The organism is Acidobacteriota bacterium, from assembly GCA_018001935.1.
Lineage (GTDB): Bacteria > Acidobacteriota > JAAYUB01 > JAAYUB01 > JAAYUB01 > JAGNHB01.
Genome location: JAGNHB010000017.1, coordinates 1 through 84,831, shown reverse-complemented (window position 1 = coordinate 84,831; position 84,831 = coordinate 1). Strand labels below are relative to the sequence as shown.

The following is an 84,831-nucleotide window of genomic DNA, read 5'->3' as shown; positions in this document are numbered from 1 at the left end:
ACCTGGTGTCCACCTTGGGGCTCCGAGAGAAATAATCGTCTTAGGGTATAGTCACCTCTTGCTATATAACGTTCTCTTGCTATAGATTACACCTGTTTGTACGAATAAGTCGGAAAGTCGGGCTAGAACGGGTTGCCAGCAGTGAATCCCTCAAATCGCTTGCAACTTTTATTATGATAACAAATGATTTAAACTTCCTCCATGATAAGATTGGCTAAATCTCCAGTCAACCCAATGATCACATTTTTCCATGGACTTTCGTGGATTTTCTCACACTTCTCGAGGGACTTTGAGACGGCCGGGTGAAGACCCATCCCTTACGAGCCTCGCAATCCTCGAAAAGACCATCAAGACCGATCAAACTCTTGTTCCCTGCTCAGCACTTTCACAATGCGGCATTTCGTGCTCCTTTTCGCAGGAAATGGCGGTCCTGCAAGAGGAGTGCACGTGAAACACAACGTGAAAGGTCATCAGTTCCGGGGGCTCAGGTCATTCCAGATGGCGACGACCTGGCCGACGATCTCGGCCTCGACCCGAAAGCGGTAGAACTCGGGGTTTTTCAGGGAAAGCGGGTGCGGGAGCAGCACGAGGTCGCCCCCTTCCCGGGAACACCAGGCGCAGCGCCAGCCGGCGGTGACCTCCACGAGGTAGAGGGGTCACTCGTGCTCGTTGGCCCACTTCCCGGCCAGCAGGGACTTCTCCCGGGTGTCCACCTTCACGATCGAGCCCGGCCGCAGGATCGAGTACAACAGGTTGTCGTCCCGGCCGATGTACACGAAGAGGAACTTCTCGAACTGGGCGCGCTCGAGAAACTCAAAGTGGATTCCCATCCTCTTGCCGTGATTTTCGGTGTCGGCGAGATGGTCGGCCGAGGCCTTGCAGCGCAAATCCCCGGTCATCTTCGAGACTTTCTGTGTAGTTCGTGGCCCATCGACCCGGGAGATGATGGGACACCGGGTCGGCCCTCTTACTGCCGCCGTTACGATTGGCGTGCCTATCCATTCCAGCGGAAGGCGGCATGGCGAAGACGCAGAGGCATTCGGAGGGGACCTCCGGTCATGTAGACCGCAAAGGGATTAACGCCGTTACTCACCGTGATGGTCGGAGGTCCAGGGCGCATAGGCGCGCCAGGCAATGATATAGTCCTTTGCGATCACCAGTCTAACTCCAGGTTCGTGTTGATGGCGAGCTTCCAGCGTTCCGCCCGGGGGGCACCGGTGATGGGCCTGGCACGAACCAATGGGGCAACTGCCTTTGCATGCTCCTGGACATGACTGGCCAACTTGGAGGCTCGGTCCAATTGGCCGGTCACTTCTAAGAGGTATCCGAGACGTTGCGACCATGCCACCGGGCAGAGTCGCGCGGCATCCAGAAGTTTCACCGGGTCCGAACACTCGGCGAGTTCCGTCAGAAGAACAAGGACATTGTCGAGACCTCCGCACTGTTTCGCGTAACCGACCACCTCCAGAAGGGTGGCCTCCGGAGAAGACACCCGCATCCGGCCGCGTGGAGTTTTCATCTCCACCACAGGGGTTTTCTCGAGGTCGTGCCGGGCGACGAATTCGACTCGGACCTGACCGCAGGCAATCGGTCGGCGATTCTTCGCGGTCATCACCTGGAAGCGTTGGGGGCGCTGGTGTGCCGCACTGTGGAGTTCCGCGGCGCTCAACAGGGTCACATAGTAGGGTTCCTGAAGATAGTTCATCAACTGAGGGATAAACTGCTCCGGCGGCAGGCACCCCAGTATCCGGTATTCCGGAGGTACGATGACATGGAATCCCCGATGGGGCGAGGCGATTTCCACTCGCCGGATCAGTCTTCCTAGCGCCGCACGAACGGCGACAAGCGATCCGTCAAGCTCCGCCCGGCATTCTTGGGTCGTAAAGTGGTACTGCCCCTTCGCCGCCAAGTCCCTGATGTATGAGCGTACTGATGCCATGGGCTTGTTCGTCTCTTGCATAAAATAGCATATTGTGTTTGTTTTTGCAAGAATTGACTTCCGCTCAAATCCAATACTCAGGAAAAACAACGACACGACATCATCGTTTCCAGGAGTTCCGGTCGCTCCAGATCCCGACGACCGGGCCGAAGATTTCTGCATCAAGAACCACGCCACCATCGTCCGGCCGCTGATGATCTTCGCTTTCGACATCATGATCCGGGAGACCCTCTCCCTGCCAGACACCGACCGGAAAGAAAACCGGCGGATCTGGTTCTGCATCGACGAGATCGGGAGCCTGGACCAGATCTCGGTCCTTTTCGACCTCCTGACGGTGGCGCGCTCCAAAGGTGGGTGCCTGCTGGTGGCCAACCAGGACCTGGGCCGCATCGAGGACATCTACGGGCGGGCCAACCGACGGACCTTCTACAACAACTTCAACACGAACTTCATCCTGCGGCTGAACGACCCCGACACCGCCGACTTCCTGAGCCAGAGCATCGGGGAACGGGAGGTGATCAAGGTGATGGGGTCCCGGCAGATGAGCCCCCGGGAGTCAGGGGACCGGAAGTCCTTCACCGACCAGGACAAGACGGAGAAGCTCATCCTGCCGTCGGAGTTCATCAACCAGCCGGACTTCCTCTGCGTCGTCAAGGTCTCCGGCCATGGGATCTCCGAAGGCGTCATCCCCCGGACCTTCTACGACCCCGTCGCCCCCCACTTCCTGGACCGCTACGCGGGGCAATCTGCGGAGGACGAGGCTCCTCTGGTAGGATCGGGGGGAACGGCACCTTTGATTGGTAAGCCTGAAAGCGAGGAAACAGAAACACCAGTCCCGTCCACCCCGATTGAGGGAGAAAGGGGCAACCTCATGTTTTAATCAGATTCCGCTTGCCGGGCGTCCTCTTTTACAAACGAAACACGAACTTGCCTGATTCGACAACTGATCAGAGAATGGGCGGGACGATCCAAGTTGATCGGCGAAACAGGAAATGGACGAGCGGGGTCGACGGATCTGGGCGGCTACCGAAGCGATGAGTTTGGGCCATGGAGGCATCACCCTTTTGTCGCGGGCAACGGGGATGGCCGTAAGCACGATTCGAGCGGGGCAGGCCGAGATTCGCAAGGGCAGAACAAGCCCGACCCCGAGCGAAAAACGGCGAGTTCGTTCACCGGGAGCTGGACGGAAGCCGATCACGGAGCGAGATGGAGAAATCGCTGAAGCGCTGGACCGGCTGGTGGAGCCGGAAGCCCGGGGAGATCCGATGTCTCCCTTGAGATGGACCAGCAAGAGCACGAGGACTCTGGCGGCTGAACTGACGAGGCAGAAACATCCTGTCAGTCATACCAAAGTGGCACAAATGCTCGAGAGCATGGGGTATCGCCTGCAGGGGACGCGAAAGACGAAGGAGGGATGCGAGCATCCGGACCGGGACCGGCAGTTTGCGCATATCAATGAGCAGGTCAAGCGTTTTCAAGAGCGTGGCCAGCCCGTTATTTCGGTCGACACCAAGAAGAAAGAGTTGGTGGGGGAATTCGCGAACAAGGGGCGGGAATACCAACCCAAGGGGTGTCCAGAAAAGGTTCGGGTGCATGATTTCATGGATTTGGAACTGGGCAAGGCGATTCCCTATGGGGTTTACGACGTGTCGTCAAACACCGGCTGGGTGAGTGTTGGAATCGATCATGATACGGCGCAGTTTGCGGTGAACACGATCCGCCAGTGGTGGGAGCGGATGGGTGTCCTGGTTTACAAAGAGGCGAGGGAGCTGTTGATCACGGCAGATGGGGGAGGAAGCAACGGCAGTCGCTCCCGTCTGTGGAAGGTGGAGCTTCAGAGATTGGCAGACGAGACGGGGTTGGTCATTGCCGTATGCCACCTGCCGCCGGGCACGAGCAAATGGAACAAGATCGAGCATCGGATGTTCTGTCATATCACGGAGAATTGGCGAGGCCGGCCGTTGCAAAGTCACGAGGTTATCGTCAATTTGATCGCCGGGACAAAGACCCGCAAAGGACTTCGAATACAGGCGGAATTGAACAAGGGGACGTATCCGCCGGGAGTGAAGGTTTCAGATGTGGACTTTGAGAAGCTAAACGTCCAGGCGGCTGAGTTTCACGGCAAAGACTGGAATTACACGATTGCACCTCGCCGCGATTTTGTTGATTAATTCATTTACGCGTCCTTACCGATCCTGGCGTCTCCCGGGGGGGTGGTCAGCTCCGCCCAGAGGTCGTCGGCTTCAAGCGGGTTGAAGGCGCGGATTCCCCGGACCTCGAACCTTCGCTCGCCGTTGTAGAGGACCACCCCGGGGTTGACCCCCCGGACGCCGAACGAAGGGAAACGTTCCAGAACCCGGACGAAATCGGGGGTGAAGGTGGCGGCGGACTTGATCTCGACAGGCGTCAGCGCTCCGCTCTCCCGGATGAGCAGGTCGACCTCGGCGCCGTTGGAGTCGCGGAAGAAGTACAGTTCCGGCCGAATCCCCCGGTTCAGGGCGCCCTTCACGATGTCGGCCACCACCAGGTTCTCGTACAGGTTGCCGCACAGGGGGTCCCGGGACGCCTGCTCCGCCGTGCGAATCCCCAGCAGGAAGGCCGCCAGGCCGACGTCCGTGAAGTAGATCTTCGGGGACTTGACCATCCGGCGGCGGATGTTCTCGAAGAAGGGGGGCAACTCGAACACCACGTACGACGCCTTCAGGACCGAGATCCAGTTGCGGAGGGTCGTCGCCGAAACCCCCACGTCGCTGGACAGGGAGGCCAGGTTCACGATATGAAAAACGCAAATCAAAAATCCGAATTGCATAATCCGAGTCATGATGCGGTGAAGACAGGCCACAGCGCCGCCGCCTCCAGCCCAGGAGCCAGTCGGGCAGGAAACGCCGGGCGATCCCGGCGATGTCGCTGTCGGGCCCGGAATCCATCGTCAGGATCAGCTTGGGGTGATTGTCGTCGATCCGGTAGAAGGGGCGGAGTTCCCTCGCCCGGACGGACTCGTCAAAGAGCAGGTACGCCACCTGGACATAGAGCCGCCCCCCCTGCTTTTCGGCCACGAAGTCCACCGCGTAATCGTTGTATCGGCCGACGGTGACGGTATATCCCCTCTGCCGGAGTTCGATGTAAACGATGTTTTCGAGGAAGGCCCCGATGTCCTTCTCCCGGTAGCCGAGCACCGCGTGTCGCAGGCCCAGATCGGACAAGTAGTACTTTTCGCTGGTCTCGAGCAGGCGGTGCCCCCTCAGGTCGTAGCGGGGAACGCGGTTGATGATGAAAGCCATTTCGCGGTGAAGCGCCGCAACGTCCGCCAGGTGGGCGTTCTCCAGGGACTCCATATAGACCCTTGACCGATCCAGTTCAAGACTGACGGCCTCGTAAAAAGTCGGAAATCGAACGGAAAAGTGGATGTAAGACCTTTGTTTGAGCCATCGCCCGGAGGGCGATGGTACATTTTGCGGGACCGTCAAGACTGATGATCCCGCAATAAATCGCCCATCGGATATTTCCCGCGAATGACGCCAATTGACGCGAATTCCGAATATAAAGAAATCAAATGACTTGTGATGTCGAAGGGTGCAGGTCGAGGTAATCCGCCGAGAGGCTCGGGGAAGACAGGGATTGCGGCAGAGTTGAACCCGGCCCCCCGATTATCGTATTATCTCGCGTCGCCGGCCGACACGTTCGTTGGCCGGCGACGCGACAAACATCATCCCGGAGGCGGACATGCTCAGTGTTCACACCCACAGATTCAACCGACGAAAGGCGATCCAGACGGCGCTCTTCTGCCTGACGCTCATGGTGGGGATCACCATCGGCGCCGCGGTGACGATGCGAGTGTCGGCCGATACCCTCAAGCCGTCCACCCTCAAACTCCAGGGCAAGGGCTCCCCCCTGATGCTGGGGCAGGACATCACAGTCCAGAACGGCTTTTCCCAGGTGGCGGAGACGGTGAAGCCCGCCGTGGTCAGCATCCGGACCAAGCAGACGGTCCGCGTCCGCGGCATGGAGTTCAGCCCCTTCGGCAACGACGAGATGTTCCGCCGCTTCTTCGGCGACGATTTCGGTTTCCCGGGCCAGGGGCAGCCGCGTGATTTCGTCCAGCGCTCGGGCGGTTCCGGCGTCATTGTGGACAGCGAGGGCTACATCGTCACCAACAACCACGTGGTGGGCAACGCCGACAACATCGTGGTGAAGGTCCACCAGGACGGCGACAGCAAGGAGTACGACGCCCGGGTGGTGGGGTCGGACCCCGAGACCGACCTCGCCGTGATCAAGATCAAAGGGCCCAAACCCTTCAAGTTCGCCGCCCTCGCCGACCCCGAGACCGTGAAGGTGGGCGACTGGGTCCTGGCCGTGGGCAACCCCTTCGGCCTCGAGGAGACCATCACCGCCGGCATCGTCAGCGCCAAGGGGCGGCGGGTCAACTCCCAGTCCCTCTTCAGCAGCTACATCCAGACCGACGCCGCCATCAACCCCGGCAACAGCGGCGGCCCCCTGGTGAACATGCGGGGCCAGGTGGTGGGGATCAACACCTTCATCGAGTCCCCCAACGGCGGCAACATCGGGATCGGCTTCGCCATCCCCGCCGACGTGGTGATCAGCGTCTACAACCAGCTCACCGAGTACGGGAAGATGACCCGGGGCCAGCTCGGCATCATCATGAACCCCCTGCCCATGAGCGACGGCCTGGCCAAACACTTCAAGCTGAAGGAGGCCAAGGGCGTCATCGTGACGGAGCTGCAGGAGGGCGATTCCCCCGCCAAGACCGCCGGCATCCAGCCGGACGACGTCATCGTGGCCTTCAACGGCAAGCCGGTGGCCGGCCCGGACGAACTCCGGGAGATGGTGGCCACCACCGCCCCGGGCACCGAGGTCCCCGTGACCCTGATGCGCGACGGGAAAGAGGTCCCCGTGAAGGTGAAGCTGGCGGAGCGCCCGAAGCCGCGGCAGGAAGAGGCCGGAAAGCCGACCAACCTCGACGAGGAGGAGAAGGAAACCAAGCCGGAGATCGGCCTCTCCGTGGACGAGGTCCCCCTCCGGATGGCCCAGGCCCTCTCCATCCCCTCCGACGAGGGCGTCATGGTGACCGAGGTCAAGCCCGGCTCTCTCGCCGAGGAGGCCTACCTGAGGCCCCAGGACCTCATCGTGGCCATCAACGGGGCGAAGGTCTCGTCGGTGCGGGACTTCGTGGACCGGGTCCGGGCGCTGCGCCCGGGCGAGGAGATGGTCCTGAAGGTGTTCCGGTTCAGCTCCCGGACCCAGAAGACCATCCTGTACCTGACCATCACCAAGCCGTAAGCGTGCCGCGGCCCGCCGGGCCGCGGGGCGTTCGCCCGATTCACCCGCCGACCGCGGCCTCCGGGGCCGCGGTCGGCGTTTTCCGGAGGCGTGCAGCGTGAGCGTCGTTCACCTGGAAGTGAATAGCCGGCAACGGAACGAGTTCGTGGACATCACGGCGTCGGTCGTGTCGGCCGTGGGGCGGGCCGGCTGGCGCGACGGCGTGGTGACGGTCTTCAACCCCCACACCACCGCCGGCCTCACCCTCAACGAGGGGGCCGACCCCTCCGTCCGGCGGGACATCCTGGAAACCCTTTCCCGTCTTGTTCCGCTCCGGGGGGACTACCGGCACGCGGAGGGCAACTCGGACGCCCACGTCAAGGCAACCCTCACGGGCTCCAGCGTCGCCGTCCCGCTGGAGGGCGGGCGCCTCCTGCTGGGCACCTGGCAGGCCATCTACTTCTGCGAGTACGATGGCCCCCGCCGCCGCCAGGTCCTGGTCTCCTTCACCGGCTGAAGCCTTCCCCCAGAACGCGGGAGACTCCTTTCCCGGCCTCACGCCAGGGCGCCAAGCCGCCAAGCCTCGCCAAGACATTCCGAAACATCCTTCGGGCTCTGCGCGTCTTTGCGTCTTGGCGCCTTGGCGTGAGGCTTTTAACGTCGCTATTCGCCCTCGACGCCGGCGATCTCGCAGACCCAGCGGGGGACTTCCGGTTCGTCGCCGAAGAAGTCCCTCTTGCAGCCCCGGCTCAGCGCCCATCGGTGCAGCCAGGAGATCCCGCCCCGGCCGGTGAAGGTGTCCGCGGACGCGTAGGCCGGGTCGGCAAGGGCGTCCGCCAGGGGGACGAAATCGTACCCCCGCTCCCGGAGCCCGGCCAGGAGGCGGTCGATGCAGTGGGCGTTGAGGGCGTTGGCGTGCACCAGGAGCACCTGGGGGACCTCCCGGTCGAAGAGCTTGCGGGACTGGTCCTCGAAGTAGGCCACCTTGCGGAGCATGTAGCCGAGGTAGTCCTCGCGGATACGCCGGGCGCCCTCGAGGTCGCCCAGGTCGAAGCAGCAGCGGTAGGCGCTGGCGTAGATCCACTCGCCGTTGTCCACGGTGACCGGGGCGACGGTGTAACCCCGCGCCGCCAGGAAATCGTTCACCCGCTGCCGGACCTCCAGCGACCGGCCGGTGTGGAGGCAGGGGTGACGGAAGTAGCGCAGACGACCGCCCCGGGCTTCGATCGCTTCCCTCAACCCTTCCTCTCCGAGCACGACGTCCTTTTCGAAAACCTCCGGCGAGACGGCGTGCAGGCTCGGGTGGGAGAAGGTGTGGTTGCCCAGCTCCATCCCCGCGTCGAGCCACAGGTCCAGGATCGCGGCGAGTTCAGGGACGGTCCGACCGTCGCGCCGGGTCTTGGCCATGTTGACGAAGCCCGTCGCGGGGACGTCGGCCGCTTTCAGCTTTCCCAGCAGGGTCTCGGTCATGGCCCGGAAGTCCGCCGGGGAGCCCCCGGGGACCTGTACCCCCACCAGGTCGTCCACGGTGACGACCATGACGCGCCCTTTCCCTTCGGCGCCCCGCGGGGCCGGCGGAGCACCCTCCGCCAGGGCGGCCGCCGCGAAGAACGTGCAGAACAGCCAGGGGAAAAGCGTGCGTGTCCCCCGTCGGGCAAGGGGTTTCGGGATTCGGCGGGCTGGAGGGGTGGACAAATTCATGGCAGGCTCCCGTGGAAAATCGGACCGATCGGTCGAATCCGACCGATCCGACCGAGTATACGCCGGAACCGCTTCCGGGTTCAGGGAAAACCCCCTGCGCCTCCGCGCGAGATTTCTGTTCAAAAGACTCGCGCGGAGCCGCTGAGCCGCCGGGGGCAGCAAGATAAACCGCCCGGATGCCTGCCGGGAGAATTTCACCGTGGTGGGAAAGGATCTGGTGAGAACGCCTGTTGTTCACCGATTTCGGGGATCGACAAACCCTGGCAGATTTTTCGGGCCAACTTGTTCGCGATTTCGGTGTGGCGGGGAACGGCCTCGATGGCGCCGGTCTCCGGATTGCACCAGAGCGAGTGCTCCTTGCCCTCCCTTTTGAGGTAACACCCGTATTTGCGCAAATGACGAAGAAACTCGCTGCGCTTCACCCGATGGCCACCGTTTCGCACAGGGCGTCCGCCGGGACCCCGCGCAGGGCGTCCTCGCGCCGGTCCTGGAGAATCAGGGCAATGGCTTCGGCCAGATTACCGCGGGCTTCTTCCTTCGTCAATCCCTGGCCGTTGGCGCCGGGCACTTCCGGACAATAGGCGACGAACCACTCGCCATCCCGCTCGATGATCGCCGTAAACTCGTTGTGCATGGTTGTTCCCTCGGGAATCGCTTGAAGTGATTATACCAGAAAATCGGCCCGATCGGGCGGATCCGACCGATCGGTCAGAGTATACGCCGGAACCGTTGCCGAGTTCCGTGGAAAAGGCCCTGCGCCTCGGCGCCTCGGCGCGGGTTTGGGCTCGACCGGCCCGCGCGGGCCCGCCGAGCCGCCGAGCCGCGTGGAAGAAGAGCGTCAGGAGCGCTCGGGGGTGTGAATCGTGTCTTCCAGGGCGATCCCGGCGGCGGTGCAGGCGGCCCGGAAGGTGGCGGGGGGAGGGGCCTCGAGGATCGTCTCGTCGAAGCACCGGGTGGTGGGGAGGTGGAGTCGCCAGGCGTGGAGCAGGGTGTGCCCCGGGTCGAGCGCCGCCCGGAGACGGGAGTCCCGTACCCCCCGGTGGCGGGGCCCGCCGTAGAGGTCGTCACCCACGACGGGGTGGCCCGCGGCGGCCAGGTGGACCCGGATCTGGTGGGTTCGCCCCGTTTCGGGGAACAGGACGGCCAGGGAGACATGGGGCGCCCGGGCGAGGACGCGGTACCGGGTCCGGGCCGGGCGGCCGTCCGGGTCGGGCCGCATGCGCCGCCGGTCCCGGCGGTCGGGGCCCAGCGACAGGTCGAACCGCCCCTCGGCAGGTGACGGGCGTCCCCAGCAGAGGGTCAGGTAGACCCGTTTCAGGCGCCCCTCGGCCAGCAGGCGGGAACAGGTGCGGTGAGCGTCCTCGTCCCGGGCCAGAAGGACCAGGCCCGAGGTCCCCACGTCCAGCCGGTGGACGAGGAAAAGGCCGTCCGGCTCCAGGCCGTGGCCTTGCCGCACGTCGGGGGGGAGGGCGCCCAGCAGGCGCGCAACGGCGGCACCCGGTTCGCGGCGGGGGGTGGCCAGGCTCACGCCGGGGGGCTTGTCGATGGCCACGACCCGGCCGTCGTCCCACAGCAGCGCGGTGCTGCCCTGCCCATCCCGTCCGAAATCCACCGTGCCCTCCCGAAGCCGAAAACCGGCCGCGAAAAGACTTTTTACCACGGAATGCGTCGAGGAGGAAATAAACCACGGATTAACACGGATGGACACGGATCATCCGGATGCTCCAGAAAAAACAGGCGGTCTTTACCTCTCGCAAAGGCGCAAAGACGCAAAGCCTCGCAAAGCCGGAAGCGGAAAATGGGGGTTCCTTTGCGAGGCTTTGCGTCCTGGCGTCTTTGCGAGAGACCGGATACGTCGATTCCGGAACCGGATCAGCACAAACGGGGCCTTTTAGCCCAGGGGCATGCCGGACGACGCTGCTGGGATTCCCTCCTCCGTCCCCGCATCGGGTTTCCCCGCTCTGAAAGCGGTGGGAGCCCACCGATGATCTCAAATCTTGCTCATTTTGCCAAAGATCTTACTTCGTAGGGACTACAGCCCACAGCCTTCTCCCCGGAGTCCGCCGCATGAGGGGAAATCGGCCTGATAAAGGGAGTTCTTTGCCTTGACAACCCTTTTCCCGGGTTGTAATATTCGCTTTCGTCCCGCAAAATCGCCCCGAACGGAGACCGGCGGTGAAAATCCACGAATACCAAGCCAAGGAAATCCTCAACCGGTACGAGGTGCGCACCCCCCGGGGCCGCGTCGCCACGGTGCCGGAAGAGGTGTACGACATCGCCCGCCAGCTGGGCGGCACGGTGGTGGTGAAAGCCCAGATTCACGCCGGGGGCCGCGGCAAGGCCGGCGGCGTGAAGCTGGCCCGCACCCCCGAGGAGGCGGAGGCCATTGCCCGGGACCTGCTGGGCCGGAAGCTCTTCACCCCCCAGACGGGCCCCGAGGGGCGGACCGTCCGGCGGGTGCTGGTGGAGGAAGGGCTGAACATCCGCCGGGAGTACTACCTGGGCGTCGTGGTGGACCGCGCCGCGCAGCGCATCGTCTTCATGGCCTCCGCCGAGGGCGGCGTGGAGATCGAGGAGGTGGCCGCCCGCAACCCCGGGGCCATCCTGCGGGAGCACATCGACCCGGCCGTGGGTTTCCGTCGGTTCCAGGCGCGGAAACTGGCTTACCGGCTGGGTATCGACCCGGCGATCGTCCCCAAGGCGGCGAAGTTCCTGGAGGGCCTCTACGAGGCCTTCTGCCAGTCGGACGCTTCCATGGCGGAGATCAACCCCTTCGTCGAGACGGTGGAAGGGGAGTTCTACGCCCTGGACGCCAAGATCAACCTCGACGACAACGCCCTGTTCCGGCAGCCCGTCGCGGCCGCCATGCGGGACTACACCGAGGAGGAGCCGCTGGAGATCGAGGCGTCCCGGCACGGGCTGAACTACATCAAGCTGGACGGCAACATCGGGTGCATGGTGAACGGGGCCGGGCTGGCCATGGCCACCCTGGACATCATCACCCTCTGCGGCGGAAAACCCGCCAATTTCCTGGACGTCAGCGGCGGCGCCACCGAGGCTTCCGTCTCGGCGGCCTTCCGGATCCTCCTGGCGGACCCCGCCGTCAAGGCCGTTCTGGTCAACATTTTCGGCGGCATCGTGCGCTGTGACATCATCGCCCGGGGCATTCTCGGTGCGGTGAAGAACACGGGCCTGAGCGTGCCCCTGGTCATCCGGCTCGAGGGGACCAACGTGGAGGAGGCGAAGGCCCTGCTCCGCGAGTCCGGACTGGACCTGATCCTGTCCGGGGATATGAAGGACGCCGCCCGGAAAGTCACCGACTGCGTGCAGAGCGCCTGACCCGCCCTGCAACATCACGAGAGAGGTGTAACGTGGCGATTCTGGTGGACAACGAAACCCGCGTGGTCGTCCAGGGGTTGACGGGCCGCGAGGGGACCTTCCACGCCCTTCAGTGCCGGAACTACGGCACGAAGGTCGTCGCCGGCGTCACGCCCGGGAAGGGAGGGGTGCTTCACGAAGGGATCCCGGTGTTCAACACGGTCTGGGAAGCGGTCCGTCAGGCCGGCGCGAACACCTCGCTGATCTTCGTCCCGCCTTCGCAGGCCGCGGACGGCATCCTCGAGGCGGCCGACGCCGGGATCGCGCTGGTGGTCTGCATCACCGAGGGGATCCCGACCCGGGACATGCTCCAGGTCGTCACCTTCCTGAAAGACCGCCCGACCCGCCTCGTCGGCCCCAACTGCCCCGGCGTCATCTCCCCCGGCCAGTGCAAGGTGGGGATCATGCCGGCGGCCATCCACAGCGAGGGCTGCGTGGGGATCATCAGCCGCAGCGGCACCCTGGCCTACGAGGCCGTCAGCCAGGTGACCCGCCGGGGATTCGGCCAGTCCACGAGCCTGGGCATCGGTGGCGACCCCATCATCGGCACGAGTTTCACCGACGCGCTGAAACTCTTCAACGACGATCCCCGGACCGAAGCGGTGGTGATGATCGGCGAGATCGGCGGCACCGCGGAAGAGGAAGCGGCGGCCTGGGTCCAGGCGCACGGGAAGAAGCCCGTGGTCGCCTTCATCGCGGGGCGGACCGCCCCGCCCGGGCGCCGCATGGGTCATGCCGGCGCCATCATCGCCGGCGGCAAGGGCACGGCGGCGGACAAGATGAACGCACTCCGGAAGGCCGGGGTCACCGTGGCGGACAGCCCCGCTGAGATCGGGGCCGCCGTCGAATCCATCCTGAAACCGAGGACACAGTCATGACGGAAACCAAGGAAAAGAAAGTGCACGAGATCGTCATCATCCCGGAGAACTGCAAAGGGTGCGGGATCTGCGTGGAATTCTGCCCCACCCACGCCCTGGGCCTGAAGAAGGGGAAGGTCGTCGTGGTGGCGCTCGAGAGCTGCGTCGGCTGCCAGCTCTGCGACATCCGCTGCCCGGATTTCGCCATCATGGTGGACAACCCCCACGCTCACCGGATGATCAAGAACAAACCCCCCAAAGAGGTCCCGACCAATGAAGATTAAGGAATCCCGTTTCGTCTCGGGCAACGAGGCCTGTGCGCTGGGCGCCATGTACGCCGGGTGCAATTTCTTCGCCGGTTACCCCATCTCCCCCTCCTCCGAGATCGCGGAGTACGTCTCCGCCCTGCTCCCGAAGAAGGGCGGCCGTTTCATCCAGATGGAGGACGAGATCGCCGCCATGGGAGCCATCATCGGCGGCTCCCTGGCCGGCGCCAAGGTCTTCACCGCCACCAGCGGCCCGGGGTTCTCCCTCAAGCAGGAGAACCTGGGCTTCGCCTGCATGGCCGAAGTCCCCTGCGTCGTGGTGAATGTCATGCGCGGCGGGCCCTCCACCGGGGCGCCCACGTCGCCGGCGCAGGCGGACATCCTCCAGGCCCGGTGGGGGACCCACGGCGATCACCCCATCATCGTCACCTGCCCCACCACGATCCAGGAGATTTTCCAGGAAACCATCCGGGCTTTCAACCTGGCGGAACGGTTTCGCAACCCGGTGATCTTCCTCCTGGACGAGATCAACGGCCACATGCGCGAGAAGATCGACATCCCGGAGCCCGGGGAGATCGAGTTGTGGGAACGCCCGCGGCCGACGAACCCGGTGGGGTGGACGACGCCCTACGAGCGCAACGCCGAGGGGGTGGCCCTGCTGCCCGACTACGGGACCGGCAGCCGCTTCCACGTCACCGGCCTCGACCACGGCCTCACGGGCTTCCCCACGGGCAGCCCCGAGATCCGGCAGGCGCTTCACCACGCCCTCATGGCCAAGATCGACCGGAACCGGGACGCCATCTGGAAGAGCGACCGGTTCATGGACGAAGACGCGGAGGTCCTCATCATCGCGTTCGGGTCCACTGCGCGCTCCGCCCGCCGCGCCGTGGAGCTCCTCCGCGCCGACGGCGTCAAGGCCGGCCTCTACCGGCCGATCACCCTTTACCCCCTGCCCGAGGACGAGATCTACGAAGTCGCCCGGACCCGGCGCAAGCTGGTGGTCCCCGAGATGAACCTGGGACAGTTCGTCCTGGAAGTGCGGCGCATCGTGGGCCGCGAGATGCCCATCGCCCAGGTCAACCGGACCGACGGCGAGCCCATCACCCCCGACCAGATCATGGCCGCGGTGCTCAACAACTGAAGCGGAGGAAAATATGCCCCCGAGAAGCTTCGACTACGCCCATTACGTCCGTTCCCAGTACATCCCGCACATCTGGTGCCCGGGGTGCGGGCACGGCATCGTTCTCAAGTCCATCCTCCGCACCCTGGACCGGATGGGCATCGACAAGGACAACACCATGTTCGTGTCGGGGATCGGCTGCTCCTCCCGCGCGGTGGGTTACGTGGACTTCAACACCCTCCACACCACCCACGGCCGTGCCCTGGCCTTCGCCACCGGCATCAAGCTCGCCCGCCCCGACATGAAGGTGATCGCGGTCAGCGGCGACGGCGACGCCCTCGCCATCGGCGGCAACCACTTCATCCACGCCTGCCGCCGCAACATCGACATCACCCTGGTGGTGTTCAACAACTACATCTACGGCATGACGGGCGGGCAGTACTCCCCAACCACGCCGGTGAAGTCGTTCGCGTCCACCGCCCCGTACGGGGCCGTGGAGCCCCCCTTCGACGTCTGCTCGCTGGCCGCCGGCGCCGGGGCCACCTACGTCGCCCGGGAGACCGCCTTCAACGCCACGTCCCTGGACCGGTTCATCGAGAAGGCCATCCTCAACAAGGGGTTCTCGGTGGTGGAAGCCCTCAGCCAGTGCCCCACCTATTACGGGCGCAAGAACAAGCAGCGGACCGCGGTGGACGGCCTGAAGTGGCAGAAGGACGTCGTGGTCTCGGTGAAACGGGCCAGGGAGATGTCACCCGAGCAGCTCCAGGGCAAGATCCTGGTCGGCGAACTCTTCAACGCCCCCCGCCCCGAGTACGTCGAGCAGTACCAGAAAGTGATCGAGATGGCCCAGTCCTCGAACGAGGAATGATCTGCAAGTTAACCACTGGAAACGGAGGAATTTATGTACGAGCGATATGAAATCCGCCTCGCCGGGTCCGGGGGACAGGGGCTGGTCCTGGCCGGCGTGATCCTGGGGGAGGCGGCGTCCGTCTATGAGAACCTGTACGCCGTCCAGTCCCAGTCCTACGGCCCGGAGGCCCGTGGCGGCGCCAGCAAGTCCGAGGTGATCATCGGGACCCAGGCCGTCAGCTACCCCAAGGCCACCTGCCCGGACCTCCTCCTGGCGCTGACCCAGGAGTCCTACGACAAGTACGCCAAGGCCACCCGGAAGGGCGGTTACATCGTCTACGACTCCGAGGCGGTCGAACCGAAACCGGAAACCGAGTGGAAGCAGATCGGCATCCCCATCACCGACCTCGCGCGGAAGGAGATCGGCCGGGAGATGGTGGTCAACATCATTGCGCTGGGGATCATCCAGGAACTCACGAAGGTGGTCACCCTGGACGCCCTGAAAAAAGCCGTCGCCAACCGCGTGCCCAAGGGGACGGAGGCGATCAACCACAAGGCGCTCCAGGTGGGGATCGACGCCATGAGCCGGCACACGTCCCGGTGAGCCCCGGTGGTCGAAACCCCCAAACCGATCAGACCGTAAACGTTCCCGCGCGACCTGCGCGGGAACTTCCTTTTCCCGCCCGGGGAGGGCGAACCCGTCCCAAGGGGAGGACCGAGATGAAAGCGTACGCCGTCCCGTGCCGGTTGAAGAGCACCCTGGCGACCCCCCTGGGCGCCCTGGTGATCCTGCTGGCCCTGTCTTCCTGCGGGGGAGGCGGGGAGGCCCGGAAGGGCCCCAACCCCGCCGCCGAGGTGGTCCCGGTGCTCGCGGCCGTTGCGGGGCAGAAGGACGTCCCCGTCCAGATCCGGGTCATCGGCAACGCCGAGGCCATCAAGGCCGTCACCGTCAAGACCATGGTCAACGGGGAATTGACCGGGGTGGCGGTGAAGGACGGGGACGAGGTTCGCGCGGGGCAGTTGCTGTTCACCATCGATTCCCGGCCCTACGAGGCGTCGCTGAAGCAGGCCCAGGCCGTCCTGGAGAAGGACCTGGCCCAGGTCCGCCAGGTGGAGGCCACCATGGGCAAGAACCTCGCCCAGATCGCCAATGCCGAGCGGGACCTGAAGCGCTACGAAGACCTTCTCGCCAAGGGGGCCGCCTCCCGCCAGCAGGTGGACCAGGCCCGGACGCTCCGCGACACGCTCAAGGCCTCGGTGGACGCCGACGCGGCGTCCCTGGACCTCGCGCGCGAGGTGGTGAAGACCGACCGGGCCACCATCGAGTCCATCAAGGTGCAGCTCAGCTACTGCACGATCTGCGCCCCGATGGCCGGCCGGGCCGGCAACATCCTCGTTCAGCGCGGCAACGTGGTGAAGTCCAACGACACGTCGCTGATCACCCTCAACCAGATCGCCCCCATCTACGTTTCCTGCACGGTCCCGGAGCAGCGCATCCAGGAACTCATGGCCGCCTGGAAGGCGAAGTCTCTCCGGATGACGGTGGTGGTCCCCGGCGACGAGAAGAACCCCATCGACGGGGAGGTCAGCTTCCTCGACAACGCCGTGGACCGCAGCACGGGGACCATCAAGCTGAAGGGGACCTTCGTCAACGCCGACCGGAGGCTCTGGCCCGGCCAGTACGTGAACGTGGCCCTGACGCTTTCCGAGCGGGCCTCCGCCCTCACCGTGCCCACCGCGGCGGTCCAGGCGGGGCAGCAGGGGACCTACGTCTACCGGGTCAAGCCGGACCAGACGGTGGAGTCCGTGAACGTGACCACCGGCCCCGAGTACGGCGAGGATACCATCGTGGAGTCCGGGCTCCGGCCGGGTGACCGGGTGGTCACCGACGGCCACCTGCGGCTGGCGCCCGGGCGCAAGGTGGAGCTCCGGCAGGGCCTGAACGGGAAGTGAGGCCCCGCCCGGGGACGACACCATGAACATAGCCGAAACCTTCATCCGGCGGCCGGTCGCCACCACCCTTCTGATGCTCTCGCTGCTGATCTTCGGGGCGATGGGGTACCGCCTCCTCCCGGTGAACGACCTCCCCAACGTAGACTTCCCCACCATCAGCGTGAGCGCCTCCCTCCCGGGCGCCAGCCCGGAGACCATGGCCGCGGCCGTGGCCACGCCCCTGGAGAAGCAGTTCTCCACCATCGCCGGGGTGGACTCCATGACCTCGTCGAGCGCCCTGGGGGGGACCAACATCACGCTGCAGTTCAGCCTCGACCGCGACATCGACGCCGCCGCCCAGGACGTCCAGACCGCCATCGCCCAGACCCTCGGCCAGCTCCCGCGCGACATGCCCAACCCGCCCACCTACCGGAAGGTGAACCCCGCGGACCAGCCCATCGTGTTCATGGCCCTGAGTTCAGCCAACCTGCCGCTCTCCACCGTGGACGAGTACGCCCAGACCTTCATCGCCCAGCGCATCTCCATGATCAACGGCGTGGCCCAGGTCCAGGTCTACGGGTCCCAGAAGTACGCGGTCCGGGTCTGGGTGGACCCGGACGCCATGAGCATCAAGGGGATCGGGATCGACGAGGTGGTGACGGCGGTCCAGCGGGCGAACCAGAACCTCCCGGCGGGGACGCTGGACGGGGACCGGAAGTCCTTCACCCTCATGCCGGACGGCCAGCTTTACAAGGCGGAATCCTACCGGCCCGTCATCGTGGCCTACCGGAACGGCGCCCCGGTCCGCCTCCAGGAGATCGGCACCGCCGTGGACAGCGTGGAGAACGACAAGGTGGCGGCCTGGTTCCGGGACAAGCGGGCCATCGTCCTGGCGGTCCAGCGCCAGCCCGGCACCAACACCGTCGAGGTGGCGGAGAACATCCGCAAGCTCCTGCCCGTCATGCGGAAGCAGATCCCGCCCGCCATCAACCTCGAGATCCTCTTCGACCGTTCCGAAACCATCCGGGAGTCGGTGGACGACGTCAAGTTCACCCTGGTCCTGACCATGGTGCTGGTGGTCCTGGTGATCTTCGTCTTCCTCCGGAGCTTCACGGCCACCGTGATCCCGAGCCTGGCGCTCCCCATGTCGGTGGTGGGCACCTTCGCGGTGATCTACGCCATGGGGTTCAGCGTCAACAACCTCACCCTGATGGCCCTCACGCTGGCGGTGGGGTTCGTGGTGGACGACGCCATCGTCATGCTGGAGAACATCGTCCGGCACGTGGAGATGGGAAAGCCGCCCATGAAGGCCGCGCTGGACGGGGCGAAGGAGATCGGCTTCACCATCGTCTCCATGACCATCTCGCTGGCAGCCGTGTTCATCCCGCTGGTCTTCATGGGCGGCATCGTCGGACGCCTCTTCCGGGAGTTCGCCCTGACCATCTGCGTGGCCATCCTGGTGTCGGGGGTCGTCTCCCTGACCCTGACCCCCATGCTCTGCAGCCGCTTCCTGCACGCGCACCGGGAACGGCGCAACGTGCTTTACCGCTGGTCGGAAAAGGGTTTCGACCTTCTTCTGAAGCTGTACGAGGTCACCCTCCGCTTCGCCGTGCGGCACCGCTTCGCCACGATGGTCGTCTCGGCGGCCATGCTGGCGGGCATGGTGCACTTCTTCGGCGTCATCCCCAAGGGCTTTCTCCCCAACGAGGACAACAACCAGGTCATGATCTCCACGGAGGCCGTCGAGGGGATTTCCTTCGACGACATGAAGCGCCACCAGCTCGAGCTCGCCGCGGTCCTGCTGAAGGACCCCAACGTGGACGCCTTCATGTGTTCGGTGGGTTCGGGCGGTCCCAATGCGTCCGGCAACACCGGCCGTTTCTTCATTCGTCTCAAGCCCCGGAAGGAGCGCAGGCTGACGGCGGAGCAGTTCGTGGAGGCGGTCCGCCCCGCCCTCAACCGGACGCCGGGGATACGGGCCTTCCTCACCATCCCCCCGCCCATCACCATCGGGGGTCGGTGGGCCCGGAGCCAGTACCAGTTCACCCTCCAGAGCCCCGACACCGACGACCTCTACCAGGTGTCGGCCGCCCTCGAGAAACGGATGAAGGAACTCCCCGAAATTCAGGACGTCACCAGCGACCTCCAGCTCCGCAACCCGCAGGTGGACATCGACCTGGACCGCGACCTGGCCTCGAGCCTCGGCATCACCGTCCAGCAGATCGAGGAGACCCTCTACAGCGCCTACGGCTCCCGCCAGGTCTCCACCATCTACGCCCCCAACAACCAGTACCGGGTGATCGTGGAACTCCTCCCGGAAGACCAGCTCGACCCGGCTGCGCTCGCGAAGCTCTACGTGCGCTCCTCCTCCGGCAAGCTCGTCCCGCTCAACGCCGTCGCCCGGCTGAACCAGGTCCAGGGGCCCCTGTCGGTGAACCACCAGGGCCAGCTCCCGGCGGTGACCCTCTCCTTCAACCTCAAGCCCGGGATCTCCCTCGGGACCGCGGTGGACTCCGTCACGGAGGCGGCCCGGAAAATCACCCCCGACACCGTGAGTTCCTCCTTCCAGGGGACGGCCCAGGCCTTCGAGGCGTCCATGCAGGGGATGGGGATGCTGCTGATCCTGTCGATCTTCGTCATCTACGTCATCCTGGGGATCCTCTACGAGAGCTTCATCCACCCCGTGACCATCCTGTCCGGGCTCCCCTCCGCCGGGCTCGGCGCCCTCCTCATCCTGCTCCTCTTCCGGGTCGAGCTGAACCTGTACGGCCTGGTGGGGATGGTGATGCTCATCGGCATCGTGAAGAAGAACGCCATCATGATGATCGACTTCGCCCTCGAGGCGCAGCGGAAGCAGGGGAAGCCGCCCGCGGAGGCCATCGTGGACGGTTGCCTGATCCGGTTCCGGCCCATCATGATGACCACCATGGCGGCCCTGATGGGGACCCTGCCCATCGCTCTCGGGATGGGCGCCGGCGCGGAGTCCCGACGGCCCCTGGGCCTGGTGGTGGTCGGCGGGTTGCTCATCTCCCAGGTGGTCACCCTCTACCTGACGCCTGTCTTCTACATCTACATGGAACTCATCAAGGCCCGCCTGCAGCGGCGCCGGGCATCGGACGCGAGCCCGCCGGACGTCGCCCCGGACCTGGCCCCGGGAGGGGCGGAATGAGGGTGGTCCGGGGGGCGGACGCCGCGAGGGGAGCCTTCCGGTCCCCCGCGGTGACCATCGGCATCTTCGACGGGGTCCACCTCGGTCACCGGGCCCTCCTCGAGGCGGTTCGCGGGGCGGCGTCCCGGCATGGCGGCGCGTCCGTGGTCCTGACCTTCGATCGTCACCCCCTCCGCCTCTTCGCCCCGAAGAAAGCCCCGCCCGCCCTGCAGGCCCCCGACGAGAACCTCGCCCTCATCGCCGCCTCGGGGGTCGACGGCGCCGTGGTCCTCCCCTTCGACGAGGCCCTCGCCGGGACGAGCGCCGGGACCTTCCTCTCGGACGTCCTCGGGGAGGCCCTGGGCGTCCGGGCCGTGGTGCTGGGGGAGAAGTTCCGTTTCGGAAAGGGCGGGGCGGGCGACCTGGCGCTGGTTCGGGAGACGGGGGTGCGGCTGGGCTGGGAGACCGTGGTCCTCCCCAAGGTGAGCGTCGGGGGGCACGTGGTGTCCAGCACCCGCATCCGGACGCTGATCGCCGGCGGCAAGCTCGAGGAGGCCGCCCGGATGCTGGGGCGCCCCTACGCCGTCACGGGCGTCGTGGAACCGGGCCTTCACCTCGGGCGTTCCCTCGGGTTCCCGACGGCCAACCTGAGGCCCCGCATCCCCCTCCTGCCGCCGCCGGGCGTCTACGCCGGGCGCGTGGCCGTCGGGGTCTCTCCCGGCGTGGGCCCGGAGGGAGCCGTCCTCTCCCCGGCCGCCCCGGCCGGTCTGGCCGCTTCGCCCTTCCACGTCAGCCGGGCCGGGGCGACGACGGGCTTTCCCGCCGGGCCCGTTCCCGGCACTCCGCTCGCGCCGAACCCGGCGTTTCCGGGGGAAGGGGCGCCGTGGCTCCCGGCGGTGGTCAGCATCGGGCACCGCCCCACCATCCCGGGCGTTCCCCACCACAAGAAGGTGTTCGAGGCCCACCTGCCCGGTTTCGACGGGGACCTCTACGGGAAGGCCCTCGTCGTCCGCCTCTACCGCAAGTTGCGCGACGAGGTCCGCTTCCCGTCTCTCGACGCCCTCCGCACCCGGATCGCCGCCGACGTCGCGGAAGCCCTCCGCTGCCTGGACGATACCCGCCTCTGACCCGGGACCTGGACGAACCCGCGACCTTTCCTTTGCCGACCGCGAATCCCGCGAACCGCCGCGAAGCGAAGAGAGGAAATACCAGAAAAAGGGCATCCATCCAGAAGGAGTCCCCCGCGTTCGTATCAGGCCTCAGGGGGACCGGTGTCGCGGCTTTCCATCAACCACCGCCATACCGGTTGGGCCTTCACTTTCCACCGGTCGATGCGCCGCTCCCAGGTCTCGTTCCAGGTCAGACAGGTCAGGCGATCGCAGGAGAGGTCCCTCGCCGCGGCGGCCAGGCCAGTCAGTTCACGCTTGAAGGTCTTGGGCGAAGGGGTCTCATAAGCCACCTGGATCAGTTCGGCCGTTGTGTTCCCCTCGCGGACGACGAAGTCGCACTCCCTGCTGCCGGCGGATTTGTAGGAATAGAAGCGGTTTCCCCGGCGGAGCAGTTCCAGGGCAACCAGGTTTTCCAGCAGTCGGCCCCGGTCCGGCAGACTCTTGAACTTGACGGCATCGATCAGGCCGAGGTCTATGGAATACGCTTTTCGGGGAGCCTTGAACAGCTCCTTAAGCTTCGGGGAGTAACGCTCCACCGAAAAGAAGAGGTATGACTCCGCCAGGTAGGCGGTGTAGTTCTCCACGGTATGAACACTTCGGAAACCAAGAGCCCCTCTGATGGCATTGAACGTGTACTCGCTGGAGTGATTGGAGGTGAGGTAGAGAGCCAGTTCATGGAGTTTCCGCGGGTATTTGACCCGGTACCGCTTAACAACATCCTTGAAAAGGACGCTTTCGAAAAGGGTGGCGAGATAGCTCTTTGCCTGTACCCCCCCGATGACGACTTCGGGGTAACCGCCGGTTTCGAGGTATTGGCCGAAGCGATGGAGCATCACGGCTTCGGGATCGGGCATGCCCTGCCTTGCGGTTTCTCCCCGGGCGAGACAGTACTCCCGGAAAGAGAACGGCAGAATCCGGAATTCCACATGCCGTCCCGTGAGATGGGTGCCGAGTTCGCGGCTGAGAAGGTGGGCGTTGGAGCCGGTGACGACGATGGCATACCCTTGCCGGTGAAGGCGGTTCACGACCAACTCCCAGCTGGGGAAATTCTGGATCTCGTCGAAAAGCAGGGAAGTGACGGGGCCGTAGACCGTCACCAGGGCCTTCATGATCTCGTCGAAATCCCGCTGGCCGACCAGGCGTTCATCGTCAAGGTTGATGTAAGCAAAATTCTGACCGGCAAGCAGTTGAAACGCAAAAACCGACTTGCCGGCCCGTCGCGGACCCGTGATGACCTTGATCAGCGGACTGGACATCTCCGCCCGCGCACCGCGGAGTAACTCTCTCGGAACAGTGGGAGCGGCGAGATTCCGGTCCCGTTCGATTCTGTGTTGATATATCGCATCAGTGATCATGAACTGCACAATAACATGATTATTTGTGCAGTTCAAGAATTATCATGCGCAGCCGACCTCGCTTTTCCTGGCTCCGACGAAGGTCCGGCTAGAATTCCATCCTCACCGAAAAGGCCGTCCCAACCCGGATAAACCGGAGAGAAACCACGGATGAACACGGATGAACACGGATGGGCACGGATCATCCGGACGCTCCAGAAAAAAAACAGGCGGTCTTTACCTCTCGCAAAGGCGCAAAGACGCCAAGCCTCGCAAAGCCGGAACCGGAAAAGGGGGATTCCTTTGCGAGGCTTTGCGTCTTTGCTAGAGACCGGATACGTCGATTCCGGAACCGAATCAGCACCAGTGGGGCATTTTAGCCCCGGGGCATGCCGGACGACGCTGCCGGGATTCCCTCCTCCGTCCCCGCCCCGGGGAAGAAACGACGCCTCGCAAAAACAAACCCACCCCGAAGGTGGCGGGAGCAAGGCGTTCTTCCCCGCCAGGGTCGTGTACACCGCGTCCCCACTCTGTCGGGATCGTGCCCGCCGCGTTCTCGCCCCGTGTGGATCGTGCCCGCCATGCCCTCGACCCGCCGGGATCGTGCCCGCCGCGTCTTCACCCCGTCAGGGGTGAAATATTTGTAGAAAAGGCAGTTATAAATATTCTCCTCCCCCGCGCGCCGCCGGCCGGGAGGGCGCTCCGGAGTATGGTAAACCCCCGGCGGCGCGCGGGGGGAATGAAAAATAACCTCTTTTAATACCAACATTTAACCTGACGGGGTGAGGACCCTGCGGCGCGCGGGGGAAATTAATAACAACCGCTTTTACTCCGAACCTTCAGAGGGTCAGGGCCCGGCACCCGGCGGGGCAGGGGTCTTCGGGGCCGGCGCCGGGTTCGGGTGGAGGTCGCGGTACTGCGCCGGCGTGACGTCCGAGAAGGGCGAGAGGGTCCGGGTGTCGCGGTCCGCCAGGAACCAGCGCAGCCAGCGGACCCAGGGGTCCTTCGGGTCCCCGCGCGCCGCCTCCTCCCGGGCCCGCCGGATCCGCTCCCACACCTCGGCGGCCGGCATCTGCAACGGATAGGCGGTTTCGTCCAGCCGCAGCCCCGTGACCGCCTCGGCCAGGTCCAGGACCCAGCCGGGGGGGTTGCGCAGGCCGAGCCCGAGCTCCCAGGCCCTGACGTACCCGTCGTACCCCACGGTCATCAGGTTCGGCCCGGCCGGGCCGTCGGCCCACTCCATCAGCTCGTCGTACACCTTTCCCGCCCCGTGCGGGTCCGCGGCACTTTCCGCGGACCCGCCCAACGGCCCGGTCACCGTCAACCCCGACCGGACGTCCCACACCCGGGGGGTGGCAGTCCGGGCGACCCGACTGGTGGAAGCCTCGCGTAAAACCTATGCGGAATAGGAAGCCGGGCAGGCCGCTGGGACGCTTGCTACGGCTGATTCGCCCTTCTTCGTCTCCTTTTTCGTCGCGCGGGGGACGATCGTCTCGTTTTTCAGGGGGTCGTTCGGGAAAAACTGTCAGCAGCGGTCAGGAATGAGGCCAAAGCAGCGGTATTGAATTAGGTCATCGAGAAGAGACAGTAAGAGAGCTTTTAGAAGGGCAGCTGAAACGTTGTATAGAGTTTATTACCACCTCCCCACGGATGGGGCTAGTTCCAATTGGCCTGGTCCTACATCGTTGCTGATGGCTTAAAAATTTACTGTTGCTGACAGGGAAAAACCGGGGTCTGACCGATTTTCGCTTTCACTAAGCCCGAAATTTGCTTCCAACCCTCCCCTGCACCGCGTGTCTTTTTACGAGGGCATCAAATATGCTATTTTCTCAGGAAAGATCGAACAATATTCGTAACTCCCGAAGAAAAAATTGCTTTTCATTAAATTCACCGGGGGTGGAGGGCGCGGTATTGCGCTGCGGTGGCGTCGGAGGAAGGGGAGACAGTGCGCGTGTCGCAGTCGGCCAGGAACCAGCGCGCCCAGTGAATCCACGGATCTGTTGGATCTCCTGTCGCAGCGATTGCCCGGGCTTTTTGGAGACGGTCCCAGGAATCGATCACGGGGATCAAGTTGCCCGAATCGTCTAACCGCAACCCCGCCAACCCTTCGGCCAGGCTCAAGAACCAGTCGGGCGGGTTCCGAAGCCCGAGCCCGAGGTCCCAGACCAACAGGGTGTGGTCGCCTGACATCGTGGCCACCCGCTTCCCGTCAGGACTGAAAATAGCAAAGTGTACAGGCTCGTCATGCTGGAGCGGTTCGGTGGCCATCGCCCCCGCTTTGACATCCCAGATCCGGACGGCTCGGTCTTTTGTTTCCGTAATCAATCGCGTGCCATCTTGGCTGAAGCTTGCGTTGATGACAGGGACGAAAGCGTCTCCCTCGACCATTCCTTCATGAATTAGCTTTGCTGTTGCCGCGCCGGTACGCAGGTCCCAAAGATGCACTATCCATAAAGATCCAGTGGCTAGCAGAGTCCCATCCAAGCTGAAAGTAATGAACTTGACTGGAGCCTCGTGCTTCAGCGGTGGCGTCAATGCCAAACCTGTCCGGGCATCCCAGACCCGCACTACACTTTGATTTTCGGATCGTGAGGCGATTTTCGTCCCCTCAGGACTCAGGTATATGTCACACTTTTCCCCACACCGCAGCGTGACCTTTTCAAAGGTCCTTTTCCGGAAATTCCAAAGCCAGGTTGTGCGATCCCCACACAGCACGACCAATCGAGTTCCGTCCGCGTGGAAAGCCAGGTCCAGGATATCGCCGTCGCATCGAAGGGGGGCTTTCAATGCCGATCCTGTTCGTGTTTCCCAGATTTGGACGGTTCTGTCCGTGGAGGCCATGGCCAGACATCCCCAGTCCGGGCTGAAGGCAAACGCGCGGATGGTGGTGGAAAGCCTCAAGGGTGCGCACAGCGGTTGCCCTGTCCGGGCATCCCAGAGCTGCGCCGCAACATCGGACACGGTGGCCACCCGAAGCCCTCTCGGGTCGAAACCGATATAACCTATCTTGCCTTCAGGCCTGAGTGAGGGCAGAATCTCCCCTCCGGATTTTGTGTCCCAAAGCCTTACCCCACGATCTCCGCTTGGCGCCGCCAATCGTGTCCCGTCCGGGCTGAAGGCAGCACAGGTTCCTCGATTCTCAAGATTCAAAGGAATCGGCAGGGCCCCTCTCCCGCGGGCGTCCCAGATGCGAGCCGTCTGATCCCTGGAATACGTGGCAGCACACTGCCCGTCCGGGCTAAAAATCCCCAGCAAGAGGGTTGCGTTGTGTTGCATGAATTCCGTGACCGTGGCTCCCGTTCGTATGTCCTTCACGCGTGCGCAATTCGGATTCTGTGAAAGGACCCTCGTCAAATCAGGGCTGAATGCCACACAACTCCATTGATGATCTCTGAAGGGAATTTCAATCGACTCACCTGTTTGGGCATTCCAGATATACGTCGAAGTGTCGGTGAAAGAAAAGACCTGCTTCCCATTCGGGCTGAACACGACCTTCCAGACCTTGTTTTCATGCATCAGCGGGGCCGTCACCGCCGCGCCAGTCCGTGCATCCCAGATCCGGACTGTTTTATCAAGCGACGCGGTTGCCACCCTGGTTCCATCTGGGCTGAACGCGACGTCCACAACCTCGTCATCATGCTTTAGCGGAGCCGTAACCGGTTCTCCTGTCAGGGCATTCCACACGCGGGAGGTCTTGTCGAAAGAAGCCGTTGCCAGCCTTGTGCCGTCCCGGTTGAATGCAAGTGCAAAGACCAGCCCCCCGTGTTTCAGCGAAGGGGTAATCGCTTTCCCCGTTTGTGAACACCAGACCCTAGCGGTATTATCCATGGAACCGGTCGCCAGGCGGGTTCCATCCGGGCTGAAGGTGATACACCGGTCGACGGCTTTCTCGTGGCGAAGCGGGGCTGTCAAGGCCGCTCCTGTCCGCGCATCCCATACCCGCGCAGTGCCATCCCATGAAGACGTGGCCACTCTGGCTCCATCCGGGCTGAAGGCTACTCCGCTGACGGGACCTCCATGCTGTAACGGAGGCGTCAACGCAACCCCTGTCCGCGCATCCCATACTAGGCCAGTCTTGTCCGCAGATCCCGTAGCCACTCTTGATCCGTCGGGGCTGAAGGCGACGTACCAAACCTCGTCCGAATGACGCAGGGGTGGAGAAACGGGCAGGGCGATACCGACAACCGTCAATTGATTCACGAGCCGGTCCAGATAAAGCCCATTGGCGCGTGATAGCCGTATGGCCCCCACGAGGAGGGAGATGACCTCGTTTCGCCGGCCTTTTTCCAAGGCGATTTCCATCCGGTGGAAGAGGGAAAGAGCGAAGGCTTGTGTGGTTTTCGCCTCGCTTGCCCGAACCTCGGCAGCCATCTGCTCCGCCCGATCGCGTTCCCGTTCCGCCGCGCGGCGCTCGCGGACGTTCCAGACGGTGAAGAGCGCCAGCACCAGGAAGGCGATGCCCGTGACCTCGGCGACGAGGCGCTTCCGGCGGCGGGAGAGGGCCGCGAGGTGCTCACGGCTCTTCCGGATCAGCTCCGCCGTGGCCGGGTGCCGCGAGAGGGGTTTCTCGAAGGGCACGATCGCCTTCAGCGCCGCCGTGTCCAGCAGCAGGCCCCGGGACTGGTAGTCCTTCAGACGCCCCTCCACCATCCGCCGCGCTTCCAGCAGGTCCTTCTCCGTCTCCGACAGCCAGCCGAACACCACCTTCGCCAGGCGGTCGTGCCGCAGCTCCCACTCCTCACCCTCCGGCAGCCGGCGCACCACCCGCGCGGTTTCGAGGGACGCCAGCAGCGGGACCGCCGCCGCCGGGTCCAGGCCGGCCCCCGCTGCCAGCGCCTCCGCCCCGGCCCGGAGCTTCGTCCCCTCCGCCGACACCATGGCCTTGAGCAGCTCCCGCCCCGCCGCCGGGTCGGGCAGCTCCGACGCCGCCCGCTCCAGGAACGCCGCCAGGACGTCCTCCAGGCCGCCCACGCGCTCGAGGTCCGCCGCCTTCAGGGCCACCGGCGTCTCGCCGCGCGTGGAGGCTTCGTCGTACAGCCGGTCCATGAGCACCTGGAACGTGGGCAGGTCCACCCCCCGCGCCTCCCGCTCGAAGAGGCGCGTGACGGCCGCCGTCAGGTCCGGCTCCACCGGCACCCCCACCGCCCGGCACGGGCCCTCCACCAGCTCCTTCACGTCCCCGAAGTCCACCCGCCGCACCCACAGCCGGTTCCGGTACAGCTCGGGCAGCAGCGGTTCCCACTCCCCCAGCCGCGCCAGGTACTCCTCCCGGATGGACAGCACCACCCTGACGTTCACCCCCGCCGCCATCCAGGCCGCCAGGGCCTTCGCGAAGCGCTCCCGCGCCGCCTTCGGCGCGAAGAGGAAGCACTCCTCCATCTGGTCGAACACCAGCGCCAGGGTCTTGCGCTTCCGGAACGCCGCCTCCCGCAGCAGCTCCAGGTCGTCTTCCGGCGCCCCGTCGGGGAACGCCACGCGGCGCAGCACTTCCCGCCGGAGGGATTCGAGCGGGTCCTCCCCCGAGCGGAAGGGCACGAACAGCGCCTCCTCCGGCGGCACCCGCCCCCGCAGCCCGCACTGCAGCAGCGAGGTCTTCCCCGCCCCCGACTCCCCGTACACCAGCAGCAGCCGGCTCCCGTAGTAGCGTGCGTAGACCTCCCGGATCTCCGGGTCCCGCCCGAAGAACAGGTCGGCGTCCTCGGGACCGTAGGGGTCGAGGAACTTGAAGGGCTTCCGCCCTAACGCCGCGGCTTCCTTCACCGGGCCGAAAAGGTCGTCCAAAGACTCGGGACCGTCCGGGCGTTCGGGTTCAGTCATGGCTCACCTCGATCGGTCGATGTTATAAGCCTCTCGCCAAGGCGCGAAGACGCAAAGCCTCGCCAAGGGCTCCGAGGTTCCGGCTGTTCAATGCTCTTCATGCCTGGGCCTCCAACAGCCAGTTCAGGAGGTTTCGGACCCGGACCTGCCGCCCGTTGACCGGGATGACCTCCTCCCGATCCGGAGCCAGGATCAGCAGTTCCACCGCGCCTCCCCCGCCCAGGTCGTGTTCCTTTGCCAGTCACTTTTCAACCCCCGCGACATTCTGGATCTCGTCGAGAAAGATCCAGGGGTTTCGCCGGGGAGCAAGGTATTCCAGAAAGGTGTCCTTGATCTCCTGGAGGAATTCCGGCCGCAGGTCACCGGAAAACCGCGGGTCCTCGAGGTTCACGTAGAGGATCTCCTCGGGTGGGGTCCCGCCCGCCTGCAGAGACTTGATCGTGTTGATCAGGAGGGTGGATTTTCCACTCCGACGGACTCCCTTGAGGACCACGATTTCCCCGGCGGACGCTTTCCGGGTCAATTCCGTTTCATAAGCCGGGCGATTCAGGGTCGGGGGAAACGGCCGTTTCCAGAAGTTCCATTCCGTAAGCGCTTCTATTAAATGCTCTTTATTCATCTGCTTCCTGATTTGCCCGATTTGTCGAGTGAAATATGCCATATTTCACAGGACAGACCAAACAATATGCGTAAACCGTGCAGAAGATGCTGTTTTTCATTTCGTGTATTCCGTGTATTTCGTGGTTCAATCCGAGTCCTCCCGGCACCCTCACGCCCCCTGGCCGGGCGCTTCGCCCGTCACCAGCCGCAGCAGGTACGCCGCCTCCTCCCACAGTTCGCCGCCCCGTTCCGCCGCCGCGCTCCCGAAGCCCCCCCCGTGGTTGCACGCCACGTACTCCGCGCTCCCCGCCCGCTTGAACCCGTCGTAGAAGAACACGTCCGGCGCCTTCCCCGCCGACGGCTCGTACACCAGGAACGGGTCCAGGTTCAGCAGCCGTTCCCCCTCCCCCTCCAGCAGGATGCACCCCGGGTCCAGGTACCGCGGCAGCGTCTTCCGGTCCCCCCGGAAGTCCGACGAGTCCCCCACGATCCGGCTCAGCCGGTGCAAAAACGACGCCGGCGTCCGCCGCCGCTTCGTCACCTCGATCCGGCTCACGAACACCAGTTCGTGGTCCGGCAGGAACGCGAGCGCCGTCAGCACGGCCTCCAGCAGCGGCTCCGCCTCCTCGCACAGCCCCTGGAACTCCCGCCCCGTCATCGCCCGGATCCGCTCGTGGCTCAGCCCGTTCCGCAGCGTCAGCATCTTCCCCAGCGCTTCCGCCGCCTCGCTCTCCGCCGGGAACTTCCCGAAGTAAAACCCCGTCAGCTCCGGCATCACCAGGCTCACTCCGCCCAGGCTCAGCCACTTGAGCCCCTCCCGGGCGAAGTGCAGCCAGTTCCCCCACGAGGGCGACCGGTACCGCTTCGCGAAGTCCGACACCAGGGACGCCGGCAGCGACGGCGCCCCCGGCTCCTCCAGACGGTCCCGCACCTCGGCCAGGACCACCACCCCCAGGAACCGCCCCACCGCCTCCCCCGTGGCCAGCAGGTACTTCAGCCGCAGCGGGCCGGGGTCCAGGCACTCGTCCGTCCCCAGCTTCGTGAAGTAGGCGGTGATCGGGTAGGGAAAACCCGACAGGATCTCGCGAATGTAGCGCTCTTTCACGGGGACCTCCTGGGATGCCCAAGCCGGATAAACCGGAGAAGGAACCACGAAATACACGGAATACACGAAAGGGAAAAGAACCACGAACCACACGAACCACACGAACGAAGAAAACAGAAAATAAAAAACAGGCGGTCTCAACCTCTCGCCAAGACGCAAAGCCGGAACCGGAAAAGGGGGATCCCTTTGCGAGGCTTTGCATCCTGGCGTCTTGGCGAGAGACTTTTCTCGTCGATTCCGGACCAGGATCGGCACGAGCGGGGCATTTCAGCCCTGGGAACTGCCTGGCGACGCTGTGGGGATTCCCTCCGTGCCCTCATCGGGTTTCCCTGCTCCGAAAGCGGTGGGAGCCCACCGACGATCTCAAATCTTGCTCATTTTGCCAAAGATCTCACTTCGAAGGGCCTGCGCTTTTTCCGGGACTTCGCCCGGTAACAGTGGCCTGGGAAGGCAACCGGAAACGACAACATGTTGGTAAGAACGCAGCTGCTAAAGCGCCTATCGCCCGAACGCCTGCACGATCCCCTCGATCAGCGCCGGCGGGGACGCGGCGGGGATGGCCGTCCCCCGGCGAAGCTCCGAACACCACCGGGGAAGGTCGGTCCCCTCCGCGAACAGGGGCCGGACGATCCCCTTCTCGCCGCGCGGGTCCCGGGTCAGGGCGCTCTGGAAGGCCCACAGGCAGTCCTCCCGGGAAAGAAAGGACGCGTCCAGGACGGGGAGGAACACCCGGCACCTCTCGATCCAGCGCGCCAATTCCGCCAACAAGGGCCCGCCCAGCGGCTCCGACGCGGCGAACAGCCGGACGGCCTCGGGGCCCGCTGCCGCGGGGAGCCTCGCCCTGAGCGGCAGAACCAGGTTTTCCCGGGCCCACGCCTCACCGTCCGGGACGGTCCAGACGAGAACGGACGGGACGGCGTCGCCCGGGGGCTCCCCCATTTCCCAACGCCACTGCCGGGCCAGGAAGGTGTACCAGCGGACCGATTCCCCGGTGACGGCGGCGGTGGGCTGGTCCGGGCCGGGTAAGGCGGCCCGGGGGCCGATGGCGCTGTGGGCCGAGAACTCCAGCACCCGCGCCTCCACCTCGTCCGCCGACAGGACGGTGCCTTCCCTCGGGGCGTCGACGATGGTGTAGACGTGGGCCCTCCCGTCGTACCAGGGATCCGCGTTCGAATACCCCTGGCGGGGAGCGCTGTCCAGCCGCGGGTCCCGCCCTTCGCGGCTCCGGCGCAACTCGGATTCGGAGCGGTCCAGGGCCTCCCCGAGCCCCCGGAGGATCAGCCCGCTCTCGGGCTTCACGGAGAGGATGGCCCGCCCGCGGGTCGGGGAGAGGGGCTCGTAGACCGAGAGAAACGTGAACCCCGTCTCGGTCCGGCGGGTGTCGGACCTCGCCCAGTCCTTGAAGAAGATGCACCGGTCGGGGTCCGAAGCCCCCTGGACACGGCGGATCATCAGCGCGTCGATCTCCCGGGAGCTTCCGAAAAGGGCCGGCAGGGCGAGTCGGCTCATCCGCGCCCTGCACTCCGGGTCGGCGAGCTTCCGCTCGTAGCGGTCGCGGTCCCGCCGCACCTCCTTCCGGTCGACTTCGCTGAAGAGCCCCGGGCAGCCGAAGGCGTCCACCTCCCAGAGTGAAACGCCCGCCCGGAGCGACTCCCGAAGGGCGTACCCCACCAGTTCGAGCCCCTCCGCCAGGCGACGGGACCAGCCGTCTTCAGGGCAACGCCACGCACGGAGGCTCAACCGGTGGCTCAGGTACACGTAGGCCGTGTACAGCGAGAAGGGGTTCTCGGGGATCGTGCCCGAATACCCCGCGTCCACCCGGTCGGTGTAGTGGGAAAGGACCTCGGCGCCCTCGGGCAGTTCGCCGTCGCACAGGAGGCCGACAGCCAGGAAGGCGGCGCAGACGCAGTCCAGGTCCGGCTGCTGGTGCACCAGGATCGTGTAGACCTCCGGCGGAACGGCCCCGGGGTTCAGGGTGGCTCGGACAAACTCGGGATGTTGCCGGAGCAGCGAAGTGGTGGACCCCATGTACGCCAGCAGGTGGTGCTGGTCGATCACCCCCGGTCCGAGGGAGTTTCCCACGTCCAGGTAGAGCCGGGGGATGCCGTCCCCGCAAGGGTCCGCGGAACTCCCGTAGCCGAGAAAGGCGAAGTCGACGGCACGGCGCGGAAGGCCTCCCCGGGCGGCCCCGGAGCGCTGGGCGGCCCGGGGGGCGGCGCACCGGGCGAGGACCTGGTCCAGTTCCTGTTCGACGGCCGCCGCGCTGGCGGGGCGGTGGGAGGGGTTGACGTCGATCATCCGGTGGGTCAGCTCGCAGAGCGCCAGGGGGATACCCGGTTTCAGGCTCTCCAGCCGTGGGGGGGCCTGGTCGGTCATCAGGGCCTGGAGGACTTTCAGGATCGACCCCGTGAAGGGCGTGTCCCCCGACAGAAGGTGGAAAAAACTCGCCCCCAGGGAATAGAGGTCGGAGGAGACATCGGCGTGTCCCGGGTTGCGGACCTGCTCCGGGGCCATGTATTGCAGCGTCCCCAGCAGGGTCCGCGGCTTGAGGGGGCCTTCCCCCCCGAGGTTCCGGCGGGCGAGGCCGAAGTCGGCCAGCACCACGGACCCGTCCTTCCCCAGAAGGATGTTGGAGGGTTTGATGTCACAGTGCGTGATCTGAGCCTGGTGAAGCACCGACAGCCCCCGGGCCACGCAGCGGACGATGTGGGCGGCCCGTTGCCACGGAAGCGGGCCCTCCCGCTCCACCAGGTCCGCGGACGACTCCCCCTCGACATACTCCATGACGATGAAAGGCCGCCCCTGGGAGATCCCGCAATCCAGCACGCGCACCACGTGAGCGTGGCGGATCCTCGCCGCGATGCGGGCCTCCTCGATGAACTGTTCCAGCATGGCGGGGGAGGCCACCTCGGGCTTTAATACCTTGACCGCCACCGGCATGGAGAGCCCGAGGTGGAAAGCCCGGAAAAGCCGCCCCATCCCGCCTTCCGCCAGGAAACCGTTGTAGCGGACGTTCGGCAGGGGAGGGAACTCCGGGTCCGGTTCGGGGAAAACCGGGTTCGGCGCCTCGGCGGAAAAGGCGGCGGCCGAGGCCTCGGGGGAGGGGGCGCCCGGTGGTGCGCCCTCCGGTGCGTCGTCGAAGTGAAAACCCGTGACCGGCGTGGTGTCCATTCCCCGGGTGTCCATCTGTCGTCCGAGGCTCCCCGGGCCGTGCCCCAAGGGTCGCCCGGGGGCCTCGTCGACTTGTTCGGAGCGGCCGGGAGCGCGTTCAGCGTCTTTTCCCGGAGGTTCTTCCTGGGTCATGTTCAACCTCCCCATCCGTTGAGAGGGCCATGAATGCTTCTTCCCGCGTCAACCAGGTGGAACCGGGGAGGAACTCCCGACGGAAGGCGCGTCGAAGCCGATGAACTTTTCGTGTCCCGACCGTCACGTCTGGCAGAGAAAAATGGCAATTTGATTATATCACACTGTTGAACTCCGGCACATTATCTTTACCGGAGAATTGCCGGGGTATGGTCTTTCCCATGCCCGGCGGGGAGAACCCGGGACCCTTTCTGCCGAGTGAAGATAAACCTCCGAATTCGAGAACGGCCGCATCGGCGGCATTGCTTCGCGGACAGGGGCGCCGTCCAATGGGTTTGAAACGGATCGGGGCCGCGCCGGAAGCAAACGGTCGGAATTTAACGCTTACCGCTCCCTGACGGTCGCGGCTCCGACGAAGGACGTCTACAGATCGAGGGTGCGGTTTGCGGTGTTCCGAGGAATCGCCTCGGGGATCAGGGTCAATATCCCAATCGCGACAGGATCCAAGCGGCGCCGAAGCCCAGCAAGAGCGAGAGGAGGTTCCCGAGCAGGCTGACCAGCAGGCTTTTGCGGAGCGTCCTTTTCAATGAATTCCGCCGGAAGTACTCGTGGTAGAGAAGCGCTTCGAACGCGATGGCCATCAGTTCGCCGAGGATGAAAACCGAGGCCGGGTCCGTACTGGAACTCCGGAACGAAAGGAGGATCAGGGCGTAGAACAACAACCACGAGAAAAGCTGGTAAAGCGCGAACACCGCGCCGATCGCGCCAAGGCGCAACGTCCGCCAGGGAGACCGGAAGGCAATCGGCACGGCCGGGAGGGAGGAAGGGCGCCGAAAATTTTTCGCCCAGTCGATTTTTTTTCTTGCTTTTTTTGAAAGGATCATTAAACTTCATCATTCGCTCGGAGGATTTCCACCGGGGAAACTTCCTTGCGTTTTCGCTTGCAGATTGGCCGCGGTTGTGCTAACTTCCCCCGCTCGCGCGCTGGCGTAGCTCAACCGGTAGAGCGGCTGATTTGTAATCAGCGGGTTGGGGGTTCAAGTCCTCTCGCCAGCTTTTGAAACCTGTTATTTGAACCAACGGTATGGAGAGGTGGTCGAGCGGCTAATGGCAGCGGGCTGTAAACCCGCCGGACTTCGGTCCTACGGAGGTTCGAATCCTCCCCTCTCCACCAGTTCTCCCGGCGAAACCGGACGTCACGAGGAAGAGCGACAGCTCGGCGACCTCGGCGGCGGCGAGCCTGGAGCACTTTGACCGCGGGAGTAGCTCAGTTGGTAGAGCGTCAGCCTTCCAAGCTGAGGGTCGCGGGTTCGAATCCCGTCTCCCGCTCCACTCCTTGACAATGGAACGCGTCAGGGCCCAAGTAGCTCAGTGGTAGAGCACCTCCTTGGTAAGGAGGGGGTCACCAGTTCAATCCTGGTCTTGGGCTCCACTTTTCCCGCATGAAAAAAACGAAGACTGGAGGATACCATCATGGCCAAAGAAAAGTTTGAGCGCAACAAACCCCACCTCAACATCGGGACCATCGGCCACGTCGATCACGGCAAGACCACCCTCACCGCCGCCATCACCAAGGTGCTGGGGAAGAACAACCCGAAGATCGCGTTCCGCTCCTACGACTCCATCGACAACGCCCCGGAGGAGAAGGCCAGAGGCATCACCATCAACACCGCCCACGTGGAGTACGAGACCAAGAACCGGCACTACGCCCACGTCGACTGCCCCGGCCACGCCGACTACATCAAGAACATGATCACCGGCGCGGCCCAGATGGACGGCGCCATCCTCGTGGTCAGCGCCCCCGACGGCCCCATGCCCCAGACCCGCGAGCACATCCTCCTGGCCCGCCAGGTGAACGTGCCCTACATCGTCGTCTACCTGAACAAGGTCGACATGATGGACGACCCCGAGCTGCTCGACCTGGTGGAGATGGAGCTGCGTGAACTCCTGAGCAAGTACGAGTTCCCCGGCGACGACATCCCGATCATCCGCGGCAGCGCCCTCAAGGCCCTGGAAACGGACGACCCGGTCAACGAGAAGAGCATCGTCGAGCTGATGGACGCCGTGGACGCCTACATCCCGGTCCCCGAGCGCGCCATCGACAAGGAATTCCTGATGCCCATCGAGGACGTGTTCAGCATCCAGGGTCGCGGCACCGTCGTGACCGGCCGCGCCGAGCGCGGGAAGGTCCGCGTGGGCGAGGAAATCGAGATCGTCGGGATCAAGCCGACCTCCAAGAAGGTCGTCACCGGCGTCGAGATGTTCCGCAAGATCCTGGACGAGGGCCAGGCCGGCGACAACATCGGCCTGCTGCTCCGCGGCCTGGACAAGAAGGACGTGGAACGCGGCCAGGTGGTCGCGAAGCCCGGTTCCATCAAGCCCCACACCCACTTCAAGGGTCAGGCCTACATCCTGAGCCAGGGTGAGGGCGGCCGCCACACCCCGTTCTTCACCGGCTACCGTCCGCAGTTCTACTTCCGGACCACCGACGTGACCGGGACCGCCACGCTGCCCGAGGGCGTCGAGATGGTCATGCCCGGCGACAACGTCCTCCTGGAGATCAAGCTGATCACCCCGATCGCCATGGAGAAAGGGCTCCGGTTTGCCATCCGTGAGGGCGGCCGCACCGTCGGCGCCGGCGCCATCACGGACATCATCGAGTAACTCGGTCCTTCCGGGCCGGGGAGAACGACATGCGCGATAAAGTCCAGTTGCAGTGCGGCGAGTGCAAGAACCGCAACTACGCCACCACGCGGAACAAGAAGAAGCACACGGAGAAGTATCTCCTGAGCAAGTATTGCAAGTTCTGCCGGAAGCACACGCCGCACAAGGAAACCAAGTAGCGTACCCCGAGCAGGCCAGTAGCTCGAATTGGTAGAGCGCCGGTCTCCAAAACCGGATGTTGGGGGTTCGAGTCCCTCCTGGCCTGCCATTTTTACCAAGGAAGGGCCCGTGAAAGCTCTCGTTCAAAAGACAGCAGCGATCTTCACCCGGTTCGGCGGTTTCATCGGCGACACCCGGGCGGAGATGAAAAAGGTGACCTGGCCGGACAAGAACGAGGTCATGAACACCACGGTGGTGGTGATCGTGACGTCCTTCTTCTTCGGTCTCTTCCTCTTTGCCGTCGACGTGGCGATCGAGTACGGCGTCACGTTCGTCCGCAACCGATTCTGACGGGTATCCGGAACACGCGATGGGCGACAAGAAGTGGTACATCATTCACACGTATAGCGGCTTCGAGCGCCGGGTCGCCGAGACCCTGATGAACCGCATCCAGGTGGCCGGCCGCGAGGAAGTCGTCGGCCAGATCCTCATCCCCACGGAAGACCTCGTGGAGATGAAGAGCGGCAAGAAGGTCGTCACGTCGCGGATCGTCTACCCGGGCTACGTCCTGGTGGAAATCGAGATGTCCGACGAGATCTGGCACCTCATCCGGTCCATCCCGCGCGTGACGGGGTTCATCAGCTCCGGGGGCAAGCCCACCGCCCTGACCGAGGACGAGGTCAACCAGTTGATGAACACCATCGTGGTCTCCTCCGAGAAGCCCCGGCCGAAGTTCAAGTTCGACAAGGGCGAAACGGTCAAGATCACCGACGGTCCCTTCGCCAACTTCGTCGGTGTCGTGGACGACGTCAACGAGGAGAAGAACACCCTCAAGGTCTCGGTCACCATCTTCGGCCGACAGACCCCGGTGGAACTCGATTTTCTCCAGGTGGAAAAAATTTAAGGAGCATCCATGGCCAAGAAGGTTGTAGCACAGGTCAAATTGCAGATACCCGCCGGGCAGGCGACCCCGGCGCCCCCGGTCGGGCCCGCCCTCGGGCAGCACGGGGTCAACATCATGGACTTCTGCAAGAATTACAACGCCAAGACCCAGAAGGATTCCGGGCTGATCATCCCCGTGGTGATCACGGTCTACCAGGACAAGTCCTACACCTTCGTCCTGAAGACCCCTCCCGCCGCCGTCCTTCTCAAGCAGGCCGCCAAGCTGGCGAAGGGGTCCGCCGAGCCGAACAAGAACAAGGTCGCCAAGCTGAGCATGGACCAGGTTCGGGACATCGCCAAGATCAAGCTGCCCGACCTGAACTGCTACGACCTTGACGCCGCCGTCAAGATCGTCATGGGCACCGCCCGCAGCATGGGAATCGAAATCATTCAGTAGAGGTGAGATCCGTGGCCAGACATGGAAAAAAATACAACAATGCGAGCAAGCGGATCGAAGCGCGGGAATACGAGATCAACGAAGCCCTCGGCCTGATCAAGTCCATCGCCTTCGCGAAGTTCGACGAGACCCTGGAACTCTCCCTCCGGCTGGGCGTCAACCCGAAGCACGCCGACCAGATGGTCCGCGGGACGGTGGTTCTGCCCAACGGCCTCGGGAAGACCAAGAAGGTGGCGGTCATCACGTCCGCCGACAAGCTGAAGGACGCCCAGGACGCCGGGGCCGACGAGGTCGGCGGCGAGGACCTGGTCGATCGGATCTCCAAGGGTTACCTGGATTTCGATGCTCTCATCGCGACCCCCGACATGATGAAGTTCGTCGGCAAACTCGGGAAAGTGCTGGGGCCCCGGGGCCTGATGCCCAACCCGAAGACCGGTACGGTGACCACCGAGGTGGCCAGGGCCGTCACGGAGATCAAGGCCGGCAAGGTCGAGTTCCGCGTCGACAAGACCGGGATCGTCCACGCCCCGGTCGGGAAGATCTCCTTCGAACTGGACAAGCTCGAGGCGAACGCCCTCGCCCTCATCGAGGCCATCGTCCGGGCCAAGCCGGCCACCGCCAAGGGCCGCTACATTCGCAGCGTTTACGCCGCATCCACCATGGGGCCCGGCGTTCCCATCTCCCTGGCGTCCATTGATAAAATCGGGAGGAAATAGCCGTGAAACGCACCGAGAAAGAAACACTGAAAGACCAGCTCCACAGCATTTTCGCCCAGAACGCGAACGCCGTGGTCTTCAGCTTCTCCAAGCTCAAGGCCAACGATTCGGCCGCGCTCCGGCGCAAGCTCCGCGACGCCAACTGCACCTACCGGGTGGTGAAGAACACCCTGGCGCGCATCGCCGCCAAGGACACCCCCATGGAACAACTGGTCCCCAACTTCCAGGGAAGCACCGCCATCGCTTACTGCGAGGCCGACCCCATCACCCTGGCCAAGATCTTCAAGGACTTCTCCAAGGACAACAAGGCATTCACCTACAAGTCCATCCTGGTGGATGGGAAAGTATATAAGGGCGAAGACCTGGACGCCGTGGCGTCCATGCCCAGCAAGCCCCAATTGATCTCCCAGTTGATGTTCCTGCTGAATCATCCCATCACGTCGCTGGCGCGTGTTCTCCAGGCCCCGCTGCGCGATCTGTGCCTGGTCATGAAAGAGGTCAAGAAGGAATCCTGTGCCGCGCCCGACTCGAACTAGATAAAAAAATACTGGAGGTATCGTATAATGGCTATCAGCAGAGAAGAGGTCCTGAGCTGGATCGAGCAAGCTTCCATGATGGAGATTTCCGCACTCGTGAAAGACATTGAAACGAAGTTCGGGGTTTCCGCCGCCGCCGCCGCCCCCATGATGATGGGCGCGATGCCGGGTGCCGCCGCCGCCGCTGCCGCCCCGGTCGAAGAGAAGACCGAGTTCGACGTCATCCTGTCCGACGTGGGCGCCGAGAAGATCAAGGTGATCAAGGTCGTCCGCGAGGTCACCAACCTCGGCCTGAAAGAGGCCAAGGACCTGGTCGAGAGCGCTCCCAAGCCGATCAAGGAAGCCGTTCAGAAGGAAGAGGCCGAGAGCATCCGGAAGAAATTCGAGGAAGTTGGCGCGAAGGTCACCATCAAGTAGCAAACCGCAACCATCCGTTCATTTTGGGAATGAAAGGGAGGCGTCTCCCTTTCATTCCGTTCATTCTTGAGTCTTTTCCGAGGCTTGAAAAGGAAACCTTGTCCGAGCGTATTCGGGATCTGACAAAGGTTCGTCCGCAGCTTGCCGGGGCCCGCCCCCGACCGACCCCATATTGCCCCTCCGACAATTTTTTCTGGGAGATAGGACACCATGCCGACTAGTCAAACGCCTGTCAGCGAAAGGTATAATTTCGGAAAGATCACGACTTCCGTCCCCATCCCGAACCTGCTCGAAATCCAGATGAAGTCGTACACCACGTTCCTCCAGATGGACCTGCTCCCCCAGGAGCGGGAGGACATCGGCATCCAGGCCGTGTTCAACTCCATCTTCCCCATCGAGGACTTCCGCGGTGCCGCTTCGCTGGAATTCGTGAGCTACACCCTGGGCAACTGGGAGTGCAAGTGCGGCGCGCTGGTCGGCATCGAGCACCTCCGCTCCGTCTGCGCGGAATGCGGGTCTCCCATCGTCACCAACCCGCAGCACCTCGGCCACATCATCTGCCCGCAGTGCGGGGCGCGCAACGAGAACCGGTACTCCCGGTGCGAGGCCTGCGGCGACCCGGTGGAGCTGAAGATCAAGTACGGCATCGAGGAGTGCATCGACCGGGGCATGAACTACTCCGTCCCCCTCAAGGTCACCGTCCGTCTGGTGCTGTGGGACGTGGACGAGGAAACGAAGTCCAAGACCATCCGCGACGTCAAGGAGCAGGAAGTCTTCTTCGGGGAGATCCCCCTGATGACCACCCGCGGGACCTTCATCATCAACGGGACCGAGCGGGTGATCGTCAGCCAGCTCCACCGCTCCCCCGGGGTCTTCTTCGAGACGGAGCCCGAAAAGCACTACTTCCTCGGGAAGATCATCCCCTACCGCGGGTCCTGGGTGGAGTTCGAGTTCGACTACAAGAACATCCTCACCATCCGCATCGACCGCAAGCGCAAGCTCCTGGCCACCATCTTCCTCCGCGCCCTGGGCTACCAGACCGACGAGGAGATCCTGAACCTGTTCTACACCCCGATCCCGCTCCAGCTCAAGGACGGCAAGATCATCCGGCAACTCGACGAGACCCTGGTGGGGTGCAAGCTCCGCCAGAGCCTGGTCCACCCCGACGACAGCACCGACGTCATCTACAAGATGGGCGAGCGGTTCAACATCGGCCACCTGGAGGACCTCCGGGACGCGGGGTACCAGGAGCTCTACCTGAACTCCGACGACCTCCACGGGGCGATCCTGCTCAACGACATCATCAACATGGAAACCGGCGAGATCGTGGGGGAGGCCAACCGGCCCGTCAACGCCACCCTGATCAACGAACTGATCCGGAACGGCATCGCCCAGGTCAACGTCTGCTTCCCCGAGTTCGACCCCAGCGGCCCGCCCGTCTCCGAGACCCTGCGGAAGGACCCCATCTCCAACGCGGAGGACGCCCTGATCGAGTTCTACAAGAAGCTCCGGCCGGGCGATCCCCCGACCCTGGAGGTGGCCGCGGCCATGTTCCAGGGGATGTTCTTCGACCCGAAACGCTACGACCTCTCCCGCGTGGGCCGGCTCAAGTCCAACCTCAAGCTGGACAAGAGCGACCCCCTCGACCAGCGGATCCTCCTTCACAGCGACTTCATCGACGTCCTCCGGTACCTGCTGCTCCTCTCCACGGGCCGCGGCGAGCCCGACGACATCGACCACCTGGGGAACCGGCGCATCCGGGCCGTGGGCGAACTGCTGGAGAACCAGTTCCGGATCGGCCTGGTCCGCATGGAGCGGGCGATCAAGGAAAAGATGTCCGTGTACCAGGAACTGACCTCGGTGATGCCTCACGACCTGATCAACTCGAAACCGGTCGTGGCGGCCCTCAAGGAGTTCTTCGGTTCCTCCCAGCTCTCCCAGTTCATGGACCAGACCAACCCGTTGTCGGAGATCACGCACAAGCGGCGCCTCTCCGCCCTCGGCCCCGGCGGTCTCTCCCGGGAGCGGGCCGGGTTCGAGGTCCGCGACGTGCACACCAGCCACTACGGCCGCCTGTGCCCGATCGAGACCCCGGAAGGCCCCAACATCGGCCTGATCAGTTCCCTGTCCTGCTTCTCCCGGATCAACGAGTTCGGGTTCATCGAGTCCCCCTACCGCAAGGTGGAGAACGGCACGGTCATCGACTACGTCCGCATCATCGACCGGGGCGACACCGAGTTCAAGATCGGCCAGACCGTGGAGCAGCGCGTGGCGGACAAGGCCAACGACGCCTTGCGGAAAAAGAAGAAGACCCCGGCGCTTTACGAGATCCAGCCCTTCTACATGACCGCGTGGAACGAGGAGAAGTTCGTCATCGCCCAGTCCTCGGTCAAGCTGGACGACAACAATTACATCACCGACGAGCACATCGACGCCCGGAAAGGCGGGAACTTCATCCTGGCCCACCGGGACGACGTGAACTTCATCGACGTCTCCCCCAAGCAGCTGGTGAGCGTGGCCGCGTCCCTCATCCCCTTCCTCGAGCACGACGACGCCAACCGCGCCCTCATGGGGTCCAACATGCAGCGCCAGGCGGTCCCGCTGCTCGTGACCGAGTCCCCCCTGGTGGGAACGGGCATGGAGGCCATCGCCGCCCGGGACTCGGGGGCCGTGGTGCTGGCGGAGCGCGACGGGGTGATCGACCGCGTGGACGCCCAGCGCATCATCGTCCGTGTCACGGGCGGTCCGGACGAGTCGTACAAGGGCAAGGAAGCCGGCGTCGACATCTACCCCCTCAACAAGTTCAAGCGCTCGAACCAGAACACCTGCATCAACCAGAAGCCCCTGGCCCGCAAGGGGAACTGGGTCCGCAAGGGCCAGGTCATCGCCGACGGCCAGTGCACCGACGACGGCGAACTGGCCCTCGGCCGCAACGTCCTGGCGGCCTTCATGCCGTGGGGCGGGTACAACTTCGAGGACGCGATCCTGATCAACGAAAAGCTGGTCCGGGAGGACGTCTACACCTCCATCCACATCGAGGAACTCGAGATCGAGGCGAGAGAGACGAAGCTCGGGTCCGAGGAGATCACCCGCGACATCCCCAACGTCAGCGAGAAGGCCCTCAAGGACCTGGACGACAGCGGCGTCATCCGGATCGGCGCCTCCGTCAAGCCGGGGAGCATCCTGGTGGGGAAGGTCACGCCCAAGAGCGAGACCCAGCTCTCCCCCGAGGAAAAGCTCCTGCGCGCCATCTTCGGCGACAAGGCGAGCGACGTCAAGGACAACTCCCTCAAGTGCCCCCCGGGGATCGAGGGGATCGTGGTGGACGTCAAGATGTTCACCCGCAAGGGGGTCAGCAAGGACCTCCGGGCCCTGGAGATCGAGCACGACCAGGTGGAGAAGATGCGGTCCGACCTCGAGGAGCAGAAGCGCATCCTCGGGGAGGAGCGGGACAAGCTGATCGCGCACCTGTTCGAGGGGCAGACCCTCGCCAAGGCCTACAAGAACAAGGCGCTGGACGTCTCCATCGAGAAAGGCGAGCCCATGAGGGCCCAGGACCTCGAGCGCCTTCCCTTCGCCGAACTGAAGGCCCTCAAGCCCGAGAAGGGCGGACCCGAGATGATGCAGAACATCCGCCTCATCGAGGAACGCTTCAACAACAAGATCAAGGTCCTCACCGAGATCTTCGAGGACAAGAAGGACACCCTGGAGAAAGGCGACGAGCTGCCCCCCGGCGTCAACAAGCTGGTCAAGGTCTACATCGCCATGAAGCGGAAGATCTCCGTGGGCGACAAGATGGCCGGCCGCCACGGCAACAAGGGCGTCATCGCCAAGATCCTCCCGCCCGAGGACATGCCCCGGCTTCCCGACGGCACCCCCGTGGAGATCGTCCTGAACCCCCTCGGCGTCCCGTCCCGCATGAACGTGGGGCAGATCCTGGAAACCCACCTCGGGTGGGCCGGCAAGCTGCTGGGCCTGCGGTTCACGACGCCCGTCTTCGACGGCGCCCACGAGACCGAGATCCGCAACCTGCTGGTGAAGGCCGGGCTCGACCCCACCGGCAAGACCGTGCTCTACGACGGCAAGACCGGGGACCCCTTCGAGCAGAAGGTGACGGTGGGCTACATCTACATGATGAAGCTCTCCCACCTCGTGGACGACAAGATCCACGCCCGCTCCATCGGCCCCTACTCCCTGATCACCCAGCAGCCCCTGGGCGGGAAGGCCCAGTTCGGCGGCCAGCGCTTCGGCGAGATGGAGGTCTGGGCCCTGGAGGCCTACGGCGCCGCCCACATCCTGCAGGAACTCCTGACGGTGAAGTCCGACGACGTCCAGGGGCGGAACAAGATCTACGAGTCCATCGTCAAGAACAAGACCTCTTACACCCCGGGCATCCCGGAATCCTTCAACGTGCTCGTCCGCGAACTGCAGAGCCTGTGCCTCGACGTCGAGCTCATCAAGATCGTCGAAGACTGACGACTTCCCGATAAAGGAGAATTCCCTTGAGCCAAGCGTTTTATCGAGATGAAAAGCGGCGCCTGACCACCGATTTCGATTGCATCCGCCTCGGGGTGGCCAAGCCTGAAAAGATCATCAGCTGGTCGTACGGTGAAGTCAAGAAACCGGAAACCATCAATTACCGGACGTTCCGCCCGGAGCGGGACGGCCTGTTCTGCGCCAAGATCTTCGGCCCCGTCAACGACTGGGAGTGCCTCTGCGGGAAGTACAAGCGGATGAAGTACAAGGGGGTCGTCTGCGACAAGTGCGGCGTGGAGGTCACCCACTCCCGCGTCCGGCGCGAACGGATGGGGCACATCGTCCTCTCGTCGCCCTGCTCCCACGTCTGGTTCTTCAAGGGCCTGCCGAGCCGCATCGGGCAGCTCCTGGACATGACCCTCAAGAGCCTGGAGCGCGTGCTGTACTTCGAGTCCTACGTCGTGATCGAGCCCGGGCAGACGGGGCTCAAGGAGAAGGACCTGCTGGACGAGGAGAAGTTCCGGGAGATCCGCAAATCCTACACCGGCGACGATTTCCGTGCCGGGATGGGCGCCGAGGCCATCCGGGAGCTGCTCTCCCGGATCGACGTGGAGCAGCTCGCGAACGACCTGCGGGAGAAGATGCAGGTCGAGGTCTCCCACATGAAGCGGGCCAAGTACGCCAAGCGCCTCAAGGTGGTGGACTCCTTCCGCAAGTCGGGCAACCGGCCCGAGTGGATGATCCTGACCGTGGTCCCGGTCATCCCGCCCGAGCTTCGGCCCCTGGTGCCCCTCGACGGCGGCCGCTTCGCCACCTCCGACCTGAACGACCTCTACCGGCGCGTCCTCAACCGCAACAACCGCCTGAAGAAGCTGCTGGAACTCCGGGCGCCCGAGGTCATCATTCGCAACGAGAAGCGGATGCTCCAGGAAGCCGTGGACGCCCTCTTCGACAACGGGCGCCGCGGGCGGGTGATCCGGGGGTCCAACAACCGCCCCCTCAAGTCCCTCAGCGACAACCTCAAGGGGAAGCAGGGCCGGTTCCGCCAGAACCTCCTGGGCAAGCGCGTGGACTACTCGGGCCGCTCCGTCATCGTGGTGGGCCCCGAGCTGAAGCTCCACCAGTGCGGCCTGCCCAAGAAGATGGCCCTGGAGCTCTTCAAACCCTTCATCTACCAGCGGCTCGAGATCATGGGGTGCGCCCCGACCGTCAAGAGCGCCAAGGAGATGGTGGAACAGGAACACCCCGTGGTCTGGGACATCCTGGAGGAGGTCATCAAGGAGCACCCGGTGCTGCTCAACCGCGCCCCCACCCTTCACCGGCTCGGGATCCAGGCCTTCGAGCCCGTGCTCATCGAGGGGAAAGCCATCCAGATCCACCCCCTGGTGTGCGCGGCGTTCAACGCCGACTTCGACGGCGACCAGATGGCCGTCCACATCCCGCTGTCGCCCGAGGCGCAGCTCGAGGCCGCCATCCTGATGCTGTCGAGCCGCAACATCCTGTCGCCCGCCAGCGGCCGGCCCATCGCGGTGCCGTCCCAGGACATGGTGCTCGGGATCTACTACCTCACCAGCGTGAAGCCCCACGCCAGGGGCGCCGGCCGGATCTTCGGCGCCGTCGAGGAGGTCGTCTACGCCCTCGAGAACCGGCACGTCGAGCTGAACACGCCGATCTACTTCCGCTACTCCGGCCAGCTCATCGACCTGGCCCGCTACTACAACGACCAGGACATCATGGAGGCCGGGATCCGGGAGGTGGAGAGCGAGTACCTGGACACCACCGTCGGCCGCGTGATCTTCAACGACCGCCTCCCCGCCGAGGTCCCGTTCATCAACGGCGTCCTGAAGAAGGAAGGCCTCAAGAACCTCTGCCACTACAGCATTCTCAACCACTCCCAGGACACCACGATCCGGCTGCTGGACGACCTCAAGAACACCGGGTTCCTCTACGCCACCCGGGCGGGCATCTCCATCGGCTTCGAGGACCTGGTCGTCCCGGAGAAGAAGCAGAAGCTCGTTGACCGGGCCAAGAAGGAGGTCATCGCCGTCGAGAACATGTACCTGGAAGGCCGGATCTCCAACGGCGAGCGCTACAACAAGGTCGTCGACATCTGGTCCAACGTCACCGACCGCGTGGCCGACGAGATGTTCACTTCCATGGAGAAGAAGGAACGCGAGACCGGCGCCTTCAACCCCATCGCCGTCATGGCCGCTTCCGGCGCCCGCGGCAGCAAGCAGCAGATCCGCCAGCTCGCGGGGATGCGCGGCCTCATGGCCAAGCCCTCGGGCGAGATCATCGAGACCCCCATCACCTCCAACTTCCGGGAAGGCCTGACGGTGCTGCAGTACTTCATCTCCACCCACGGCGCCCGCAAGGGCCTCGCGGACACGGCGCTGAAGACCGCCGACTCCGGCTACCTGACCCGGCGCCTCGTGGACGTGGCCCAGGACGTCATCATCAGCATGGAGGACTGCGGGACCCTCGACGGCGTCGAGATCAAGTCCATCGTGGAAGGGGGCGAGACCATCGAGTCCCTGCGCGACCGCATCGTCGGCCGCGTCGCCCTGGAGGACATCCAGGATCCCATCACCGGCGAGAACATCGTCTCCCGGAACGAGGAGATCACCGAGTACCTCGCCGGGCAGCTCCAGTCCGCCGGCATCGAGACCGTCAACATCCGGTCGGTGCTGACCTGCAAGGCGTCCCGGGGCGTCTGCATCAAGTGCTACGGCCGCAACCTGGGCACCGGAAAGCTGGTGGAGCTCGGCGAGGCCACCGGGGTCATCGCCGCCCAGTCCATCGGCGAGCCGGGCACCCAGCTCACCATGCGGACCTTCCACATCGGCGGCACGGCGTCGAAGGTCGAGGCCCAGTCCACCATCGTCACCAAGAACCCCGGCAAGGTCTCCTTCCGGGGGATCCAGTACATCGTCAACACCCAGGGCACCCTGACGGTCATGAACCGCAGCGGGAACATCATCATCGAGGACGAGAAGGGGCGCGACAAGGAACGCTACCCGGTCGTCTACGGCGCCCGCATCCTGGTCAAGGACGGCGACATCATCGAGCCCGGCACCAAGATCGTGGAGTGGGACCCCTTCTCCACGGTGCTGCTCACCGAGGCGTCGGGCACGGTCCGCTTCAAGGACATCCTGCCCGACGAGACGGTCAAGGAGGAAAAGGACGAGGTCTCGCTGAAGTCCACCATGGTCATCATCGACTCGTCCGACGAGAAGCTGCAGCCCCAGATCGAGATCCTGGACGACGAGGGGAAGGTCCTCCACGCCTACCTGCTCCCGTCCAAGTCCCACCTGGCGGCCAACGACGGCGACCGGGTGAGCGCGGGCGACATCCTGGCCAAGATCCCCAAGGAATCCACCAAGACCAAGGACATCACCGGCGGCCTGCCGCGGGTCGTGGAACTCTTCGAGGCCCGCAAGCCCAAGAACCCCGCCGTCATCACCCAGGTGGACGGCAAGGTCCACTTCGGCGGCATCGTCCGCGGCCAGCGCAAGATCATCATCCGCACCCCGCACGGCGACGAGCGGGAGTACTTCGTGCCCCGCGGCGCCCACATCACCGTCCAGGAAGGTGAGGAGATCAAGGCCGGCACGGCCCTGGTCAACGGGCCCATCAACCCCCACGACATTCTCAACGTCCTGGGCGAGAAGGAACTGCAGAAGTACCTCCTCAACGAGATCCAGGAGGTCTACCGCCTGCAGGGCGTCCAGATCAACGACAAGCACATCGAGGTCATCATCCGGCAGATGATGCGCTGGATCCGCGTGGAGAACGTGGGCGACACCGACTTCTACTACGAGCAGCAGGTGGACAAGTTCCGCTTCCAGGAAGAGAACGAGCGGATGGTCCGGGAAGGCCGGCAGCCCGCCATCGGGCGGCCGCTCCTCCTCGGGATCACCAAGTCCTCCCTGTCCACCGACTCCTTCATCTCCGCGGCCTCCTTCCAGGAGACCACCCGGGTCCTCACCGAGGCCTCCATCGCCGGCCGCGTGGACCGTCTCATGGGGCTCAAGGAGAACGTCATCATGGGCCGCCTCATCCCCGCGGGGACCGGGTTCAAGCGTTACCGCCAGTTCCGGATCCTCACCGAGGAGCACTACGAGGAGGTCAAGGAAGACGAGCCCGACATGATCGACTTGGAGGAGATGGGCATGGACCTCGTCGCCGACATGGACGCCGACGACGACTTCGAGGGTGACGAGGGGCTCGACGGCCTGGACGCCGCCTTCGAGGACGACGAGGCCTGATCGTCCCCAACGCGTTGAATCCCGAACCGGCGCCCCGTGGCGCCGGTTTTTTTATGGGGGCGCTCACCCTTCCCGTTGGGTGCGGGACGGGAACAGACCGAAACCCCCGCCGGTTCTACACAGATTCATCCCCTGGCGGGGATGAAGAACGCCCCCACCTGGCGCATGCCCGAACCCCGCCAGTTGAATCTGAATGGACCGATGGGGAGTGCGGCGCGCAGGCCGCCGGAGTGACGGTGGGGGTGTCCTGGGGAGTGCGGCGCGGAGGTCTGACGGAGCGCCGCTTTTTGACAAACCCCAGGAGCAAGGCGCGCAGGTCGCCGGAGCGCCGTCTTTCCGACTGATCGGGCCGGGGAGAAAGGGGGAGAGCGAGGGCGAGGGCGATAGCGAGACCGAGAGCGATACCGATACCGATACCGTAGTTCCCCTGGAGAGGCGAACTCCCACCGGTCGGAGCCCCATAAACCCGCCGCACCCCGGAGGGGTGCCGGAAATCGTTTCCCCCGCGCGCCGCCGGGGGTAAACCGTGCTCCGGAGCACCCTCCCGGACCGGCGGCGCGCGGGGGAAAACAATCTCTATAACTGCCTTTTCTACAAACATTTCACCCCTAACGGGGTGAAGGCGCAGAGGGCATGATCCCGGCGGGGCGAGGGCGCGGCGGGTACGATCCTGACGGGGTGAAGACGCGGCGGGTACGATCCCGGCGGGGCGAGGGCGCGGCGGGTACGATCCTGACGGGGTGAAGACGCGGCGGGTACGATCCCGGCGGGGTGGGGACGCGGCAGGCACGCCCCACACGGGGTGATGACGCGGCGGGTACGATCCCGGTTGCCTTTCGAGACCACGGTTACCGGGCGACGTCCCGGGAAGAGCGCAGGTCCTCTATGTCCTTTGGGTCCCCCGTGATCGAAGGCGGCGTCCCGGGCGACACCCGCGCCTCCAGGAGCGCGAGTTGCTGGGCCAGGATCTGGATCTGCTTGTTCTGTTTCGAGACCACCAGGGTCAGGTGGAGCACCATGACGAAGAGGAACAGGATGGCCAGGAAGAAGATCAGGGACGGCGGGTAGAAGACGCCCATCCACGCGGCGAAGCGGTCGATCCAGTGATAGGAGAGGATGAGGACCTCGGCGACGACGATGCACAGGAGCCACAGCAGCGAGTATTTCTCCTTGAGCCGCTCCCGTCGGAGGAAGGAGAGGATCATGAAGAGGGCAAGCAGGTTGGCGATGGATGCCACGAGCTGCAGGGCCGTCATGGCGGGCTCCTCGATCAAGGGGTTCACGGGCCGTCCGGCGCCGTGCGGCTATTTCAACACAAAGCGCCCCTCCTTCCAAGATTTTTCCGTTTTCCGCCAGGGCCCCGGCTCGTTTTCGCGGCCGGCGGGAGCCGGTCAGTTCGTTCACCCAACACCCCCCTGTTCCCCGCGGCCCCCGTCTGGTATGATGCCCCGGGCCGGCCGTTTTCCGCCGCCCGGGAGCTGCGCATGAACGTCTTTGCCCTCGGCGACCTGCACCTGTCGTTTTCGGACCCCAAGCCCATGGACATCTTCGGGGAGGCCTGGCGCGACCACGCCCGCGTGATGGCGGAGAACTGGCGCTCCGTCGTCGGCCCCGACGACCTGGTGGTGGTCCCCGGGGACATCTCCTGGGCCATGCGCCTGGCCGACGCCCTCCCCGACCTCGCCTGGGTCGAGTCCCTGCCGGGCCGGAAGGTCCTGCTCAAGGGCAACCACGACTACTGGTGGGAGTCCGCGTCGAAGATCCGGGCGGTCCTGGGGCCTTCCACCGCCCTTCTGCAGGGGGCGCCGGTGGTGGTCGGGGACGTGGCGGTGGCGGGGACCCGCGCCTGGACCTGCCCCGGGACGGAGCCCCCGGAGGGCGGCGAGCGCGAGGGGTTCACCGCCGGGGACGAGAAGATCTACCGGCGGGAGGTCCTCCGCCTGGAGGCCTCGCTGGCCGGCCTCGGGAAGGTCTCGTGGAAGCGGCTGGTCATCGCGCTGCACTACCCCCCCTGGAACGACCGTTTCGAGCCCAGCGGGTTCTCGGAACAGATCCGGAAGTGGCCGGGGGCCGTCTGCGTCTACGGGCACCTCCACGGCCCGTCCATCGCCGGGGCGTTCCAGGGCCCCAGGGACGGGGTCCGTTACGTCCTGGCCAGCGCCGACGCCGTGGGCTTCCGGCCGGTTCCCCTGTTCTGACTCCTCACTTCGGTATTGGTATCGGTATCGGTATCGCCATCGCTGCTATCGCTGTCCCCATCGCCAGGTTTTTCGCCGCTTCACCGGCTGCGGCTTGACCAACAGGTTCTCGAACCCGGTTAGGTTCCACGAACGTCCTCTCCCAATTTGATTTGTGCCCCCCCCGCCCTCTTTCCCCGAAGGGGAAAGGCGTTTCAGCCCGGGGCAAGCCGCGGACGCCGGCGATACACAAGCGTCTCGGGAACCGTGACGGGCGTCCGCGGCGCCGCCCCGGGAAGCCGTGCGCCCAAAACCTTTCCGCCCCCGCCCCTCTCCGCCGAATTCAGCGCGTCTTCAAGGGGTACCCCTTGCGGGGTTCTTTCTTGTGGGATAAAATGACACCAGTTTTCCCCCGAAGGAGGCACCCCATGCCGGAATACTTCGCCGCGAACCCGCACATGATCTACTGGGCCCTGGGCGGATTGCTCCTGTTCCTCATCGTCGTCGTCAAGGCGATCGTGGTGGTGGGCGGGACGGAGATCGCCATCCTGGAGCGCAAGTACCTGGGCCGGAACATGCCCCAGGGGCGCGTCATGGCCATGGCCGACGAGGTCGGCATCCAGGCGAGGACCCTGGGGCCCGGCCTCCACTTCGTGATCCCGTTCCTCTACAAGGCCCGCAAGCGCCCCTTCACCGTCATCGAGGAGAGCGAGGTGGGCCTGGTGGAGTCCATCGATGGCGACCCCATCCCGCCGGGGCGCATCTTCGCCCGGGTGGCGCCGGGACACAACGCCTTCCAGGACGGCGAGGCCTTCCTGACCAACGGCGGCCAGAAGGGGCCCCAGATCGAGATCCTGCCCCCCGGGAACTACCGCATCAACCCCGCCCTCTTCATCGTGCGCAAGGTGCCGGCGATCAGCATCGACAAGGGCTTCGTCGGCCTGGTGACCGCCACGGACGGGGTCCCGATCCCCGCCGGCCGCCTGCTGGCCCACAAGGTCACGGGGCACAACACCTTCGAGAACGGCGAGGCCTTCCTGGAGAACGGGGGGCAGAAAGGGCCCCAGATCGAGGTGCTCCTTCCCGGGACCTACCGGGTCAACACGGACCTCTTCCGGGTGGACATCCGCGCGGCCACCATCATCCCGCCCAACAAGATCGGCCTCGTGACGGCGCTGGACGGGGAACCCCTCCCCGAAAAGGAGTACGTGGCCAAGGCCGTGCAGGGGCATGCGGACTACCAGGACGCCTCGAGGTTCCTGGCTGCCGGGGGACAACGCGGTCCGCAGTTCGACGTCCTCAAGCCGGGCACTTATTACGTGAACACCCTCATGTTCCACGTGGAGATGGACGACGTGGCGGTGGTGGAGCGCGGCCAGGTGGCCGTGGTGGTCTCCAACGTGGGCGAGGAGCCCCACCAGGTGAAGGAGTTGGTCGACGCCGTGGCCCGGCGGGAATCGGGGGGGGCGGCGGGCACCGCCCAGCCGCTGGAGGAGCGCCTGAACCTCGGGATCGAGCGCTACGTGGTGCCCAAGGGCTTCCGGGGCATCCAGCAGGAGGTGGCCGGGCCCGGCATCTACTACCTGAACCGGCGGGCCTACATCGTCTACATCGTGGACACCACCAACATCTCCGTGGACTGGGACGACTCCAAGCAGACCAATTTCGACCCCCTGCGGATCGTCTCCCGGGACGGGTTCGAAATCCACGTCTCCGTCAAGGTCATCGTCCGGGTGCGGCCGGACCAGGCCCCCTACATGGTGGCCAAGATCGGCTCCATCCAGAACCTCATCATGCACGTCATCCACCCCATGATCGACTCCTCCTTCCGCAACCAGTCTTCCTCCACCTCCGCCATGAACTTCCTCCAGGACCGCCAGGAGGAGCAGAAGAAGGCAGAGGAACGGGCGAGGGCCGAGCTGGAGCGCTACCACGTGGAGTGCGTCTCCGTCCTGATCTGCCAGATCAAGCTGCCCCAGGAACTCATGGACACCCAGACCAAGAAGATCATCGCCCAGCAGCAGCTGGCCATGTACCAGGAGATGCAGAAGGCCGAGCAGACCCGCATCGCCACCGAGAAGACCCGGGCCGAGGCCGACCAGCAGAAGAACCTGGTGGAGGCCGAGATCGGCGTCAAGATCGCCGAGCAGATGAAGCAGAAGGTCATCCGCACCGCCGAGGGCGACGCCGAGGGCATCAAGCTGAGAGCCCAGGGCGAGGCCGCCGGCATCCGGGCCAAGGGCGAGGCCGAGGGCGCCAAGATCCTGGCCATCGGCGAGTCCACCGCCAAGGCCTACGAGCTGCAGAACAAGGCCGTGGGCGCCCAGGGCGTCACGGCCATCGAGATCGCCAAGCAGATCGCCATGGGCAACATCAAGGTGACGCCCGACTTCCTGGTGCAGGGCGGCGACAACCTGGGCGGGCTCCTCTCGGCGTTCCTGACCGACAAGATCGCCGCGAAGCCGGCCGCGCCCGCCGGCGCGCCGTCCACGGCCCCGGTGGTGACCCCGGCCCCGAAACCGGCCCCGGTCAAGCCCACGATGCCGGCCCCCATCATCCCGCCGGCGAAGTGACTTTAGCTTACGGCAGCGAGTCTTCGAGCTTTTGGATTGCGGCGCCACACCTCGTGGCGCCGCTCTGGCTTGTACGCTTCGAGCATGGAGGAGACGGTCTTGGGCTTTTTCGGCAGGTTGTTCAGAAAGCAGTCCAAAAAGTCTTGGTTGTGATCTCACAGAGGCACAGAGGTACGGAGAAGAATCGTAACGATTGTTGATTCTATTAAATACGATTCGCATTTCTCTGTGCCTCCGTGCCTCTGTGAGAGAAAAGGACTTTTTGCGAACGCAACACAATTGGCTGGCGATCAAGGGGAAAAGGGTTGACATGGTTCCGCTTCGGTACCAAAATGGTTGTATTCTCGCTTGGGAGCTTTTACATGCCTACACTCACCATAAAAAACCTGCCCCCGGAGTTGTACGAACGCCTCAAGGAACGAGCCCGGCTACATCGTCGCAGCCTCAACAGCGAGGTCATCGTCTGCCTCGAGAAAGCGGAAGGTCCGGGTTTCGGGTCCGAAGAAGAGATCCTGGTCAAGGCCAGGCACTGGCGAGAGCGGACGGCGTCGCTTCCGCTCTCGGACGATGAAATCACCCAAGCCAAGCGGGAGGGGCGAGCGTGATCGTGGTCGATACCAACGTCATCGCGGCTCTTCTACTGGCGGGAGAACATGCCCGGTCCGCCGAGGCCCTGCGGCGATTTGACGGCGATTGGATCGCCCCGTTGCTATGGCGAAGCGAGTTTCGGAACGTCCTGAGCCATTACGTGCGCCGGGGCGGGTTGAGCTTGGAGGAGGCCCAGGAAGTCATGGAGGATGCCGAGGCCCTGATGCGGAATTCGGAATACCCGGTGGCCTCAAGGGCAGTCCTGGATCTGGCCGCGAGATCGGGATGCACCGCCTATGACTGCGAGTTCGTCGCGTTGGCTATTGCTTCGAAGACCCGTCTGGTCACCCTGGACAAGCAGGTGCTGGATTGCTTTCCCAGTTCGGCCGTCCATTTAGACGCAGCACGATGACGGCGAGCCGGATTTTTTCGTGTGGTTCGCGGGGTTCGTGGTTATAATCCGATCCACCCGGGTTCGATGGGGAGGAAAATGCTCGAAATCCGCAACCTGACCAAGCGTTACGGGAAGACGGTGGCGGTGGACGGCGTCTCCCTCCGCCTGGAGAAGCAGGAGTTCTTCTGCCTCCTGGGGCCCAGCGGCTGCGGGAAGAGCACCATCCTTCGGATGATCGCGGGCTTCGAAAACCAGGACGCCGGCGAAATCCTCCTGAACGGAAAGGACATTTCCAGGCTTCCGCCCTACCGGCGCGACGTCAACATGGTCTTCCAGAACTACGCGCTCTTCCCCCACCTGAACGTGTACGGCAACGTGGCCTACGGGCTTCGGATCCGGAAAAAGCCGAAGGGGGAAATCCGGGAGCGGGTGACGAAGGCCCTCGCCCAGGTGGAACTCCCGGGTTACGACGATCGGATGCCCTCCCAGCTCTCCGGCGGGCAGAAGCAGCGGGTGGCCCTGGCGCGCGCCCTGGTGAACGAGCCGTCCGTTCTCCTGCTGGACGAGCCCATGAGCGCCCTGGACAAGAAGATCTCCGAGCAGATGCGCCGCGAGCTGAAAGACCTCCAGAAGCAGGTGGGCATCACCTTCGTCTACGTGACCCACAACCAGACCGAGGCGCTGGCCCTGGCCGACCGGGTGGCGGTGATGAACGCGGGCCGGGTGGAGCAGGCCGGCACGCCCCGGGGGATCTACGAGTCGCCCGACACGGTCTTCACGGCGGGCTTCATCGGCTCCATGAACTTTTTCCCGGGCACGGTGCGGTCGGCGGACGAGGGGTCCTGCCGGATCGACCTGTTCGACGCCTGCCCCGTCACCCTCAGCGTCCCCGGGGGGGCCGCCGCCGGGGACAAGGTCCTCTTCTGCCTCCGGCCGGAGCGCCTCAAGCTCAGCCTTCTCCCGCCGGAGCCCTACGAGAACGCCCTGCAGGGGGAGATCCTGGGGTCGGTCTACCTGGGGGAGACCACGGTCTTCGACATCCGGCTGAACACGGGGGACGTCGTCTCCGTGAACGTCCAGAACTACCTTTCGGCCCTGGGGGAGGGGTTCTTCGAGGCGGGGGAGGCGGTCAACGTCCTCTGGAGCCGGACCTCGGGGCGGGTGATCCATGCCTAGGGACCCCGAGGGCCGCCGCCGGCTGGCGCTCCTGTTCCCGCCGTTTTTCTGGCTGACGGTTTTCTTCGTCCTCCCCCTGCTTCTCGTCGGGGTGTTCAGCGTGTCCCAGCCCCAGCTCTACGGCGGGGTCCGGCTCGACTTCACGCTGAAGAACTTCGGCGCCGCCTTCGACCCGCTCTACCTGAACGTTTTCGTCCGGTCGCTGGGCGTGGCGGGCTTCGCCACCGCCCTGACGCTCCTGGCCGGTTTCCCCATGGCCTATTTCCTGGCGTTCGGGGCCGGCCGGGCCAGGTACGTGCTCCTCTTCCTCCTCATCGTGCCCTTCTTCACGAACCTCATGATCCGGCTCTACGCCATGACCGTCCTCTTCGCCGAAAGCGGGTGGATCAACACGGTGCTGGGCGCCCTGGGGCTCACGGACGCCCCCCTGCGACTCGGTCGCTCCGACTTCTCGCTCTACCTGGGCTTCCTCTACTGGAACCTCCCGTTCATGGTGCTGCCCATCTTCGCTTCCCTCGACCGGATGGACATGTCCTGGATCGAGGCTTCCATGGACCTGGGCGCCGGCCGGGTCCGGACCTTCCTGCGGGTCACCCTCCCCTGCGCCCTGCCAGGGGTCTTCGCCGGCGTGATCTTCTGCTTCGTGCCCACGCTGGGCTGCTTCATCATCCCCGAGGTGCTGGGCGGGAAGAACCATGTCCTCATCGGCAACGTCATCACCGACCAGTTCACCGTGGCGCGGAACTGGCCGCTGGGGTCGGCCCTCTCCACCGTCCTGATCGCCGTGATCATGGTCTTCGTCTACCTCTACCTCCGCTACGCCGACCGCTGGGCGACGAGCTAGGGGGACGCCGTGTCCGGGCGCAACGACCTCCGCATCGGCCAAAGCCCCTGGGTCCGGGTGCTCTTCTTCGCCGGGCTCCTCTTCCTCCTGACGCCCCTCGTCCTGCTCATCCTGTTCTCGTTCAACGCGTCGAAAAACGTCACCCAGTGGGGCGGGTTCTCCGTGGAATGGTACGGGAAGGCCTTCCGGGACACCTCCCTGTGGATCTCCGTCCGGAACTCGCTCCTGGTGGCGGTCCTGAGCACCCTCATCTCCACCGTTCTGGGCACCCTGGCCGCCCTGGCGATCGGGGCCCGCCGGTTCCGGGGGCGGGCGCTGCTCCGGAACCTGGTGCACATCCCCATCATCCTCCCCGAGATCGTCTTCGGCGTGGCGCTGCTCATCCTGTTCATGGTGATCCGCCTCCCCCTGGGGCTCCTCTCCGTCACCTGCGCCCACGTCACCTTCAGCCTCTCCTTCGTCATCATCATCGTGCTCACGTCGGTCCTCAACTTCGACCGGGAGATCGAGCACGCGGCGCTGGACCTCGGGGCGAGGCCGGTCCGGGCCTTCTTCGACGTGGTCCTGCCCAACATCTCCGCCGGCATCGTCTCGGCGGCCCTCTTCGCCTTCGCCCTCAGCATCGACGACTTCGTCGTGACCTTCTTCACCACGGGGGCCGGGTTCACCACCTTCCCCCTGAAGGTCTACTCCATGCTCAAGTACGGGATCAACCCGTCCATCAACGCGGTCTCCACCCTCCTGATCCTCGTGACCTGCGCCGCCGTGGCCGGCGGGGGGCTCCTCGCCCTGAAGCGGGATCGGCTCGAGGGAAAGCTTCGCTGGGTCACGGGGGGCCTGTTGACCCTGACCGCGGGGCTCGTGGCCTTCCTCTGCCTGGCCGCCCCCCGGCACAAGGTGATCCACTTCGCCAACTACTCGGAGTACTTCGACGAGTCGATCCTGGAGGATTTCCGGAAGGAGACCGGGATCGAGGTGGTGATGGACTACTTCGGCGACGTCAACGAACTGCTCACCAAGCTCGACACCGGCACCTGCTCCGAGGACCTGATGATGGTCAGCGACCACTTCGTGGAGATCATGATCAAGCAGGGGCACCTGCGCCCGCTGGACTTCGGGAACATCCCCAACGCCCGGTACCTGGACCCCGGCTTCCGGGCCCTCTCCTTCGACCCCTCCGGACGGTACTACGTTCCCTACGCGTGGGGGCTCGTGGCCATCGCCTACAACGCCGACAAGGTCCGGGAGCCGGTGGACTCCTGGAAGGTCTTCTGGGACCCCGCCTACAGGGAACGGATGACCTTCGTCGCCGAGATGCGGCCGGTCTTCGCCGTCGCCTACCTGCTCCTCGGTTACTCCATCAACGACACGGACCCCGCCCACCTCGCCCGGGCCAAGGCCCTGCTCCTGAAGCAGAAGCCGCTTCTTAGAAAGTACGAGAGCGCCCTCTTCAAGGACATGCTCCGCTCGGGGGAGATCTGGCTCGCCCAGGTGTGGTCCGGCGAGGGGGTCAAGCTGTGCCGGGAGGACCCGAAGCGGTTCAGGTTGGCCTTCCCCCGGGAGGGGTGCCAGATGTTCGTGGACAACTTCTGCATCCCCGGGAGTTCGAAGAACGCGAGGGAGGTGGAGATCTTCATCAATTACCTCCTCCGCCCCGAGGTCTCGGCCCGCAACATGAACTTCATCTGTTATGCCATGCCCAACCCCGAGGCGTTCAAGCTCCTCCCGCCGGACCTGCGGGATCACCCCACCCTCTTCGCGCCCGGCGGGGGGTTCGGGAAGTACCCGCTTTTCCATGACGTGGGCCGCTTTCTCGACCCCCTGACGAAGGCCTGGACGGAGATCCGGGGGCACTGAAGTAGGCTGTAGGGGTTTAGGCTGTAGGGGTTTAGGCTGTAGGCTGAAGCACCCTCAGCGTATTGGTTTTGCCAAGACGATTATCGGGTTTGCTTTCTCCTTTGCCCTGTAATAGAAAAGATGTGTGAAAGAAATCATTTCAGATCATGAAACCAAAGATATCAAAAGACGGATCTCCTCCAAGTGCACGCCGGTGACCGGGTCCAGCGGTTGCACACGAAGGTGATCGCCGTCCCCGGGGGGGAGAACGTGCGCCGCCCGGCAGGCGGCGGGTACGGTAGGCGCCTTCTGCCGGAAGGCGCCAGGGAAAGACAAAGCGCCGCCCGGCAGGCGGCGCGTACAGTAGGCGCCTTCTGCCGGAAGGCGCCAGGGAAAGACAAAGCGCCGCCCGGCAGGCGGCGCGTACGGTAGGCGCCTTCTGCCGGAAGGCGCCAAGGGGAAAGACAAAGCGCCGCCCGGCAGGCGGCGCGTACTTTCAGAAGCCCGGGTCGGAGATCTTGCGGACCTCGAACTTGCCGTATTTCTCCAGGATCGGCAGGACCGCCTCCGCCTTGCCCAGCACCACCAGGGTGAAGTCCTCCGAGGGGACCAGCCGCTTCGCCGCGTCGGCGACGGCGGCCGGCGTCACCCGGGACACTTCCGCGAGGAAGCGGTCGAAGTAATCCCAGCCGATCCCGTAGAAGCGGAGCTGGGCGTAGGCGTCGGCCTGCTGGCCGGCGGTCTCGAGGTCCAGGGGGGTCTGCCCCCGGATGTAGTTCCGGGCGCTCTCCACGTCGGCGGCGGCGAAGCCCTGCTCCCGCGCCTTCTTCATCAGGTCGAGGGTGATGTCCAGCATCGTGCCGAGGTCCTCGTTTTTCGTGTAGGAGGCGATGGTGAAGAGACCGCCGTTGCGCCAGCCCTGGAATGCGCTGCCGGCGCCGTAGGTGAGGCCGCGCTTGATGCGAAGCTCGGTGTTGAGCCAGGACGTGAAGCGGTCGCCGAACAGGGTGTTGAAGACCTGCGCACGGGGTTCCACGGGGTCGCCGAAGGCGAAGCCGGGCCCGCCCAGGATGAAGAAGCTCTGGTTGAGGTCCGGCTTGTCCACCAGCAGGAGCCGGCGTCCGGACGGTTTCGGGAACTCGGGGAGGCTCGGCGCCCCGGCGGGGGCGGCGGGCCGGGCCCAGGTCCCCAGGGTTCTCCCGAGGGCCGCCTTCAGGTCGTCCGGGGAAATGTCGCCCACCACGCAGAGAATCATCCGGTCGGGCCGGTAGCAGGCCTTGTAGAACGCCTTGACGTCGTCGGGCCCGAGCGCGCCGAGAGAGGCCTCGGTGCCCAGGGCGAGGCGGCCGAGGGGGTGCCCGGCGAAGTAGGCCTTCATGAAGTAGGGCCGGATGGCGGCGTGGGCGTCGTCCTTGAGGGATTTGAAGGACTCCCGGCGCCGGGCCCGCTCCCGCTCGAACTCGTCGGCGGGGAGATCGGGGGTGGTCAGGGCGGCGGACGCGAGGTCGAGCAGGACGGGGAAGTGTTCCCGGAGGCACAGGCCGCTCATCTGGGCACTTTCGGCGTCGGAGCTCATCGTGAGGGACGCCCCCATGAAGTCGATGGCCTCCGCCACGGCCTGGGCGCTCTTCCCGCCGCACCCCTTGAGCAGCAGGTCCGCGGTCAGGCCGGCGACGCCCTCCTTCCCCTGGGGCTCGTCCGCCGTCCCCGCGCCGCCGAGGATGGCCTGGAAGCTGACCAGGGGGGCGGTCCGGTCGAGGCGGTAGAGCACGGTCATCCCGTTGTCGAGGGTGAAGACCTCCGGGGGGGGCAGGCGGAACTCGCCGGCCCGGAGGGTGAAGGTGGCGAGGAGGGCAAGGGCGGAGAGGCTCGCGGTCTTCTTCATGGTCAGTTCTCCTTGGGGATCAGCGTGCCCACCGTCAGGGCGTCCTCCACCAGGTACCGGGCCGCGGCCCCGCGGACGGCTTCGGGCCCGAGCTTGTCGTACCGGGCGGAAAAATCGAAGAGCTTCTTCCAGTCGCCGTGGAGCAGTTCCGCCCTCCCCAGGGCGTTGGCGATGTCGGCCTGGCTCTGGAGCCGCCGGTAGTGGGCCGAGCGGATGCCGTTGACGGCCTTCTGGACTTCCCGCTCCGACACGCCGTCCGTGCGCACCTTCTCGATCTCCTCGAGGACCTGCCGCTCGACGAGGGCCAGGTCGGCGCCGGGTTTGGGCTGGACGACGATGGTGAAGAGGTAGGGGTCGAGGTTCTCCTCGATGCCGCCCCGAACCGACAGGGCGGACTGCTCCTGCCAGACCAGGCGGCGGTAGAGGCGGCTGCTCTCCCCGTCCAGGAGGGCGGATTCGAGCGCCTGGAGGGCGGGGAAGTCCTTGTCCGTGCAGGCGACGCCCCGGAAGGCCAGCATCAGGAGCGGCGCCTGGGACTGCTTCCGGACAACCACGCGGCGGATGCCCATCTGGGGCGGTTCCACGGTGGAAACCGGCGGCGGGGGCGGGACGCGCCGGATGGCCCCGAAGTGCTTCCGGATCAGGCCGATGGCCCTGGCGGGATCGAAATCCCCCACCAGGATCAGCACGGCGTTGTTGGGGGCGTAGTAAGTGCGGTAGTAGGCTACGATCTCGTCCCGGCGCCAGGAGAGGATGTCGCTCATCCACCCGATCACGTCCCAGTGGTAGGGGTGCGCCATGATGGCGGTGGCCCGGAGGTGCTCGTTGAGGAGGCTCCGGTTGTCGTTCTCGGTGGTCAGCCGGCGTTCGTTGGCCACCACGCTCCGCTCGGACTCCAGGACCTTCGGGTCGAAGCGCAGGCCCTGCATCCGGTCGGCCTCGATTCGGATCATGGGCTCGAGGGCCTCGGGCGGGAACCAGTCGGTGTAGGCGGTCATGTCGTCCCCGGTGTAGGCGTTGTTGGACCCGCCGTGGAACTCCATGATCCGGTCGAACTCGCCGGGGGGCACGTTTTTCGACCCGTTGAACATCATGTGCTCGATGAAGTGGGACACGCCCGTCAGGCCGACCCGCTCGTTCCGCGAGCCGACGCGGAAGAAGGTGTACAGCGCGACGCTGGGGATGTTGTGCCGGGGAACCAGGAGCACCTTCAGGCCGTTGGGCAGGTCGTGCTGCCGGACTTCGTCCGGTGTCAGGGCGCCCAGCCCGGCGGTCAGGCAGGCCAGGAGAACCAGGGGCGCGGCCGCGGTCATGATTCGCTTCATGGACGTCTCCGTGCGGTCGGATGGGGCGGTCCCCGGGCCGGCCGGCGGGGCGGGCGACCCGGGACCGTCAAAACAGGTAACGTTACCTTGTTTCAGAGGGGAAAGCAATACCTATCCCGGCCGACGTTTCGAGAGATCGCCCCCTCTGTCTTGCGTGAATGGGCAACGCTTTTGCGAAAGCTTCATGAGCACGGAACGCCCCCCTCGGCAATGGGTGGGTGTCCTGATCCTGAATCGACCTCGCCACCCCTTTGTTCCGTGCGGATCGTGGCCTTTCGTGTCTTCACCGCGCATTGGTCGTGCCCGCCGCGTCCCGACCCACCGGGATCGTGCCTGCCGCGTCCTCATCCCGTGTGGGGCGTGCCTGCCGCGTCTCCACCCCGCCGGGATCATGCCCTCTGCGTCCTCATCCCGTGTGGGGCGTGCCTGCCGCGTCTCCACCCCGCCGGGATCATGCCCTCTGCGTCCTCACCCCGTCAGGGGTGAAATGTTTGTAGAAAAGGTAGTTATAATGATTCTCCTCCCCCGCGCGCCGCCGGCCGGAAGGGTGCTTCGGAGCACGCTTCACCCCCGGCGGCGCGCGGGGGAAATGAATAAAAGCCTCTTTTACTGTCATGAACGCAGCCGCCCAAGCGCCTGCCGCGGCGAAAGCTGTTGAAGAACCCCGGCGGTTGTGAGACACTGAAATCGTTCTTTTCAAATCCCGTCCGGCGAGGAACCCATGCAAGACATCACGGTGAAGGCAGCGGATATTCAGGCGGCCATACTGGATCATCTCACCACGATGCGGGGGCGCATCCCCGAACTGGCGACGCTCAACGACTACTACCAGGCAGTGGCCTACACCGTGAGGGACCTCATGATGCGGCACTGGAAAGCCGGGGTCGAGTTCTGTTACCACGAGGAGCCCCGGATGCTGGCCTACCTATCCGCGGAGTACCTCGCCGGGCCGCAGCTCGGGAACAACCTGGTGAACCTGGGCCTCTACGAGGTCGTGCGGGAGGCGGTGGCGGGGCTGGGCAAGGACTTCGACGCCGTCCTGGCCTGCGAGGAGGAGCCGGGCCTCGGGAACGGGGGGCTGGGCCGGCTGGCCTCCTGCTTCCTCGATTCGACCGCCACGCTGGGCGTGCCGGCCATCGGGTACGGCATCCGGTACGAGTTCGGGATCTTCCGCCAGGACATCCGGGCCGGCTGGCAGGAGGAACTCACCGACAAGTGGCTCCGCCGCGGTTTCGTCTGGGAGATGCCCCACCCGGAAATCGCCTACGACGTCCGCTTCGGGGGGCACACCGAGTGGTACCGCGACCCGGACGGGCACACCCGGGTCCGCTGGAAGCCGGACCAGGTGGTCAAGGGGGTGGCCTACGACGTCGTGATCCCGGGCTACCGGACGGGCACGGTGAGCCTGATGCGGCTCTTCAAGGCGGAGGCCGTGGAGTCCTTCAGCTTCCGGGCCTTCAACGTGGGGGACTACTACGGCGCCGTCCACGAGAAGATGGTCTCGGAGAACCTGTCCAAGGTGCTCTACCCCAACGACGAACCCCTGGCGGGGCGCGAACTCCGCCTCAAGCAGCAGTACTTCCTCGCCTCCTGCGCCCTGCAGAACCTCCTCGCCGTTTTCCTGGTGAAGGAGACGGACCTCGAGCGGCTCCCGGAGCGCTTCGCCGCCCAGCTCAACGACACCCACCCCGCCATCGCCGTGGCGGAGCTGATGCGGCTCCTGGTGGACGAGTACGACCTGGAGTGGGGCCCGGCCTGGGGCATCACCGAACGCCTCTTCGCCTACACCAACCACACCCTGCTGCCCGAAGCGCTGGAGAAGTGGCCCGTGGGGATGCTGGGGAACCTCCTGCCGCGGCACCTGGAGATCATCTACGAGATCAACCGGCAGTTTCTGGACCGCGTCCGCGCCCTGGACCCGAACGATCTCGACCGGGTCCGCCGGCTCTCCCTGATCGACGAGACCGGCGAGCGCTACGTGCGCATGGCGAACCTGGCGGTGGTGGGGAGCCACGCCGTCAACGGGGTGGCCGCCCTCCACTCCGAGCTGCTGAAACAGACGGTCCTGAAGGACTTCTTCGACCTGTGGCCGGGCAAGTTCCACAACGTCACCAACGGGGTCACCCCCCGCCGCTTCCTGGCCCTGTGCAACCCGAGGCTGGCCCGGCTCCTGGACGAGGCGGCGGGCCCCGGGTGGCTGACGGACCTGGATCGGCTCCGGGCCCTCGAACCCCTGGCCGCCGACCCCGCTTTCCTCGCCCGGTGGCGGGCCGTCAAGCGGGAGAACAAGCAGCGCCTGGCGGACGTGATCGCCGCCCGGACCGGGATCGTCACCGACCCCGAGTCCCTCTTCGACGTCCAGGCGAAACGGATCCACGAGTACAAGCGCCAGCACCTGAACCTTCTGCACGTCATCCACCTCTACAACCGGATCCACCGGGGAGAGACGGAGGGCATGACCCCCCGCACCGTGATCTTCGGCGGGAAGGCCGCCCCCGCCTACCACATGGCCAAGCTCATCATCCGGCTCGCCCACGCGGTGGCGGAGGTGGTGAACAACGACCCGGAGGCGCAGGGGCTCCTCCGCGTGGTCTTCGTGCCCGATTTCAACGTCCGGAACGCCCAGTGCATCTACCCCGCCGCCGATTTGTCGGAGCAGATCTCCACCGCGGGGAAGGAGGCCTCGGGGACCGGGAACATGAAATTCTCGCTCAATGGCGCCCTGACCATCGGCACCCTGGACGGCGCCAACGTCGAGATCCGCGAGGCGGTGGGGGAGGAGAATTTCTTCCTTTTCGGCCTGACCGCGGCGGAAGTGATGGAGCGGCGCCGGTCGGGTTACCGCCCGGCCGATCTCTACGAGTCGGACCCCGTCATCCGCGCCGTTGTCGAACCGATCGCGTCGGGGGCCTTCTCCGGCGGCGACCGGAACATCTTCCGCCCCCTGGTGGACTCCCTCCTGTTCCAGGACGAGTACATGCTGCTGGCCGATTTCCGGTCCTACGTGGAGAGCCAGGACCGCGCCGCGTTCACCTTCCGCGACCCGGACGCCTGGGCCCGGATGTCGGTGCTCAACGTGGCGCGGATGGGGCGGTTCTCCTCGGACCGGGCCATCCGGGACTACTGCCGGGACATCTGGAAGATCGAGCCGCGGCAGGGTGGAAAGTGACTGAAAAGGGGGCGTCCGCGCCGGTTGAAACCGGCGCCGCCACGAACAGGGAGGCCTGATGAAACTGAAGGTCGTCGATTCCCAGCGCTGCGTCGGCTGCCAGCTCTGCATGTTCGCCTGCTCGCGGCGGGGCGGGGACGCCGGGCTGAGCAACTCCTGCATCGGCGTCATGTCGGCGGGGGGCATGTCCAAGGGCTTCAAGGTGATCGTCTGCCGCTGCTGCGCGGACGCCCCCTGCGTCCGGGCCTGCCCGGTGGGGGCGCTTTCGCAGAAGCCGACCGGCGGGGTCCGGCTGCAGGCGGACCGCTGCATCGGCTGCGGGTCCTGCCGCCAGGCCTGCATCATCGGGGCCGTCTTCTGGAACGGCGAGACGGGCAAACCGCTGATCTGCATCCAGTGCGGGCTCTGCGCGAAGTATTGCCCCCACGGCGTCCTGGAACTGGAGAAGACCGAACCCGCCCCGGAGGTGCGTCCATGAGTGCCGCCCATCCCACCCGCGTCCTCTACATCGACGTCGGCCGCAAGAGCCACAAGGTGGTGGACCGTCCGGACCTCTTCGCGTCCTGGTTCGGCGGCGCCGGCGCCGCCATCCGGCTCCTCCGCGAGGAGTGCCCCGAGGGGGTGGACCCCTACGCCCCCGAGGCGCCCGTGATCTTCTCCGTGGGCCCCCTCACGGGGCTGTTCCCCCTGGCCTCGAAGAGCGTGGCCATGTTCAAGTCGCCCCTGACGGGCAACCTGGGGGAGAGCCACGCGGGCGGCCGCAGCGCCCTCGCGATCCGGATGGCCGGTTACGGGGCCATCGTCATCAAGGGCGCGTCCCCCCTGCCGATCTACCTGGCCATCCACGGCGGCAAGGTCGGTTTCCGGGACGCCACCACCCTCTGGGGCATGCGGAGCCTCTTCACCGCCGGCAGCATCATCCGGGAGAAGGAGCCGGGCGCGGGCTCGCGTTCCATCATGCGCATCGGGCGGGGCGGGGAGAACCGGGTGGCCTTCGGGTCGGTGACCTCCGAAACCTACCGGCACTTCGGGCGGATGGGCCTGGGGGCCGTCCTGGGCAGCAAGAAGATCAAGGCCGTGGTGATCGCGGGGGAGTGCTCCATCCCCGTCGCCGACCGCCCGGCGTACCGCCGGGTCTACGACCGGATCTACGACGCCGCCGTGGAGTCCCCGGTCATGAAGAAGTACCACAACCTGGGCACGGCGGGGAACGTGATGACCATGCAGGCCATCGGCGCCATGCCCACCCGGAACCTGCTCTCCGGGACCTTCGAACACGCCGGGCGGATCTCGGGGGAGGCGCTGGCGGAGAACTACCTGGGCCGGCGGCTGGCCTGCGCCCACTGTCCCGTGGGGTGCATCCACATCGCCGCGGTCCGGGAACCTTACGCCAACGAGGCCTACTTCTACAAGACCACCATGGTGGGGTACGACTGGGAGCTGATCTACGCCCTGGGCTCGGACCTGGGGATCGGCGACCCCCAGGGGATGCTCCTCCTCTTCGACGCCGTGGAGAAGGCCGGGATCGACTCCATCTCCACCGGCGTCTGCCTGGCCTGGGCCACCGAGGCGCTGGAGAAGGGGCTCGTCACCCCGGCACAGACCCTGTTGCCGCTGGCCTGGGGGGACTGGAAGACCTTTGTCGAGGCGGTGGACCTCATCGTGGGGCAGCCCAACGACTTCTACCGGGCGCTGGCCCGGGGCGTCGCCCACGCCGCGTCCGTCTACGGCGGGAAGGACTTCGCCATGGCGTTCGGCGGGCTCGAGATGCCCGGGTACCCCACCGGCCCCGGGTCCTGGCTCGGCCTGATGATCGGGGGGCGGCACAGCCACCTCTGCAACGCCGGCTACAGCCTCGACGACGCCATTCTGCGGAAGGGCCAGCCCATGACCGCGGAGCAGATCGTCGACAGCCTCCTGAAGGAGGAAGCCTGGCGGCAGGTCCTTACCAGCCTCTGCATCTGCCTGTTCGCCCGGGGCGTCTACCCGGCGGACGTGGTCCGGGAAGCCCTGGCCGTGGCGGGCTATTCCCTGACGGACGAGGAGATCCTCGCGCGGGGCCGCGCCATCCTGGGGTGCAAGCACGCCTTCAAGCGGCGGGAGGGTTTCCGGCTGGAGGAACAGGTCCTCCCGGGACGGGCCCTGGAGCTCGAGAACCCCTCCATGCCCTTCGACCGGGCCTTCATCGAGGCCGGCCTGGCCCACGCCCGCCGGCAGGTGGACGCCCTGGTGTCGGGCGCGGGGGAGGGGGCCGGTTGATGGCCTGCCCCTCCCGCGGCAGCTTCGCCCGTGACCCGGTCGGGACGGGGCCCCCTCCCGCGGGCCGGCGCCGTGCGCCGTGGCGGGGCCTCCTGCTGGCCGGGGTGGTGCTGTTGCTGGGGCCCTTCGCCCGGGGGCAGGCCCCGGTGCTCGTCCTGACGGACGCGGTGCGGGAACTGGCCCTCGGCCCCTGGATGGAGGTCCTGGAGGACCCGGAGGGCCGGCTGGCCATCGGGGACGTCTCCAGCGACCCGACCCGCAAGGCGTTCCGCCCCTGCGGCCCCCGCTTCCCCGCCTTCGGTTTCTCGCAGTCCGTGTTCTGGGTCCGCTTCGCCATGCACAACCCCACGGAGAAGGACAAGCTCCGCCTCCTGGAGATCGCCTACCCCCTGCTGGACCACGTCGAGGTCTACGTGTCCCGGGCGGGCCCGGGGTGGGACGTCCGGGTCATGGGCGACCGCCACCCCTTCGCCGACCGGGACATCGCCAACCGCAACTTCGTGACCAGCATCTTCATCCCGCCGGGCCAGACCCGGCACGTCTTCCTCCGCTTCCGGACCGACTCCTCCAGCTGGTTCCCCCTGTTCCTGTGGTACCCGTCCGACTTCATCCGGGGCGTCATCGGGGAGTCGGTGGTGCTGGGGCTCTGCTACGGGGTCATGGCGGCCTTCGCCCTCTACAGCCTCTTCGTGTTCTTCTCCATGCGGGAGCGCAACTACCTGTTCCTCACCCTCTACATCCTCTGCTACACCATCCTGCAGATGGTCCTCAACGGCCAGGCCTTCCAGTATTTCTGGCCGAAGCTCCCCGGGTGGAACCTCTACGCCCTGCCGGTCATGGCCGGCCTCACCGTCTTTTCCATGTTTTTCTTCACCCGGGAGTTCCTCGGGATCCACCGCGGGATGACCACGCTCAACGCCCTCTTCCGCGTGATGATGCTCTACGCCGTCCTCATCCCGCTGGCCGGGATCGTCTGGGGCTACCCCGCGGGGGTTCGGCTCGCGGGGATCGGCACCCTCGTCTCGCCGACCCTGGCCTTCGCCATCGGGATCGTCTGCCGCATCCGCGGGCACCGCTACGCCCGGTACTACCTGGTCGCCTTCTGCACCTTCTTCATCTTCGCCACCATCTACGGCCTCTCCAAGTTCGGCATCCTCCCTTCCACCTCCTTCACCGAGGGGGGGCTCTACGTCGGCGCGGTGCTGAAGGTCTTCTTCCTCTTCTTCGCCATCCCCGACAAGATCAACGCGCTGCAGGCGGAGAAGGAGACCGCGCGGGCCCGGCTGATCGAGGCCCTGCGCCACAACGAGGAGATCCAGGAGCGCTTCAACGCCGAACTCCGGGTCGTCAACCGCTCCCTGGAGATGAAGGTGGAGGAGCGGACCCTGGACCTGGCGGCGAAGAACGCGGAACTGACCCGCCAGCAGGCCGAGCTTCAGCTCGCCTACGACCAGCTCAGCCGGGTGGACCGGATGAAGACCGACTTCCTGTCGTCGGTGTCCCACGAGCTGCGCACCCCGCTCACCTCCATCCTCGGCTTCGCCAAGATCATCGACCGGGACTACCGGAAAGTGGCGAAGGCGCTCCGGCTCAGCGGCTCGGACCCGGGGATCGAGAAGTCCCACCTGCGCATCATCGAGGACCTCCGCATCATCATCCTGGAGGTGGAACGGCTCTCCCGCATGATCAACAACGTCCTGGACCTGGCCAAGATCGACTCGGGGAAGATGGAGTGGCAGGACCAGGTCTACCCCGCCGCGGACCTCCTCCTGGGCGTGAAGTCCATCGGCGACGGGTTCTTCTACAACCGCCCGGACCTCTTCTTCAAGGCCGAGACCGCCGGCGTTTCGGGCTTCCTCCGCATCGACCGGGACCGGTTCATCCAGGTGATCACCAATCTCTTCTCCAACAGCGCCAAGTTCACCCGGAAAGGGGTGGTCGAACTGCGGGCCCGCCGGGACGGGGAGGACGCCCTCGTCATCGCGGTGAGCGACACGGGGGCGGGGATCCCCCCGGAGTCCCTGGAGACGATCTTCGAGAAGTTCCGCCAGGTGGGCGACACCCTGACGGGGACGCCCTCCACCGGGACCGGCCTGGGGCTGACCATCTGCAAGGAGATCGTGGACCACTACGGGGGGGAAATCTGGGTGGAGAGCACCGTGGGCAAGGGCAGCACCTTCCACGTCCGCCTTCCCCTTTGCCCGTCCCCGGAACCATCGGCCGGGACGCCCGGAGACGCTGGGACCGTGTGATTCGCCTCTGCCGTCGCGTGCCGGATTTCGGGGCGATGCCCGGAGCGGTCCGTCAACGCGTGCGGGCGTGGGAACAAGGGCCGAAAACACGGGGCGGAACGAAACAGGGATCAGCGGCCGCCGTCCCGTGCCCGAAGGAACAGCAGCCGCTCCAGGTTGCTCCAGCTCTGGAAGGGGTACACCCTTGGCCAGCGCTCGGTCACGAGCGCGGCATAGCCCCGCGTCAGGGACAGGGCCTGGTCGTGGGGGGATCCCCCCCCGGCTGCCAGGGGCGGGCAGATCTCGAAGACCACCCGGCCGTTGCCCTCCAGGACGCCGAAGACCGGGACGACGGAAGCCCCGGTCTCCGCCGCCAGTTCGCCCGCCCCCGGCCGGAACGTGCGGGGGGCGCCGAAAAAGGGGACGGTGACGCCCTGCCGGCCCTTGCCGCCGTCCCCGTAGATCACCACGGCGCCCCCGTCCCGCAAGGCCGTGTGGGCGAGGTAGACCTGCATCGAGCGGTTCTGTGCCTGGGTCGACTTCTCTTCGTCCTCGCCGCGGATGAGCACGAAGCGGCGGCCCTCCGCCGCGAGGCAGCGCCGGAAGAGCCCGCTGAGCGGGCTGTGAAGCAGGAGCAGGATCGTGCCCACGCTCCCGCCTCCTGGCCACAGACCGGCCAGGTCACCCTGCAGCCGCAGCCAGGGCGATGCCGCCGGCGGCGCGGCCAGGACCCGGTTCCGCCAGTGGATCCAGGTGTTGGTGAGCAGGCTTTGACGGACGGCCCGGGAGGGGCTCTCTTCGCCGACCAGTTCGCTCCATCGCCGGACGGCGGCGATACCGGGGCGAAAGAGGAGCCGCCGCATCCCGGGTACGCCCAGCCACACCCGCTGGAGAAAGAAACCCGGCCCGTACGGCAGGTTCCGGCCGCCGCAGACCGGCCCCCGGGTCCACCACCTGGCCTTCCGGGCAGGATGCGGCGGGCGACCCAGCGGCGGGCCGCCGTCCTCCCCCGGTACCGGCCCGGTCGACGGCCCCTCGCCCGGCCCGGGCGGCCGGGTGACCCGGCGGACCAGGTGGGCGACGGTGGGATTTTCGAGGAAGGCCGCCGCGACCCGGACCCCGAGCCCATCCTCCACCGCCAGGATGAACCGGGCGGCCCGGAGGGAATCCCCGCCCGAGTGGAAGAAGTTGTCCCCCGGTTGAAGGGCGGGTTCGCGCAGCACGTTGGCCGCCAGGGCGGTCAGGGCGGTTTCCAGCCGGGGAGGGTCAGCCAGGAGCGCCGCCAGGGAAGCCGCTTCGCGCGGTCCCGGCTCTTCTTCTTCCCGCGCCGCCGTTTCCCGCCATGCGGCCCAGGTTTCCAGGCGATTCGCCTCGAACGCCTCGCGGCAGGCGAAACGCTGGAGTTTCCCGCTGGTGGTCTTCGGAAGGCTCTTCGGCGCCACGAGGGCGACGGCGTGCGCCGCCAGCCCGAGACGTTCGCCCAGCCGCCGCCGGATCGCCCGGATCACCCCCGGCCCGTCGAGGCCCTCCCGGCACTCGGCGCGCACCTCGTGCAGGACGACCAGCCGCTCCTCCTCGTCCACGGTGACCGGGAACGCCGCGCCGCCCCCGGGGCGCAGGCAGGGGGAGCACTCGCCGGCCGCGGCCTCGATGTCCTGCGGGTAGTGGTTCTGCCCGCGGATGATGACCAGGTCCCTGATCCGGCCGGCGACGAACAGGTTGCCGTCGTGAAGGAAGCCCAGGTCGCCGGTCCGCAGGAAGGGGCCCTCCCCGCTGTCGGCCAGGACGGCGCCGAACACGCGGGCCGTGGTTCGCGGGTGGTTCCAGTAGCCCCGGGCGACGCCGGGGCCGGCCACCCAGATTTCGCCGACCCGGTCGGGGGCGGCTCGCCGGCCGGATTCGGGGTCGGCGACGGCGATCGTCAGCCCCGGGCAGGGCGCTCCGCAGCCCACCAGCGGCCGGCTGTCCGGGGCCCCCGCGGCGACCGGCACGACCCGGCCGTCGTCCAGGCCCCGGGCGTCGAAGCTTTGGATCAGCGGCGGGTCGGAGAGGATTTTGGACGTGACCAGGATGGTGGCCTCCGCCAGGCCGTAATTCGGGGTGAAGGCGTCGGCGTGGAAACCGCAGGGGGCGAAGGCGCGGCTGAACCGCTCCAGCGTGGCGGCGTGGACGGGCTCCGAGCCGTTCATGGCGCACCGCAGGGACCGCAGGTCCAGCTCCCGGCACCGTTCGGGCGCGGCCCGGCGGGCGCACAGGTCGTAGGCGAAGTTCGGGCCGACCGTGCTGCAGGCGCCGTAGCGGGAGACCAGGCGCAACCACCCCAGGGGGTCGCGGATGAAGGCCGCCGGGGAGATGAGAACCAGCCGCGCGCCGCTGTAAAGCGCGGCGAGCGTCATCAGGATCAGGCCGCCGTCATGGAAGAGGGGCATCCAGTTGACGAGGGTGGAACCCGGGTCGTAATCCAGGATCTGCCGTATGACCCGCAGGTCGTAGGACAGGTTGTCGTGGTCGACCCGGACCCCCCGGGGCGTCCCGGTCGAACCGGAGGTGTACTGCAACAGGGCCGGGGCGCCGCCGCCCAGGGTCGGCGGCTGCCAGTCGTCCTCGGTTCCGGGCGGCGGCGCGGTGTCGAGAGACAGCCAGGTGACCGGCGGGACGGCCGGGTCCTTCAGGCAGGGGGCCAGGTGCCGCCGTGCCGTTTCCGTGGCCGCCACGAGGCTGACCGTGGCGTCCTGGAGAATGGCGCGCAGCCGGGGGCCGGCCGCGTCGCGGGAGGCCTCCAGCGCGGTCGGCACGGCGACGACCCCGGCGTAAAGGCAACCCAGGAAGGCCGTCAGGAAGCCCTCTTCCGACTCGAGCGGCAACAGCGCGCGATCGCCGGGACTGACCCGGGCCTGCAGGGCGGCGGCGGCGGCGCGTGCTCGGCGGTCCAGTTCGGCGTAGGTCAGGGTCGTTTCCGGGGCCCCGTCGGCGCCGGGGAAGACCACCGCCGCCCTTTCGGGCTGCATCCGGGCGTGATGCCGCAGGACGTCGACCAGGGTGGCGGGCCCGGCGGTCTCCCTCATGAACGTCGCCCCCCGCCGCACCCCGTCCTGACGGCCTTCAGCCGGCCGGTCCCCCGGTCGGCGTCGTCGGAGACGAGAAAACACACTTCCCGCATGTTTGTCCTCCTCGAGGGTCGGCCGCCGTGGCGACGCCTTCCAGAGCGGTGCCGAGAGTGTCGAGGCCGGGACGGGCAAGCCTGACACGGTCGCAAAAAGTACCCTCACCCTCCGGGTGATGGCTCAAACAAAGGCTTTACAGACACTTTTTCGTCCGTTTTCCGACTTTTTGCGAACCCCTCGATCTTACCATACCGGCGGGGGAATGGGGTCACAATTCAGTCTCCCCCCGCGGGTTGCCGGGGATTCCGGCCAAACCTCTTTCAACCTGCTTTCGGGGTTTTCACGGGACCCCCGATATCTGTTAGAATATCCGCCGATCGTCCGGATCACAGGGTGAGGCCCAGGACCCATGACGCGATTGACCATCCTCCGCCGCCTTCTCCCGGTTGCCCTCTTCGCCTTTGTCCCTGGGTGGGACGGCGGGGCCGCGGCGCTCCGCCCGCTCGACCTGTCCCGGCTGGGCCTGCCGGCGTTCCGGACCTTCACCGCCTCGGACGGCGCGCCGGACACCACGGTCGTCTCCGTGGCCACCGATGCCGTGGGCTTTGTCTGGCTGGGTTCGCCCCAGGGCCTCTACCGCTACGACGGCCACCGCTGGGAGCCCGTCCGGGTGCCCGGCCTCCAGGGGGTGGTGGAAAACCTCCTGCTCGACCACGAGGGGAACCTCTGGGCCCCGTCCACCAGTTCCGCTCTGGGACGGCTCGATGCCGCCGGCTGGCACATCGAGGGGCCGGAAAGCGGGCTCCCGGCCGGACGGATTTTCCGGGTGGTCGAAGTCCCGGTCCGCGTCGGGGAAACGGAAACCTGGGCGCTGACCCTGGACGCCGGCCTTTTCCAGCGCGTGGCGGGGCGGTGGCGAGCCGACCCCGGCAACCGGCAGCTTCCGCCCGGGTGCCTCAACGGCCTGGCCCGAACCTGGGAAATCGGGGGTCGGGAACGCCTGTGGGTCTCCACCAACAACGAAGGGCTCTGGTATCGCGAGAGCGGCGGCGCCTGGCAGCGCTTCAGCGCCCCGGGGTTCACCCCGGCGCAGGTGGCCCAGGTGCAGGACCTCCTGACGGTCCGTCGCCGCGGGGTGGAGGAACTCTGGATCGCGACCTACGGGGCCGGCCTGTTCCGGCTCACCGACGAGGGCATCCGCAACCTGGCGGACACCGAGGCCGGGATGGAGACCCGGATCGTCTACTCCCTGGCGGCCGGCGCCGCTCCCGGCGGGGAGCCCACCCTCTGGGCGGCGACGCGCGGCGGCCTGGTGCGCGTCAACGGGGAGCAGGTTCAGGCCTTCGGCCGCAGTCACGGGCTTCCCTCGAATGCGGTGCGCAACGTGCACCTCTGGAGGAGCCCCGAGGGCATCGAGGTCCTCTGGCTGGCCACCGAGGGGGGGCTGGCGCGGACCGTCCTCGGCGGCAGCCCCTGGCGGACCGTGTCGCTCCTCGGTTCCCGGTCCAACGGCGTCTTCGGGGTCCTGGCGGAGCCGGACGGGCACGGCGGCGAGCGCCTCTGGGTGGCGTCCTCGGGTGACGGCCTCGGCCTTTACCAGGACGGGCAGTGGAGGACCTTCAACAGCTCGAACAGCACCCTGCCGGGTTCCAACTCCCGCCTGCTGGTCCGGGCGCCCGACGAAAAGGGGCAGCCGACGCTCTTCACGGCCGTCGTCCCCGGGGAACTGGTGCGGGTGCGGGAGGGGCCCGTCTTCGAAACCGTTCCGACGCCCTGGCCCAAGGAAGCCGGCCAGCACGTGATGGACGTCCTTTCCCGGTTTTTCGACGGGGCCCGGGAACTCTGGGTGGCGACCCGCAAGAGCGGGATGTACCGGTTTCGCGAAGGCCGCTGGGCCGCCTTTCCGTCGTCCGCTTCCGAACGCCTGCAGGTGACGCGGATCGTGGCGTCGAAAGACGCCGACGACCGGTCGTGGCTGTGGGCCACCACCAGCCAGGGCCTGGCCCGGTTCGACGGGACCGACTGGACCTTCCTGGGCCGGGGGGACGGGTTGCCCGACATCCACCTGCTGGGGCTCACGCTCATCCCGGACCGGGAGGGGAAACCCATACTCTGGGCCGGCAGCCTGAACAGCGGGATCATCCGCGTCGACATCACCGACCCGCTCCGGCCGCGGGTGCTGCCGGGGGACGAATTGCCCCGCCCGCCGGTCCCCACCGCCTACCAGGCGATCCGGGACCCGCGGGGGCGGGTTTTCGTGTCGACCGACGCGGGGGTGCAGCTGCTGACCCCGAAGGCGTCCGGCGGGTGGGACGAACGGGTGTTCGTCCGCCGCGACGGCCTCCTTCACGAGGAGTGCAACACCAACGCCCAGTTCGTCGACACGCTCGGCCGGTACTGGTGCGGCACCATGGGCGGCCTGTCGGTCTACGACCCGACCGGGGCGGTCCCCGAGCAGCACCCCAAACCGCTGCGGCTGATGCGGGTGCAGGCCGACGGCGGGGAGGTGGCGGGGGCGCCGGTGTGCATTCCCTCCTCGACCCGGGAGCTGTCGTTCAAGGTGGCCCTCCTGTCCTGGCAGCGGGAAAACGAGAACCGTTTCAGTTGGCAGCTCCTGGGCTACGACCCCCACCCGGGCCCCTGGGTCGAGACGAACGAGCGGGTCTTCGGGGCGCTTCCGCCCGGGCGCTACCTCCTGCAGGTGAAGGGGCGCGACGCGGCCGGCCTCGAGACCGCCCCCCTCGAGATCCCCATCGAGGTCCTCCCCGCCTGGTGGCAGCACGTCGGGTTCCGGGCGGGCGTCATGGTGCTCCTGGTCCTGTCGGGGGCGTTCCTCTACCGGTTCCGCACCCGGCATCTCTCCCGCCAGAAGGCGGCGCTCGAGAAGGTGGTGGCGTTGCGCACCGCGGAACTGGCGGCGGCGAACGCCCGGCTCGACCAGCTCTCCCAGCAGGACCCGCTGACCGGGATCGCGAACCGCCGGCGCTTCGACCAGGCGCTGGACGAGGAGTGGCGCCGCGCCCTGCGGGGGCGGGAGGCGCTGGGCCTGCTGATCCTGGACATCGACCACTTCAAGCAGTACAACGACGCGCTGGGGCACCAGGCCGGCGACGAGTGTCTCCGGCTCGTGGCGGGGGCGATCGCCGACTCCCACACCCGGGCCGGCGAGATCACCGCCCGGTACGGCGGGGAGGAGTTCGCCGTGATCGTCCCGGGGGCAAACCGCGAGAGCGTGCTGATCTCCGCCGCACTCGTCCGCCGCCACGTCGAGGCGCTGGGGCTGCCCCACCCGGCCTCCCCGGTGTCACCCCGGGTCACCGTCAGCATCGGCGCGGCCTGGGTGAAGCCGGACGAACGGGCCGCCCCGGCGGACCTCGTCGCCGCCGCGGACGCGGCCCTCTACCGCGCCAAGCGCGACGGGCGCAATTGCATCCGCGAGTAGCCCGCGCATTCGAAAGCGCGGGGGGGGCAACCCCGGGAGCGAGGGCGGCGGGGTGGCCGTCCATTCGGCCGCGAACAGCGAGCCGTACGCCGGGCGAGCCGAGCCCGGCGGTAACCCCCCCCGACGCCCCCTCGGCCGGGCGCGCGCCTCGGCTCGGCGCGCGTACGCCGGGCGAGCCGTACGCCGTCACCCCACCGCAATCCCGTCACCCCCTCGCGCCCTCACCCCGTCAGGGGTGAAACATTTGTAGTAAAACGGTTTATAAAACACCCCCTCCCGCGCGCCGCCGGGGGGAGATCGTGCCGCGGGGCGCCATCCCGGGCCGGCGGCGCGCGGGGGGAACTCTTGATAACCGCTTATTCTACAAACATTTCACCCCTGACGGGGTGAAGAGCCAACGGCCGCGATCCGGGCGGGGCGCGGGCGGGACGACGTCGGGATCCGGGCGGGACGCTGGCGGGAAAAGGGGCGCTTCGCTCGGGACCCGGGGCAAGGCCGGTGCGGGCAAGGGGTTCGTCCTCCGCTTCGAACGCCCCGGGTAACCCGGGCCGATGACGAACAAACCGCACGGGGAGAACCCCGTCAGGGCTTCATTCTGTGTAACCACAACGCGAACAACCCGCACCCAGGCAATCCCTATCCCGAAGGGATAAAAGAGATTAGCCGGCGGGTGTTCCCCCGGCAGGGGGTACTCCCGCCGGTTGCGGGCCATTTGAAAATCCTTGCGCCCCGGAGGCGGCGCCGGAAAACCGCAGGCCCGGTCGACCCTGGCGGGGAACGCCTCGCCCCGCCAGGGGCGAAATTTTTGCAGCAAAAGCAGTTATTTCTCAACGCTGATGTCCTCGCAAAAAGTCGGAAAACGGACGGAAAAGTGTCTGTAAAGCCTTTGTTTGAGCCATCACCCGGAGGGTGATGGTACTTTTTACGAACGCATCAACGCTGGCCAATCCCTACTGCCAGTCGTGGGTGTCGACGTGGTCCAGCCCCCGGGCCGCGCCGGAATCTTCCTCCTGCGGCTCGAAGAGGCTCGGCATCCAGGCCCGGAAACGGTCCTCCTCCGGGATGGACAAGCCGTAGGCGATGTCGAAGCGACGGTAACTGCTGGCCGGCAGCCCGAGAAACTCCAGGTCTCCCGGGACCTCGATGACCTGGCGGCTGAGCCCCGGCAGCCCGCACTGCTTCAGCCGAAGCCGCCAGGCTTCGTCCACGGCCTCCGCATAGAACGTAGACGCCGCCCCGCCGCCGCCGGAAAAAACCCAGATCTTCTCCCCCGGGTCTTTCTGGAAGGGGTTGTCGCCCCGGCCGGCCCGGAAGGCGACGGGGTCCTTCTTGAGGGAGGTCGCCAGCACGGTCCCCACCTGGCGGTGAATCAGCCGTCGCTCCGGCTCGAGCAGCGTAAAAATGCCCTCGTCAGCGACCGGGCCAGGACTCGCCGGGCCCGTGGACCGCATGGCGGGCTCCTTCCCTTTCATCCAGCTGAAACGCGGTGCCGGGGGGTTAACCGCACGCTTCCCGGGTCCGGGCTCCGAGCGCGACAGGTAGTGCAGGAGGCTTCCCGGCTCCCGGTCCAGCCGCCGCGCGGCGGCCTCGGACAGGGCATCCAGGCCCAGCGGCTCCACCTTGCCGCAGTAGAAATTCACCTGGGGCTCGCCGTCCTTGTCCCACCGTTTGAAGGCCACGGCGTCCAGGGTTCCCCCGCCGATGTCCAGGTAGAAGTAGACCCCCCGCTGGGACTGCCGGGACGCGAGGAAGGCGTGGACCGCCGCGGCGATCTCCGGCACCGTGTCCGCGACGGTCTCCCGGGATTCCCGCCCCTCGCCGGAAGCCATGAGCTTGAGCGCGCGCTCGAGCGTCCAGGGGCCGTCGATCGGTCCGCCGTCCAGCCACCGGCAGGCGGTGTTCAGGACCCCCTGGAAGGTCCTCCGCGCCGGGGAGTCGAACTGTTCCACCGGCACGCCCAGGCTGAAGGACAGACGAAGCGGCCGGGTGCTGCCCGCTCCGAGAAAATGGTGGCGGGCCCAACCCCGGAAGCGGTCCAGAACCCGGTAGATGAAGTAGGTGCTGAGGGCGCGGATCCGGTCCTCGTCGGCCGTTTTCAGGCCGCTGACGCCGGCCCAGCTCATGGCCCGATGGGGGACACGTCCGCCGGCCAGGAGCATTTTCAGGAAGCGGACCCGCTGCAGCGAAGGCTCGGGGTTCTTCCGCCACTCGGTTTCCGTCAGGCCCCCGACCAGCCGACCGTCCGGGGCGATGCCGACCACGGACGGGATCAGGGCGTCCTCCAGGCCCGTCCCCAGGACGCCCAACCGGACCACGAAGGACTCGTCCCGCCCGAGGTGGCGGCAGCAGAGCTTGGTAAAGCACGTCCCGAAATCCAGCCCGACGTGAAGATCGAGGGGACGGGTCAGGCCCGCATCCCGGGCGGTCCGGACGGCACCGGCCCCGCCAGGGCCCTTCCCGCCAGTGTTCTGCACCATCATGGCGTACCTCCTCCACAGCGGTCAACCGGAGACTTCGATCACCCCGATCCCCAGGAATCCGTCGTCGGATTTCGTAACCCGATGATCGGCGATCTGTTTAAGCTTGACGTCAAGATCATGGACGACGGGCCGGAGGCGCCCCTCCGTCAGGCGCACCATCCGGTCGGAGCCCTCCGCCCGGAATCGGTCGAGAAGCCCCAGGAGGTAGTTTTGCTTGCGCTCGTAGTACGCCCGGGCACTCTGCTCCTGGACCCGGCACCGGTTCTCGTTCTCGGCCTGGAAGCTCAGCCGGGCGTCCAGGTAGTCCTGAACCAGGCGTTCCTCGCAGCTTGACGCCAGGTCCGCCAAGCCGTCGAGATCGATCGTCACGGCGTCGGGGTTCAGGATGGAGCGCCCGTGGGTGACGGCCCGGAAAACCAGCCGTTCGGACGCGTCCGGGGAGAGGAATGTTCCGCTTTCCAGGTGGCGGGCGAGGAACACCAGGCGCTTCTCGGTGCGGATCCCCTCGAACCGCCAGGAATGGATGCAGTAGGCGTAAAGGCCGGCTTCCTCCCGGGCTTCACGGGTGTCCAGCCGGGCGGAGGCCACCGGGAGAAGCTGCTCCGGGTTCTCGGCGTAGTGGTGGCGGATCCAGAGGATCAGCGGGTGAATGGCGGTGATCCGCTCCATAGTGTGGGACCGGGTCGGCGGGTCCTTCAGGCTGAAGAGACACGAGACGGGGGTCGTGGCGCGGTGGAGGCGGGTCTGCACCGTGGGGCGCCGGCTCTGAAGGTAGACGTGGAGATCCACCCGGGCCTCGTGCGAGAGCGTGATGTCCCACTGCCACGGGTGGTCGGCGGACGGCGTCATGACGCACGCCGGGTGGTGGCGCCGGAAGAAGTCGTCCACCAGGAACCGGAGTTCGGCGGGCTGCAGCCACCGACCCGTTTCCCGGTCGTCGGCCACCGTCCGGAGGAGGTAATCCGAGAAGGCCATCATGTTGATGGCGTGCTCTTCCAGTTCGTTCCGTTCGACCCGGTTCCGCTCGAGCGCCAGGATGGTCGCCTCGGCCCGGTGCTCCCGTTCGGCGTCCGACAGCTCGGGGTCGAACAGGCTGGTCAGGAGGTCCTGGGTGACCTGCCCCAGGATCTCCTCCAGGTCCCCGATCGACTCCCGGAAGATGTGGATCCGTTCGTAGAGGCGCTTGAGAATCCGCTCTTCGACGGAGTCCCCGAGGACAAAGCTGACGATGGAGATCCGCTCCGCCGCCTGCCCGAGGCGGTCGAGCCGGCCGATCCGCTGCTCCACCCGCATGGGGTTCCAGGGGAGGTCGTAGTTGACGAGGGTCCGGCAGAACTGGAGGTCGATCCCCTCGCTGCCCACTTCCGAGGACAACAGGACGGACGGCCCGTCGGGCCGGGCGAAGGTCCGCAGGACCTCGTACTTTTCGTCCCCCATCCCGCCCATGAGGAGGATCGAGGAGATCCCGTCCCGGCGCAGGCGACGTTCGAGGTATGCGAGGGTGCCGCGGAAGAAGGCGAACAGGACGACCTTCTCTCCCGGGTGCTCCGCGAACAGGGGGCGAAGGAACGTGACGAGCGCCTGGTACTTGGTGTCGTTCCGCTCCAGCTCGGCCACGTCGAACTCCCCCGACGCGAGCGTCCCTTCCAGCCAGGCGTCCAGCGCGTCCGCCGACTCCGGCCCCGGGTCGTCCTCCTCCCGGTCTTCCGGGGCCAGGCCGAAATCCTCCCAGAACAGCTCGGCCAGGAACCCCGAGTCGTTCCATCCCTGCAACGCCGCCGCCATGCAGCTGGCCATCTGCCGCTGACGGGCCACGAGGTGGAAAAGGGAGGGCCCGCTCCGCCCGGAGGAGGCTTCCCGGATCCGCTGGGTGACGGCCTCGTAGACCGTCCGTTCCGCCCTTGAAAAGCCCACCTCCAGAACCTGCGCGGAGCGGAGGACCCGGTTGGCCAGGACGTCCCGTTTCCGGGTTCGCGTCATGTACTGGCCGGCGAGGGACAGGTTTTCCAGGAGCCGGCCGGTCCGGACTCTTCCCGCGTGGTCCGACGGGTCCAGGGCGAGAATTTCCTCGCGGACCCGCTGCAGCCGCGGGTCGGCGCGGAAGAAGCGGTTTTTCCCCGCGGCCGCGAGGTTCTCCAGCGCCAGGCCGACGGCGGGCGGCTGGGACCACAGGTGCCGCAGCGCGTTGACCACGGGCTTGTTGGCTTCCAGGATCTCCTTGAAGGAGTCGAGGTTGATCAGGGTGTCCGGGTCGACCAGGCGGAGGAGGTGGAAGAGGTTCTCGTCGTGGAGCTGGACGGGGGTGGCGGTCAGCAGCAGAAGGTTGGCGGACGCGTCCCGCAGCAGTGTCCCCAGTCGGTGGCTGGCGGTGGAGGGGTTCCGGAGGTAGTGGGCCTCGTCGATGACGGTGAGGTCCAGCAGGGGGTTTTCCGGCCCGTGGGCGTGCAGCAGCCGGCCGAGCTCGGCCCGGTCGCCCCTCAGGGCCTCGTTCTCGAAACCCTTCGGCGGGCGGATCCCCTCCAGGCTGGTGATGAGGGTGAAGGCGGTGTCCAGGCCCCGGTCGTCCCCCCGCAGCTTCCGCAGGAGGGCCGGCGCGTCGACGATGTCCGCCTCGATGCCGAAGCGGACCCGAAGGTCCCCCTGCCACTTCTCCCGGAGCATGGAGGGACAGACCACCAGCAGCCGCCGCGCCCCGTCCCGGACCTGCAGCTCCAGCCAGATGTAGACGGCCTCTATGGTCTTGCCGAGGCCGACCTCGTCGGCGATGAGGAGCCGCCCGTGGGGCGATTCGATGAACTTCAGGACCGGCCGGAACTGGTGGGCGTAAAACTCGGTGTTTCCCCCGGCCATGCTGTAGAAGATGTTGGTGAGGTCCCCCTGGACCTTGGAGTTCACCAGGAGCCGGTACAGGTCCGACGGCAGCCCGAACCGGCCCGCCCGAGCCAGGTCGAAGGGCGTCGCCTCCCCGCCGCAGCGCTCCAGCAGCTCGAACGCCTTCCAGCGCTTCCCCTCACGGCTGAAGAGGACTTCCACCAGCACCCGGTTCCTGCCGTCCCGGACCTGCCCCGTGGTGATCCCGCACAACCCGGGGTTGTCGATCAGCCGGACCTCCACCCCCGCCTGCCCGGGGACCCAGTCCCCCGGGAACCCCTCGCCGGGGCCCCCACCGTCGCCGTGAGAATCAGGTCCGTCCAAGGGCCCTCCCATCTTCATCCGTCCTTTCCCCGGAGAAACTCTCCGCCAGGGCGCCGACCGCGAGGCCGCCATTCCGTTTAACCGGTCCCGACCCCGGCGGGGGATCGGCAAGATGAACCCTGCCCGGGACATGCCCGGGTTCCCGCATCTAAGCCATGGGAAAACAACCAACACTTCCCATTTACACCTGTCAAGGTGAAATTGTCAATTGTCTTTCTGGCTTTACCCCCCTGACCTTCTCGCTGCCGTTTTCGACCGGTTTCATCCGCGGAAAGGATGGCGCAAACTTAAGATTGCGAAGGAATAACCGGAGAAACAAGCCAGCCGGCCATGGAGTTCACCTTCCGGCAGATTGGCGGGCTACCCCTCAATTGTGCGAAAGATTCTTTACCTTATCCGCGTCCGCAAAAGTCACGAAAAGGAGATCTCTCGCGAATAACGCTAAAAAAACGCTGATTATGAAATTCATAAATTCCCTAAGCAAGTGCGGAATCCCTCACTCCGCAGGGCAACTGATGCGCGGGTATCGATCCGGAAGGTTATCCCACCGACAGGCAGCGAGGATTTCAGCGGCGCCGGTCAGTCGGAATCGGAAGTGCCGGGTTCCGCCCGTGCTCACCAGTTCCTTGAGGCGCCTGGAATTGCCCAGCCGCAGAAGCCAATAGTCGTTCCGATTGCTGGTTTCAACCTTGCCGGCCTGCTCGACGGTCAGCTCACACCGCTTCACCCGGCGGACCGAAAGGACGTCGTACAAATACTCGATGCATCGGTCGTGGATGTCAGGGCGATGGACAGCGACAGCGCAGAATCGGAGTTCGCGCATGACGGTTCGAGCGATTTTCTTGTCAGTGGTGCTGACCGGGATGTGGTACCAGCTGGCCGTGCCTGTCAGAAAGCGGTCGACATATGCGCCGTCCCTGCCCGCGGTCCCGCCCAGCGAGGCGGCCAGAACCAGGTCGCCGTAGCGGGCCAATCTCAGCCCCGTGGGCGCGATGCGCACCGACTCGTGCAGCAGGTGCTCGTCGAATTCCGGAATATGCTCCGTGAGATAGCCATCGGAAAGGTCGCTGAATTTTTCCTTCAGAAACGCCCTGAGCCAGCGATTCTCCCTCCCCGGCAACATCGGGAAGCCGCCGATGCCTACCGCTTCGATCCCCGCCTCGTACGGATTCGGCCTTAGAATTTCATCGTAGAACCCGGGGTACAGGACGAAGGCGCCGACCACCGGACGGCTTTTTTCGGCCACCCCGTCATCCGCCGGTTCGAGATGGATCAGCGCGTCACGGTATCGGTGCATCTGGTTGAGGGCGTCTTCGGGGATGCGGTCTTCGCCGGTTTCGTCTGGAGAAAGACGGTACTTGGCGTCGAAAACCCAACGGATTCTGCGGCCGCCGGGAAACGACGCCTCCAGCAGAATGTCCGGTTTCTGTGGCGTAGTCCAGGAAAAGATACCCCGGGTGTCCGTCTGATTCCAAAATCCGAACAGCGGTTCATGGGCTAGCCGGACCTCCAGACCGTCGCGGCGGGTGAAGCAGAAAGCGGTCCCCATGCCGTCCTCGAGTTTTTTTTCCAGGCCGGAGGTCTTCAGCGACCCCCGTCTGGCCATAGATTCAACAAACCCGAGGGAGAGCAGCATTCGTCGAATTTCCAGCAGGCACCAGACCTCGTAAAGTTCGGCGGCGGACTTCAGGCAGACAGACGCCCGCTGTCCGAACAGGTCGAGGTAGAGCTTGAGTTCCTGCCATATGCGGTACACCCTGGCGTAGCCGGCTCGGTAATGCAGCACCAACGACTCGTGTGCCAGCCCCGCAAAATCACCGGTCTCCCGGAACAGTGGTTCGGACAGCCGTTGTTTCAAGGGTTTCAACCATGACTGGAGTTCTCGGAAAAACGCATCGCTGAGCCGCCCTTGGTCCGGGGCCCTGTCACTTTGCCGCGCTTTTCTGACCAAGCCGGACAGTTCACGCGTGCACCGGGTCAGGACCATCTTCACAAAGCGGTTTTCCGGGGTGTCTACCGAGAGCCGACGGGTTTCCACCCGATATCGGCGGTGCAGATCTCCGTTCATGCGGTCCCGGGTCACCCGCTCCTCCTGCTTCGACGGCAGCTTTCCCCGCAATCGGTCCGGGCACAGGAAACGCCCTTCCGGCAGAAGCCGGGCGTGAGGTGATCGGCAGATCAGCCGAACGGCATCCTCCAGTTCCTGGCGGAGCACCCGGAACATAGCCAGCCAGAGCAAGGGGAACCGCTCGTACGGCCAGCGCGACGAGGCGAGTTCCAGCTCCGTCTTCCTGGCGAAAGAAAGCCGCCAAAGCGGGTATTCGGCGTCCACATCCTTGCAGATCATGCCGAAATCGCCGTCCAAGTCCATCTTGATCGGCAAAACTTCAAAGGAGAGGTGCTGTCTGGTGCGCGCCCCGCCTAAGCTGAATTCGAGGCCCAGTCGGAACCACCCGATGTCGTTGCCGAAATGGATGCCCCCTCGCAGGTTTTTTCCAGCCTGGTGGAACCCGTCCTCAATGTCCTTCCTCCAGTGGACGACCCGGGGCTGCAGATCGACCATGTCCCCAGAAAACTGGAAATCGAACTCGTACAATCTGTTCTCAAAAAAGACCGGTTTGGGGAGAACCAATTCGTCCGCCTGTTCACGCAGTGCCGATACAGGCAGAGGATGGGTGTCCAGAATCTCCAAGGGGGGGGACAGGCGAATCCTGCTCGGAGAAAGTTCTTTCCCCCGGGTTTTCAGCATGGCGGCCAAGCGGCTGCAGGGGGATTCCGCGTCTTTCGTCCAGACGGTCAAGTGCCAAACGGCTGTTTTGACGGAGAGAACGTCAGGCATGGCCCGCCGCCCGCTACGGCCAGAAGGTCGTGAAACTGTTCGCTTCCAGGCGTTTCTGCATCCATTCCAGCTTCCGGATGGAGCGGCAGGACGTCTGAAGAGGCTCACCGCCGGCCGCCGGTTCAATCAGCAGATCGGGACGACGGTCGGCCTCGGCGATCAAGGACAGCTCCCGCTTCAGGCAGTCGGCCAACTGTGTCAGAAGGCTGGCTTTGTCCTGGAAACCGAGCCTCTCCGCGTCGCCTTCGATGCGCGGCAGCACTTTCATCATCATGAAATCGTCCCAGACCGCCTGCAGGCTGACCTCGTTGGGAGGAGAAAAACAAACCGCCGCCAGCAGAGCTTCGTTCACGGCACGGTAGGCCAATTCGAAAGGGGTACCGCTGAGGATGCCGTTAACCGATTCGAGGAAGCGAATCGTTTTTTCGCCGTCGGGATCGGCCTGAACCGTCTTGAGGCTCTCCAGATCGGCCTGCGAGAGGGTCGGAAAGCCGAGGATCCTCGACCGGGTTTTCGGCGCGAAAAACTCGACCAGCCGGTTGCGGTAGAATTCGCTAAAGTCGATGGTCAGGGCCCGGTCGATCACCTTGCGGGAAAACCCGTGGGTGGTCTCGTCCATGTTGACGGTCCCCGCCGCGATGAAGTTGGGCGGCAGGGGGATGCCGTCCGTTGAGAAATTTGCCCGCAAGCCGGCGGAGCGGTCATCTTCGCCGTTAAGCTCCAGGTCCTTCCAGAGCTGGGCTTTGCCGCCGTCGTCCAACTGGCCGATGACGGCCGCCTTGAGGAGGGGGGCGCACGCGTATTTCCCGTCCCTCCATGTTGATTCCCGCCCTGTAATCCCGAAAGTGTCCAGGGGTATTTTACCAGAGATCGGCAAGGGAAGGATCACTGGCGTTTGAGTGATCATGGGGGTCGTGCCTCATCGAGTCCGGTCGTTGATCGTC

At 65.7% G+C, this 84,831-nt stretch carries 58 protein-coding genes, 5 tRNA genes and 1 pseudogene; 40 read left to right on the top strand and 24 right to left on the bottom strand.

Translation table 11 applies throughout. From position 1 onward, the window contains the following. Positions 1-470: 470 nt before the first annotated feature. From KA419_09085 to KA419_09075, 3 genes are all read right to left on the bottom strand, one after another. Positions 471-644: a hypothetical protein gene (locus KA419_09085; protein MBP7866089.1), complete on the bottom strand. Its 174-nt coding sequence runs from the start codon at positions 642-644 to the stop codon at positions 471-473. A 12-nt stretch (positions 645-656) separates the two neighbouring features. Next, positions 657-830 carry a hypothetical protein gene (locus KA419_09080; protein MBP7866088.1) on the bottom strand — a complete coding sequence of 58 codons (174 nt, stop codon included), beginning with the start codon at positions 828-830 and terminating at the stop codon, positions 657-659. 323 nt (positions 831-1,153) lie between these two features. Continuing rightward, on the bottom strand, positions 1,154-1,939 hold the full coding sequence (locus KA419_09075; GenBank protein MBP7866087.1) for a type IV toxin-antitoxin system AbiEi family antitoxin: 786 nt from the start codon (positions 1,937-1,939) through the stop codon (positions 1,154-1,156). Between the two features lie 193 nt (positions 1,940-2,132). On the opposite strand from KA419_09075, the gene KA419_09070 reads away from it, so the two are divergent. Continuing rightward, positions 2,133-2,819, top strand: a complete 687-nt coding sequence (locus tag KA419_09070; protein MBP7866086.1) for a type IV secretion system DNA-binding domain-containing protein — start codon at positions 2,133-2,135, stop codon at positions 2,817-2,819. A 112-nt stretch (positions 2,820-2,931) separates the two neighbouring features. After that, positions 2,932-4,110: an ISAzo13 family transposase gene (locus KA419_09065; protein ID MBP7866085.1), complete on the top strand. Its 1,179-nt coding sequence runs from the start codon at positions 2,932-2,934 to the stop codon at positions 4,108-4,110. A 5-nt stretch (positions 4,111-4,115) separates the two neighbouring features. Here the strand turns inward: KA419_09065 and KA419_09060 are convergent, their stop codons facing one another. Then, a complete protein-coding gene (locus tag KA419_09060) occupies positions 4,116-4,760 on the bottom strand; it encodes a DUF4143 domain-containing protein (protein MBP7866084.1) in 645 nt (214 codons plus the stop codon). 196 nt (positions 4,761-4,956) lie between these two features. Beyond that, positions 4,957-5,274 (bottom strand): annotated as a pseudogene (locus KA419_09055) (ATP-binding protein). Between the two features lie 388 nt (positions 5,275-5,662). Between KA419_09055 and KA419_09050 the strand changes: the two are divergent. Together KA419_09050 and KA419_09045 are read left to right on the top strand one after the other, a co-directional pair. Next, the gene (locus tag KA419_09050) at positions 5,663-7,237 is read left to right on the top strand and encodes a trypsin-like peptidase domain-containing protein (protein ID MBP7866083.1); all 1,575 of its coding nucleotides are present in this window, start codon (positions 5,663-5,665) and stop codon (positions 7,235-7,237) included. 97 nt (positions 7,238-7,334) lie between these two features. Further along, the gene (locus KA419_09045) at positions 7,335-7,733 is read left to right on the top strand and encodes a secondary thiamine-phosphate synthase enzyme YjbQ (GenBank protein ID MBP7866082.1); all 399 of its coding nucleotides are present in this window, start codon (positions 7,335-7,337) and stop codon (positions 7,731-7,733) included. A gap of 146 nt (positions 7,734-7,879) precedes the next feature. Here the strand turns inward: KA419_09045 and KA419_09040 are convergent, their stop codons facing one another. The 4 genes from KA419_09040 to KA419_09025 all read right to left on the bottom strand — a co-directional run bounded on the left by KA419_09040 (position 7,880) and on the right by KA419_09025 (position 10,529). Then, the gene (locus KA419_09040) at positions 7,880-8,917 is read right to left on the bottom strand and encodes a polysaccharide deacetylase family protein (GenBank protein ID MBP7866081.1); all 1,038 of its coding nucleotides are present in this window, start codon (positions 8,915-8,917) and stop codon (positions 7,880-7,882) included. A gap of 194 nt (positions 8,918-9,111) precedes the next feature. Beyond that, positions 9,112-9,339, bottom strand: a complete 228-nt coding sequence (locus tag KA419_09035) for a type II toxin-antitoxin system HicA family toxin (protein ID MBP7866080.1) — start codon at positions 9,337-9,339, stop codon at positions 9,112-9,114. Beyond that, positions 9,336-9,551, bottom strand: a complete 216-nt coding sequence (locus KA419_09030; GenBank protein MBP7866079.1) for a type II toxin-antitoxin system HicB family antitoxin — start codon at positions 9,549-9,551, stop codon at positions 9,336-9,338. The genes KA419_09035 and KA419_09030 overlap by 4 nt, the downstream gene beginning before the upstream one ends. A 204-nt stretch (positions 9,552-9,755) precedes the next feature. Next, positions 9,756-10,529: an RNA pseudouridine synthase gene (locus KA419_09025; protein ID MBP7866078.1), complete on the bottom strand. Its 774-nt coding sequence runs from the start codon at positions 10,527-10,529 to the stop codon at positions 9,756-9,758. A 563-nt stretch (positions 10,530-11,092) separates the two neighbouring features. On the opposite strand from KA419_09025, the gene sucC reads away from it, so the two are divergent. The 9 genes from sucC to KA419_08980 all read left to right on the top strand — a co-directional run bounded on the left by sucC (position 11,093) and on the right by KA419_08980 (position 21,594). Further along, positions 11,093-12,256 carry an ADP-forming succinate--CoA ligase subunit beta gene (gene sucC / locus KA419_09020; protein MBP7866077.1) on the top strand — a complete coding sequence of 388 codons (1,164 nt, stop codon included), beginning with the start codon at positions 11,093-11,095 and terminating at the stop codon, positions 12,254-12,256. Positions 12,257-12,288: 32 nt separating this feature from the next. Further along, positions 12,289-13,173, top strand: a complete 885-nt coding sequence (sucD, locus tag KA419_09015; GenBank protein MBP7866076.1) for a succinate--CoA ligase subunit alpha — start codon at positions 12,289-12,291, stop codon at positions 13,171-13,173. Beyond that, positions 13,170-13,436 carry a 4Fe-4S dicluster domain-containing protein gene (locus KA419_09010; protein ID MBP7866075.1) on the top strand — a complete coding sequence of 89 codons (267 nt, stop codon included), beginning with the start codon at positions 13,170-13,172 and terminating at the stop codon, positions 13,434-13,436. The genes sucD and KA419_09010 overlap by 4 nt, the downstream gene beginning before the upstream one ends. After that, positions 13,426-14,559 carry a 2-oxoacid:acceptor oxidoreductase subunit alpha gene (locus tag KA419_09005; protein ID MBP7866074.1) on the top strand — a complete coding sequence of 378 codons (1,134 nt, stop codon included), beginning with the start codon at positions 13,426-13,428 and terminating at the stop codon, positions 14,557-14,559. Before KA419_09010 ends, KA419_09005 begins: the two co-directional genes overlap by 11 nt. 13 nt (positions 14,560-14,572) lie before the next feature. After that, entirely contained in the window at positions 14,573-15,406 is an 834-nt protein-coding gene (locus KA419_09000; GenBank protein ID MBP7866073.1) for a 2-oxoacid:ferredoxin oxidoreductase subunit beta, read from the top strand. Between the two features lie 33 nt (positions 15,407-15,439). Then, positions 15,440-15,991 (top strand): 2-oxoacid:acceptor oxidoreductase family protein, encoded by a 552-nt coding sequence (locus tag KA419_08995; GenBank protein ID MBP7866072.1) that lies wholly within the window; start codon positions 15,440-15,442, stop codon positions 15,989-15,991. Positions 15,992-16,107: 116 nt separating this feature from the next. Beyond that, the gene (locus KA419_08990) at positions 16,108-17,340 is read left to right on the top strand and encodes an efflux RND transporter periplasmic adaptor subunit (protein MBP7866071.1); all 1,233 of its coding nucleotides are present in this window, start codon (positions 16,108-16,110) and stop codon (positions 17,338-17,340) included. Positions 17,341-17,362: 22 nt separating this feature from the next. Further along, a complete protein-coding gene (locus KA419_08985) occupies positions 17,363-20,488 on the top strand; it encodes an efflux RND transporter permease subunit (GenBank protein MBP7866070.1) in 3,126 nt (1,041 codons plus the stop codon). Beyond that, a complete protein-coding gene (locus KA419_08980; protein ID MBP7866069.1) occupies positions 20,485-21,594 on the top strand; it encodes a bifunctional riboflavin kinase/FMN adenylyltransferase in 1,110 nt (369 codons plus the stop codon). Before KA419_08985 ends, KA419_08980 begins: the two co-directional genes overlap by 4 nt. 125 nt (positions 21,595-21,719) lie before the next feature. On the opposite strand, the gene KA419_08975 is transcribed toward KA419_08980, so the two are convergent. The 7 genes from KA419_08975 to KA419_08945 all read right to left on the bottom strand — a co-directional run bounded on the left by KA419_08975 (position 21,720) and on the right by KA419_08945 (position 34,571). Further along, positions 21,720-23,027 carry an ATP-binding protein gene (locus KA419_08975; protein MBP7866068.1) on the bottom strand — a complete coding sequence of 436 codons (1,308 nt, stop codon included), beginning with the start codon at positions 23,025-23,027 and terminating at the stop codon, positions 21,720-21,722. Between the two features lie 790 nt (positions 23,028-23,817). After that, positions 23,818-24,288, bottom strand: coding sequence for a hypothetical protein (locus KA419_08970; protein MBP7866067.1), 471 nt, complete (start codon positions 24,286-24,288; stop codon positions 23,818-23,820). A 569-nt stretch (positions 24,289-24,857) separates the two neighbouring features. Continuing rightward, a complete protein-coding gene (locus KA419_08965; protein MBP7866066.1) occupies positions 24,858-28,787 on the bottom strand; it encodes a hypothetical protein in 3,930 nt (1,309 codons plus the stop codon). Between the two features lie 241 nt (positions 28,788-29,028). Then, positions 29,029-29,310, bottom strand: a complete 282-nt coding sequence (locus KA419_08960) for an AAA family ATPase (GenBank protein ID MBP7866065.1) — start codon at positions 29,308-29,310, stop codon at positions 29,029-29,031. A 246-nt stretch (positions 29,311-29,556) separates the two neighbouring features. Beyond that, a complete protein-coding gene (locus tag KA419_08955; GenBank protein MBP7866064.1) occupies positions 29,557-30,492 on the bottom strand; it encodes a hypothetical protein in 936 nt (311 codons plus the stop codon). A gap of 498 nt (positions 30,493-30,990) precedes the next feature. Next, positions 30,991-33,678: a protein kinase gene (locus KA419_08950; GenBank protein ID MBP7866063.1), complete on the bottom strand. Its 2,688-nt coding sequence runs from the start codon at positions 33,676-33,678 to the stop codon at positions 30,991-30,993. A gap of 596 nt (positions 33,679-34,274) precedes the next feature. Then, positions 34,275-34,571 carry a hypothetical protein gene (locus KA419_08945; GenBank protein MBP7866062.1) on the bottom strand — a complete coding sequence of 99 codons (297 nt, stop codon included), beginning with the start codon at positions 34,569-34,571 and terminating at the stop codon, positions 34,275-34,277. Between the two features lie 207 nt (positions 34,572-34,778). Between KA419_08945 and KA419_08940 the strand changes: the two genes are divergently transcribed. From KA419_08940 to rpoC, 15 genes are all read left to right on the top strand, one after another. Then, positions 34,779-34,851 (top strand) — tRNA-Thr (locus KA419_08940). A 30-nt stretch (positions 34,852-34,881) separates the two neighbouring features. Further along, positions 34,882-34,969, top strand: a tRNA-Tyr gene (locus KA419_08935). Between the two features lie 82 nt (positions 34,970-35,051). Next, a tRNA-Gly gene (locus KA419_08930) sits at positions 35,052-35,127 on the top strand. A 25-nt stretch (positions 35,128-35,152) separates the two neighbouring features. Next, positions 35,153-35,227: transfer RNA gene (locus KA419_08925), tRNA-Thr, on the top strand. Between the two features lie 41 nt (positions 35,228-35,268). Then, positions 35,269-36,459 carry an elongation factor Tu gene (gene tuf / locus KA419_08920; GenBank protein MBP7866061.1) on the top strand — a complete coding sequence of 397 codons (1,191 nt, stop codon included), beginning with the start codon at positions 35,269-35,271 and terminating at the stop codon, positions 36,457-36,459. A 29-nt stretch (positions 36,460-36,488) separates the two neighbouring features. Next, positions 36,489-36,638, top strand: a complete 150-nt coding sequence (gene rpmG / locus KA419_08915; protein MBP7866060.1) for a 50S ribosomal protein L33 — start codon at positions 36,489-36,491, stop codon at positions 36,636-36,638. 12 nt (positions 36,639-36,650) lie between these two features. Continuing rightward, a tRNA-Trp gene (locus tag KA419_08910) sits at positions 36,651-36,727 on the top strand. Positions 36,728-36,822: 95 nt separating this feature from the next. After that, complete coding sequence (gene secE / locus KA419_08905; GenBank protein ID MBP7866059.1) at positions 36,823-36,969, top strand: preprotein translocase subunit SecE; 147 nt, start codon at positions 36,823-36,825, stop codon at positions 36,967-36,969. 19 nt (positions 36,970-36,988) lie between these two features. Then, positions 36,989-37,522, top strand: a complete 534-nt coding sequence (nusG, locus tag KA419_08900) for a transcription termination/antitermination protein NusG (GenBank protein MBP7866058.1) — start codon at positions 36,989-36,991, stop codon at positions 37,520-37,522. A gap of 9 nt (positions 37,523-37,531) precedes the next feature. Continuing rightward, a complete protein-coding gene (gene rplK, locus KA419_08895; protein ID MBP7866057.1) occupies positions 37,532-37,957 on the top strand; it encodes a 50S ribosomal protein L11 in 426 nt (141 codons plus the stop codon). 11 nt (positions 37,958-37,968) lie between these two features. After that, positions 37,969-38,673, top strand: coding sequence for a 50S ribosomal protein L1 (locus KA419_08890; GenBank protein MBP7866056.1), 705 nt, complete (start codon positions 37,969-37,971; stop codon positions 38,671-38,673). Positions 38,674-38,675: 2 nt separating this feature from the next. Then, the gene (locus KA419_08885) at positions 38,676-39,209 is read left to right on the top strand and encodes a 50S ribosomal protein L10 (protein ID MBP7866055.1); all 534 of its coding nucleotides are present in this window, start codon (positions 38,676-38,678) and stop codon (positions 39,207-39,209) included. Between the two features lie 33 nt (positions 39,210-39,242). Then, the gene (gene rplL / locus KA419_08880) at positions 39,243-39,626 is read left to right on the top strand and encodes a 50S ribosomal protein L7/L12 (protein ID MBP7866054.1); all 384 of its coding nucleotides are present in this window, start codon (positions 39,243-39,245) and stop codon (positions 39,624-39,626) included. Positions 39,627-39,953: 327 nt separating this feature from the next. Next, on the top strand, positions 39,954-44,102 hold the full coding sequence (rpoB, locus tag KA419_08875; protein MBP7866053.1) for a DNA-directed RNA polymerase subunit beta: 4,149 nt from the start codon (positions 39,954-39,956) through the stop codon (positions 44,100-44,102). A gap of 62 nt (positions 44,103-44,164) precedes the next feature. Beyond that, positions 44,165-48,370 carry a DNA-directed RNA polymerase subunit beta' gene (gene rpoC / locus KA419_08870; GenBank protein ID MBP7866052.1) on the top strand — a complete coding sequence of 1,402 codons (4,206 nt, stop codon included), beginning with the start codon at positions 44,165-44,167 and terminating at the stop codon, positions 48,368-48,370. Positions 48,371-49,218: 848 nt separating this feature from the next. Here the strand turns inward: rpoC and KA419_08865 are convergent. After that, positions 49,219-49,653 (bottom strand): DUF2304 domain-containing protein, encoded by a 435-nt coding sequence (locus KA419_08865; GenBank protein MBP7866051.1) that lies wholly within the window; start codon positions 49,651-49,653, stop codon positions 49,219-49,221. A 201-nt stretch (positions 49,654-49,854) separates the two neighbouring features. Here KA419_08865 and KA419_08860 point away from each other — a divergent pair, with 201 nt between their 5' ends. From KA419_08860 to KA419_08830, 7 genes are all read left to right on the top strand, one after another. Next, positions 49,855-50,568, top strand: coding sequence for a metallophosphoesterase (locus KA419_08860; protein ID MBP7866050.1), 714 nt, complete (start codon positions 49,855-49,857; stop codon positions 50,566-50,568). A gap of 437 nt (positions 50,569-51,005) precedes the next feature. Continuing rightward, positions 51,006-53,120, top strand: coding sequence for a hypothetical protein (locus tag KA419_08855; protein ID MBP7866049.1), 2,115 nt, complete (start codon positions 51,006-51,008; stop codon positions 53,118-53,120). 362 nt (positions 53,121-53,482) lie between these two features. Further along, entirely contained in the window at positions 53,483-53,725 is a 243-nt protein-coding gene (locus KA419_08850; GenBank protein MBP7866048.1) for an Arc family DNA-binding protein, read from the top strand. Beyond that, complete coding sequence (locus tag KA419_08845) at positions 53,722-54,120, top strand: type II toxin-antitoxin system VapC family toxin (GenBank protein MBP7866047.1); 399 nt, start codon at positions 53,722-53,724, stop codon at positions 54,118-54,120. The genes KA419_08850 and KA419_08845 overlap by 4 nt, the downstream gene beginning before the upstream one ends. 78 nt (positions 54,121-54,198) lie before the next feature. Continuing rightward, positions 54,199-55,278, top strand: a complete 1,080-nt coding sequence (locus tag KA419_08840) for an ABC transporter ATP-binding protein (GenBank protein MBP7866046.1) — start codon at positions 54,199-54,201, stop codon at positions 55,276-55,278. After that, a complete protein-coding gene (locus tag KA419_08835; GenBank protein ID MBP7866045.1) occupies positions 55,271-56,122 on the top strand; it encodes an ABC transporter permease in 852 nt (283 codons plus the stop codon). Before KA419_08840 ends, KA419_08835 begins: the two co-directional genes overlap by 8 nt. A gap of 9 nt (positions 56,123-56,131) precedes the next feature. Next, positions 56,132-57,979, top strand: a complete 1,848-nt coding sequence (locus KA419_08830; protein ID MBP7866044.1) for an extracellular solute-binding protein — start codon at positions 56,132-56,134, stop codon at positions 57,977-57,979. Between the two features lie 475 nt (positions 57,980-58,454). Here the strand turns inward: KA419_08830 and KA419_08825 are convergent, their stop codons facing one another. Both KA419_08825 and KA419_08820 read right to left on the bottom strand, forming a co-directional pair. Further along, positions 58,455-59,843 (bottom strand): insulinase family protein, encoded by a 1,389-nt coding sequence (locus KA419_08825; protein ID MBP7866043.1) that lies wholly within the window; start codon positions 59,841-59,843, stop codon positions 58,455-58,457. 2 nt (positions 59,844-59,845) lie between these two features. Next, positions 59,846-61,168, bottom strand: coding sequence for an insulinase family protein (locus KA419_08820; GenBank protein ID MBP7866042.1), 1,323 nt, complete (start codon positions 61,166-61,168; stop codon positions 59,846-59,848). 721 nt (positions 61,169-61,889) lie between these two features. Here KA419_08820 and KA419_08815 point away from each other — a divergent pair. The 4 genes from KA419_08815 to KA419_08800 are packed head-to-tail and all read left to right on the top strand — an operon-like array spanning position 61,890 to position 68,848. Further along, the gene (locus tag KA419_08815; protein MBP7866041.1) at positions 61,890-64,337 is read left to right on the top strand and encodes a glycogen/starch/alpha-glucan phosphorylase; all 2,448 of its coding nucleotides are present in this window, start codon (positions 61,890-61,892) and stop codon (positions 64,335-64,337) included. 58 nt (positions 64,338-64,395) lie between these two features. After that, positions 64,396-64,815 carry a 4Fe-4S binding protein gene (locus tag KA419_08810; protein MBP7866040.1) on the top strand — a complete coding sequence of 140 codons (420 nt, stop codon included), beginning with the start codon at positions 64,396-64,398 and terminating at the stop codon, positions 64,813-64,815. Beyond that, positions 64,812-66,596 carry an aldehyde:ferredoxin oxidoreductase gene (locus KA419_08805; GenBank protein ID MBP7866039.1) on the top strand — a complete coding sequence of 595 codons (1,785 nt, stop codon included), beginning with the start codon at positions 64,812-64,814 and terminating at the stop codon, positions 66,594-66,596. The genes KA419_08810 and KA419_08805 overlap by 4 nt, the downstream gene beginning before the upstream one ends. Continuing rightward, on the top strand, positions 66,596-68,848 hold the full coding sequence (locus tag KA419_08800) for a sensor histidine kinase (GenBank protein ID MBP7866038.1): 2,253 nt from the start codon (positions 66,596-66,598) through the stop codon (positions 68,846-68,848). Before KA419_08805 ends, KA419_08800 begins: the two co-directional genes overlap by 1 nt. Positions 68,849-68,958: 110 nt before the next feature. Here the strand turns inward: KA419_08800 and KA419_08795 are convergent, their stop codons facing one another. Continuing rightward, positions 68,959-71,892, bottom strand: a complete 2,934-nt coding sequence (locus tag KA419_08795; GenBank protein MBP7866037.1) for an AMP-binding protein — start codon at positions 71,890-71,892, stop codon at positions 68,959-68,961. A 448-nt stretch (positions 71,893-72,340) separates the two neighbouring features. Here KA419_08795 and KA419_08790 point away from each other — a divergent pair, with 448 nt between their 5' ends. Then, on the top strand, positions 72,341-75,373 hold the full coding sequence (locus KA419_08790) for a diguanylate cyclase (GenBank protein ID MBP7866036.1): 3,033 nt from the start codon (positions 72,341-72,343) through the stop codon (positions 75,371-75,373). A gap of 950 nt (positions 75,374-76,323) precedes the next feature. Here KA419_08790 and KA419_08785 read toward each other — a convergent pair. From KA419_08785 to KA419_08770, 4 genes are all read right to left on the bottom strand, one after another. Further along, entirely contained in the window at positions 76,324-77,853 is a 1,530-nt protein-coding gene (locus KA419_08785; protein ID MBP7866035.1) for a hypothetical protein, read from the bottom strand. 21 nt (positions 77,854-77,874) lie between these two features. After that, positions 77,875-81,048, bottom strand: coding sequence for a DNA/RNA helicase, superfamily II, SNF2 family protein (locus tag KA419_08780; GenBank protein MBP7866034.1), 3,174 nt, complete (start codon positions 81,046-81,048; stop codon positions 77,875-77,877). Positions 81,049-81,544: 496 nt separating this feature from the next. Beyond that, complete coding sequence (locus tag KA419_08775; protein MBP7866033.1) at positions 81,545-83,887, bottom strand: restriction endonuclease-like protein; 2,343 nt, start codon at positions 83,885-83,887, stop codon at positions 81,545-81,547. 13 nt (positions 83,888-83,900) lie between these two features. Further along, entirely contained in the window at positions 83,901-84,794 is an 894-nt protein-coding gene (locus tag KA419_08770; GenBank protein ID MBP7866032.1) for a hypothetical protein, read from the bottom strand. Between the last annotated feature and the right edge of the window lie 37 nt (positions 84,795-84,831).

Coding starts and splice junctions, on each gene's coding strand:
- KA419_09080 (MBP7866088.1), bottom strand. CDS start 830: ATGGGAATCCACTTTGAGTTTCTCGAGCGCGCCCAGTTCGAGAAGTTC.
- KA419_09075 (MBP7866087.1), bottom strand. CDS start 1,939: ATGGCATCAGTACGCTCATACATCAGGGACTTGGCGGCGAAGGGGCAG.
- KA419_09070 (MBP7866086.1), top strand. CDS start 2,133: ATGATCTTCGCTTTCGACATCATGATCCGGGAGACCCTCTCCCTGCCA.
- KA419_09065 (MBP7866085.1), top strand. CDS start 2,932: ATGGACGAGCGGGGTCGACGGATCTGGGCGGCTACCGAAGCGATGAGT.
- KA419_09060 (MBP7866084.1), bottom strand. CDS start 4,760: ATGACTCGGATTATGCAATTCGGATTTTTGATTTGCGTTTTTCATATC.
- KA419_09050 (MBP7866083.1), top strand. CDS start 5,663: ATGCTCAGTGTTCACACCCACAGATTCAACCGACGAAAGGCGATCCAG.
- KA419_09040 (MBP7866081.1), bottom strand. CDS start 8,917: ATGAATTTGTCCACCCCTCCAGCCCGCCGAATCCCGAAACCCCTTGCC.
- KA419_09030 (MBP7866079.1), bottom strand. CDS start 9,551: ATGCACAACGAGTTTACGGCGATCATCGAGCGGGATGGCGAGTGGTTC.
- KA419_09010 (MBP7866075.1), top strand. CDS start 13,170: ATGACGGAAACCAAGGAAAAGAAAGTGCACGAGATCGTCATCATCCCG.
- KA419_09005 (MBP7866074.1), top strand. CDS start 13,426: ATGAAGATTAAGGAATCCCGTTTCGTCTCGGGCAACGAGGCCTGTGCG.
- KA419_09000 (MBP7866073.1), top strand. CDS start 14,573: ATGCCCCCGAGAAGCTTCGACTACGCCCATTACGTCCGTTCCCAGTAC.
- KA419_08995 (MBP7866072.1), top strand. CDS start 15,440: ATGTACGAGCGATATGAAATCCGCCTCGCCGGGTCCGGGGGACAGGGG.
- KA419_08990 (MBP7866071.1), top strand. CDS start 16,108: ATGAAAGCGTACGCCGTCCCGTGCCGGTTGAAGAGCACCCTGGCGACC.
- KA419_08985 (MBP7866070.1), top strand. CDS start 17,363: ATGAACATAGCCGAAACCTTCATCCGGCGGCCGGTCGCCACCACCCTT.
- KA419_08980 (MBP7866069.1), top strand. CDS start 20,485: ATGAGGGTGGTCCGGGGGGCGGACGCCGCGAGGGGAGCCTTCCGGTCC.
- KA419_08965 (MBP7866066.1), bottom strand. CDS start 28,787: ATGACTGAACCCGAACGCCCGGACGGTCCCGAGTCTTTGGACGACCTT.
- KA419_08950 (MBP7866063.1), bottom strand. CDS start 33,678: ATGGACACCCGGGGAATGGACACCACGCCGGTCACGGGTTTTCACTTC.
- tuf (MBP7866061.1), top strand. CDS start 35,269: ATGGCCAAAGAAAAGTTTGAGCGCAACAAACCCCACCTCAACATCGGG.
- rpmG (MBP7866060.1), top strand. CDS start 36,489: ATGCGCGATAAAGTCCAGTTGCAGTGCGGCGAGTGCAAGAACCGCAAC.
- secE (MBP7866059.1), top strand. CDS start 36,823: ATGAAAAAGGTGACCTGGCCGGACAAGAACGAGGTCATGAACACCACG.
- nusG (MBP7866058.1), top strand. CDS start 36,989: ATGGGCGACAAGAAGTGGTACATCATTCACACGTATAGCGGCTTCGAG.
- rplK (MBP7866057.1), top strand. CDS start 37,532: ATGGCCAAGAAGGTTGTAGCACAGGTCAAATTGCAGATACCCGCCGGG.
- rpoB (MBP7866053.1), top strand. CDS start 39,954: ATGGACCTGCTCCCCCAGGAGCGGGAGGACATCGGCATCCAGGCCGTG.
- KA419_08860 (MBP7866050.1), top strand. CDS start 49,855: ATGAACGTCTTTGCCCTCGGCGACCTGCACCTGTCGTTTTCGGACCCC.
- KA419_08855 (MBP7866049.1), top strand. CDS start 51,006: ATGATCTACTGGGCCCTGGGCGGATTGCTCCTGTTCCTCATCGTCGTC.
- KA419_08850 (MBP7866048.1), top strand. CDS start 53,483: ATGCCTACACTCACCATAAAAAACCTGCCCCCGGAGTTGTACGAACGC.
- KA419_08840 (MBP7866046.1), top strand. CDS start 54,199: ATGCTCGAAATCCGCAACCTGACCAAGCGTTACGGGAAGACGGTGGCG.
- KA419_08835 (MBP7866045.1), top strand. CDS start 55,271: ATGCCTAGGGACCCCGAGGGCCGCCGCCGGCTGGCGCTCCTGTTCCCG.
- KA419_08825 (MBP7866043.1), bottom strand. CDS start 59,843: ATGAAGAAGACCGCGAGCCTCTCCGCCCTTGCCCTCCTCGCCACCTTC.
- KA419_08820 (MBP7866042.1), bottom strand. CDS start 61,168: ATGAAGCGAATCATGACCGCGGCCGCGCCCCTGGTTCTCCTGGCCTGC.
- KA419_08815 (MBP7866041.1), top strand. CDS start 61,890: ATGCAAGACATCACGGTGAAGGCAGCGGATATTCAGGCGGCCATACTG.
- KA419_08810 (MBP7866040.1), top strand. CDS start 64,396: ATGAAACTGAAGGTCGTCGATTCCCAGCGCTGCGTCGGCTGCCAGCTC.
- KA419_08805 (MBP7866039.1), top strand. CDS start 64,812: ATGAGTGCCGCCCATCCCACCCGCGTCCTCTACATCGACGTCGGCCGC.
- KA419_08800 (MBP7866038.1), top strand. CDS start 66,596: ATGGCCTGCCCCTCCCGCGGCAGCTTCGCCCGTGACCCGGTCGGGACG.
- KA419_08795 (MBP7866037.1), bottom strand. CDS start 71,892: ATGAGGGAGACCGCCGGGCCCGCCACCCTGGTCGACGTCCTGCGGCAT.
- KA419_08790 (MBP7866036.1), top strand. CDS start 72,341: ATGACGCGATTGACCATCCTCCGCCGCCTTCTCCCGGTTGCCCTCTTC.
- KA419_08785 (MBP7866035.1), bottom strand. CDS start 77,853: ATGATGGTGCAGAACACTGGCGGGAAGGGCCCTGGCGGGGCCGGTGCC.
- KA419_08775 (MBP7866033.1), bottom strand. CDS start 83,887: ATGCCTGACGTTCTCTCCGTCAAAACAGCCGTTTGGCACTTGACCGTC.
- KA419_08770 (MBP7866032.1), bottom strand. CDS start 84,794: ATGATCACTCAAACGCCAGTGATCCTTCCCTTGCCGATCTCTGGTAAA.